The organism is Halobacillus sp. AWH4_228 (genome assembly GCF_056158365.1).
This window is the reverse complement of the sequence record NZ_JBSWTE010000001.1, coordinates 3315470-3430812: the sequence shown is the minus strand read 5'-3', so window position 1 is coordinate 3430812 and position 115343 is coordinate 3315470. Positions and strand designations below refer to the sequence as shown.

The 115343-nt window shown below is 47.5% G+C and carries 103 protein-coding genes, 1 pseudogene and 2 riboswitches (2 of these 106 running past the window's edge); of the genes and pseudogenes, 68 read left to right on the top strand and 36 right to left on the bottom strand.

Annotated elements, in window-relative coordinates:
- The 4 genes in view from purM to purD are tightly spaced (at most 21 nt apart) and all read left to right on the top strand, a layout consistent with a single transcriptional unit that may run on beyond the window.
- Nucleotides 1-775 carry the 3' portion of a phosphoribosylformylglycinamidine cyclo-ligase gene (gene purM, locus ACXADP_RS17785; protein ID WP_474972054.1) on the top strand. Its footprint begins 230 nt before the window's first position, so the window shows 775 of its 1005 coding nt (coding positions 231-1005); its start codon lies off the left edge, out of view; it ends in the stop codon at nucleotides 773-775.
- Nucleotides 772-1350: a phosphoribosylglycinamide formyltransferase gene (gene purN / locus ACXADP_RS17780; protein WP_474972053.1), complete on the top strand. Its 579-nt coding sequence runs from the start codon at nucleotides 772-774 to the stop codon at nucleotides 1348-1350. Before purM ends, purN begins: the two co-directional genes overlap by 4 nt.
- Nucleotides 1347-2879, top strand: a complete 1533-nt coding sequence (gene purH / locus ACXADP_RS17775; RefSeq protein ID WP_474972052.1) for a bifunctional phosphoribosylaminoimidazolecarboxamide formyltransferase/IMP cyclohydrolase — start codon at nucleotides 1347-1349, stop codon at nucleotides 2877-2879. Before purN ends, purH begins: the two co-directional genes overlap by 4 nt.
- Before the next feature lie 21 nt (nucleotides 2880-2900).
- Nucleotides 2901-4184 carry a phosphoribosylamine--glycine ligase gene (gene purD / locus ACXADP_RS17770; RefSeq protein ID WP_474972051.1) on the top strand — a complete coding sequence of 428 codons (1284 nt, stop codon included), beginning with the start codon at nucleotides 2901-2903 and terminating at the stop codon, nucleotides 4182-4184.
- Here purD and ACXADP_RS17765 read toward each other — a convergent pair.
- A complete protein-coding gene (locus tag ACXADP_RS17765) occupies nucleotides 4143-4253 on the bottom strand; it encodes an EYxxD motif small membrane protein (protein ID WP_169516209.1) in 111 nt (36 codons plus the stop codon). The genes purD and ACXADP_RS17765 overlap by 42 nt on opposite strands.
- A gap of 148 nt (nucleotides 4254-4401) precedes the next feature.
- The gene (locus ACXADP_RS17760) at nucleotides 4402-4656 is read right to left on the bottom strand and encodes a YgaP family membrane protein (protein WP_474972050.1); all 255 of its coding nucleotides are present in this window, start codon (nucleotides 4654-4656) and stop codon (nucleotides 4402-4404) included.
- A 74-nt stretch (nucleotides 4657-4730) separates the two neighbouring features.
- Between ACXADP_RS17760 and ACXADP_RS17755 the strand changes: the two genes are divergently transcribed.
- The 3 genes from ACXADP_RS17755 to ACXADP_RS17745 are packed head-to-tail and all read left to right on the top strand — an operon-like array spanning nucleotide 4731 to nucleotide 7806.
- Nucleotides 4731-6476: an adenine deaminase C-terminal domain-containing protein gene (locus ACXADP_RS17755; RefSeq protein ID WP_474972049.1), complete on the top strand. Its 1746-nt coding sequence runs from the start codon at nucleotides 4731-4733 to the stop codon at nucleotides 6474-6476.
- Between the two features lie 34 nt (nucleotides 6477-6510).
- Complete coding sequence (locus ACXADP_RS17750) at nucleotides 6511-7491, top strand: DUF3048 domain-containing protein (RefSeq protein ID WP_474972048.1); 981 nt, start codon at nucleotides 6511-6513, stop codon at nucleotides 7489-7491.
- Between the two features lie 12 nt (nucleotides 7492-7503).
- Nucleotides 7504-7806 carry a YerC/YecD family TrpR-related protein gene (locus tag ACXADP_RS17745; RefSeq protein ID WP_027955730.1) on the top strand — a complete coding sequence of 101 codons (303 nt, stop codon included), beginning with the start codon at nucleotides 7504-7506 and terminating at the stop codon, nucleotides 7804-7806.
- A gap of 34 nt (nucleotides 7807-7840) precedes the next feature.
- Here the strand turns inward: ACXADP_RS17745 and ACXADP_RS17740 are convergent, their stop codons facing one another.
- Nucleotides 7841-7972, bottom strand: coding sequence for a hypothetical protein (locus ACXADP_RS17740; protein ID WP_474972047.1), 132 nt, complete (start codon nucleotides 7970-7972; stop codon nucleotides 7841-7843).
- Between the two features lie 427 nt (nucleotides 7973-8399).
- Between ACXADP_RS17740 and ACXADP_RS17735 the strand changes: the two genes are divergently transcribed.
- The 6 genes from ACXADP_RS17735 to ACXADP_RS17710 all read left to right on the top strand — a co-directional run bounded on the left by ACXADP_RS17735 (nucleotide 8400) and on the right by ACXADP_RS17710 (nucleotide 17301).
- Nucleotides 8400-8990 carry a YitT family protein gene (locus tag ACXADP_RS17735; RefSeq protein WP_474972330.1) on the top strand — a complete coding sequence of 197 codons (591 nt, stop codon included), beginning with the start codon at nucleotides 8400-8402 and terminating at the stop codon, nucleotides 8988-8990.
- A 166-nt stretch (nucleotides 8991-9156) separates the two neighbouring features.
- The gene (pcrB, locus tag ACXADP_RS17730) at nucleotides 9157-9867 is read left to right on the top strand and encodes a heptaprenylglyceryl phosphate synthase (RefSeq protein ID WP_474967404.1); all 711 of its coding nucleotides are present in this window, start codon (nucleotides 9157-9159) and stop codon (nucleotides 9865-9867) included.
- On the top strand, nucleotides 9864-12098 hold the full coding sequence (pcrA, locus tag ACXADP_RS17725) for a DNA helicase PcrA (protein ID WP_474967405.1): 2235 nt from the start codon (nucleotides 9864-9866) through the stop codon (nucleotides 12096-12098). Before pcrB ends, pcrA begins: the two co-directional genes overlap by 4 nt.
- A gap of 14 nt (nucleotides 12099-12112) precedes the next feature.
- Complete coding sequence (gene ligA, locus ACXADP_RS17720) at nucleotides 12113-14116, top strand: NAD-dependent DNA ligase LigA (protein WP_474967406.1); 2004 nt, start codon at nucleotides 12113-12115, stop codon at nucleotides 14114-14116.
- Nucleotides 14117-14128: 12 nt separating this feature from the next.
- A complete protein-coding gene (locus tag ACXADP_RS17715) occupies nucleotides 14129-15277 on the top strand; it encodes a CamS family sex pheromone protein (RefSeq protein ID WP_474967407.1) in 1149 nt (382 codons plus the stop codon).
- A 449-nt stretch (nucleotides 15278-15726) separates the two neighbouring features.
- The gene (locus tag ACXADP_RS17710) at nucleotides 15727-17301 is read left to right on the top strand and encodes a glycoside hydrolase family 32 protein (RefSeq protein WP_474972046.1); all 1575 of its coding nucleotides are present in this window, start codon (nucleotides 15727-15729) and stop codon (nucleotides 17299-17301) included.
- Between the two features lie 266 nt (nucleotides 17302-17567).
- On the opposite strand, the pseudogene ACXADP_RS17705 reads toward ACXADP_RS17710, so the two are convergent.
- A pseudogene (locus ACXADP_RS17705) lies at nucleotides 17568-17732 on the bottom strand (IS5/IS1182 family transposase); the annotation flags it as partial.
- 488 nt (nucleotides 17733-18220) lie between these two features.
- Here ACXADP_RS17705 and pruA point away from each other — a divergent pair.
- From pruA to ACXADP_RS17625, 16 genes are all read left to right on the top strand, one after another.
- Nucleotides 18221-19771, top strand: coding sequence for an L-glutamate gamma-semialdehyde dehydrogenase (gene pruA / locus ACXADP_RS17700; RefSeq protein WP_474967409.1), 1551 nt, complete (start codon nucleotides 18221-18223; stop codon nucleotides 19769-19771).
- 496 nt (nucleotides 19772-20267) lie between these two features.
- Entirely contained in the window at nucleotides 20268-21779 is a 1512-nt protein-coding gene (gene putP / locus ACXADP_RS17695; RefSeq protein WP_474967410.1) for a sodium/proline symporter PutP, read from the top strand.
- Between the two features lie 249 nt (nucleotides 21780-22028).
- Nucleotides 22029-22319, top strand: coding sequence for an Asp-tRNA(Asn)/Glu-tRNA(Gln) amidotransferase subunit GatC (gene gatC / locus ACXADP_RS17690; protein WP_160839217.1), 291 nt, complete (start codon nucleotides 22029-22031; stop codon nucleotides 22317-22319).
- Nucleotides 22320-22331: 12 nt separating this feature from the next.
- On the top strand, nucleotides 22332-23804 hold the full coding sequence (gatA, locus tag ACXADP_RS17685; RefSeq protein WP_474967411.1) for an Asp-tRNA(Asn)/Glu-tRNA(Gln) amidotransferase subunit GatA: 1473 nt from the start codon (nucleotides 22332-22334) through the stop codon (nucleotides 23802-23804).
- On the top strand, nucleotides 23801-25231 hold the full coding sequence (gene gatB, locus ACXADP_RS17680) for an Asp-tRNA(Asn)/Glu-tRNA(Gln) amidotransferase subunit GatB (protein ID WP_027955740.1): 1431 nt from the start codon (nucleotides 23801-23803) through the stop codon (nucleotides 25229-25231). The genes gatA and gatB overlap by 4 nt, the downstream gene beginning before the upstream one ends.
- A gap of 162 nt (nucleotides 25232-25393) precedes the next feature.
- Nucleotides 25394-26299 carry a diacylglycerol kinase gene (locus ACXADP_RS17675; protein WP_474967412.1) on the top strand — a complete coding sequence of 302 codons (906 nt, stop codon included), beginning with the start codon at nucleotides 25394-25396 and terminating at the stop codon, nucleotides 26297-26299.
- Nucleotides 26300-26546: 247 nt separating this feature from the next.
- Entirely contained in the window at nucleotides 26547-27923 is a 1377-nt protein-coding gene (rlmD, locus tag ACXADP_RS17670) for a 23S rRNA (uracil(1939)-C(5))-methyltransferase RlmD (protein WP_474972045.1), read from the top strand.
- Between the two features lie 289 nt (nucleotides 27924-28212).
- The gene (locus tag ACXADP_RS17665) at nucleotides 28213-29706 is read left to right on the top strand and encodes a BglG family transcription antiterminator (RefSeq protein ID WP_474972044.1); all 1494 of its coding nucleotides are present in this window, start codon (nucleotides 28213-28215) and stop codon (nucleotides 29704-29706) included.
- On the top strand, nucleotides 29696-30145 hold the full coding sequence (locus tag ACXADP_RS17660; protein ID WP_474972043.1) for a PTS sugar transporter subunit IIA: 450 nt from the start codon (nucleotides 29696-29698) through the stop codon (nucleotides 30143-30145). The genes ACXADP_RS17665 and ACXADP_RS17660 overlap by 11 nt, the downstream gene beginning before the upstream one ends.
- Nucleotides 30145-30468, top strand: a complete 324-nt coding sequence (locus tag ACXADP_RS17655; protein ID WP_474972042.1) for a PTS fructose transporter subunit IIB — start codon at nucleotides 30145-30147, stop codon at nucleotides 30466-30468. The genes ACXADP_RS17660 and ACXADP_RS17655 overlap by 1 nt, the downstream gene beginning before the upstream one ends.
- 29 nt (nucleotides 30469-30497) lie before the next feature.
- Nucleotides 30498-30950 (top strand): fructose PTS transporter subunit IIA, encoded by a 453-nt coding sequence (locus ACXADP_RS17650; protein ID WP_474972041.1) that lies wholly within the window; start codon nucleotides 30498-30500, stop codon nucleotides 30948-30950.
- A gap of 119 nt (nucleotides 30951-31069) precedes the next feature.
- The gene (locus ACXADP_RS17645; RefSeq protein WP_474972040.1) at nucleotides 31070-32179 is read left to right on the top strand and encodes a PTS fructose transporter subunit IIC; all 1110 of its coding nucleotides are present in this window, start codon (nucleotides 31070-31072) and stop codon (nucleotides 32177-32179) included.
- A gap of 58 nt (nucleotides 32180-32237) precedes the next feature.
- A complete protein-coding gene (alsE, locus tag ACXADP_RS17640; protein ID WP_474972039.1) occupies nucleotides 32238-32933 on the top strand; it encodes a D-allulose 6-phosphate 3-epimerase in 696 nt (231 codons plus the stop codon).
- Nucleotides 32934-33403: 470 nt separating this feature from the next.
- Nucleotides 33404-33691, top strand: a complete 288-nt coding sequence (locus ACXADP_RS17635) for a YkvS family protein (RefSeq protein ID WP_474967424.1) — start codon at nucleotides 33404-33406, stop codon at nucleotides 33689-33691.
- A 219-nt stretch (nucleotides 33692-33910) separates the two neighbouring features.
- Nucleotides 33911-34354 carry a carbohydrate-binding protein gene (locus ACXADP_RS17630; protein ID WP_474972038.1) on the top strand — a complete coding sequence of 148 codons (444 nt, stop codon included), beginning with the start codon at nucleotides 33911-33913 and terminating at the stop codon, nucleotides 34352-34354.
- A 66-nt stretch (nucleotides 34355-34420) separates the two neighbouring features.
- Nucleotides 34421-34639, top strand: coding sequence for a hypothetical protein (locus ACXADP_RS17625; protein WP_160841340.1), 219 nt, complete (start codon nucleotides 34421-34423; stop codon nucleotides 34637-34639).
- Between the two features lie 159 nt (nucleotides 34640-34798).
- On the opposite strand, the gene ACXADP_RS17620 is transcribed toward ACXADP_RS17625, so the two are convergent.
- Nucleotides 34799-36430 (bottom strand): high affinity choline transporter 1, encoded by a 1632-nt coding sequence (locus tag ACXADP_RS17620; protein ID WP_474967426.1) that lies wholly within the window; start codon nucleotides 36428-36430, stop codon nucleotides 34799-34801.
- Nucleotides 36431-36835: 405 nt separating this feature from the next.
- Here ACXADP_RS17620 and betB point away from each other — a divergent pair, with 405 nt between their 5' ends.
- The 3 genes from betB to cudC all read left to right on the top strand — a co-directional run bounded on the left by betB (nucleotide 36836) and on the right by cudC (nucleotide 40718).
- The gene (betB, locus tag ACXADP_RS17615; protein WP_474970344.1) at nucleotides 36836-38296 is read left to right on the top strand and encodes a betaine-aldehyde dehydrogenase; all 1461 of its coding nucleotides are present in this window, start codon (nucleotides 36836-36838) and stop codon (nucleotides 38294-38296) included.
- A 38-nt stretch (nucleotides 38297-38334) separates the two neighbouring features.
- Complete coding sequence (gene betA / locus ACXADP_RS17610; protein WP_474967427.1) at nucleotides 38335-40020, top strand: choline dehydrogenase; 1686 nt, start codon at nucleotides 38335-38337, stop codon at nucleotides 40018-40020.
- Nucleotides 40021-40160: 140 nt separating this feature from the next.
- Entirely contained in the window at nucleotides 40161-40718 is a 558-nt protein-coding gene (gene cudC / locus ACXADP_RS17605) for a choline uptake/conversion transcriptional regulator CudC (RefSeq protein WP_160839581.1), read from the top strand.
- 136 nt (nucleotides 40719-40854) lie between these two features.
- Here cudC and ACXADP_RS17600 read toward each other — a convergent pair whose 3' ends face one another.
- Together ACXADP_RS17600 and ACXADP_RS17595 are read right to left on the bottom strand one after the other, a co-directional pair.
- Nucleotides 40855-41532, bottom strand: a complete 678-nt coding sequence (locus tag ACXADP_RS17600) for a hypothetical protein (protein ID WP_474967428.1) — start codon at nucleotides 41530-41532, stop codon at nucleotides 40855-40857.
- Nucleotides 41533-41713: 181 nt separating this feature from the next.
- Nucleotides 41714-43297, bottom strand: a complete 1584-nt coding sequence (locus ACXADP_RS17595) for a BCCT family transporter (protein WP_474972037.1) — start codon at nucleotides 43295-43297, stop codon at nucleotides 41714-41716.
- 472 nt (nucleotides 43298-43769) lie between these two features.
- On the opposite strand from ACXADP_RS17595, the gene ACXADP_RS17590 reads away from it, so the two are divergent.
- Nucleotides 43770-44996, top strand: coding sequence for a DUF819 family protein (locus ACXADP_RS17590; protein ID WP_474972036.1), 1227 nt, complete (start codon nucleotides 43770-43772; stop codon nucleotides 44994-44996).
- Nucleotides 44997-45096: 100 nt separating this feature from the next.
- On the opposite strand, the gene ACXADP_RS17585 is transcribed toward ACXADP_RS17590, so the two are convergent.
- From ACXADP_RS17585 to ACXADP_RS17565, 5 genes are all read right to left on the bottom strand, one after another.
- Nucleotides 45097-46131 (bottom strand): HAAS signaling domain-containing protein, encoded by a 1035-nt coding sequence (locus ACXADP_RS17585; RefSeq protein ID WP_474972035.1) that lies wholly within the window; start codon nucleotides 46129-46131, stop codon nucleotides 45097-45099.
- On the bottom strand, nucleotides 46118-46462 hold the full coding sequence (locus ACXADP_RS17580) for a PadR family transcriptional regulator (protein WP_027955754.1): 345 nt from the start codon (nucleotides 46460-46462) through the stop codon (nucleotides 46118-46120). Before ACXADP_RS17580 ends, ACXADP_RS17585 begins: the two co-directional genes overlap by 14 nt.
- A 217-nt stretch (nucleotides 46463-46679) precedes the next feature.
- On the bottom strand, nucleotides 46680-47801 hold the full coding sequence (locus tag ACXADP_RS17575) for a toxic anion resistance protein (protein ID WP_474972034.1): 1122 nt from the start codon (nucleotides 47799-47801) through the stop codon (nucleotides 46680-46682).
- A 66-nt stretch (nucleotides 47802-47867) separates the two neighbouring features.
- A complete protein-coding gene (locus tag ACXADP_RS17570) occupies nucleotides 47868-48722 on the bottom strand; it encodes a hypothetical protein (protein ID WP_474972033.1) in 855 nt (284 codons plus the stop codon).
- Between the two features lie 223 nt (nucleotides 48723-48945).
- Complete coding sequence (locus ACXADP_RS17565; protein WP_474972032.1) at nucleotides 48946-49245, bottom strand: hypothetical protein; 300 nt, start codon at nucleotides 49243-49245, stop codon at nucleotides 48946-48948.
- Between the two features lie 202 nt (nucleotides 49246-49447).
- Between ACXADP_RS17565 and ACXADP_RS17560 the strand changes: the two genes are divergently transcribed.
- On the top strand, nucleotides 49448-50152 hold the full coding sequence (locus ACXADP_RS17560) for a uracil-DNA glycosylase (RefSeq protein ID WP_474972031.1): 705 nt from the start codon (nucleotides 49448-49450) through the stop codon (nucleotides 50150-50152).
- A gap of 139 nt (nucleotides 50153-50291) precedes the next feature.
- A complete protein-coding gene (locus ACXADP_RS17555; protein ID WP_474972030.1) occupies nucleotides 50292-50849 on the top strand; it encodes a class I SAM-dependent methyltransferase in 558 nt (185 codons plus the stop codon).
- 56 nt (nucleotides 50850-50905) lie between these two features.
- On the opposite strand, the gene ACXADP_RS17550 is transcribed toward ACXADP_RS17555, so the two are convergent.
- Nucleotides 50906-51637, bottom strand: coding sequence for a polyphosphate kinase 2 family protein (locus ACXADP_RS17550; RefSeq protein WP_474972029.1), 732 nt, complete (start codon nucleotides 51635-51637; stop codon nucleotides 50906-50908).
- A gap of 151 nt (nucleotides 51638-51788) precedes the next feature.
- Here ACXADP_RS17550 and ACXADP_RS17545 point away from each other — a divergent pair, with 151 nt between their 5' ends.
- A complete protein-coding gene (locus ACXADP_RS17545; RefSeq protein WP_474972028.1) occupies nucleotides 51789-51935 on the top strand; it encodes a hypothetical protein in 147 nt (48 codons plus the stop codon).
- A gap of 433 nt (nucleotides 51936-52368) precedes the next feature.
- On the opposite strand, the gene katG is transcribed toward ACXADP_RS17545, so the two are convergent.
- Nucleotides 52369-54615, bottom strand: coding sequence for a catalase/peroxidase HPI (gene katG / locus ACXADP_RS17540; protein WP_474967437.1), 2247 nt, complete (start codon nucleotides 54613-54615; stop codon nucleotides 52369-52371).
- A gap of 410 nt (nucleotides 54616-55025) precedes the next feature.
- Here katG and ACXADP_RS17535 point away from each other — a divergent pair, with 410 nt between their 5' ends.
- On the top strand, nucleotides 55026-55787 hold the full coding sequence (locus ACXADP_RS17535; RefSeq protein WP_474967438.1) for a PAS domain S-box protein: 762 nt from the start codon (nucleotides 55026-55028) through the stop codon (nucleotides 55785-55787).
- 107 nt (nucleotides 55788-55894) lie between these two features.
- Here ACXADP_RS17535 and pelG read toward each other — a convergent pair whose 3' ends face one another.
- Genes pelG through ACXADP_RS17510 form a run of 5 tightly spaced genes read right to left on the bottom strand, consistent with a single transcriptional unit; the run spans nucleotide 55895 to nucleotide 62752 of the window.
- Nucleotides 55895-57367 carry an exopolysaccharide Pel transporter PelG gene (gene pelG, locus ACXADP_RS17530; protein ID WP_474972027.1) on the bottom strand — a complete coding sequence of 491 codons (1473 nt, stop codon included), beginning with the start codon at nucleotides 57365-57367 and terminating at the stop codon, nucleotides 55895-55897.
- Nucleotides 57348-58766: a GT4 family glycosyltransferase PelF gene (gene pelF / locus ACXADP_RS17525; protein ID WP_474972026.1), complete on the bottom strand. Its 1419-nt coding sequence runs from the start codon at nucleotides 58764-58766 to the stop codon at nucleotides 57348-57350. Before pelF ends, pelG begins: the two co-directional genes overlap by 20 nt.
- Complete coding sequence (locus ACXADP_RS17520) at nucleotides 58763-60601, bottom strand: DUF2194 domain-containing protein (protein WP_474972025.1); 1839 nt, start codon at nucleotides 60599-60601, stop codon at nucleotides 58763-58765. The genes pelF and ACXADP_RS17520 overlap by 4 nt, the downstream gene beginning before the upstream one ends.
- Nucleotides 60598-61524 (bottom strand): tetratricopeptide repeat protein, encoded by a 927-nt coding sequence (locus ACXADP_RS17515; protein WP_474972024.1) that lies wholly within the window; start codon nucleotides 61522-61524, stop codon nucleotides 60598-60600. The genes ACXADP_RS17520 and ACXADP_RS17515 overlap by 4 nt, the downstream gene beginning before the upstream one ends.
- Nucleotides 61517-62752, bottom strand: coding sequence for a GAF domain-containing protein (locus tag ACXADP_RS17510; RefSeq protein ID WP_474972023.1), 1236 nt, complete (start codon nucleotides 62750-62752; stop codon nucleotides 61517-61519). The genes ACXADP_RS17515 and ACXADP_RS17510 overlap by 8 nt, the downstream gene beginning before the upstream one ends.
- A 69-nt stretch (nucleotides 62753-62821) precedes the next feature.
- Nucleotides 62822-62908, top strand: a riboswitch (cyclic di-GMP riboswitch).
- 35 nt (nucleotides 62909-62943) lie between these two features.
- Here ACXADP_RS17510 and ACXADP_RS17505 point away from each other — a divergent pair.
- The gene (locus tag ACXADP_RS17505; RefSeq protein WP_474967444.1) at nucleotides 62944-63786 is read left to right on the top strand and encodes a glycoside hydrolase family 191 protein; all 843 of its coding nucleotides are present in this window, start codon (nucleotides 62944-62946) and stop codon (nucleotides 63784-63786) included.
- Nucleotides 63787-63963: 177 nt separating this feature from the next.
- Nucleotides 63964-65013 (top strand): UDP-glucose 4-epimerase GalE, encoded by a 1050-nt coding sequence (gene galE / locus ACXADP_RS17500; protein WP_474972022.1) that lies wholly within the window; start codon nucleotides 63964-63966, stop codon nucleotides 65011-65013.
- A gap of 532 nt (nucleotides 65014-65545) precedes the next feature.
- Here galE and ACXADP_RS17495 read toward each other — a convergent pair.
- Genes ACXADP_RS17495 through ACXADP_RS17485 form a run of 3 tightly spaced genes read right to left on the bottom strand, consistent with a single transcriptional unit; the run spans nucleotide 65546 to nucleotide 68336 of the window.
- The gene (locus tag ACXADP_RS17495) at nucleotides 65546-66721 is read right to left on the bottom strand and encodes a DUF4317 domain-containing protein (protein ID WP_474972021.1); all 1176 of its coding nucleotides are present in this window, start codon (nucleotides 66719-66721) and stop codon (nucleotides 65546-65548) included.
- Nucleotides 66722-66780: 59 nt separating this feature from the next.
- Nucleotides 66781-68103 carry a glycoside hydrolase family 18 protein gene (locus ACXADP_RS17490; RefSeq protein ID WP_474972020.1) on the bottom strand — a complete coding sequence of 441 codons (1323 nt, stop codon included), beginning with the start codon at nucleotides 68101-68103 and terminating at the stop codon, nucleotides 66781-66783.
- A 59-nt stretch (nucleotides 68104-68162) separates the two neighbouring features.
- A complete protein-coding gene (locus tag ACXADP_RS17485) occupies nucleotides 68163-68336 on the bottom strand; it encodes a hypothetical protein (RefSeq protein WP_202409778.1) in 174 nt (57 codons plus the stop codon).
- A gap of 198 nt (nucleotides 68337-68534) precedes the next feature.
- Here ACXADP_RS17485 and ACXADP_RS17480 point away from each other — a divergent pair, with 198 nt between their 5' ends.
- Nucleotides 68535-70724 (top strand): ATP-dependent helicase, encoded by a 2190-nt coding sequence (locus tag ACXADP_RS17480; protein ID WP_474972019.1) that lies wholly within the window; start codon nucleotides 68535-68537, stop codon nucleotides 70722-70724.
- A 134-nt stretch (nucleotides 70725-70858) separates the two neighbouring features.
- Here the strand turns inward: ACXADP_RS17480 and ACXADP_RS17475 are convergent, their stop codons facing one another.
- Nucleotides 70859-71173, bottom strand: a complete 315-nt coding sequence (locus ACXADP_RS17475) for a hypothetical protein (protein ID WP_474967449.1) — start codon at nucleotides 71171-71173, stop codon at nucleotides 70859-70861.
- Nucleotides 71174-71593: 420 nt separating this feature from the next.
- Between ACXADP_RS17475 and ACXADP_RS17470 the strand changes: the two genes are divergently transcribed.
- The 3 genes from ACXADP_RS17470 to ACXADP_RS17460 all read left to right on the top strand — a co-directional run bounded on the left by ACXADP_RS17470 (nucleotide 71594) and on the right by ACXADP_RS17460 (nucleotide 73848).
- Nucleotides 71594-71977 (top strand): hypothetical protein, encoded by a 384-nt coding sequence (locus ACXADP_RS17470; protein ID WP_474967450.1) that lies wholly within the window; start codon nucleotides 71594-71596, stop codon nucleotides 71975-71977.
- Nucleotides 71978-71980: 3 nt separating this feature from the next.
- The gene (locus ACXADP_RS17465; protein WP_474967451.1) at nucleotides 71981-72442 is read left to right on the top strand and encodes a flavodoxin; all 462 of its coding nucleotides are present in this window, start codon (nucleotides 71981-71983) and stop codon (nucleotides 72440-72442) included.
- Between the two features lie 206 nt (nucleotides 72443-72648).
- Nucleotides 72649-73848 carry a DUF819 family protein gene (locus ACXADP_RS17460; protein ID WP_474967452.1) on the top strand — a complete coding sequence of 400 codons (1200 nt, stop codon included), beginning with the start codon at nucleotides 72649-72651 and terminating at the stop codon, nucleotides 73846-73848.
- Between the two features lie 150 nt (nucleotides 73849-73998).
- Here the strand turns inward: ACXADP_RS17460 and ACXADP_RS17455 are convergent, their stop codons facing one another.
- Together ACXADP_RS17455 and ACXADP_RS17450 are read right to left on the bottom strand one after the other, a co-directional pair.
- Nucleotides 73999-75519: a BCCT family transporter gene (locus tag ACXADP_RS17455; protein ID WP_474967453.1), complete on the bottom strand. Its 1521-nt coding sequence runs from the start codon at nucleotides 75517-75519 to the stop codon at nucleotides 73999-74001.
- A 175-nt stretch (nucleotides 75520-75694) separates the two neighbouring features.
- Complete coding sequence (locus ACXADP_RS17450; protein ID WP_474967454.1) at nucleotides 75695-77032, bottom strand: sugar porter family MFS transporter; 1338 nt, start codon at nucleotides 77030-77032, stop codon at nucleotides 75695-75697.
- A 285-nt stretch (nucleotides 77033-77317) separates the two neighbouring features.
- Between ACXADP_RS17450 and ACXADP_RS17445 the strand changes: the two genes are divergently transcribed.
- From ACXADP_RS17445 to ACXADP_RS17375, 15 genes are all read left to right on the top strand, one after another.
- Nucleotides 77318-78304 (top strand): DUF3231 family protein, encoded by a 987-nt coding sequence (locus ACXADP_RS17445; protein ID WP_474967455.1) that lies wholly within the window; start codon nucleotides 77318-77320, stop codon nucleotides 78302-78304.
- A gap of 73 nt (nucleotides 78305-78377) precedes the next feature.
- Nucleotides 78378-78842, top strand: coding sequence for a divergent PAP2 family protein (locus ACXADP_RS17440; RefSeq protein ID WP_027955785.1), 465 nt, complete (start codon nucleotides 78378-78380; stop codon nucleotides 78840-78842).
- Nucleotides 78843-78872: 30 nt separating this feature from the next.
- A complete protein-coding gene (locus ACXADP_RS17435) occupies nucleotides 78873-78995 on the top strand; it encodes a hypothetical protein (protein WP_474967456.1) in 123 nt (40 codons plus the stop codon).
- An 85-nt stretch (nucleotides 78996-79080) separates the two neighbouring features.
- Complete coding sequence (locus ACXADP_RS17430) at nucleotides 79081-80268, top strand: cation:proton antiporter (RefSeq protein ID WP_474972018.1); 1188 nt, start codon at nucleotides 79081-79083, stop codon at nucleotides 80266-80268.
- Nucleotides 80269-80460: 192 nt separating this feature from the next.
- The gene (locus ACXADP_RS17425) at nucleotides 80461-81297 is read left to right on the top strand and encodes an amino acid ABC transporter substrate-binding protein (protein ID WP_474967458.1); all 837 of its coding nucleotides are present in this window, start codon (nucleotides 80461-80463) and stop codon (nucleotides 81295-81297) included.
- Complete coding sequence (locus ACXADP_RS17420; protein ID WP_027955788.1) at nucleotides 81284-81985, top strand: amino acid ABC transporter permease; 702 nt, start codon at nucleotides 81284-81286, stop codon at nucleotides 81983-81985. Before ACXADP_RS17425 ends, ACXADP_RS17420 begins: the two co-directional genes overlap by 14 nt.
- 12 nt (nucleotides 81986-81997) lie before the next feature.
- Entirely contained in the window at nucleotides 81998-82735 is a 738-nt protein-coding gene (locus tag ACXADP_RS17415) for an amino acid ABC transporter ATP-binding protein (protein ID WP_474972017.1), read from the top strand.
- Nucleotides 82736-82983: 248 nt separating this feature from the next.
- Nucleotides 82984-84432 (top strand): protein adenylyltransferase SelO, encoded by a 1449-nt coding sequence (locus ACXADP_RS17410; RefSeq protein WP_474972016.1) that lies wholly within the window; start codon nucleotides 82984-82986, stop codon nucleotides 84430-84432.
- Nucleotides 84433-84533: 101 nt separating this feature from the next.
- Nucleotides 84534-85376: a cupin domain-containing protein gene (locus tag ACXADP_RS17405; RefSeq protein WP_474972015.1), complete on the top strand. Its 843-nt coding sequence runs from the start codon at nucleotides 84534-84536 to the stop codon at nucleotides 85374-85376.
- A gap of 70 nt (nucleotides 85377-85446) precedes the next feature.
- Nucleotides 85447-85626: a hypothetical protein gene (locus tag ACXADP_RS17400; RefSeq protein WP_474967461.1), complete on the top strand. Its 180-nt coding sequence runs from the start codon at nucleotides 85447-85449 to the stop codon at nucleotides 85624-85626.
- Nucleotides 85627-85812: 186 nt separating this feature from the next.
- On the top strand, nucleotides 85813-87333 hold the full coding sequence (locus ACXADP_RS17395; protein WP_474972329.1) for an alkaline phosphatase: 1521 nt from the start codon (nucleotides 85813-85815) through the stop codon (nucleotides 87331-87333).
- A 27-nt stretch (nucleotides 87334-87360) separates the two neighbouring features.
- Nucleotides 87361-87966 carry a sortase gene (locus ACXADP_RS17390; protein ID WP_474967462.1) on the top strand — a complete coding sequence of 202 codons (606 nt, stop codon included), beginning with the start codon at nucleotides 87361-87363 and terminating at the stop codon, nucleotides 87964-87966.
- Nucleotides 87967-88185: 219 nt separating this feature from the next.
- Entirely contained in the window at nucleotides 88186-91281 is a 3096-nt protein-coding gene (locus tag ACXADP_RS17385) for an N-acetyltransferase family protein (protein WP_474972014.1), read from the top strand.
- Nucleotides 91278-92147 carry an amidohydrolase family protein gene (locus ACXADP_RS17380; RefSeq protein ID WP_474972013.1) on the top strand — a complete coding sequence of 290 codons (870 nt, stop codon included), beginning with the start codon at nucleotides 91278-91280 and terminating at the stop codon, nucleotides 92145-92147. The genes ACXADP_RS17385 and ACXADP_RS17380 overlap by 4 nt, the downstream gene beginning before the upstream one ends.
- A gap of 137 nt (nucleotides 92148-92284) precedes the next feature.
- The gene (locus ACXADP_RS17375; protein ID WP_474972012.1) at nucleotides 92285-92692 is read left to right on the top strand and encodes a nuclear transport factor 2 family protein; all 408 of its coding nucleotides are present in this window, start codon (nucleotides 92285-92287) and stop codon (nucleotides 92690-92692) included.
- 104 nt (nucleotides 92693-92796) lie between these two features.
- Here ACXADP_RS17375 and ACXADP_RS17370 read toward each other — a convergent pair whose 3' ends face one another.
- Genes ACXADP_RS17370 through ACXADP_RS17360 form a run of 3 tightly spaced genes read right to left on the bottom strand, consistent with a single transcriptional unit; the run spans nucleotide 92797 to nucleotide 95342 of the window.
- Entirely contained in the window at nucleotides 92797-94332 is a 1536-nt protein-coding gene (locus tag ACXADP_RS17370) for a polyamine aminopropyltransferase (protein WP_474967465.1), read from the bottom strand.
- An 18-nt stretch (nucleotides 94333-94350) separates the two neighbouring features.
- The gene (locus tag ACXADP_RS17365) at nucleotides 94351-94773 is read right to left on the bottom strand and encodes a DUF350 domain-containing protein (protein ID WP_474967466.1); all 423 of its coding nucleotides are present in this window, start codon (nucleotides 94771-94773) and stop codon (nucleotides 94351-94353) included.
- A 23-nt stretch (nucleotides 94774-94796) separates the two neighbouring features.
- Complete coding sequence (locus tag ACXADP_RS17360; protein ID WP_474967467.1) at nucleotides 94797-95342, bottom strand: DUF4247 domain-containing protein; 546 nt, start codon at nucleotides 95340-95342, stop codon at nucleotides 94797-94799.
- A 240-nt stretch (nucleotides 95343-95582) separates the two neighbouring features.
- On the opposite strand from ACXADP_RS17360, the gene ACXADP_RS17355 reads away from it, so the two are divergent.
- Nucleotides 95583-96011, top strand: a complete 429-nt coding sequence (locus ACXADP_RS17355) for a MarR family winged helix-turn-helix transcriptional regulator (RefSeq protein ID WP_474967468.1) — start codon at nucleotides 95583-95585, stop codon at nucleotides 96009-96011.
- 61 nt (nucleotides 96012-96072) lie between these two features.
- Nucleotides 96073-96924 carry a pirin family protein gene (locus tag ACXADP_RS17350; RefSeq protein ID WP_474972011.1) on the top strand — a complete coding sequence of 284 codons (852 nt, stop codon included), beginning with the start codon at nucleotides 96073-96075 and terminating at the stop codon, nucleotides 96922-96924.
- Nucleotides 96925-96957: 33 nt separating this feature from the next.
- On the opposite strand, the gene ACXADP_RS17345 is transcribed toward ACXADP_RS17350, so the two are convergent.
- Together ACXADP_RS17345 and ACXADP_RS17340 are read right to left on the bottom strand one after the other, a co-directional pair.
- Nucleotides 96958-98112 (bottom strand): M14 family metallopeptidase, encoded by a 1155-nt coding sequence (locus ACXADP_RS17345; RefSeq protein ID WP_474972010.1) that lies wholly within the window; start codon nucleotides 98110-98112, stop codon nucleotides 96958-96960.
- 26 nt (nucleotides 98113-98138) lie between these two features.
- Nucleotides 98139-99008 carry a dimethylarginine dimethylaminohydrolase family protein gene (locus ACXADP_RS17340; RefSeq protein ID WP_474972009.1) on the bottom strand — a complete coding sequence of 290 codons (870 nt, stop codon included), beginning with the start codon at nucleotides 99006-99008 and terminating at the stop codon, nucleotides 98139-98141.
- 119 nt (nucleotides 99009-99127) lie between these two features.
- Between ACXADP_RS17340 and ACXADP_RS17335 the strand changes: the two genes are divergently transcribed.
- Nucleotides 99128-100336 carry a GNAT family N-acetyltransferase gene (locus ACXADP_RS17335; RefSeq protein WP_474972008.1) on the top strand — a complete coding sequence of 403 codons (1209 nt, stop codon included), beginning with the start codon at nucleotides 99128-99130 and terminating at the stop codon, nucleotides 100334-100336.
- 85 nt (nucleotides 100337-100421) lie between these two features.
- Entirely contained in the window at nucleotides 100422-100733 is a 312-nt protein-coding gene (locus ACXADP_RS17330) for a hypothetical protein (RefSeq protein WP_474967473.1), read from the top strand.
- Between the two features lie 44 nt (nucleotides 100734-100777).
- Here the strand turns inward: ACXADP_RS17330 and ACXADP_RS17325 are convergent, their stop codons facing one another.
- On the bottom strand, nucleotides 100778-102739 hold the full coding sequence (locus tag ACXADP_RS17325) for a hypothetical protein (protein WP_474967474.1): 1962 nt from the start codon (nucleotides 102737-102739) through the stop codon (nucleotides 100778-100780).
- Between the two features lie 30 nt (nucleotides 102740-102769).
- Complete coding sequence (locus ACXADP_RS17320) at nucleotides 102770-104029, bottom strand: ATP-grasp domain-containing protein (protein WP_474967475.1); 1260 nt, start codon at nucleotides 104027-104029, stop codon at nucleotides 102770-102772.
- A gap of 225 nt (nucleotides 104030-104254) precedes the next feature.
- Here ACXADP_RS17320 and ACXADP_RS17315 point away from each other — a divergent pair, with 225 nt between their 5' ends.
- Nucleotides 104255-104689, top strand: a complete 435-nt coding sequence (locus ACXADP_RS17315) for a YkvA family protein (protein ID WP_474967476.1) — start codon at nucleotides 104255-104257, stop codon at nucleotides 104687-104689.
- Between the two features lie 71 nt (nucleotides 104690-104760).
- Nucleotides 104761-106962 (top strand): Z1 domain-containing protein, encoded by a 2202-nt coding sequence (locus ACXADP_RS17310; RefSeq protein ID WP_474972007.1) that lies wholly within the window; start codon nucleotides 104761-104763, stop codon nucleotides 106960-106962.
- Nucleotides 106963-107001: 39 nt separating this feature from the next.
- Here ACXADP_RS17310 and ACXADP_RS17305 read toward each other — a convergent pair whose 3' ends face one another.
- Entirely contained in the window at nucleotides 107002-107259 is a 258-nt protein-coding gene (locus ACXADP_RS17305) for a hypothetical protein (protein WP_027955811.1), read from the bottom strand.
- 397 nt (nucleotides 107260-107656) lie between these two features.
- Between ACXADP_RS17305 and ACXADP_RS17300 the strand changes: the two genes are divergently transcribed.
- Complete coding sequence (locus ACXADP_RS17300) at nucleotides 107657-108424, top strand: SurA N-terminal domain-containing protein (RefSeq protein ID WP_474972328.1); 768 nt, start codon at nucleotides 107657-107659, stop codon at nucleotides 108422-108424.
- Between the two features lie 38 nt (nucleotides 108425-108462).
- Here the strand turns inward: ACXADP_RS17300 and ACXADP_RS17295 are convergent, their stop codons facing one another.
- Nucleotides 108463-109257, bottom strand: a complete 795-nt coding sequence (locus tag ACXADP_RS17295; RefSeq protein WP_474972006.1) for a helix-turn-helix domain-containing protein — start codon at nucleotides 109255-109257, stop codon at nucleotides 108463-108465.
- Nucleotides 109258-109481: 224 nt separating this feature from the next.
- Nucleotides 109482-109582: riboswitch (purine riboswitch) on the top strand.
- Nucleotides 109583-109641: 59 nt separating this feature from the next.
- Here ACXADP_RS17295 and ACXADP_RS17290 point away from each other — a divergent pair.
- Nucleotides 109642-110934 carry an NCS2 family permease gene (locus tag ACXADP_RS17290; RefSeq protein WP_474967479.1) on the top strand — a complete coding sequence of 431 codons (1293 nt, stop codon included), beginning with the start codon at nucleotides 109642-109644 and terminating at the stop codon, nucleotides 110932-110934.
- 440 nt (nucleotides 110935-111374) lie between these two features.
- Here ACXADP_RS17290 and ACXADP_RS17285 read toward each other — a convergent pair whose 3' ends face one another.
- On the bottom strand, nucleotides 111375-111929 hold the full coding sequence (locus tag ACXADP_RS17285) for a flavodoxin family protein (RefSeq protein WP_474967480.1): 555 nt from the start codon (nucleotides 111927-111929) through the stop codon (nucleotides 111375-111377).
- Nucleotides 111930-112041: 112 nt separating this feature from the next.
- Here ACXADP_RS17285 and ACXADP_RS17280 point away from each other — a divergent pair, with 112 nt between their 5' ends.
- Nucleotides 112042-112953, top strand: coding sequence for a LysR family transcriptional regulator (locus tag ACXADP_RS17280; RefSeq protein ID WP_474972005.1), 912 nt, complete (start codon nucleotides 112042-112044; stop codon nucleotides 112951-112953).
- Here ACXADP_RS17280 and ACXADP_RS17275 read toward each other — a convergent pair.
- On the bottom strand, nucleotides 112950-114587 hold the full coding sequence (locus ACXADP_RS17275) for a DUF2207 domain-containing protein (RefSeq protein ID WP_474972004.1): 1638 nt from the start codon (nucleotides 114585-114587) through the stop codon (nucleotides 112950-112952). The genes ACXADP_RS17280 and ACXADP_RS17275 overlap by 4 nt on opposite strands.
- Nucleotides 114588-114710: 123 nt before the next feature.
- Between ACXADP_RS17275 and ACXADP_RS17270 the strand changes: the two genes are divergently transcribed.
- On the top strand, nucleotides 114711-115343 hold the 5' portion of the coding sequence (locus ACXADP_RS17270; RefSeq protein ID WP_474972003.1) for a DUF3784 domain-containing protein. 105 nt of this gene lie beyond the right edge of the window; the window shows 633 of its 738 coding nt (coding positions 1-633); the start codon lies at nucleotides 114711-114713; its stop codon lies beyond the right edge, outside the window.

The following is a 115343-nucleotide window of genomic DNA, read 5'->3' as shown; positions in this document are numbered from 1 at the left end:
TGATACGATAGGGGTGGATGTCGTAGCGATGTGCGTCAATGATATTGCGGCGCAGGGAGCGGATCCGCTGCTCTTTCTCGATTATATTGCCTGTGGCAAAAATGACCCCGCCCGTATCGAACAAATCGTCAAAGGCATTGCGGACGGCTGTGAGCAATCAGGTGCTGCGCTTGTAGGTGGAGAAACGGCGGAAATGCCTGGCATGTACGACGCGGATGAATACGACTTGGCCGGCTTTGTCGTCGGTATGGCTGATAAGGACAAGCTGATTACAGGGGCGTCCGTTCAGGAAGGAGACGTCATCATCGGCCTGCCTTCTTCAGGCATCCACTCCAACGGCTTCTCGCTTGTGAGAAAACTCGTGGAGGAGCTTGATTTGGAGCAGGTGTATCCGGGGATGGCCCTGCCGCTCGGGGAAATGCTGTTGACTCCGACTGTCATTTACGTCGATCCGGTCAAAAAACTTCGCGCAGCAGTCGATGTGAAAGGACTGGCCCACGTCACCGGCGGCGGTTTTTATGAAAATCTACCCCGCATGCTTCCGGAAGGTTTCGGAGCTGTTGTTGAGCAGGGCAGCTGGGACGTCCCGCCTGTGTTTCGTTTTTTACAGGAGCAGGGTTCCATCGCGGAAGAAGAGATGTATGGTGTCTTCAATATGGGCATCGGTATGGCAGCGGTCATCAGGGAAGAAGAGGTGGAACAAGCATTATCGGTCTGTCCTGAAGCCAAGGTCATTGGCCGCGTGACTAAGGGCCGGGGGGTGGAGCTGATATGAAGCAGCTGGCGATTTTTGCTTCTGGTACCGGCTCCAACTTTGATGCCATCGTGAAAGCCATTGAAGAAGGGAAGCTTGATGCCCGCGTCGCTCTGCTTGTGTGTGACCGGGTCGGGGCAGCGGTGATTGAAAAAGCCCAGCGTCATGAAATCGATACCGTCGTGTATACACCGAAGATGTTTCCGGATAAAGCTGCCTACGAGGCGTCGATTCTCGAGGACCTGCGCTCCAGGAATGTGGAATGGATTGTCCTTGCCGGTTATATGCGCCTGATCGGACCGACGCTGCTGGCCCCTTACGAAGGAAGGATAATGAACATACATCCGTCCCTTCTTCCGGCCTTTCCAGGAAAAGATGCGATCGGACAGGCGCTCGACAAACAGGTGAAAGTGACAGGCGTGACGGTTCATTTTGTCGACGACGGCATGGACACCGGCCCGATCATTGCCCAGGAGCCTGTCCCTATCTATGATGATGACAGCAGGGAAGACGTTCAGCGCCGCATCCAGACCGTAGAGCACCGCCTTTATCCAGAAGTCATCCAGTCTTTACTACCCAAGGAGGAATACAAATGAAAAAACGCGCCCTTTTAAGCGTATCCAATAAACAGGGGTTAACAGACTTCGCCCGCCGTCTGAATGAGCTTGGTTATGAGCTCGTTTCCACAGGTGGGACAAAACGCACGATAGAAGAAGCGGGCATTCCGGTGCTTTCGATTTCTGAAGTGACCGATTTTCCGGAAATTATGGATGGCCGTGTCAAAACGCTGCATCCGTCTGTCCATGGTGGCCTTCTGGCTAAGCGTTCCAACAAAGAGCATATGGAGCAGCTGGACGAACTGAATATCCAGACCATTGACCTTGTGGCTGTAAACCTGTATCCATTCAAAGAAACAATCGCCAAAGAAGGTGTGACCGAAGCCGAAGCGGTTGAAAACGTCGATATCGGCGGTCCGACAATGCTGCGGGCAGCGGCGAAAAGCTTTGAAGATGTCGCGGTGGTCGTCGATCCATCTGATTATGAAACGGTCGTCGAAGGCCTTAATCAGGGAGAACTTTCTTATGAAGAACGCCGCCGTCTGGCAGCCAAGGTGTTCCGTCATACCGCGAATTATGACAGCATGATTGCTGGGTATTTCTCTGATTTGACGGAAGAGGCTTATCCGGAAACGTATACCGTTACATATGAAAAAGTCCAGTCCCTCCGTTACGGAGAAAATCCGCACCAGAGTGCTGCTTTTTATAAGAAGGCAGCGGTGGAGGGAACATCCCTCGCAGAAGCGGAGCAGCTGAACGGCAAGGAGCTTTCCTATAATAATATCCAGGATGCCAATGCGGCCCTTGAAGTCGTCCTTGAATTCAATGAGCCTGCAGCTGTCGCTGTGAAGCACATGAACCCGTGCGGCGTCGGTGTCGGTGAAAATCTGTATGAGGCCTATGGGAAAGCGTATGAAGGAGATCCCGTTTCCATCTTCGGAGGAATCGTCGCGCTGAACAGGGAAGTCGATGGAGAGACAGCCGCCAAGCTGAAGGAGATTTTCCTTGAAATCATCATCGCTCCATCCTTCAGCCAGGAAGCGCTCGACATTCTCACAAAGAAAAAGAACCTGCGTTTACTCCGGGTGGATATGAAGAAATCCGACCGCCCATCCCATAAGCTGACAAGCGTGAACGGCGGTCTGCTTGTCCAGGATACGGACGAAGGATCGCTGGATCAGGTGGAGTTGGAAGTGGCAACAGATCGTGCGCCGTCCCAGCAGGAAATGGAAGACTTGAAGCTTGGCTGGAAAGTCGTGAAGCACGTCAAATCCAACGCCATCATCGTAGCCAAAGGCGACCGCACGCTTGGCGTCGGGGCCGGTCAGATGAACCGGGTAGGTGCTGCGAAGATTGCTCTTGAGCAGGCGGGTGAAAAAGCAGAGGGCAGCATTCTTGCCTCCGACGCCTTTTTCCCGATGCCGGATACAGTGGAAACGGCGGCAGCGGCCGGTGTCACAGCCATCATCCAGCCGGGTGGATCGAAACGCGACCAGGATTCCATTGATGCCTGCAACAAGCACGGCATCGCCATGGTCTTTACGAAAATGCGTCACTTTAAGCATTAAATACAGAAAGGATGAAGGACAATGAACGTTTTAGTAATTGGACGCGGCGGCCGGGAGCACAGTCTGATCCAGAAACTTGCGGAAAGTGACCGGGTGGAGCGGTTATATGCGGCTCCCGGAAACGCGGGCATGACCGAACAGGCCGAGTGCATCACCATTGATGAAGGAAATCAGGAAGCGCTCGTGGCGTTTGCGAAGGAAAAGGATATTCGCCTGACAATTATCGGCCCGGAAGATCCGCTTGCCGCCGGTCTGGCTGATGCGTTCACAAAGGCCGGTCTTCCTGTGTTTGCCCCGAGCGGCCGTGCGGCCCTCATTGAAGGAAGCAAGCATTTTGCCAAGCAGCTTATGAAAAAATACAACATTCCGACAGCGGATTATGAAGCGTTCACCGATGCGGATAAGGCGAAAGCCTATATCGCTGAAAAAGGCGCGCCAATCGTCGTCAAAGCGGACGGCCTGGCCGCCGGCAAAGGGGTCGTTGTAGCAGAATCCGTCCAAGAAGCAGAGCAGGCCGTTGAAGAAATGCTCGGAGACGGCCGCTTCGGGGAAGCAGGCCGGGAAGTGGTTATTGAGGAGTTCCTGGCTGGAGATGAATTTTCCTTAATGGCCTTCGTTCGTGGAGGAAACGTTTATCCTATGGTTCCGGCAAGAGATCATAAGCGTGCCTTTGAAGGGGACCAAGGCCCAAATACCGGCGGGATGGGCGCATATGCTCCCGTTCCGGCGCTGTCCAGGGCATCCTATGAGACAGCGCTTGAAACGATTGTCCGCCCAGCCGCCGAAGCGATGGTCGAGGAAGATCGATCCTTTACAGGGATTCTCTATGCCGGATTGATTGAAACGAACGAAGGTCCAAAGGTGATTGAATTCAATGCCCGTTTCGGTGATCCGGAAACACAGGTGGTTCTGCCGCTATTGGAAAACGACCTCGTCCAGGTCCTTCTTGACGTTCTTGACGGAAAAGACCCGGGACTTACCTGGAAAAAGCAGTTCTGTGCCGGTGTGGTGGTTGCTTCCAAAGGCTATCCGGGATCCTATGATAAGGGACGTCTCCTTCCAGAGCTGAAAACAGACAAGTCCGCGTTTTTTGTCCATGCCGGAACCGCCCTCGATGAAAAAGGGTATGTATCAAACGGCGGCCGTGTTCTCCTTGCCGGCAGTCTCGGCAGGAATACCGAAGAAGCGCTGGACAAGGCCTACCGCTCTCTTCAAGTATTCGACACGTTTGATGACTTTTTCTACCGCCGGGATATCGGAAGGTCAACTCTTTTTTCTTCGGGAACGGAGAAACACCGCACCTAAAGCGGCAATCGTCCCGATGATCGTGAGAATGACGAAGCCGACATCGGTCACATATTCTAAAAAGTACACGTTCATTCATCCTTTATAAGTAAGAGCGGGGCATGTCCCCGCTCTTTTTATTATCCTGCAGGTTCCTCTTTCTGTTCGTCCTTCTTCTTTTTATAACGGCTGAAAAGATAGAGGAGTGGCAGAAACATCATCGATCATTCCCACCTTTTCAAGCGTCATCCGGCAGGTTCTGTGCCCAGGGTTCTTCTTTTCCGTCTGTCTCTACGGCTGCTGATTCGTATAAAGCAGTGAGAGGACAGAAACGTACGATGCCTTCCGCGATCTTCAAGGAAGCCATTATGATCAGCAGCGGATGGGAGGAAGATCTTTCCTTGCGCGCTCCGCGGATCGTCAAGTACGTCAGCATGCTGAAGCCTGCTGTGATCCGGATCATGCTGTTGATCAGGCCGATATTCGGTTTCATAACAGGTTCCTCCTTAGCAGATTGGAATATCCTGTGTTACGATAGAACATAATGAAATCAGGGAGGTACGCTCCATGAACGAAACACGCTTTCGCTGGCGCAACCGTCAGCTGCGGGAACATGCAGCTGTCATGGACGGGAAAGTGGCGCCGACGAAACTGATTACCCATACAACATACTTGAACGTGTATTTGAAACAGTGGATGACCGGTCACATCTGGATTTACGAAGACCGTATCATATATACGGGACAGGAGCTTCCTGCCCATACAGAAGGAACGGAAGTGATTGATGGCAGGGACAACTGGATCGTCCCGGGTTACATTGAACCGCATGCCCATCCATTCCAGTTATATAATCCCCAGAGCCTTGGAGAATATGCAGCCGCCACGGGAACGACAACGCTCATTAATGACAACTTGATGTGGCTTTTTTTAACGGACAAAGAGAAAGCGTTTTCTCTGCTCGAAGAATTTATGAATCTGCCTGCTTCGATGTACTGGTGGGCGCGCTTTGATCCTCAGTCCGTATTAAAGGATGAGGACAGAGAAGCGTTTGATGAGCAGATCGAATCGTGGATTGAGCACGACGCCGTCATTCAGGGCGGAGAGCTGACGGCCTGGCCGGATGTTTTGTATAACGGGGACGAGCAGATCCTCCACTGGATGCAGGAAACGAAGCGGGCCCGCAAGCCGCTTGAAGCCCACCTGCCCGGCGCATCAGAGAAAACACTGGTGAAGATGCGGCTGCTCGGCATGGATTCCGAGCACGAGTCGATGACGGCTGATGATGTGCTGAACCGCCTCGCCATCGGTTACCAGACAGGACTGCGCTATTCTTCCATCCGTCCGGATCTGCCGGATATTCTGCAGGGACTTATGGAAAAAGGACATCAGCAGTTCGACCACATGATGTATACGACCGACGGATCTACCCCCGGTTTTTATCGTGAAGGACTGATCAATCAGTGTATTCAGATTGCTCTCGATGCCGGTGTTCCGGAAATTGATGCCTATATGATGGCGACATACAATTCCGCCCGTCACTTTACGATCGAAAACCGTGTCGGCAGCCTGAACGCCGGACGCGTCGCTCATTTGAACTTCTTATCAAGCCCGGATAATCCGACGCCCCATTCTGTTCTTGCTAAAGGCGAATGGGTGAAAAAGGATGGACAGGCTGTAGAAACCCTATCTCCTGTAGAATGGAAGAAAAACGGAATCGATAAGCTGAACCTGGACTGGGATCTCACCGAACAGGATCTGCAGTTTTCCATGCCGGTCGGTCTTGAAATGATCAATGACGTCATCATGAAACCTTATGCAGTGGATACGGATACAGGTGTGGAACGTCTGCCGGAGGATCACTCCGAAGGATTTCTCATGTTGATGGACCGTGAAGGTGAATGGAAGGTCAACACGTTGATCAAAGGGTTCACAACCTCACTCGGTGCCCTTGTCAGTTCATACAGCAGTACAGGCGATCTTGTTCTGACCGGAAAATCGAAAGCGGATATGAGGACGGCATTTGCCCGGATGAAAAAAATCGGGGGAGGCATCGTACTCGTCAACAAAGGGGAAGTCATCTTTGAGCTGGCTCTTCCGCTCGGAGGAGTCATGTCCGACAAGCCGATGAATACACTGATGGAAGAAGAAGAAACGTTGAAGAACCATTTGAAAGCCTATGGATTCGCCTTCTCCGATCCTGTTTATACGCTTTTATTCCTGTCTTCGACGCATCTTCCATTTATCCGGATCACACCACTTGGAATCATCGATGTGAAAAAGAAAGAGGTACTCTTTCCTTCAATAATGCGTTAAAATATAAGTGGGATGATCTAAAGGACGTGCATGTATGAAAAAGCTGCTGCTCATCGGTCTGCTTACCGCCGGTCTTATTGGCTGCCAATCAACAGGAGAGACTCCTGGAGAAAAAGCAGCAGAAACCCCTGATCCTGTCCCTGCCGGTGATGTTTTTCCATTAACGGGAGAACCCGGTGCAGGGGATAAATCCGGGCGTGTCCTCGGTGTGATGGTCAACAACCATCCGAAAGCACGGCCGCAGTCCGGGCTCAGTCAGGCAGACCTCGTCTATGAAGTCCTTGCTGAAGGGCAGATCACCCGTTTTCTCGCTTTGTTCCACAGTGATATTCCTGATACAATCGGGCCGGTACGCAGCGCCCGTCCCTATTATTTTGAGCTGGCCTATGGATATGACGCTCTTTACACTTATCACGGAGCTTCCCATTCCATATATCAGCAGCTTGCCGGCACCAGCATGGACGCTGTCGATGGTGCTGTTTATGACAACAATGGCTGGCTTTTCCGCCGTTCCGGTGACCGTCCTGCACCGCACAATTCCTACCTTTGGACAGAAGGACTGGATCGTGTGGTCGGTGAAAAAGGCTTAACCGAGGACGCCCCGCCGGAGGCTTTGTATTTTACAGATGAAAGTCCAAACGGTCGTCCGGTTGATGAGGTGGAAATCACCTATGGCAGCAGGACACAAGTCCGGTGGCAGTATTCCGATCATGGGTTTCTTCGATTCGACGACGGAGAACCGTCTGTGGATCGTTCGACGATGGAACAGATTTCTGCCGATAATGTATGGATGATAGAGGCCCGCCACGAAATCATCGATGAGGCCGGCCGCAGGGAGGTTGATTTGACCTCAGGCGGACGCGGTTTTCTTTTGCAGAAAGGGACGATGAAAGAAGTGGAGTGGCGGAATACAGATGGACGGCTGCTTCCTTATGAAGGGGAAGAGCAGGTGCCGTTCGTCCCGGGAAATACATGGATCAACATTATACCAGAATCCGCAGCGGTTCAATTTTGAGGAGGAATCCGAATGCAAATCGATAAATTGCGCGGAAAAACGCTGGATCAGCTTTTTGAAGCGATTCTTTCACTACAGGATATTGAAGAGTGCTATGAATTTTTTGATGATCTGGCAACGATGAACGAGGTGCAGTCGCTGGCTCAGCGTCTGGAGGTCGCCCGCATGCTGAGAGACGGGTACACCTATCATAAAATTGAAACGGAAACCGGAGCTTCGACAGCGACGATTTCCCGTGTGAAGCGCTGTTTGAACTACGGCAACGACGCCTATACCAAAGCGCTCGACCGTGTCCACGAAAAGCGTACAGAATAGAGAAAAGACTGCCATAACGGCAGTCTTTATTTTTTTATGTGTGTGTTTGGTCACGTTCCGCTTGTCGGTGGATGCTTGCCGCGGGCCCGGCCTCAGCTAACTTGGTCAGGAAAACCGCCTGTCCAAGTGGATCTTCGGCTCGTGCTGTTCCCGCAGGCGTCACCACCGAACGCTCCTCGTGACAGTCAAATAATGAGCGTGAAAGAGGGATGAACCTTAGGGCCATAGGATGAAAATCCCGATACCATCCCCACTGAATTCAAAAAGAAGGAGTAGGCAGACATCAATATTATAAGTGTGTTAATAGGAAGAAATAGACAGATGGATTTTCATACCGTGGTTTTCCTGAGAAGTTCATCTGCTGAAAGAATGGCTGGTGTCTGGTCACGTTCCGCTTGTCGGTGGATGCTTGCTTAGGGCCCGGCCTCAGCTGACTTGGTCAGGAAAACCGTCTGTCCAAGTAGATCTTCGGCTCGTGCTGTTCCCTTAGTCTTCACCACCGAACGCTTTTCCGTGACGGCGGTCTTTTTTTCGTCTTCTAAAAACACTCGACCCGCATAGAATGGGGTGAGGGGGACGGGCCTGTGAAAGAGATGGTGAAGAAAGGGATCATGATCGTAGCCGGAAGCTTGATTCTTTCGCTCGGCATCAACTTTTTTCTTATTCCCGACCATGTCCTCGACGGTGGGATCATCGGTATCGGTATGATCGCCAATTACATATGGGGGATGAAAGTGGGGCTGACGATCATCTGCTTCAGCATCCCGATTTTCACCCTTGCCTGGTTTCATTTCCGCATGTACTTTTACAACAGCCTGCACGGCCTGTTGGTTTCCTCGTTTTCCATTGATGTGCTTCAGGGACTGCGTGCTTATCATCTGCCGCTCGACCCTGCCATCAGCTCGATCATCGGCGGGGCCCTTGTCGGCGGGGGGATCGGTTTGATGCTCCGGCACCATACGAGCACCGGCGGGACGGATCTTCTTGCTCAGATGATCGCTGACTGGATGAAGGTAAATGTCGGATTCGTTATTCTGGCCATCGATGCGGTCATCATCGGGGCGGGAGGGCTGCTGTTTTCGATGGAAACGCTGCTTCTTTCCGCCATTACGATTTTGAGTGTCGGTCTTGTTACGATGACGTTCACCTCTTCCCGTCTCCTTCCTGAACATCCTGCCTCTTAATTTAGTAAGGCGGCCGAGAACATTCTCGGCCGCTTTTTTTGTTTGGCAGCCGGATTTTCCCGGTCGTTCTTTCACAGAATATTTACACTCTGAGGGAAACCCTCAACCCGGTGCCGAAATTTTGTTATAATCGACTAATGGATAACTGTTGTTTTGGAGGCCGGAAATGTACAATATAAGCAAGTGGGATCATGTGTTCAAACTGGATCCAAATAAAACGATTTCGGAAAAAGACTTGAAGGACATCTGCACATCCGGTACGGACGCGGTGATGATCGGCGGTACCGATGGGGTAACGTTTGAAAATGTTACCGATCTGCAGGAGCGGGTGGAGGCGTACAACGTCACCTGTGTGTTGGAAGTGTCCGATGTGGAAGCCGTTGCTCCGGATTTTGACGCTTATTTCATTCCGATGGTGCTGAACAGTGAAGATAAAAAGTGGATGCTTGATGTGCAGCATCAAGCAGTCAAAGAATACAGCGATATGATCAACTGGACGGCTATGCTGACGGAAGGCTACTGTGTCCTGAATCCCGAAGCGAAAGTTTTTCAAAAAACGTCCTGTTCTCTGCCGGATCAAGCGGACGTGCTGGCATATGCCCGGATGGCCGAGCATCTTTTCCGCCTCCCGGTTTTTTATATGGAATACAGCGGGACCTATGGTGATCCGGCTCTCGTAAAAGAAGTGGCGGATGTGCTGGAGGGGACTACGCTCGTATACGGCGGCGGTATCCGGACGATGCAGCAGGCAGCAGAAATGGCAGCCCAGGCAGACGTCGTCGTCATTGGGAATGTCATCTATGAAGATATACAAGTGGCGCTTCAAACGGTGGAAGCAGTCAAATCAACAAAGAAGAAGGATGGTGGACGTTCATGACTCAGGCGTTGAATGCTTTGATTCAAGGTTTGAATACAGAACAGCGCAATGCGGTAATCCATACAGAAGGCCCGCTGCTCATTATGGCAGGTGCCGGAAGTGGTAAGACAAGGGTGCTGACCCATCGGATTGCCTACTTACTCAGTGAAAAAGATGTAGCGCCGCGCAACATTCTGGCGATTACGTTTACAAACAAGGCCGCGCGCGAGATGAAAGAGCGTGTAGAATCCCTTGTCGGGAAAGACGGCGAAAAAATATGGATGTCGACGTTCCACTCGATGTGTGTCCGGATCTTACGACGGGACATCGACCGGATCGGCTATGACCGCAACTTCTCGATTCTGGATTCCAGTGACCAGCTTTCTGTCATCAAGCAGGTGCTGAAGGAACTGAACCTGGATCCGAAGAAGTGGGATCCACGGGCGATGCTCGGGGCGATCAGTAATTCGAAAAACGAACTGATGACGGCTGAAGATTATGCCAACCAGGCCGGCAGTACCCATGAGGAACAGGTGGCTGAAGTGTACAAAGGCTATCAGAAAAAGCTGCGTAAAAACCAGTCGCTCGATTTCGACGACCTGATCATGCAGACGCTCCGTTTGTTTGATGAAGTGCCGGAAGTGCTGGAAACGTATCAGCGCCGCTTCCAGTATATCCATGTCGATGAGTACCAGGATACGAACCACGCGCAGTACCAGCTCGTCAAGCATCTGGCGAGCCGGTATCAGAACCTGTGTGTTGTCGGGGATTCCGACCAGTCGATTTATGCGTGGCGCGGAGCGGATATTCAAAACATCCTCAACTTTGAAAGTGACTACCCGAAAGCACGGACCATCCTGCTGGAGCAGAATTACCGTTCCACAGAATTGATTCTCGATGCGGCCAACAACGTGATTGATAAAAACTCCGGCCGCAAGCCGAAGCGCCTCTGGACCGATAATAAAGGCGGCGAAAAGATTCACTATCATCAGGCTGGCACAGAGCGTGAGGAAGCCCTTTTCGTCACCGATAAAATCGGCGACCTCGTAAGACAGGGGAAGTTCCGCTATCAGGATACGGCGATCCTGTACCGGACGAACGCCCAGTCGCGTACGATTGAGGAGACATTCGTCAAAGCGGGCATCCCGTACCAGATGATCGGCGGTACGAAGTTCTACGATCGTAAGGAAATCAAGGATCTTCTTGCCTACCTGCGTCTCATTGCCAACCCGAACGATGATCTGAGCTTCCAGCGTGTGATCAACGAACCGAAGCGCGGGGTTGGAAAAACGAGTATGGATAAAATGATGGCCTATGCGGCCGATCACGATATTTCGCTGTATGAAGCAGCGGCGGAAGTCGATTTCGTCGGGGTCAGCGCCAAAGCAGCCAAGGCGATTATGAGCTTCCGCAAAATGGTCCAGAACTGGAGCGAGCAGCAGGAGTTCCTGTCAGCGACCGATATGGTGCAGCAGGTGATCGATAAAACCGGCTATGAAGAGATGCTCATGAACGAAAAAAGCATCGAAGCCCAGAGCCGTCTGGAAAACATTGAAGAATTCAAATCCGTAACGAAGAACTTTGAAGAAAATGCCGAAGATAAAACCTTGGTGGCGTTCTTGACGGATCTTGCGCTGATTGCGGATATCGATTCCATGAATGAGGACCCTAGTAGTGATGACACGGTCACACTTATGACGCTTCACTCCGCGAAGGGTCTTGAGTTTCCTGTCGTCTTTCTCATCGGGATGGAGGAGAATGTCTTCCCGCACAGCCGTGCATTGATGGATGAGGAAGAGATGGAAGAGGAACGCCGCCTCGCTTATGTAGGGATTACCCGTGCTGAGAAGCAGCTGTTTTTGACCCATGCGAAAATGCGTACGTTGTATGGACGGACGAACATGAACCCGATCAGCCGGTTCATCCATGAAATTCCGGAAGAGCTCGTCGACGGACGCGAGCAGAAGGAAGAGCTGCCGTTTTTCAATAAGAAGCGTGAAACGAGCCCGTTTGGGAGACAGACCCAGGAGCCGCCGAAGCGTTCTGCCAAGAAACCGAAGAAGACGGAATCGACCGGCGGAGAGAAGATCGGCTGGCAGCCTGGTGATAAAGCGACACACAAAAAATGGGGAACCGGCACCGTCGTCAAAGTGCAGGGTGAGGGAGATGCGCTTGAGCTCGACATCGCGTTCCCGGCACCGACAGGCATTAAGCGGCTGCTTGCCCGTTTTGCTCCGATTACGAAAGCGTAAGGAAGTGAATGAGTATGAACGCAAGTGAAGCGCAGCAGAGGATCGAGGCGCTGCGACAGGAACTCGAGCAGTACAGCTATCAATATCATACGCTCGATGATCCGTCGGTCTCTGACTATGAATATGATAAAAAAATGCAGGAGCTGATCAACCTGGAGGAGGAATTTCCGGAGCTGCAGACACCGGATTCCCCTTCCCAGCGTGTCGGTGGAAAGCCTCTCGATGCTTTTGTGAAGGTGCAGCATGATATTCCGATGCTCAGCCTCGGCAACGCTTTTAACGAGGAAGAGCTCCGTGATTTCGACCGCCGTGTCAAGAACGGCACAGACGAAGAAGTCAGCTACGTGTGCGAACTGAAAATCGACGGTCTCGCCGTCTCATTGAAATATGAGGATGGGGTGTTTGTCCGGGGAGCGACACGGGGAGACGGAACGACAGGCGAAGACATTACGAAAAACCTCCGGACCATCCGCAACATCCCGCTCCGTTTGAAAGAGCCTGCCACCCTTGAGGTGCGCGGGGAAGCGTATATGCCGAAGCGCTCGTTTGTCGGTTTGAACGAAGCGAAGGAAGCGAATGGCGAAGAGCCGTTTGCCAATCCTCGGAACGCCGCAGCTGGATCGCTGCGTCAGCTGGACCCGAAAATCGCCGCCAAACGGAACCTTGATATTTTCCTTTACGGCATCGGTGTCTGGGAGGACGATCCGACAGACGCCCACAGTGAACGGCTGGAGCGGATGAAGAAACTGGGACTGAAAACGAACCCGGAATGGAAAAGGTGTAACAACATCGATGAAGTGATCGACTATGTGAACAGCTGGGTCGAACGGCGCCCGGATCTCGACTATGAAATAGACGGGATCGTCATTAAAGTAGATCGTCTGGATCAACAGGAAACGCTCGGCTTTACGGCTAAAAGTCCACGTTGGGCGACCGCTTACAAATTCCCGGCTGAAGAAGCGGTCACTACGCTTACGGATATCGAGTTAAGCGTCGGCCGGACAGGGGCCGTAACCCCGACCGCCATTCTGGAACCGGTCAAAGTCGCGGGAACGACCGTGCAGCGGGCTTCTCTTCACAATGAAGATTTGATCCGTGAAAAGGACATCCGCATCGGAGATACGGTCGTCATTAAAAAAGCCGGTGACATCATTCCTGAGGTGGTACGTGTACTTACGGATCATCGGACAGGGGACGAAGAGCCGTACTACATGCCGGAAACGTGTCCGGAATGCGGAAGTGAGCTTGTCCGGATTGAAGAAGAAGTCGCACTGCGGTGCATCAACCCGAACTGTCCGGCCCAGCTGCGGGAAGGATTGATCCACTTCGTATCCAGAAATGCCATGGATATCGAAGGGCTCGGTGAAAAAGTCATCGCCCAGCTATTCCAGGAAAACCTGATCCATAACATTGCCGACTTGTACAAGCTGGACCGTGAAGAGCTGCTGCAGCTGGACCGCATGGGGGAAAAGTCGGTCGAAAACCTGCTGCATGCGATAGAAGCCTCCAAGGAAAACTCTCTGGAACGCCTGCTTTTTGGTCTTGGCGTCCGTTACGTCGGCTCCAAGGCCGCCAGTACGCTCGCCCAGCACTTTGAGTATATGGAGGCTCTGAAGGCAGCAGACACGGAAACGCTGGAGGCGGTTCCCGAAATCGGCAGCAAGATGGCGGATTCGATCGCCAGCTATTTTGACAAGCCGCAGGTCATCGAGCTGTTGGACGAACTCCAGTCGCTCGGCTTGAATATGGAATACCTCGGCGCGAAGAAAAGCGACCAGCCGGAAGATTCTCCGTTCAAGGATAAAACGATTGTCCTGACCGGAAAGATGGAACATTTCAGTCGTTCTGAAGCGAAGAAAATCGTTGAAGGACTCGGAGGCAAAGTGACGGGGAGTGTCAGTGCCAAAACCGACCTTCTCATCGCCGGGGAGGATGCCGGTTCGAAATATACGAAAGCAGCAGATCTCGGCGTTGAAATCTGGGATGAAGAGCAGTTTAGAGAAGCTTTAAACGATTAGGGAGTGGAAAGCATGAGGAAGATGCACGCACTGTTACTTAGTTCGGTGCTTTTCGTGAGCGCGTGTACGCCCGTTTTTGATAATAGAGAAGAAGTCATACAGGAAACGACCGATGAGAACAATAACCAGTCGGCGATTGTTCCCAACTATACGATGTCTGAAGAAGATTACCGGATGATCCTGACCGAAAGCAGTCCGACAGTGTCTTCCGCCCGCGGCGTCACGACGAACCAGATGGGCAACCGGCTGGATATCGATGAATTTGAAAGCGGCCTGCGCCGGCACTCCAAGGAATACTATGACCCCGAGGATTACTTTTTCCAGTCGGGTCAGTATTTGACGGACGATACGCTGATCAGCTGGCTTTCCCGTGAAAGCGAGACAAATGAAGTAGGGCTGAACCCTGAACTCGACGAAGATGAAGCATCGGAAGAAGAGTTCCGTGACAGTCCGAAATACATTTCCAATATCGTTGAACAGGATTACTTAGTGAAGAAGGAAGAAAACGTCGTGGAACTGAAAGGGATCACGATCGGAATCTCCCTGCGTACGGTGTACAATTTCCAGACACCGGACGGAAAGAATTACTCTGAAAACCATTCGACCGAGGAGCTTTTGACTAAAGGGAAGCAGTACGCCGGGGAAATCCTGGAACGTATCCGCGAAGATGAGGAACTGAAGGACGTGCCTGTCGTATTTGCTTTGTATGAAGAAGAAGAGGCGAGCTCCAAAGTACCGGGCAGCTTCCTGAGCAAGGCGTATGTGAAAGGTTCATCCGCGTCCATCGGTGGCTGGGACACCATTGATGAGAAGCATGTCCTTTTCCCATCCAGTGAAGCGGAAACCGATCACTTCGATGATTCCCAGGTATTTTCGGACTTCAGAAAAGAAGTGTCCGACTATTTCCCGAACTTTGTCGGTATGATCGGCAACGGTTTTTACGTGAACAACGACCTGCGGGAGGTTACGATTGAAATTCCGATCGAATTCCAGTCGCAGTCCGAGGTTGTCGGGTTTACCCAGTATGTGTACAGTCTTGTTGTTGAAATGTTCCCGGACCATTATGGTGTTCAGGTGAACATTCACAGCATGGACGACCCGGAAAGCCTGATCGTTAAAAACGCAGGGGAAGAAGAACCCTTTGTACATGTCTATAAATAAAAGAAAGCCGTACTCTGATTTTCAGGGTACGGCTTTTTTTACCTGTGAAGTGATGACGGCCACGTTCCGCTTATCGAATGCTTGGCGCGGGCGTCACCACCGATAAGCTCCTTGTGTCCCAGCCGCATGGAGATGTGAGATCCTGAAAACGTTTGTGCACGGAAAGAGAATGGTCTGCGATTCTGGAAAAATACCAGGGTTTTCAACAAACTGAAACCGTACCCTGTAAATGGAGGTATGTTTTTTTTAATGACCTTGGTCGTTTTTTTCTGGTTCTTTAGTCATTTTTCCTTGAGGGATGAACCCGCTTACACACCTAAGGAAAAGGATTTCATCTTTGTTGTGAAGCGTGCGGAGGGTCTAAAGCACTCCCTCCGGTTAATAGTTGAAAGAAAGCTTCTCTCCCTATAAGATAATCTCGGATATTTAAAGAGAGAGGTTTGAAGTTTATGTCTACACGCCAACGAATTACAGCTTTGACAGGAGTGGTCGTACTCATCCTGTTCCTGATCATTTACATGCTGACGGTGTCGCCTGCCGAGCAGATCAATGAAAAGGAGGAAGCGGCTGAACGGGAGGAGATTTCCTATGACCAGTCGCTCCGTCCTCAATATCATTTTACTCCAGCGGAAAACTGGATGAACGATCCTAACGGAATGGTGTATTACGAAGGCGAATACCATTTGTTCTATCAATACAATCCGGATGGGGATCAGTTCGGAAATATGAGCTGGGGGCATGCAGTCAGTGAGGATCTCGTACACTGGGAGGAACAGGATGTTGCGCTGACACCTGATGAGCATGGCATGATTTTCTCAGGGAGTATCATTGCCGATGAAGAAAATAAAAGTGGACTCTTCCCAGATGAAGAAGGTGGTCTTGTTGCCTTTTATACGAGTGCCGGTGATGTTCAGGATCAACGGATCGCTTATAGCACCGACAAAGGAAGGACGTGGGAGAAATACGATGGGAACCCTGTCGTACCGAACCCCGGGATTGAGGACTTCCGCGATCCTAAGGTCATCTGGCATGACGAGTCTGAAACATACATCATGCTGCTGGCTGCAGGAAAAAAGGTGATGTTCTATGGATCAGAGAATCTGGTGGATTGGGAATACTTAAGTGAGTTCGGTCATACAGGAGCCCAGGGAGGTATCTGGGAAACGCCGGAATTGTTTGAACTCCCAGTAGATGGAGAGGAGGGAGATACACTCTGGGTGCTGCAGGTGGATATGAACCCGGGCAGTATCGCCGACGGTTCAGGCGGCCAGTATTTTCTCGGAGATTTTGACGGTGCTGAATTTACAAGACAGGAGAAGTCCAATGACATCAACTGGGTGGATTATGGGACGGACTTTTATGCAGCCCAGGCCTTTAACAACATGAAGGACCGTGTCATATGGATGGCCTGGATGAGTAACTGGACGTATGCCTCCAGCCTTCCAACCGATCCGTGGCGCGGAGCGATGTCGCTTCCAAGGGAAGTCACGCTTCAAAAAGACAAAAACGGGGAAGTACAGCTGATTCAGCAGCCGGCCGATGAACTGAAAGACCATCGCGGAGATCTCATATATGAAGCCGCTGGTATCGAGCTGGAGGGTTCAGAGACGATTGATGGTTTTGAAGAAGAAACCTATGAGATTACAGCGGAAATGGAACCTGGCTCCTCTGGGGAATTCGGATTCCGTGTTCGATATTCCTCCGATATGCAGGAAGAAACCATTGTTGGATATGATACGAAAAACGACGTCGTATTCACCGATCGTCTGAACTCAGGAAAAACCGATTTCCACGAATCGTTTGCTGGTGTCTACCGGGCACCTTCCCGATTAGAGGATGGCACCGTTAAGCTGCACATCTTCGTAGACCGGTCCTCTGTGGAGGTGTTTGCGAATGGTGGACAGCAGGTCTTAACGACGCGGATTTTCCCATTCCCTGAAAGCAGTGGACTTGAAATCTACAGCAAAGAAGGGGATGTGAATATCAAATCGCTCCAAATTTACGATCGACCTTCAGCGTGGTAACCGGTGGCGTGCGGCTTATCAATGCTTCCCTGCCCAACCGGTCCTGGTGAACGGTACAGGGAAAGCATGACCTGACAACAAAGAAAAAAGCTTGTAGAGAAACTCCTGTTTCTTTACAAGCTTTTTTCTTTTTTTCCGCCAGGAGCGAAAGCCCCTTCCCTTTCCGCGGACGAGCGCCCGAGCTTCCTCGCAACACCCACGCTCGGTGATCTCGGCCCACTCGTTCTTCCGCAGGAGTGGAAGGGGCACCGCTCCTTGTTAGTTCTTTAAAATCGAAAAAGACTCCCCTTCACCCAGCTCACCCTTGTTTGATGGCGGGCAGTCTTTTTCATATTCCGGCAGGCAGCTGTCATCAGCGCCTGTTCTTTCCCTTTTTCTTTTCCATGCAGGCGGCAACAGCGCCGCTCATGCCGTTCTTTTGAATCTGCGAACCTGCATAGGGCACATGTTCTCTTCTATATATGCTAACGTCGGCACGAGGAGCGTTCGGTGGTGATGCCTGCGGGAACAGCACGGGCCGAAGATCCACTTGGGCAGGCGATCTTCCTGACCAAGTTAGCTGAGGCCGTGCCCGCGGCATTCATCCACCGATAAGCGGAAAGTGACCCTGCAAATGGACCACTCTAACTGGTTAACACAGGCTTTTTCTACAGCCCAACAGTCTTGATAAAGGCTGTTTTTTTATGCTGTATAACGGAAGGAATTTAGAAAGATTTAAGAGGGAACGGAAGCAGGAAGTACGATGCTCTGGGAATTTGAAAATGTTTCACCGGCCCGGGCTTTAGAGGGGAATAGAACGGGATATTCCGTTTGAATAAGGAACACGGGTGCGGTAGAATAATTGTGGAAACATTAATTATTGTAATTTTCTTAAAATTACAAGGCGTATACCCAACTACTTTCAAGGAGGCGTTTTTTTATGGTGGTCCCTTACAAACATGAACCATTCACAGATTTCGCGCTGGAAGAAAATCGAAAAGCCATGCAGGCTGCATTGAAGCAGGTGGAGGCAGACCTTGGAAAAGAGTATCCGTTAATCATCGGCGGGGAGCGGATCATGACTGACGAGAAGATCGAAGTCGTCAATCCGGCCAATAAAAAAGAAGTGATCGGCCGAGTGTCGAAAGCGAATCAGGACCTGGCTGAAAAAGCCCATCAGGTGGCTGATGAGACATTTGACTGGTGGCGGAAGACGAAGGCGTCGTACCGCGCGGATATTCTTTTCCGGGCTGCGGCCATCATTCGCCGCCGAAAGCACGAATTCACCGCCCATCTCGTCAAGGAAGCCGGTAAGCCGTGGAAGGAAGCCGATGCAGATACAGCCGAGGCGATTGATTTCCTGGAGTATTATGGGCGTCAAATGCTTGAAATAGATAAAGGAGTCGACGTGAACTCACGTCCGATTGAAAACAACCGGTTCCACTACATACCACTCGGCGTCGGTGTCGTCATTTCACCTTGGAACTTCCTGTTTGCCATCATGTGCGGGACAACAGTCGCCGCCATGGTGTCCGGTAACACCGTCCTATTGAAACCGGCCAGTGCCACCCCGATCATCGCCTATAAAATGATGGAGGTGCTTGAGGAAGCCGGTCTTCCTGCAGGCGTCATCAATTACATTCCAGGAAGCGGGAAGGAAGTCGGGGATTACCTTGTCGATCATCCACGCACACGCTTTATCAGCTTCACAGGCTCTCGTGAAGTCGGTACCCGCTTGTTCGAGCGGGCAGCGAAAGTCCATGAGGGACAGAAATGGCTGAAGCGGACGATCATTGAGATGGGCGGAAAAGATACCATTATCGTAGATGAAGATGCCGATCTTGAACTGGCTGCGGATGCGATCACGTATTCTGCTTTCGGTTTCTCCGGTCAGAAATGCTCGGCCTGTTCCCGTGTCGTTGCGCATGAGGCCATTTACGACGACCTTCTCGACCGTGTCGTCCAGAAGACGAAGAAGGGCGTGAGTTATGGAGATCCATCTGATAACAGCCATTATATGGGGCCGGTCATCGACCAGGGAGCGTACGACAAGATTTTAAGCTATATCGACATTGGGAAAGAAGAAGGGAGTTTAATGTGCGGCGGAAAAGGGAATGACGGTACAGGTTGGTTTGTCGCGCCGACGGTTTTTGCCGATCTTGCTCCGGATGCACGAGTCATGCAGGAGGAAATCTTCGGTCCTGTCGTCGGTTTTACGAAGGCCAAGGACTTTGAGGAAGCTGTTCAATTCGCGAACAATACAGACTACGGCCTGACGGGGGCGGTCATTACGAACAACCGTGACCACATTGAAAAAGCACGGGAAGACTTCCATGTTGGGAACCTGTATTTCAACCGCGGGTGCACAGCAGCTATTGTAGGGTATCATCCGTTTGGCGGATTCAATATGTCCGGAACCGACTCCAAAGCAGGAGGACCGGACTACCTGCTGCAGCACATGCAGGGCAAAACATCGTCTGAGATGCTGTAAAGCAAAGGGCGCACCCTTCTTTTATCCAACATAAGAGGAGGGGTTTTTTTATAAGGCAGAAGTACATACTAAAGAGGCAGAGAAAAGGGGATAATTCCCTATTTTAACCAAAGTGGTGAAATTTTTTTGAAGAAATTTTGTGAATGAATATCATTAAAACATCGTATATACGCATTATTATGCATTATTAACGGATATTTATTCAAATAGGTAAAAATATGTAAATTTTTGCAATGTTCAGTCAAAAGTTATATGATATAGTTGTATCCGTGTTTGGTTTCCCTGAGTCTTTGTGACTCAAGAACCATAAGTCGGTACAAATGCATAACATTGTATATCATAAGTCTTGAAGGAGGTGAACCACTTGTTTGAGCTCGCGACTGCAGCATCAGCATCCATCGCCGGGGCGACCTGGTTCTGGTTGTTCGTCCCAATGCCAATACTAATTATTCTATCACTTATTTCCCTATTTACTGAGAGGAGCGAATAACAAACCATGAGTACTGCAACGTTAATAACGTTTATCATTTATTTAATCGGTATGCTGGGTATCGGATTTGCCGCATATCGTCTAACATCTGATTTATCCGATTATGTTTTAGGCGGTCGTCGTTTAGGACCAGGAGTAGCCGCACTATCCGCCGGTGCCTCTGATATGAGTGGCTGGCTGCTGTTAGGCCTGCCGGGTGCGATTTATGCTTCCGGATTGTCTGAAGCGTGGATCGGTGTCGGTCTTGCGATCGGTGCCTACTTAAACTGGCAGTTTGTCGCGCGTCGTCTTCGTGTATTTACAGAGGTTGCGAATGACTCGATTACAGTTCCTGACTATCTTGAGAACCGCTTCCGTGACAACTCCCACGTTCTGCGTGTTATATCTGCATTTGTCATTCTATTATTTTTCACCTTCTATACTTCCTCCGGTATGGTCGCCGGTGCGAAGCTGTTTGAAGCTTCATTTGCCTTAAGCTATACACAGGCTTTATGGCTCGGCGCGATCGTAACTATTTCTTATACGTTCCTTGGAGGCTTCCTTGCTGTAAGCTGGACAGACTTCGTCCAGGGAATTCTGATGTTCCTTGCTCTTATCGCTGTGCCGATTGTGGCTGTATCTGAGCTTGGTGGATGGAGCGCAGCGACAGACGCTGTTGCCCAGATTGATCCATCCCACTTGAACATGGTACAGGGTGTCGGTGCTCTGGCTATCATTTCCTCCCTTGCCTGGGGACTTGGTTACTTCGGTCAGCCGCACATTCTTGTTCGTTTTATGGCGCTTCGTTCACCTAAGGATGTACCGAAAGCCCGTCTGATTGGTATCGGCTGGATGGTTCTCGGCCTGTACGGTGCCATTTTCACCGGTTTATTCGGACTTGCCTACATCAACACAGCTGATGTAGCGGACTTGTCCACGTTTAATGCTGAAGTCATTACAGAAGGCGGCATCCAGATGCTTGCCGACTCTGAGAAGATCTTCATCACGTTCTCTCAGATCCTGTTCCACCCGATCATTGCGGGTATCCTGTTGGCAGCCATCTTGTCTGCGATCATGAGTACGATTGACTCCCAGCTTCTTGTATCTTCTTCTGCACTGGCAGAGGACTTCTACAAGGCGTTGTTCCGTAAAAACGCTACAGAAAAAGAATTGGTATGGGTCGGACGTGTTGCCGTAGCCGGTATTGCTCTCATTGCCGTGCTTCTTGCCGGTAACCCGGACAGCACCGTTCTTGGACTTGTATCCTATGCATGGGCTGGTTTCGGTGCCGCTTTCGGTCCGATCATCATCCTGTCCTTGTTCTGGAAAGGCATCACCCGTAACGGGGCGCTCGCCGGTATTATCGTCGGTGCCGTCACTGTTGTCATCTGGGGTGACTTCCTGAGCGGCGGTATCTTCGATCTTTATGAAATCGTACCAGGATTCCTGTTGAGCACCCTTGCTACGGTGATTGTCAGTCTGATGGGTACACCGCCGAAAGAAATCATTGAAGAATTCAATGAAGCAGCTAGACGCTGAGTTTCTAGTATCATCCCCGGTCGCTGGACCGGGGATTTTTTATGTTTGAGCAGGTTTAAAAAAGAGGGTCTGCCTTCCATCCTGGTGTTCAATTTTCTGTTAGAAACGGTGGTCAATTTCCATCCGTACGGAAAAAGACAGGGGGCGGTGGATATGTTAAGATAGAATAGGTGTGTTACGTACGTTGAAAATGGATTCTTAAATTTGGTATGATCATATATTATGTGAGATCGAAATGGAGGTCGCATTATGTCCAGAATCAGTAAAGATGAAGTGAAGCACGTCGCGAATCTTGCGCGTCTTGCGATCACGGATGAAGAAGCAGCAACATTCACAAAACAGCTGGATGACATTATTACCTATGCTGAACAGCTGAATGAGCTCGATACAACAGGCGTTGAGCCGACAACCCACGTCCTTGACCTTAAAAACGTCATGCGTAAGGACGAGCCGAAGAAGTGGATCACCCAGGATGATGCACTGAAAAATGCACCAGACAAACAGGACGGACAATTCAAAGTCCCATCCATTTTGGAATAAGGAGGTTCAACGATGTCTTTATTTGAGTACACGTTAAAAGAGCTTCAGGAGAAGCTACATAATAAAGAAATCTCAGTGACGGACCTTGTAGAGGAATCCTACAAGCGCATTGACGAAGTGGATGAAGAGATCCAGGCTTTCATCACACTGAATAAAGAAGCCGCCATGACGAAAGCAGCAGAACTGGATGCTGAGCGCGGAACGGCAGCGGAGAAGCTGTTCGGTCTGCCCATCGGCGTGAAGGACAACATCGTAACGAAAGGGCTTCGTACGACAGCTGGAAGCCAGATTTTGTCCAACCTGAACGATCCATTGTATGACGCAACCGTTGTGAACAAGCTGAACGACGCGAAGTCCGTCACGATTGGTAAATTGAATATGGACGAATTCGCAATGGGTTCTTCCAACGAGAACTCCAGCTACGCTGCTGTGCGTAACCCGTGGAACACGGATTATGTCCCAGGTGGCTCCAGTGGTGGTTCTGCGGCGGCTGTTGCTGCAGGCGAAGTCCCTTATTCTCTTGGTTCCGATACCGGTGGTTCCATCCGTCAGCCGGCCGCTTACTGTGGTGTGGTCGGATTGAAGCCGACATACGGCCGTGTCTCCCGTTTCGGATTGATTGCTTTCGCATCCTCTCTTGATCAGATCGGACCAATCACACGCAATGTCGAAGATAACGCGTTCCTTCTGGAAACGATTGCCGGCCATGACAAAATGGATTCGACATCTGCCAATGTAGAAGTGCCAAACTATACAGAGGCTCTGACAGGTGATGTGAAAGGCTTGAAAATCGCTGTACCGAAGGAATACCTTGCTGAAGGTGTCGCTCCTGAGGTGAAAGAAGCGGTTCAGGCTGCCCTGAAAGAATACGAAAAAATGGGCGCGACATGGGAAGAAGTTTCCCTGCCGCACTCCAAATATGCGCTTTCCACGTACTACCTGCTTTCTTCTTCAGAAGCGTCTGCCAACCTGGCCCGTTTTGACGGTGTCCGCTACGGCAAGCGTGCGGAAGATGCGGAGTCTATGCTGGATATGTTCAAGCGTTCCCGCGCAGAAGGCTTCGGTGACGAAGTGAAACGACGGATCATGCTTGGAACATTCGCGCTGAGCTCCGGTTACTACGATGCGTATTACAAGAAAGCCCAGCAGGTACGTACCCTTATTAAGAACGATTTCGAAAAAGTTTTCGAAGACTACGATGTCATCGTTGGACCGACAACACCGACACCAGCCTTTAAAGTCGGCGACAAAGTGGACGATCCAATGACGATGTATGCCAACGACATCTTGACGATTCCCGTCAACCTTGCCGGTGTTCCGGGGATCTCCATTCCTTGCGGCTTCTCCAGTGAAGGACTGCCGATCGGACTGCAGATCATCGGAAAACACTTTGACGAAGGTACTGTCTACCGTGCCGCTCACGCCTTCGAGCAGGCTACCGATTACCATACCCAACGCCCGTCCCTTGGAGGTGCGCGCTCATGAACTTTGAAACGATCATTGGACTTGAAGTCCACGTAGAACTGAAAACCGAATCCAAAATCTTCAGCCCGTCACCGAACATGTTCGGAGATGATCCGAATACGAACGTCAACCCGATCGACCTTGGGTATCCGGGCGTTCTTCCTGTGCTGAACGAAGAAGCGGTGAACTTCGCTATGAAAGCGGCCATGGCCCTGAACTGTGACATTGCGGAAGACACGAAGTTCGACCGTAAGAACTATTTCTATCCGGACAACCCGAAAGCTTATCAGATCTCCCAGTTTGATAAGCCGATCGGAGAGAACGGCTACATCGACATCGAAGTCGATGGAAAGAAAAAGCGCATCGGTATTACCCGTCTTCACATGGAAGAAGACGCGGGTAAACTGACGCACAGCGACGACGGCTACTCCCTTGTCGACTACAACCGTCAGGGTACACCGCTTGTTGAGATCGTATCCGAGCCGGATATCCGTTCTCCGAAAGAAGCATACGCCTACCTGGAAGCATTGAAAAACATCATCCAGTACACAGGCGTTTCCGACTGTAAGATGGAAGAAGGTTCTCTGCGTTGTGACGCCAACCTTTCCATCCGTCCGATCGGTCAGGAAGAATTCGGTACGAAAACCGAGCTCAAAAACTTGAACTCCTTCTCCTTCGTTCAAAAAGGGTTGGAATTCGAAGAGAAGCGTCAGGAACAGGAGTTGCTGAAAGGCGGCGAAATCCTTCAGGAAACCCGTCGTTATGACGAGCAGACGAAGGAAACGATCCTGATGCGTGTGAAGGAAGGTTCGGATGACTACCGTTACTTCCCAGAGCCGGACCTTGTCCCGCTTTACATCGATGAGGCGTGGAAAGAGCGCATCCGTGCGGAAATCCCTGAGCTTCCGGATGCCCGTAAGAAGCGTTACATCGAGGAGCTTGAGCTGCCCGCTTATGACGCAATGGTTCTCACCAACAGCAAAGAGCTTTCCGATTTCTTCGAAGAAGCGATTGGTCAGGGTGCTGATGTGAAACAGGCGTCCAACTGGATGATGGGTGAAGTATCCGCCTACATGAACAAGCACTATAAAGAATTGTCCGACCTTGCTTTGACACCTGAATCCCTGGCTAAGATGATTCAGCTGATCGAAGACGGTACGATTTCTTCTAAAATCGCCAAGAAAGTCTTCACAGAGCTTGTGGAAAACGGCGGCGATCCAGAGAAAATCGTTAAGGATAAAGGACTTGTTCAAATTTCCGATGAAGGCCAGCTGACGGAAATCATCGTGAAAATCATGGACAACAACCCGCAGTCCATCGAAGACTACAAAAATGGTAAAGACCGCGCCCTCGGATTCCTCGTCGGCCAGGTAATGAAGGAAACCAAAGGCCAGGCCAACCCGCCGATGGTAAACAAAATCATTCTGGCAGAAATGGATAAGCGCTGAAACGAAGCCTGGACTGAATCATAGAGGGACGAAGCACGCACTCCCGGGTGCGTGCTTTCGTATGGTTTAGGACGAACGGTCATATACTATATAAAGTTTGCAAAAACAGGAAAAAAAGATATGATGTATGATGGAACAAGCTTGGATAAAGGGGGTCATATGATGAAACGTGCCCGAATTATATATAACCCGACCTCTGGACGAGAACTCATTCGCAAGGTTCTCCCGGACATATTACAGAGATTCGAACAGTCCGGCTATGAAACCTCCGCGCATGCCACAACGTGTGCCGGCGATGCCGCTGAGGCCGCCCGTTATGCCGTCGAGCAGGAGTTCGACGTCGTTGTAGCCGCAGGAGGCGACGGAACCATTAACGAAGTGATCAACGGACTTGCCGAACAGGATCATAAACCGAAGCTCGGCGTCATTCCAGTCGGGACTACCAACGATTTTGCCCGTGCCTTGCACATCCCAAGAAACATCCATAAAGCCGTCGATATCATCCTTGAGGATTATACCCACCCTCTTGATATCGGACGCGTGAATGATCAGTACTTCATGAACATATCCGGTGGGGGAAAGATCACCGAAGTTTCCTATGAAGTACCAAGTAAACTGAAGACGATGATCGGTCAGCTTGCCTATTACTTGAAAGGCATCGAAATGCTGCCATCCATCCGTCCGACCCGTGTAGAAATCGAGTATGACGGCAAATGGTATGAAGGAGAAATCATGCTGTTTCTCGTCAGTAACACGAACTCCGTCGGCGGACTCGAAAAGCTGGCTCCGTCCGCACGTATGGATGACGGCCTGTTCGATCTGATGATCATCGAAAAAATGAACGTCGCCGAGTTTGCCCGTCTGGCCACGCTCGCGATTCAGGGAAATCACCTGAACCATCCGAAGTTCATCCACACCACGGCCAGCCGTGTGAAAGTGAAGACGGATGAAAAGATGCAGCTGAATATTGACGGGGAATTCGGTGGATTATTGCCCGGGGAATTTGTCAATTTATACAGGCATCTGGAGTTTTTTGTACCGGAAGATAAGTTCAAGGAAGAAGAATAAGGGGGAGCGCTGCTGTTGGAACAGTGGCGTTCTTTTCTTTGTTTGTAAGTGCTCGGGAGGGGATTGTTTGAGGTAGAAGTCGGCAGTCCTCCACAAGCTGCTCGAGGTCATAAGTCCACCGATTGTGAAAAGGAAGATCACTTTTCATAATCGGCGTTCTTATGCTTGTCGCAGCTATCAGGGCGACTTCGCACTTAGGGATATGATAAACTACGGTTAGAGTATATAGATAAAGGACGGATGAATGATGGCGAAGGTGAAGCCGCCTGTACAGAAGAATGAGACGATACAAGTGACGTTTGAGGATTTGACGCATGAAGGCAATGGGGTAGGGAAAGTTGATGGCTATCCGCTTTTCGTACCGTATGGCCTTCCCGGCGAGACGGCTGATGTGAAGGTCGTGAAAGTGAAAAAGAACTTCGGCTTCGGTAAACTCTTGAAGGTGAGCGAGGAAAGTGAACACCGTGTCGATCCGCCCTGTGATGTATTCTATCAATGCGGAGGCTGCCAGCTTCAGCATATGAGCTACCAGATGCAGCTCGATATGAAGCAGAAGCAGGTCAAAGACAACATGAAGAAAATCGGCCACCTGGAACACGTGCCTGTCCACCCGACGATGGGGATGGAAGATCCGTGGCGCTACCGCAATAAAGTACAGATCCCGGTCGGACAGAAGGAAGACGGTGAATTGATGACCGGATTCTATCAAAAGCGCAGCCACAACATCATTGATATGGATACGTGTCTGATCCAGGACGAAGTGAACGACCGCATGGTGGAAACCGTCCGCCGTATCGCCTCCAAGCACGGCCTGGATGCCTATGACGAACAGACCCACCGAGGTGTGCTCCGTCACATCATGGTCCGCACAGGGCAGAATACGAATGACATTATGATCGTCATCGTAACGAAAACGAAAAAACTGCCTCATAAAGATGAAATGATCAGTGAGATCCGCGATGCATTTCCAACTGTGAAGTCCATCGTTCATAACGTGAACAGCGCGAGAACGAATGTCATTTTAGGAAAAGAAACGAACGTCCTTTGGGGCGATGAGTACATTTACGATACGATCGGTGACATCAAATTCATGATCTCACCAAAATCGTTCTATCAGGTCAATCCGACTCAGACGAAAACGTTGTATGATAAAGCGTTGGAATATGCGGATCTACGAGGCGGCGAAACCGTCATTGACGCTTACTGCGGCATCGGAACCATCTCTCTTTTCTTAGCTCAGAAAGCGAAAAAAGTGTATGGCGTTGAAATCGTACCGGAAGCCGTCACTGATGCGAAAAAGAATGCGCGTCTTAACAAGATGGACAATGCCGACTTCTTCGTCGGTGAAGCAGAAAAACTGATGCCATGGTGGCGTAACCAAGGGCTACGTCCAGATGTGATCGTTGTCGATCCACCGCGTAAAGGCTGTGACGAAGAGCTGTTGAAGGCGATGCTAGATATGGAACCGGAGCGCATTGTATATGTGTCCTGTAATCCATCCACGCTTGCACGAGATCTTAAAGTGCTGGAAGATGGCGGCTATGAGACGAAAGAGGTCCAGCCGGTGGATATGTTCCCGCAGACGAGTCACGTGGAGTGTGTAACATGGTTAGAGAAGAAGTAATTGGTAGATTGAATTTGAGATATATTTGAGAGAAGTGCACGAAGAGCAGGGGATAGTTCTCCTGCTTTTTTTGTGACCTGAAAAATGTGTAACTCATTGTGGATTTTCAACATCAGGACATAGATGTGTAAAACTTTAGAAAGAATTATTTGAGGAACTCAGGACTTTTGAGATGGTGCATATTTAACAAATAGTATAGACTGTTTAAAAATTGTCCGTTGCAATGGACATTCAACAAGGAAGCGCTTTCTGAAACTTGAGATAATATAAAGTTGCAAGGAGGGATATTGTGAGTTCTAAAAATAATCGTGAACAAAAGTTGCTACTGTTTCTTTCAAAAAATGAAGATTACGTTACTTCAGAGAATTTAGCAGAAGTACTCCATACGTCAAAAAAAACAATATACCGTTTAATAAAAAAAATTAACGATGAGAACGTGGATGATTCACTGATTGTTTCTGAGATCGGACGTGGTTACAAACTAGATTATGAGAAATACATCAATCACCAAAAAAACAATGAAAAATATAATGAAGACTATTTTACACCTGCTGAAAGACGTAAAAGAATAATGGAAGAATTATTACTTTCTTCACCTAAACCTATAAAAATATATTATCTATACGATTCCTATTATGTAGGTGATTCAGTAATCTTTAATGATGAACAAATTATGAGCGAAGAACTTAAGAAGTATAATTTGTTGCTGGAAAGAAAAAATAGGACACTCTCTGTAATGGGGGAAGAGTCTAATATAAGAAAGGCTATTAAAGAGATAATTGAAATTTTTAACATCATTGATATTGATGATTTAAAAACGAATTCTAAACTTTATTTTAATAAGTTTGATGTCCTGATTATTTTAGATCAATTAAGAAAAATTGAAAAAGATTTGAACATAACTGTTCCTTATCCATACAACGTAAATATCTTTTCTCATTTGTATATATTGTTAAGCCGTTCTAGAAAAAACCCAGCTTTTATATTCTTAGGTGAAGCATCACATGAGAAAAGAGAAAATATGAAAAATGATTTTGATTTATACCAAGTTGCTAAAGCTATTATCAATAATATAGAAGATTACTTGAATAGCCCTCTACCTGAAATGGAAATCTACTTTTTATACCAATATTTAGTTTCATCAAGAATGCAAGGAACATTTGAATCATTAACAAACTTGTCTTCAAGCGTGATCAAGGTAACTCAGACATATATTAATGAAATGAGCGCAAAAATAGGTATAAATATAGATAATCAAACCATCTTTGTAGATTTGGCCAATCATATCAAGCCGATGCTTAATAGATTAGAGCATAATATTCGGGTTAAAAACAGTTTGTTAAGTCAGATTAAAGTGACTTATGAAGAAATATTCTACAATGTGAAAAATGTATCTGAGGTAATCAGTAAAACTTATAATTTTCCGGTAATAAATGATGATGAGAACGGATTCATTACTCTCTATTTTGCAAAGATAATTGAAACAAATCAACATCAGCGTCCTATTAAAACGTTGATTATGTGTACAACTGGAATTGGAACATCTGAACTATTGAAAGCAAAAGCATCTAAAAGATTTCCTGAGTTAGAAATAGTGGATGTAGTAGCATCAAGAAACATTCAGCAATTAAAGGAGAAATATCCAGAAATTGAATTGATATTGACCACTGTTCATATTCAAGAAAATATACCAATGCAACATTTATTAGTGAGTGCCATGTTTACGATAGATGACCAGAAAAGACTTCAAAGGAAAATAGAGGAGATTTACAATGAACGATAATTCTTTTTATCGGATTTGTTTGGACTGTAATTTAGAAACTAAAGAGGAAGTGTACGACTATCTTTCATATATCACATGCAAAAATGGCCATCCTGAAAAGAAATACGATATTCTCCATCAATTCATAGAAAGAGAAAAAGCTGGAAGTCCATTAATAGATGAGCATGTTCTCCTTCCTCACATTGAAAGCGAACATGTATTAGAGACTCAAATAATTATTATTAGACCAACAACACCCATAATATGGGGCGAGTCTACAAGTGATCTTCGCTTAATCATTGCAATCCTAATGAAGTCGGATGAACAGAAAAAGGTAAAGAAAAAGATTACTACATTTACTAGGTCTTTAGCTGATGAAGAATTTATAAGTAAATTAATAAATATCGAAAAAGAAACAGGATTTTATAAAGAACTTCATAACCTTAAGGAGGAATTATGATGAAGATTGTTGGCGTTGCAGCTTGTACAGTAGGAATTGCACATACGTACATTGCGCAGGAGAAAATGGAAAATGCAGGAAAGAAAGCAGGGCATGAAATTTCCATAGAAACTCAAGGGACGATAGGGACGGAAAATGAGCTTTCTTTAGATCAAATACAAGAAGCAGATCTTGTTATTTTAGCAGCTGATGTGAAAATAACAGGTAGAGAACGGTTTGAAGGGAAACGCATTATTCAAGTCCCAACTGAAGTAGCAGTGAAGTCACCTAATAAACTCATAAAAAAAGCAGAAGAAGTAATAAAACAAAAACAGAATCAATAAAGGAAAATTTGGGAGGCGGGGTGGTAATTTTGGAAATTAGTAAAATTTTGAATGAACGCACAATCAAAATAAATATGAATGCCCAAAATAAAGATGAAGCTCTAAATGAATTGGCACAGTTACTACTGGAAAATGGATATATAACTGATATAAAACGTTTTATGAAAGATATTTATGCCAGGGAAGAAGAAGGTCAAACCGGCATTGGAAACTATATTGCAATTCCTCATGGTAAGAGTAATTTTGTGAAAGAAATAGGAGTTGCAATAGGGGTCAATAAAAACGAAATACCATGGGAAACACTAGATGGGAACGGTGTGAAAGGGATAATTCTTTTTGCTGTTGGTAATGACAATGAAGGGGCTAAAAATCACCTGAAGTTACTTTCGTTATTTGCGAGAAAGTTAGGTAATGATGAAGTGATAAAAAAAATATTGCTGTCTGAGAAAGTAGAAGACGTTAAAGAAGCTTTTTCTAGTTAATGGTTCGTTTTGGGTCGGTAGAACTTTTCTGTGATTTAATTACTGAAGTCTTACTTTTTGAAAAGCCAACGGATAAATAGCTGTTCATTATGTTATTTAATGGAATAGGGGGATGGAAGATGGGGAGTTTAAAGGAATTAAATCTGAAGGGACATTTGTTAACAGCAATTTCATACTTAATTCCAATTGTTTGTGGGGCTGGATTCTTGATAGCAATTGGTATGGGATTTGGTGGTACAAGTCAGGGTGCACTCATTCAAGGTGAATTTTCTTTCTGGGATACATTAGCGACAATGGGGGCTGCTGGACTAGGCTTGCTTCCTGTAGTCATAGCAACAGGAATCTCCTATTCCATTGCTGGTAAACCTGGAATTGCTCCAGGATTTATTATTGGCTTAACTGCTAATGTAATTAGTGCGGGCTTTATTGGTGGAATATTAGGAGGATTTATATCAGGTTATTTAGCAATTTCATTAATAAAGTTCCTAAAAGTACCTAAATGGGCTAAAGGACTAATGCCGACTTTGATCATTCCTTTCTTTACTTCCATTATAGGCGGGCTAATTATGGTATATATAATTGGATCTCCCATTTCTGCCTTTACCTCATTATTAACAAATGCTTTAAATAGCCTAGGATCATCTTCTTTGGTGATGTTTGGTGGAGTTGTTGGTTTATTGAGTGGGATAGACTATGGTGGCCCCATTAATAAAACAGTTTTTGCGTTTGTATTAACCTTACAGGCTGAAGGTATTAATGGACCAATTACAGCTTTACAGTTGGTGAATACAGCTACACCAATTGGTTTTGGATTAGCTTATTTTATTGGGAAGTTATTTAGAAAAGACATTTATACCCCTATAGAAACGGAAGCACTGAAATCAGCGGTGCCAATGGGGTTTATTAACATTGTTGAAGGTGTAATTCCAATTGTTATGAACGATATTGTACGCTGTTTAATTGCTACAGCAGTTGGCGGTGTTGCCGGTGGAGCAGTGTCGATGGTGTTAGGAGCTGATGCAACTGTACCGTTTGGTGGAGTACTAATGTTACCAACTATGACTAACCCTTGGTCGGGAGTGGCGGCGCTTATGGTAAATATACTTGTTACAGGTTCGACCTTAGCGCTAATAAAGAAACATAAATCTCAGGAACAACTTAGTTTGGAGTCAGAAGATAATGGTGAAGACGAAGAGGAAATTGATCTAGCTGATATCAAAGTATTGTAAAGAGCTGCTTCATCTACTTAAAACATAGATCATTATAAATATAAGGAGGATACTGGTCATGAAAAAAGTGGAATTTTCTCCATCTTTAATGACAATGGACTTAGATAAATTTAAAGAGCAGATAACGTTCTTAAATCATCATGTAGATTCTTATCATGTGGATATTATGGACGGGCATTATGTTCCCAATATTACACTATCACCATGGTTTATCGAGGAAGTTAGAAAAATAAGTGACTTGCCTATTTCTGCGCATCTTATGGTTACAGACCCAAGTCTATGGGTTCAAAGGCTGATTGATATAGAGTGCGATTGGATATGCATGCATGCTGAAGTCTTGGATGGACTCGCCTTTCGTTTAATTGATCAAATCCATGATGCAGGATTAAAAGCGGGAGTTGTTTTAAACCCTGAAACTCCAATTGACATAGTCTACCCATATATAGAATTAGTCGATAAAATTACAATTATGACAATCGATCCCGGATTTGCAGGTCAACGTTTTATCGAAAGTACGTTAAATAAGATTGTTAATTTAAGGGAACTTAGAAAAAGAAAAGATTATGGTTTCCTCATTGAAATGGATGGATCATCCAATAGGAAATCATTTAAAAAAATTGATGCAGCTGGGCCGGATATATATATTGTAGGTCGTAGCGGTTTGTTTGGTTTAGATGATGACATTCAAAGATCGTGGGAAATTATGAACAAAGATTATGAGGAGATGACCGGAAAATTAATCACATACTCTTAGAAAATAAGATGACCAAAGCCATGAGATACTTTCTCATGGCTTTGGTTTGTTATACAGCACAGCATGGATCTAGGCTGCAAATTCAGAATAGAAGTAAGGTATACATTTCTCGCCTTTTTATAAACGTTTTCTAATCTTAGTGTAACATCTTGAAAACCTCCGCAATCTTGTAGGAAGTTGCTTCATCGGCGTTCTACCATCTCCATCACTAAATAGGGGGCTAAATTTTATGATAGCTGTCCAAGCTATTGTATATACTCTGGAGAAGGCCTGATTCTTTATTATTGACTATAATAGCAGAAAGGTCTACCATCAAAACGTATAGCTTTACGTTTTGCCCGAAGTAAGGAAGAAAATCTTGTTTATGAAGAATGAGAGCCCTTGCTTAAGGGTATAGATATAGGAAACCTCTGCCTGAATCATGGCATAATCGAAATCGAAACTACACTCAATTAGGAAGGGGAATTCCAATGGCTGATGAAAACCTAAGTAAAGGCCTTGTTGATGCTGCCTTTAATAAGAAAGAAGCAGAAGAGGCAGAGAAAATAAAAGAAGAAAATAAAGCAAACGACGGGGATATTATTACTTTCAAAAGAGACGGCCAGCAGCTGGAAGCTGTCGTTACTTCTACGAATCCGGCAAACTCCGTTGTCTGCGATCTTACCATCATGGAAGATTTCCACGAGCGCAATTTTGACTTCGAAAAGACCGTTGTTGCTCATAAGAACTACACCATTAAAAAACGCAGCAAAAAGTAAGTCCGGCCTCTGCTGTATAGGGATAAGAAGCACCGCACTCGACAAGTGTGGTGCTTTTTTATACGCGGAGAAGTCCTGGAAACGCTTGAATCCCATGGTCATTAGACAGCTTCAACACATACGAATGAAAATGAATGCTTGATATGTGTTTTGAACTATCCATACCTCAGCAAAATGGTGTACTCTTTATAGGTAGAGTAAACTTCAGAGGTGAGAGAAATGAAAAAGATAACAGCTTTGTGGCTGATAATTTTAACAGGGGCGCTGCTTACAGCCTGCTCCGGAACTTCAGAACCGCCGGACGGTTTTATGACGATGAATAAAGAAGTGACGGAGATGGCGAAAGGCACGTATGAATGGACCAAAGAGGGGGTGTTTTCGGACAGCCAAGTGACAGCGGATGCCGGAACACCTTACGACATTGCTGACAATGTTGAAGCGGCACCGTCAGGCGGTGACAAGACTGCAGTGATCACATTCAGCAGTGGAAAAACACCGGAACTCTCCGCTTTTATCTGGGATGATGAAGGAAGGCAGGAGGAGCTTCCGATTGAAAATGAACAGGTGACTCTTCCGGATTCAGAAGGCCGGTATACGATTGAAGTTTTCGCTGAATGGGAGAATGGAACCGGTTCGTACACGCTTCCTGTGATGATCCAATAGAGTATGAAACCTGATTCCCCTTCTAATCGTATAGATAAGGAACAAAGCGAAAGTGGGTGGAAGGATATGAGTGGAGGCGTGTTTCTGCTGATCATTCTGAGTTTGCTCGGTCTGCCTATTTTATGGGGAATGATCCGGGATAAATTCGGAGGGAATACCAACCGATTTTACGGCGATGAATTGAATAAGCATCAAAAAAGAGGAAGAGAAAAGGTCTATGAAGAGAATACGAGGCATACAGGACCAAGAGACAACCCGCCCATGGGAGGGGATGGAAACCCCTGATGAAATAATGTCCACTTCTCTACAGCCTGCATTGATGAATGAGAAACATAGAACGTATAAACAAGAAATCACTTGTTTGAAATCTCTTGGCTGAGAATTCATCCTTTTGTAAAAATAAAACCCGTCCGCGCTTGAAGGCGTAGACGGGTTTTATTTGATTTATTCGCTTTTTACCTCTGTTTTCAGCTTAGTTAAAGGCTGTGGAGGGCATGATTTCTGTGTGAGCCGTGAAACGATGATGATCGTCAGCAGGCCGCCTACCATTGCAAGCGTACGGAATGGGAAAAGGACCACGCCGTCTTCAATCATCGGATAGGGAAGAAATGCCGGCAATCCGAGTGCGGGTTCTCCTCCGCCGAAACGCAGAATGAAAGAAACCGTCAGTCCTGCAACGGCTCCATATGTATTTGCTTTTTTATCGAACAACGCAGTTGTCAACTGAGGGAAAAGCATACAGTAGACGAGATCGGCACATAAATACCAAAGTGTGTACACACTGTCGATATTTAAAGCGACGATGGTTGCGGCTAGTCCGATGATGATGATGGATAAACGGATGGTGCCTTTAATATCCTTACCTGTCGCTTTCGGCTTGATGAGTGGACGGTAGATGTTCCAGGCTGCCATGGATGATGCGGATAGGATGGAAGAGTCCATCGATGACATGACGGCTGCGGCTACAGCACCCAGGGCGATGATCGCAATCCCGTAGGGCGACATATAGTTGATGACGTAAGCGAGAATTTCGGAAGCGGAACCGGGTCCTTCGATTCCATAGCTCGCCCAATCGGCAGAGAAGCCTGCGACACCGATCATAACAGCGGGTACGGCTAGTACGATACACAGGATACCTGCTGCGATGGACAGCCACATCGCTGTCTTTTCATTTTTTGATGAAAGCACACGCTGGAAATATACCTGCCACGGAATACCTCCGAAGATAAGCAGTAAGGCATAATCCCACCAGTTCCAGTAATAATTTCCCCAGTCCGGATGGTTCCAGCCATCAAGAGGAGGAAGAAGGTTCGCAAACCCGGCCATTCCATCTTTGTAAGCTCCCCATGCTTGTCCGACACCGCCTGCTTCAGAAAGGGCGAACGGAACGACGAGGAACAACCCGATGAGGATCATGATGATCTGGGCTACGTCTGTAAGAGCGACGGACCACATACCTCCGACAAAGGTGTAAGCGACGGCGATAATCGCGGAAATGATGATCGATGTATTGAAGTCGAGTCCGAGAATCAGACCGAATGTTGTTCCGAGTGCAACGAGGATGGCGGCACTCCAGAATAGTTCCCCGAGCAGGGCTGGTAAGTATAGAACACCTGCCACCTTCTTACCGAAGCGAACTTCCAGCGGATCGAGCATTGTCGTGAATTCGTGCCTTCTCATCTTACGGGCATAGAAAATCCCGCCTATGATTAAACTGAGGCCGTATCCCCAAGGGGCCTGCGCCCATACGATTCCTGAGGCAAACGTCGTTTCGGCTGTTCCGGCGATATATCCGCCGCCGACCCATGTCGCAGTCATCGTGAACATAGCGACCCATAACGGCATGGAACGACCGGCGACCATCATATCCTTGGCGCTGTCGGATTTTTTTCCAGCGGTGATGACACCTATATAGAAGATGATGGCATATGAGAGAAACATGAAGGCCAACGCTCCCCAGTTCACATCTTTACCTGCAATTCCTACATAAATGGCGACGATGGCAAGTAAGCCTAAGAAGCCTAATAATCCTGAATTACCATATTTCTGTTCCTGTTTTGTGACTGTCTGCTGCACCGAATCACTCCTTTTACATATTGGTTGTATCGAACTGTTCGAAAGGTGAACAGTTCTTTTTTCGATGTAAAACTTTCTATGGAACCGGTTCCTGTTAATTGTTTTAAAACGTTTAATAATTATTAAACATACCTGCACCTATTTACACTAACGTAGAATGAAAGTTTGTCAACAGTTCGATTCGGTATATTTTGGAGATCATTTCGTCGATGGAAGGGATAATAATAAGTAATAAAGAAAGGTGAAAATCTTTTTCTTCATCTGTGTTTTTTATATGATTTTAAAAATCGCATCTATAGGTTTACAAGGTTCCTATTTTACGTTACGATCAAATTGTTCATTTCGTTTAAAAAAAATTAAATAAAATAAATAAATTAAAAACAAGGAGGTTTCACGTTGAAATACATGTACATTAATGGAGCGTGGGTCAACGCAGCGTCTGAAAAGGTGAGAGATATCATCAATCCCTTCAATCAGGAAGTCATTGCCCAAGTGGCGGAAGGGGATGCTGAGGACGCGAAGCTTGCGATCGCGGCTGCGAGAGAAGCATTCGACAATGGGGAGTGGAGTGATACTCCGGGAGCCGAGCGCGGCCAAAAGGTCTTTCGTATCGCAGAACTGATTGAACGGGATAAAGAAGAACTTGCTGAACTCGAAACGCTGGATACTGGTAAAACATTAGAAGAAAGCCGTGCGGATATGGAAGACATTGCCGGTGTGTTCCGGTACTTCGCAGGCCTGGCAGATAAGGATGGCGGAGAAGTCATCGAATCCCCGATTCCCGACAGTCAAAGCAAAGTCGTCCGCGAACCGGTGGGTGTCTGCGGGCAGATTACTCCATGGAATTATCCGCTTCTACAAGCGGCGTGGAAAATCGCACCGGCATTGGCGGCAGGCAATACCATCGTATTGAAGCCTAGTGAAATTACTCCGCTCACAACTTTGAAAGTAACAGAACTGATGGAAGAAACCGGCTTCCCGAAAGGTGTCGTCAACCTCGTGATGGGACCGGGGGCAACGGTAGGGAACGAGCTTGCAGAAAGCCACGACGTTGATTTGATTTCTTTCACTGGAGGCATTGAAACCGGAAAGAGAATTATGCAGACCGCGAGTGGCAATGTGAAGAACATCGCGCTTGAACTTGGTGGCAAGAACCCGAATATTGTCTTTGCAGACGCTGATTTCGAAACAGCCGTCGATCAGGCACTGAACGCGGTCTTTTTCCACGCCGGACAGGTGTGTTCTGCCGGAGCGAGATTAATCCTGGAAGATTCCATTCATGATCGGTTTGTAGAGGAGCTGAAGAAGCGGGCGGAGCGTATTAAGCTGGGGAACGGTTTTGATGAAGATACTCAATCCGGACCTCTCATCTCAGCGGAACACCGCGAAAAGGTCGAAAATTATGTGGAAATCGGGAAGGAAGAAGGCGCAAAACTGCTTGTCGGAGGCGCACGGCCGGAGAATCCTGAACTTCAGGACGGTTTTTTCTACCTGCCGACGATTTTCACAGAGTGCACCACAGATATGAGGATCGTGCAGGAGGAAGTATTTGGCCCTGTATTGACGATCGAACGTTTCCAAACGGAAGAGGAATCCGTGAAGCTTGCGAATGATTCCATTTATGGGCTGGCTGGTGCTGTGTTTACACAGGATATCGACAAAGCCGAACGTATAGCAGGTAAGCTGCGCATGGGAACGGTATGGATCAATGACTTCCACCCGTATTTCGCACAAGCGCCCTGGGGTGGATATAAACAATCCGGAATCGGCCGTGAACTTGGTAAACCGGGACTTGAAGAATATACAGAAACAAAACATATTTTCCGTAACGTGAATCCTGAACCGATCCATTGGTTTAAGGCTTGATTTAAATACATGACAACAATGTTAAGGAGGCTGTTATCATGAAAGAATCTTATGATATTGTCATCATCGGTGCCGGAAGTGCAGGTTCGGTCCTCGCAGACCGGCTGACTGAAGATGGAAAGAAAGATGTCCTTGTACTTGAAGCGGGACGAAGTGATTATGCTTGGGATCTACTTGTTCAGATGCCGGCAGCCCTGCCATTTCCGGCAGGTAAATCCCTGTATGATTGGAAATATGAATCTGACCCTGAGCCTTATATGAAAGGACGGCGTATCAAGCATGCCCGTGGTAAAATGCTCGGAGGATCAAGCTCGATCAATGGCATGATTTATCAACGCGGGAATCCGAAGGACTATGAGCGCTGGGGAGCGGACGATGGGATGGAAGAGTGGGATTTCTCCCACTGCCTGCCTTACTTCAAACGTTTGGAGAACGCCCTCGGCTCGGATAAAAACGATCCATACCGCGGTCATAATGGTCCGGTGAAATTGGAGCGCGGTCCTGCAACGAATCCGCTTTTCCAAGCCTTTTTCAATGCAGCTGCCGAAGCCGGTCATGCCCGGACGCCGGATGTTAACGGTTTTCGTCAGGAAGGTTTCGGACCTTTTGACAAGCACGTCTATAAAGGGCGGCGCATGTCTGCATCCCGTGCGTATCTGCACCCGGCAATGAAGCGGAAAAATCTTACCGTGAAAACCAGAGCTTTCGTTCAGCACATAGATATCCATAATGGGAAAGCGCGAGGCCTGACGTTCAAACGAAATGGTAAAGAGCACTACGTAAGGGCTGGGGAGGTCATCCTTTCTGGCGGTGCGATCAATACGCCGCAGATGCTTCAGCTTTCCGGCGTCGGTGATCAAGAACACCTACGCTCTGTAGGAGTGACTCCGAAAGTGCATCTTCCAGGAGTTGGAGAGAATCTTCAGGACCACCTTGAAGTGTATATCCAGCATGAGAGTCTGCAGCCAGTTTCTGAGCAGCCGAACTTGAACAAGCTGAAGATGCCATGGATCGGTTTGCAGTGGATCATGGGGCGTAAAGGTCCTGCTGCGACGAACCACTTTGAAGGCGGCGGTTTCGCCCGTTCCAATGATGACGTCGATTATCCGAACCTGATGTATCATTTCCTTCCGGTAGCTGTGCGCTATGATGGGGAAAAAGCACCGGTCAAACACGGCTTCCAGGTTCACATCGGACCTATGTATTCGGATGCTCGTGGATCATTGAAGATCCGCTCCAATGATCCGAAAGCTCATCCGAGCATGGTTTACAACTACCTTTCAACGGAACAGGACAAACGTGAATGGATCGAGGCTGTCCGTGTGACTCGTGAAATCATGTCCCAGCCGGCAATGAAGCCATTCAACGGAGGAGAAATTTCTCCGGGGCCGGCGGCTCAGACTGAAGAAGAAATTCTTGACTGGGTGGCAGAAGATGCGGAAACGGCTCTGCATCCAAGCTGCACAGCGAAAATGGGACCAAAATCCGATCCGATGGCCGTCGTTGATCCGAAGAGTATGAAAGTTCATGGCCTTGATAACCTGCGTGTCGTCGATGCATCCGCTATGCCTTATGTCACCAACGGGAACATCCACGCACCTGTCCTGATGCTTGCCGAAAAGGCGGCAGATATTATCCGAGGCAGAAAACCGCTTGAAGCTGAGCATATGGACTATTACCAGCATGGTGTCCATCCAGCAGATGCGGGATCGATTAAAGGCTGAGTTGCGGCTTGAATAAACTGCCATATGAAGGCAGGGGCTTGTATAGCCCCTGCTTTCGATTTATATTATAGAAAGAGCGTATTAATGAAATTGAATGATTTAAACGTTTAAAAGGTAATGAAGAAAGTGGAGGCGGTTCTTTGAAAAGAAACCTGGAGGCACGAATTGAGGAAGCAGAGAGCGCTGTTGTCAATTCGATCGCTGAAACAATGGACCTGTATGGCATCACTCCGTCAACGGGAAGGTTATTTGCGAGAATGTATTTTAAACATGAGCCGATGACGCTTGATGATATGAAGGACGACCTTGGGATGAGTAAGCCGAGTATGAGTATTGCCGTCCGGAACCTTCAGGAGGTCAGCATCATCCATAAAGTTTGGCGGAAAGGGTCCCGCAAGGATTCCTTTATGGCGGAGAAGAATTTTTTTAAATATTTCTCCCGCTTTTTCGGAAGCAAGTGGGAACGTGAGGCCAAGCTTAACTTGTCGGCCATTGACTATGCAGGGGAGATTCTTCAGCAGGTCATGGAAGATGAGGAGGCGGACGAAGCGACGGTAGAACGAGCAAGGATCAATTATGAGCAGCTTGAGGATTACCGCAAGTACTGCAAGTGGTTGGAGCGTCTGTCTGATTCTATCGATTCCGGTGAGATATTCGACTTCCTGCCTGTTGAGGAACCGGATGCAGATAGTAAGTGATTGACTGTGGCTGACTCTTTCTTCTTTACCACTGTGAAAGCGGGGAGTCGGACGCATGCAAAGGATATCGAAATAACCAAAGCAGGATAGGAAAAGCTCCCTTCATCGATCAAGGGAGCTTTTCTTATTGGAGCCATTATTTATTAAGTTCTACGTCTACTTCAATTTCTTCTCCGATATTTTCAAAATTCTCGTTCTGAGCTGCACTGTAATACAGCGTAATCGACTCCACATCTTCAGCTTTTGAATTCTTCAGGATGTAGAAGGAAGTGCCTTCTTTGTTCACTTGACCTAAATATTCGCCATCGATATGATCACTCATAAGCATGTCAGGCTCCAGCTGTTCTCCCGTATTCGTAGTCATCACAGCCTGGGAAGCATAAAAGGAAATATGATCCTCAGAAGAATTGCTTGTTTTCATATCGACTTGGATGTATTCGATTTCTTCCTTATCCATAAGAGCTGCGGCTTCACCTTTTAAGGTGCCGGAGACTCCATTGACCTTTTCAATAGTAAGGCTAATAGGGCCGCTTTCAAATGTTCCGACATCATCAGTGCGGCTGACCATCGTTTGTTCACCTGCTTCAGAAGTGACTGTATCCCCAACCTTGGCATCCTTATTTTCGTTTTCTTCTGCCGTCATGGTTTCAGGAGCATCTGTCTCTTTGCTTTCAGTATCCGTACCTTGTTCTGTTCCTTCTGTACTTGAAGCATCATCAGCGGTGGTATCTGATCCTGAACTTTCTTCTGTACCACAGGCGCTCAAAGCCATCAAGAAGACACTGACAAACAGGATGAAGAGTGAACGTTTCATAAGTTTCCCCCTTAAAAGTAGTGGAGCCTGATACAGGCAACGCGGACATCTTACTAGTAATTTTATATTTTCTTCCATATAAGTCAATGATTTGTTGGTGGAATTGTATCAGTGAATCATCTGGACAGACAAAAAAGCCGCTATTCTATCGTATAGATGAGAATAGCGGCTTTACATTTAATTATGATGTTTTACGTTCTTTTTCCTCAACGGGTACAGCGGCACTTTGTTCAGCAATCAGCCCCTGCTCCCTCGCCATCTGTTTCGCTACTTTCGGTGCGAGCCAGACAGGTGGCAGTAACAGCAGTGAAACGGGTACAGCAGTGACAACGATGAAGTTCTGCAGCGTTTGGATACTGCTTTCCCCAATACCGAGGAGCGCTGCGGCGATGCCTCCGAACAACAGAGCCCAGAACACGCGCAGGACACGTGGCGGGTGGGTATCGCCTGTAAGTGTGACGGCGACGGAATAAGACATCGAGTCAGCGGTTGTCGCCACGAAAATGATCGTGACAATCAAGAAGCCTGCAGCCATGACCATTCCGAATGGTACTTGCTCCATAATCGCCATAACAGCGGCAGGCATGCCTGTTTCATTGAGAGCGGTTGAAACGGCTCCTGGTGATTCCAGTTCGTAAAACAGACCGGAACCTCCGACAACGGCAAACCAGAAGTTACTTACGATCGGAGCGAGGATCGCTACGGCAAGGATCAGCTGGCGAATGGTACGGCCTCTGGAAATACGGCTGATGAACATCGCCATTGCAGGTCCGAAACCGAGGAACCAGCCCCAGAAGAAGACCGTCCAATAACCGAGCCAGCCGCTATCTCCGCGGTAAAGACTCATTCGCAGGAAGTTCTGGATTTGGAAAGCTTCGGCGGCGACGAATGAATCGATGATGAACATCGTCGGCCCGAGAATAAGCATGCCGATCATTAGAACGACAGCGAATCCTACGTTGAGACGGCTGAGCAGTTGAATCCCTTTATCTACACCGGAAGCCGCTGAAACGGCAGCGATCGTCACAAGAAAAATAATGACAATGGACTGCGTAAACAGGGTGTCCGGGATATTGAATAAATAGTTGAGCGCATAACCGACTTGTAAGCCTAAGAAGCCGATCGGTCCAATGGTTCCAGCGGCAACAGCAATGACAGAAACGATGTCAGCAGCTGCTCCGACAACACTTTTCTTGTTGAAAATTTTCTCGCCGACCATCGGATACAAGATCGCACGTGGTTTTAGCGGGTACCCTTTATGGTAGTGCGCATACATTAGGACGATGGTAGCGATGGTTCCTAAGCAAGCCCATGCGGTAAAGCCCCAGTGGAAAAAGCTCTGCGCTAAGCCTGGGACGACGGCTTGTGCTCTTGTCATTCCCTCATCAGCAAACAGTGGCGGGGTTGTTAAAAAGTGATAGATCGGTTCTCCGGCAGCCCAGAAGACTCCGCCACTGGCAAGCAGTGTACAAAGAATCATCGAGACCCAGCGGAACCATCCGTTTTCAGGCGTATCCTTTTTTCCTAATTTCACTTTTCCATATTTCGACAAGGCAAGCGCAACGCCCACTACGAAAGTAGCAAGCAGCAGCAGTTGCCAGAAGACACCAAAGAATGTAACAGAAAAGTCGAATGAGCTTGAGATCCATTCTCCCGTAAGGTCTTTGTTTAAAAGAGACATCAGTAAAAATAAGACGAGAAAGCCTCCGCTGATGCTGAATGTAATCCAGTCAATTCTTGTTTTCCTGTCCGTTTTTTCGTTCATTATTTTCCCCCTAGGTTTTTAACCTGTGATAGTTAATATATTGTGAAGACGTTGATGGATAATGGCTTTGTTCTTTAGACGTTCAGAAAACGAATGCTCCTCTGGTTATAAGACGTTTATTTCACATAGGGATTAATTATAGAGATGTTCGGACAACTCGTCAAAAAGGAAGGAAGGCAAGGATTGATAGGATGTTAAAGCTTTTAACAGCTGAGTGGATGTAGTTGACGGAGAGCATAAAATCTATGAAGAAACAGATGTCTCCTACAGCTTTTAGTAGAAAAGCACCTTCGTTTATGTAAATCCACGACTTCTCACAGGAGAGTTGATCAGTACATATCAGACGATAGGAGAATTGAATAATAGATTGCCTTAATACTGTTTTCCGCTTCATGTATAATGATAGTTAACCAAAATAAGGAAAAATGATTGGTGTAGTTTTATTTGAAAACAAAACAAAGAGGTGAATCAATTGGATCACACGTTCATATCGTCAGACAATACGTGGGCGCTTTGGTCGTTTCTGACAGGATGGGCGGCCATCAGTATTTATTTGGAGCAAAAGTACAAATGGGCATCCAAAATTTCCGGAGCCATCATAGCTTTGATTGGAGCCATGGTCTTAGCTAATTTAAATGTCATTCCACTAGAGTCGAGTGTGTATGATGCGGTATGGAATTATGTCGTGCCGTTGGCGATACCGTTGCTATTGTTTCAGGCGAATATTAAGAAGGTTTGGCAGGAAAGTGGACGGATGCTGACGATATTCCTGTTAAGTTCCATCGGTACGGTCGCCGGTACCATTCTCTCGTTTATGCTTTTAAGAGATGTGATTCCCCATTTGGATAAAATTGGTGCCATGATGGCAGGTTCTTATACAGGTGGTGGCGTAAACTTTGCCGCCATGGCAGCAAAATTCGATACGCCCAGTGAACTTGTTTCGGCTACCGTGGTTGCAGATAATATGATGATGGCCACCTTCTTCTTTGTTTTGATGGCTATTCCGACATTTTCATTCTTCCGGGACACATTCAGAACCCCTCATATGGATGAGGTGGAATCGGGCGTTACCGGTGATGAAGGTGAAACGCAGGCCGCTTCTTTTTGGAAAGGAAAGGAAATATCCTTAAAAGATATTGCGATCAGCGTGGCGAGTGCATTCGCCCTTGTTACAGTATCCTTTAATCTCGCTGACTTTTTTGCGGGAGTCCTTCCTGGTGGGGAGGATGTAAGCATCATTTATCAGGTGCTGGGCGGTATCATTGGTGATCGTTATCTGATGCTTACGACACTGACAGTGCTGGTCGTTTCGTTGTTCCCCAGACAATTCGAAAGCATCAAAGGAACACAGGAACTTGGGACGTTCTTGATTTATTTATTCTTTGTCGTCATCGGGATACCGGCTTCCATCGCTATCGTAGTCACAACATCACCATTGTTATTGGTATTTGTTTTAATCATCGTCCTGATGAATGTGATAGTCTCTCTGGTTTTGGGTAAACTATTTAAATTTAGTTTAGAAGAAACTCTTCTTGCAAGTAATGCAAATATGGGAGGTCCCACAACAGCTGCAGCCATGGCGATTGCTAAAGGCTGGCATAAACTGATCGTGCCGATTCTTCTTGTAGGTACGCTCGGGTACATCATTGGAAACTACATAGGCACGGGACTTGGGTTCTGGTTTCAAAATTTGATGTAATTTTAGTAAGGTGGGGGATAAAAAAATCTCCTCCTGTAACAACAGCAGGTTCAGACAGGAAAAGGTGACCCTTGGCAGCATGGGTCACCTTTCTCCTGTGTTATGGACTGAATTCATTTTTCAGCTTAGTCTTCTTCACGCCTTTTTTGTACTTGATGAAGCCATCAAGGATGTTCCATACAGCAAAAATGATAAAAATGGCGGCGATTCTCCAAGCCAGACCATCCGCGACTTGAGCGGAATTCCATTGGAAGAGGTCCGAGATATAGTTGATGAAGGCTGATTGAAAAAGTTTGTCATCCGTAATGATCCAAACGAAAATACCTGTAGACAGAAGTTCCTGTATCGTGTTGAACCAAACGACATCTTTGCTCCATTCTTTCTTCAACAGCTTATAAAGAGCTAAGGCTATTTCTAAACCGATGACAAGGACAATCCCTGGCCAATAGCTGAGCAGGACATCCTGGTTTAAAGCGGGTGTGATGTAGGTCAGTCCTTCTCCCTGGTTTTCATAGATCCCTAACAATTGGTCGGCATGGAAATAGACAGTGGCCCAGATGGCTGTCCATATAATGGCCCCATACACTTCCCATTGAGGTATCGCACGTTTTTTCGGGGTGTGCGAGACTTTTTTCAGCTTTTCCGGTGTCCATGCTTTACGCGAGGGCATCGATTCTTCATATTCGGCGCTGAAATCGACACGTTCGATCAGGGCGAATATGACCGTGATCCAGAAAAAGACCTGCATGCCGACCGAAAGAATCAGCCATAGACCATTACCAACAATGGAGAGGATCATCGCAATCAAGCTCGTTTCCTCAACATTCCCTATGATATTTTCAGCGAGTAGAGTGATCAATGAAACGGTAATCGCAATCGGCAGAATCAATTTGATGAGGGAGATATAAAGATCATAATAACGGGGACCGATCAGATGCATCGGCTTTTCACTATAGCCATGGGCAAGCTTTACAGGGTCGCCCAGTTCCTGAAGGACGTTTTTGACGTCATTTTCGGAAGGGTTCTCTGAAAGCATATCCTGGATGGTCGATTGGATCTCAAGCAGGATGTCCTCCCGGTTCTTTTCTGGAAGCCGGCGCTCAACTTCTTGTAAGTAGACCTCAATCCATTTCATTGTTCTCCTCCTCCAGTAGTTGGAACAATTCGTTTGTCGCTTTTTTCCATTCTTCCTTCAAGGTTTGAAAAATATCTTCCCCGTAATCACTCAGTACATAATACTTCCGGGGGCGGGACTCTGACGTATCCCAGCTGCTCGTGACGAGATCTTTTTTTTCCAGCCGGCGCAGCAGAGGATAAAGCGTGCTCTGTTCGATGGTGATGCCCGAGCCTTCTAATCGTTTTACGAGAGAGTATCCATATTGCGGGGTGCGCAGCTGGCTCAAAACCGCTAACGTCAGATTTCCTCTTCGTTGTTCGGTCAGCAGCGAGTTCAATAGTTGACTCAAAATCTTCACTCCTCTGTATACTGTACGACAAACACTATCTACTCATAGTATATGTCATACAGTATTGGATGTGCAACTGTATTTTCATAACGAAGAATCCCATGAAAAAAACACCTTTCAGAAAAAGGTGCTTACGAATTCAAGATATTTCGAGCCGGACCTTGCTGATCCCGGTTTTGTTTGAAGGCGATGAACTCGTACTTAGACAAAGAGCGCTTCAGTCACGAAGCGCTCTTTGAGTAGTCGTCTGTGATAATTTTTTTCGGACATTCTCATTCAATGCGTCCATCTCTTCAATGAACTGTTCACTCGAAGCAATGATGCGTTCCGACGACTGCTCGGTCGTCTTCAGTGCTTCAAACACGTTATCGAAGGATTCTTGAAGAGCTTCCATACTGATGGCCGGATTCTCCATCATCTGTGTCGTCTCTTCTGCATTCTGCTTCAAATTCCTGGAGTTTGACAGCAGCATGTCTTCGGTCGCCTTATTCACACCGTTCACGGTATCGATCACTTTCCGCTGATTGCTCAAGGCGAGCTGGATGGAGGCGGAGACGGTAATGATATTTTTTGTCAGCGTCACGGCATTGCGGATGGATTCCTTCAGCTTTTCATTGTTTTTCTTAATGATATCAACAGAGGAAACACTTTGATGCAGCACACTCTTCATCTGCGTCATGTTTCTCGTACGCGTAATGATTTTCTCTTTGCCTTCGGTGATCAGGGCAAGGTCGTACTCACCCGTCGCTTCTTTTTCCTTCAACAGCTCAAACAGTTTTTTCCCGAGATAAATCTGCTTGTCCAGGTCATAAATCCGCTTCTGGGCGTTTTCTTTGATGAGCTGCAGTTCGACGCTGTCTTCTTCAAGACGGTCTTTTCCTGCAAGCAGGCTGCGGACGACAGTATCGATTTTTGAGTCGACGGTTTCATACTTCTTCATGTAGCGGTCGATCGGTTTCTTTTTGCTTAGTTTATAAAAGAACCGCTGGACGCCGTTTCCTTCTGTACGCTTCGGATCAAGGTCCGATACGATTGTTTCAAGCTCCTGCAAAGACTGGGGGATGTCATTATTGCCCTTGGTCATAAGGTCGTTGACCGGACGCTTCAACGTTTCCATCGTTTCCCCGGCGACACGCTGTTCTTTTTCTCCGAGATCTCCGAGTTCCCTCATCACATCGGAGAGGGAGTCGTCCCTGGATGCATCGAATCTCCCGGCGTAGGTTTCTGCTTCCTCATTCAATCGGTCGAGATCTTCTTTTTTTATCAGCGTCATGGCTTCCTGCAGGTCCTGATGGTTCAGTTCCGCTTCTTTGTCCCTATAGGTGGAATGGTTACTCATAGTTCTACCTCCTGTATGCGATTCTGTCTTCTCAAGAAAAACAAAACAGCCGGCTGCTTAAAACGATCACTTCCTGGAGAGGAAGTTTTCATCTTCTTTGTTGTACTTGGAAGCGATAATCCCCTTGCTTCTGGCGAAGTTCTGCGCGTAACTTTCTTCTTCTTTCCGTTCCAGTGTTTCGATGAACCGGCTCAAATCATACATCGTCTCTACCAGTTCATGCTTCCGGTTTTCCTTATTCTCATCAGACAATCGATGGAACGATGCGATGAAGTCAGGAACGTCTTTATTTATCATCGTCTCGAGCGCGTATTGGTCTTCGACTTCGAGTTCGTCCAGGCGTTTGAATTGGTTTGCTGTCCGTTCCTTTAAAGAAACCCACTCCTTCTGGAGGTCGTGATGCTTTTCGAGAAATGGAAATTCCCATTCTTCGAATATGGGGTTCTCAAAATCTTCAAAGGTTGTAGTTTCTATGGATACGTCCATATCGTTGACGTACGTATTCAAATAGGTAAACAAAATCCCTGAAAAATCCCGTAATGTGTCTCCGAGCACTTTTTTCCTGCTGAACTCTTCCTTCAGGAACGTGGGGAAAAAGTGTCTGCGTTCATCGTCCATTTCAAACCGGCCGATCAGCATTTTCGGCGGCTTGCCGTAATACTCGATCGTCCCTTTGAATGTATTGGAGGTTGGAAGCACGGCGGTAAAGAATATGCCGTTCCAAAATCCATCCAGAATATATCTTTTGTTCATTTCCGCCAGCTCTTTGATCTCCAGATCGAAATAGACCGGCCGTTTCTCTTTGATGACCTGTTTCATATCCCTCATCGTTTGAAAGTCGATATAGCGCTGATATTCGGATGTATGCGGCATGAAGGCTCTTTCCAAATACTCCAGCGTAGAAGAGTAGAGGTTGTCCATGCGTTGTCAGCCCCTTTTTTCATCTTTCCTAATTTCCGTGGTTTCAAGTTTATATATTACTTCAAGAATACCATATATCCGGGGGAATCTATGAATCTCTTACTATGAATATACGTAAGAACATGGGCGAATGTTTCATGTATTTATATCAACTTCCTATGTGGCCGCCTTGAAATGTAAAAACGGTACCTGAATCCGCTGGGGAAGGTACCGTTTTTAAAGGTTATTTTATATTTTTACGATGGATGTAATCAGAGACGACAAAAGCAAGGTCGTCATTTCCGTAAAGGGAGAGTACCTCAAGGATTGTTTCTGAATCAATGAGATCGGATTCCTTCTTTGGAACAGTCAGATCCAGTGCTTCGATCAACTCTTTATTCTTCTCCTGGTAGGGATAGGCTTCTGTATACATGTCGATGGGATCGAGGTCATGGTTGATGCACCACTGGGCAAAAACAAGGATCATCATTTTTTCGCCTTTTTGATAGTTACGGATCACTTCTTCTTCGCGGTTATATTCCACGGAGCATTCCTCCTTTGTGGGTAGGGAAGGGGGCTGTGTTTGGTATGCGTCTATTTTCTACACCATACCATGAACAGAGGTGATGTGCCTATTTTCACAGACCGATTTTCAATAAAAGAAAAGGAAATCCTTCCATTATGTTGAAATCGTTAACAAGCTCGTGAGGGTATCTGGTCATAAGAGCAGAAGGAAGGATGAGGGTATGCTGAATTTCATTGACGAGATGAAGTCACACCGTACGGATGCTGGAGTGTTTAACCCATGGAAGGATTACTCGGAACACCTTGATATCCACCCTGAAGCGCCATTGATAAGGGCCGAACATCTCACCAGGTATTTAGAACAGAGAAAAACAACAGCAGAGTATATCTTTGTAGCAGAAGCATTAGGGTATCAGGGTGGCCGTTTTTCAGGGATTCCAATGACATCGGAAAGAATCATTACTGGTACTCATCCTGACATAGGGCATCAGGGTGTTTTCAGAGGGAAAGCGGGGCAGCGAACGAGCCATCCAGAATCAGATTATCCAGGCTTCAGAAATTCTTGGAGAAAGAAGGGTTTTAGTGAGCCGACGGCTTCTATTGTATGGAAAACACTCCTTGAAAATAACATCGATGCTTACAAGGTGATTCTTTGGAATGTCTTTCCCTTCCATCCTTATCAAGAGGAAAAAGGGCTGCTTTCCAACCGGCCTCCAAGTGCGGATGAATTACGAGCAGGCGTAGAGTATTTGAAATGCTTGTTAGACTACTGTCCACCCAATAGTAAGGTAGTTTGTATTGGGAAATATGCGAAAGAAAAGCTGAATCAGTATGGAATGAAACACGTTCCTATTCGTCATCCTTCCTATGGAGGTGCGCCGGAGTTTAAAGAAGGGTGTAGGAAGTTATTTGCCACTAGACCTTAAAGCCGCATGTTGATTAGAATGTGGGCAGAAGAAACGAACCTGTATGCCCCGGTAATTAAAGATATTCGGAATGTCTGCAGTAAGGAATCACGAAAGGATATTAATTTAGGAACGACATGACTGATCTAGGAGGACAAGAATGACTAAACCCATCTACGACCATTATTATGAAGAACCGCAATACTTCGGTGACCCCTACCCAGGACTCATCAAGTTCTTTGAGTCCTATGAACCGAAAGGACACGTGCTGGATTTAGGATGCGGGCAGGGGAGGGACGCTCTTTGTTTAGGAAGGTTAGGCTATACAGTGACAGGGGTGGACATATCAACAGTCGGCCTTGAGCAGATGAACCATTCCGCCAGTGATGAGCAGCTGGACGTCAAAGGGGTGGCAGGAGATCTTTATGCGTACCCGGTATCCCGCGACCACGATATTGTCCTGCTTGATTCCATCCTGCATTTTTATAAAAGGGACCTGGAAAAAGAAACAAAGCTGCTCCATCGTGTCGCATCCGAGTTACAGTACGGCGGCATCCTTGCCACTTTCATGATTCAGGGAGAGGAGAGGGAGGATCATCTGAAACGCGTGCTGAATGAGATGGATTTCGACTGGGAAATCCTTTGTGATGATTATACAGACTATCCTGCCTTTCACGCCGCGTATCATATGTACATCGTGAAGAAAAAAGGGGAATGACCTTGAAAGAACAATCCCTGACATCTCTATCAGGGATTGTTTTTTATTATCCTCACTTATGGATTTGGATGAGAAGGGACGTGCTGTAACCTTTTTTCAATGGCCTGGATAATAATCCGATTGGTCTTCACCCGGGCAAAATGCTTATTTTCCCCTTCGACAATGTGCCACTGACATTCAGGAGGAGAAGTATAGTGGAACATATCTTCCACCGCTTCTTCATATATGTCCCATTTGGACCGGTTTCGCCAGTCTTCGTCTGTGATTTTCCATTTTTTCAATGGGTCGGATTGTCGTTCTTGAAATCGTTTGAGCTGTTCTTCTTTTGATATGTGCATCCATATTTTAATCACTACATAGCGGTCTTGGGAAAAGAGTTGTTCAAATTGATTGATTTCATCGTACGCCTGTTTCCATTCCTGCCCTGAAGCAAAACCTTCGACCCGCTCCACCAGCACCCGTCCATACCACGAGCGGTCAAAGATGGCTATTTTCCCATAGGGAGGGAGCTTATTCCAGAACCTTTTGAGGTAATGGTGGCGTTTTTCATTTGTGGAAGGCGCACCGATGGCATGGACCTCGAAGCCGCGAGGGTCCAGTCCGCTCGTAATCCGCTTGATGGCGCCTCCTTTACCGGAAGCGTCCCAGCCTTCAAAAACGATGATCACCCCTAACTGCTGATCGTAAATGGGGCGCTGCAGCTGAAGTAACTTCAGCTGTGTTTCCTTCAGTTCCTTTTTGTACTGCTGTTTGTCTATGCTCAAGGATAAGTCTACAGATTCCAGCATGGTTTTCTCTCCTTTGGAGTAATCGATGGATCATTCTTCCTTACCTATTCATCAAAAACCGTCTGAACTCCTTTTTGTAAACGTTTGCAAAGTAGACACAACTTCCACCGTTCCCACCCGCACAGGGTGTTATAATAAAGGTGTAAAGAAGATGAGTAACAAACATAAACAACTTAGGTGGCTCAACCATTGCGGGTTCGTTTCCGAGCGAGCGACAATCACAGCCATTGAGAGAATGTTCCTCCGCTTAAAAAGGGAGGACAACGGGTCTGTGATCCAGCCGGCCGCAGAAGGATGACAGGGAAGGTTTCTTTACAAAGCTGGATGGTCCAGCGGAATAAGGAAACATTGGCCGCTTCCATAGCTGCTGCTTTCTCCTTTCTGGGCTGGAATAAAAACGGGACGTAACGGGATAAGGAAACGAATGCCTGGTAGAATTGTCCTTCGGGAAAGTCTTAAAAAATCAATCGAAATGTATAGAATCAAGGATGATTCTTACATGGTTGGGTCACCTAAGTTGTTTATATTTTTCCCCGGCGCTTTTTCGCGCCGGGGTTTCTTTTGGTAGATGGTAGAACGACTATTCCGATAGATGAGGTGAACCCCTGCCGTCCGGTAAGTGTAACTAATTGTGCGGACGGCTGTCCTGACTCAGGATGCATATAAAAAACCCTGGAAGCAGCAGTGCCGCTTCCAGGGTTTTTGGGGTCGGGGGCGTTGATGATTAATGGTTACGCCTGGTTATAAGCCAGGTTTTTATTCTTTTTCAGGTCAAAACGATCGGCGTTCATGATTTTCACCCATGCGGATACAAAATCATGGACGAATTTCTCTTTGTTGTCTTCTGTCGCGTATACCTCTGCAATGGAACGAAGCACAGAGTTTGAACCGAAGACAAGATCTACACGGGAAGCAGTGCGGACAAGCTCGCCACTCTGGCGGTCACGGCCTTCATAGCGGTTGTAATCCACAGGCTTCCACTCGATGCCCATATCAAGCAGGTTGACGAAGAAGTCGTTGGTCAACGAGCCGACACGGTTCGTGAATACACCAAGATCCGTATCCTCATAGTTCGCTCCAAGTACACGCATGCCGCCGATAAGAACGGTCATTTCAGGGGCCGTCAGTCCAAGGAGCTGGGCTTTGTCGACGAGCAGCTCTTCAGGGCTGAGCGTGTATTTTTTCTTCTCGTAGTTACGGAAACCGTCAGCCATCGGTTCTAATACATCAAAGCTTTCAGCGTCGGTTTGTTCTTCTGTGGCATCTCCGCGTCCAGGTGCGAATGGGACTGTGATATGAACACCGGCATCCTTCGCCGCCTGTTCGATGGCAGCTGAGCCACCAAGGACGATCAAGTCAGCCAGGCTGATTTCATAATCGATTTCCGACTGGATGCGCTCGTACACGTCAAGAGCTTTGGCCAGCTGCTGAGGCTCGTTGACTTCCCAGCTTTTCTGCGGTTCCAGACGGATGCGCGCTCCGTTGGCTCCACCACGATTGTCAGAGCCGCGGAATGTGCTTGCAGAAGCCCAGGCTGTTTTGACAAGCTCACTGATCGTCAGTTCAGAATCAAGAATGTGGGACTTGATGTCTTCAATATCTGCATCAGACAGATCGTAGTTCCCTTCAGGTACAGGGTCCTGCCAGATCAAATCTTCTTCAGGGACTTCAGGTCCAAGGTACCTTGCTTTTGGTCCCATATCACGGTGAAGAAGCTTGAACCAGGCACGGGCGAATGCATCGGCGAATTCGTCCGGATTTTCATGATAACGGCGGGAAATCTTCTCATAATCCGGATCCATGCGGAGGGCCATATCCGCGGTCGTCATGAAGGTTGGTACTTTCATGGATGCATCCTCAGCATCAGGCGCCATATGTTCTTCCTTCTGGTTGACAGGAGCCCATTGGTTGGCACCGGCAGGACTCTTGGATAGCTCCCACTCGTAGCCGAATAGAAGGTCGAAGAAGCCGTTATCCCATGTCGTCGGGTTTGCTGTCCATGCCCCTTCCACACCACTTGTGATTGTGTCGCGGCCTTTTCCGCTGCCGTGTGTGCTCTGCCAGCCAAGTCCCTGATTTTCAATCGGTGCTGCTTCTGGATCCGGACCAACGTGGGCTTCGGCATCTCCGGCACCGTGGGCTTTACCGAAGGTGTGTCCACCGGCAATCAGCGCTACAGTTTCTTCATCATTCATTCCCATACGTCCGAATGTATCGCGGATATCACGGGCACTTCCAAGTGGATCCGGGTTGCCGTTCGGTCCTTCAGGGTTGACGTAAATCAAGCCCATTTGAACAGCAGCCAGTGGATTTTCAAGGTCGCGGTCACCGGAATAACGGTTGTCGGCCAGCCATTCTCTCTCTGTACCCCAGTAGACGTCTTCTTCCGGGTGATAGATGTCTTCACGGCCGGCTCCGAAGCCGAACGTTTTCAGACCCATGGATTCAAGAGCAACGTTACCTGTCATAACGAGCAGGTCGGCCCAGGAGAGTTTATTGCCGTACTTCTGTTTGATCGGCCAGAGGAGACGGCGGGCTTTATCTATGTTGGCATTATCCGGCCAGCTGTTCAATGGAGCGAAACGCTGGTTTCCTGTCGCGCCACCACCGCGTCCGTCACCTGTACGGTATGTTCCCGCAGCGTGCCAGGACATACGGATGAAAAGGGGACCGTAATGCCCGTAGTCCGCCGGCCACCAGTCCTGACTGTCTGTCATCAGGTCATGAAGGTCCTGCTTCAATTGATCATAGTCAATCTTGCTGAACTCTTCCTCATAATCAAAATCATCGCCCATCGGCGTTGTTTTCTTATCGTGCTGGTGAAGAATACTCAAGTTGAGCATATTCGGCCACCAGTCTTTATTGGTCGTTCCTACTTTTTGTGTGGTAATGGCTGTTTCTTCCTCTGTGCCACCATTCGTTTGACCAGTGAACGGGCATTGACCGCCCTGGCTTCCGTGAAGATCATCTTTATGCATATAACAATTCTCCCTTCAGAATTTATGTTATTTTATAACCCATCTCAGATTATAATTATAATAAAAAAGAACATAGATTGAAAGAGTGAACCCGTAAATATTTTGAAAGATTTATGAACAAACGTTCGTGTTCATAGAACAGAGGGAAGTGGCAGCGATCGACAAAAAGCGGTGTAATGCGGTTTTTTAGGTTTTTCAAGAAGTTTACTAGCTTTATTGTAACAAACTATCAGAAAATATAATATATTTTAAGTGGTTAAAATTCATACAGGAAATTTTCAAGTACAGCGCTTTCATTCTCAATGATATTTCTTTGTCCTTCGCCATAATGTGACAAATATCTCTGTTTCCGTGTGCTACTATAGTAAAAAGCTGCCTGGAAAAAGACCATTCAACGGGGAGGGAGCGGGATGAAAAAATCGACACGCGCCTTATTTAATGAAGAAAAAGAAAGCCTGCACAGGGAAATTACCGAATATTCGATGGAACCGACCGTCATCCACTGCGATCATGAAATTCTTCACATCAATGAAGCGGCTTCCGAGTTCTTTGGACTGGCAAAAGACCAGATTGTCGGAGGAAATGTCTTAGATGTGTTTACAGAAGACTTCCGGTCTTTTATCCGAGGACGGATTAAGGATGGGGAAGAGAAGGGCAGAATCGGGGAATTGGTGGAAACAACCGTCTACCGGGGAGACGGCACGGTTGTGGAGGTAGAACTTTTCTGTCATCCAATTCAATATGAAGAAACTAAGGCGATTCAATCGATCTTTCGTGATATGACCACACAGAAAGAAGCGGAGCGTGAACTGATCAAAGTCATGACTCCTATCGTCCCGCTGAAGGAAGGAATCGCTGTTCTTCCTCTGATCGGCACGATGAATCAAACAAGGACGGAGCATATGATGCAGCAGCTCTGCACAGAAATCCCCCGTCACCGCCTCAACTACCTGATCATCGATGTGTCCGGATTGTATGATGTTGATGAACATGCCGGAAAACTACTCTATGAGCTGACAGGCGTTCTTAAGCTTCTCGGCATATCCCCCATTTGTACAGGAATCCGACCGGATATGGTGAGAAATACATTGAAGTTTCTCAATCAGGACGGGAGGGGGATGATTCCGACAATGGCATCGGTCAGTACGGCCCTCAAAAAAATAGCCTTCTAAATGATATAGAATGGGACGTAGGTTTGAACATCTGTTAAAACACGAAGCGGGCGCCGTTATAGAGAATAAAAAAGGTCCGTCCCATGAGTGGGGACGGACCTTTTCTGCTAGAAGAGGGTGCGTTTGTTCATCCATGCCCCCAGCTTTGTAAACGGTCTGCGCTTTTGCGTGTAGGTGAGTGCCTGCGGCTGGCAGAAAGCTTGATAGTCGACTTTCTCAATGAAAAGAATCAAACGGGCTAGTGCGAATACAAAGGCCAGCGTGGACCCAATCGAGAAACTCAGCCCATAGCCGTCATAGCCGAATGGGAGGAACAACAGCGACAACCCGAGATTCAATAGGAAAAAGATGATGGATGTCCACATGGCTCCCTGCCGGTCTTCGAAATAGAGGAGGATCAGTGTAATCACAAGAACCATCGCATTGGCAAACGCACCGATGGTCGTAAAGCGGAAAATGGAGGCAATATCAGGTTCTAGGGAAAGGAAGGATGCAATACTTCCAATCGTCAGAAGGATCAGCAGGGAAAAGAGCCCCTGGCTGCGGATCAGACGCTCCATTTCCTGCTTCAGAACGCGCTGCATCGCTGTTTTCGCAGTCTTGATCTGGGAAAGCGTCCCCCCTTCATTGATATAACCGTAAAAGACACGGTACCGCTCATAAAAACGCGTTTCAACGGAAACGACGAAAATGATCAGCGTTGGGATGATCGTTAAGTACGACCAGAATATCGCCGTATCATAGATGCGGTGGTACAAGAAAGATTCTAAAAGGAAGCCGTTTCCTTCACCGAACCAGATCACCCAGTTACAGACCCAGATGCCGACATTGTACAAGAATCCCGTCCAGAATAAGGAAGGGAAACGGTCAAAATAGTCCAGATAGCTGAATTGGTTCTCCTTCGACCTGGTTGGAAACGTCATGAGCATCGACATGAATAACCCGAACAACGTCACGAGCATGCCTGACGTAAATCCGGCAAGCAGAAAGAAGCTGTTGGAGTGCTCGAACACCGGAAACCAGGAAGCGTTTTTTCCAAACAGGAAGACGAGAAGCAGAGCGGCTCCGCCTCCGGCCAGGAAGCTGTAGGCCACGGCCTGATAAAATTTCGCTGCGCTGAGGAACAGGAACAGCACCCAGATGAGATTAACGGTCACATAAAGAATCAACATCAGCCATTTGAAGTAGTAGGGAAGAGGCGAAATCAAAAAGAAAATCAACCAGCTGATGAAAGCAAGTCCGAGCGTCACCTTTGTCATCCCGATAAACGTTGGGAAAATGGCCTCTGTTCGTCGTTCATAAAACAGGTCGGCGGTGTACCGGGTGACAACTAACTGCTGCACACCGAAGAGGACCTGGGAAAAGATGAAGCAGTAGGCTACAGAAAGGTTGAACAGCTCCCTCTCCTGCAGATCAAGCAGGGAGAAGAAAGAGGTCATCCACTGGATCACAGCAATGGTCGCAATAACGACCAGCCACGGACCGGAGGTGACCAGTCCTGCAAATGCGTAGGCTTTAATCCGCGAGGAGAAGTAGTCCTCCTGAAACAATTTCTGCAGCTTAAACCCGATGCCGGCCATAAGCCATCCCCCTTTCTGTGTACAACTCTGTATACTGATCAATGAATTGGTGCACTTGATAATACGTTTCTGCCCGCTTCTGTCCATTTATTCCGAATTTCTCAGCTTCCTGAGGGTGCTCATAATACCATTGGCAGTGTTCAGCAATGGCTTTCGGATTCACGGGCGGGACGACAAAGCCTGCCGGTCCGAAGGGATCATCTTCACGTCCATACATCAGCTCAGAACATGACCCCACATCTGTGACGACATAAGGAATCCCTGCTGCCATACCTTCAAGGACGGCCAGCGGCTGCCCTTCTGAAATACTTGTCAAGAGGCAGACATCAAAGTGAGGAAGGTAGTCTATGATATTGACCTTACCCGCAAGCATGACGCAGTGATTTAGACTCAGCTGTTCAATCATCAGCCGGCATTCCTCGGCATACTCTTCCTCTTCATCCAGTGGTCCCATAATCGTCAGCTCAAAAGGGACCCCTTTGTCATCGAGGATTTTGGCGGCATTGATCATCGTTTTAATATCCTTGATTGGAACAACGCGGACAATCGCCCCGATTTTCAGAACATCTGTTTTGGGAACTTTGACAATTCCTGAAAGCCGGTCATAATGGATGCCATTTGGAATGACAGCCAGCTTGTCTTCATCAGCACCAAGTTCATGTTGGAGCCGGCTGTTGCGGTCGAAAAGCGTAATCACATCATCCGCTTCCGTGTAGGCCTGCTTGGATAAATGATGGAAAAACTGGACCCAGCGTTTTTTATAGTACTCAGGAATCCATCCAGCCTGCAGGATTTCCTCCTCACGCTCTCGTGAATAGATGCCGTGTTCCGTTAAGAGATAAGGAATTCCCTGACGCTGCTTGATGGCAGCAGCAATCAGTCCGGCATAACCCGTGGACGCAGAATGGATCAGATCAAGCTCAGGGAACTCCGCCTGCAGCAGCTCGAGGACAGGCGTGAACATGCCGCGCCACATCCAGAAGTAATCGATGAAGGAACCCGACTGTTCTTCAATCCGGTAGCTTTCCTGTACCATGTTCCAGAACAGTTCGCTTGAAAAGAGCGCTTCGGTCGAACCGATTTTTTTCTTGAAGATGTCCAGTACATCCGGCGGAAGACTGCGGAACATCATCCAATCGGTCAACATATGCTGTTCTTCTTCAGTCAGTTTGACGCGCCGCTTTTTTGCGGCTGGTTTTAGATTCAATGGAAGGTTAATGACTTCCGTGATATTGGAAGGAAGCTCGTAGCGGTAATCGTCAGCGGTCATTTCCTCCGGTGTAATGGCAATAATGACGAATTCATGCTGAGGCATCTGTGCAGCAAGCATCTGTACCCAGCTGGCCACGCCGCCGCTTACGTAGGGATAGCTTCCTTCAACGACCATTCCTATTTTCACAAGGCTTCATCCTTTATCGTAATTTCAGCATACGGCTGTTTAAGGGTCACTTGATAAAGTGTGCCGGATTCACCGAGAGATTCGACATCTCCATAATCAAAGGAACCGGTCTCGATCCTTCCTTTATTCAATCTGACAAGAACTGTGGAAGGGGAGAGGAGATTTTCGCCCTTGATAACGATCTGCTCGTCCTGATAGGTTACGTCAATGACAGAAGCCTGGTACTGTTTCATTTTCTTTGTGGCGTCCGTTTGCCGCATCCCCTTCAGGTGTGTGTAGTGATCGTGAATATAATGGAGCATATCTTCATAAGACTGCCTCATTTCCGGCCATCCACTGTCTCCGGCCCGGTATGGATCGAGCACATCATCCGGGTGGATGAAGTGGGCGAATACCCCGAAGTTCGCAATCGCATCAATCTGGACGAAACGCTCTTCATCGGTCTCCCCATACCCACTTGAAATCCTTGGGAAATGGTAGATGGATGGAAACTCACTGTTTGGTTCATATTCCTGTAAGAAGGCTCCCGTCTCCTTGTCACCTGTATACAAGCCGGATACAGCTTCAAGTTCCGGAAATACTTCATGCAGAGCGCGCACCCCGGTTTCGTTTAACACATTGGAAGGGGGGACATAGGAATGAACGTCCTTTTCCTTGAAGTAGTAGTTGAACAGTTCGTTCACTCGGTTTAGAGACTCTTCCATCTCGCCTTGATTCTGCCAAGGACGGTAGCCGTATTCAGGATTGATCGGTTCATCTGCTGTTACAAGAGACTGGTGATTATATCCATGGAGTCCAATTTCCCCGTCCTCCTTCAAAACCTTGCGGCCGAAATAAAGCATTGGGAAACGTCTGGTTTCAATCAGGTCTTCTGCTGTCATATCCATCGTATCCTGATAGGTTCCAATTAAGTATCCGGTATAAATCACATCTTCTTCTTCGCCGATCCGTTTCATATCCTCCCACCAGACTTCAGAATAAAAATCTTCCACAGTCAAATCGTAATCCCGCTGGATCACATCTGTCGTACCGCTTGGAACAGGAGAAGGGAAGTCATCAATGTGCATCACCTTAATACCCGCCTGTGAGGAAACGAATGTGGGAGGCAGGAAGGAAAGGGCCTGCAGCATTAGTCCACGTGAGGTTTTTTCTGTAACAGAAGAGGTGTTCCAGAACATGACCTTCCCTTCTCCGTAATTGTTCGCCCATAAAATCGGGTGATCTTCTGCTGAAATGTAAACATCGGCGGTTTCAGCGAGTTCAACATCAGCAATGCTGTGGGAAAACAGCTGGGAATCCTCACCTAAATCCATATATCCAGGGAAAACTTCCTTCTCAAACGTCAGCCCGTATATATCGTCGAGGAAATCTTCCACATCTTCCAAGCCGATCAGTTCATTCCAGTTGGGATTGATGAAGCGTGAGGCAATATACAGGTTTCCTCCCTTTTCCACGAAGGAGCGGATTTCTTCATACGGCCATTCTTCGGAGTGCTCACCTCCGAGAACGAGGACGGTATAAGGGGAAGGCGTCAGCTCTTCCATTTCCTTTTTCGTTATCTCCTTATAGGAAACCTTAGCGTAGTCCATGGCGTATTCCAGGTTTTCCAATGCGTCCTTGGACAATGGGGTGTCATTTTTATGCACATAAACCTGAAGTTCTTCTCCTTCTGTGGGACTCTCCTCCGTGCTCATCGTTTCCACCGATGTTTCTTGTGCCGTTTCGGCAGGAAACCACTGATGAAACATATCGAGCCGCATAAATTGCAGAATGATAATGGCAGCTGTGAATAGAAGGAAAAGAACCGAAGCATAAATAGTGATTTGTTTTTTCACAGTGTTTTCCCTCCCATCTGTTGGATAATGAAGCGTTGGCTTTCAGGGATGTCCTCTGCCTGCACATGTTGGAAAAGGTCGTTGAGCACAGGCTTGATGTTTGTCCAGTCGCGTCCTGCATAGTATATTTCAATCAATTTCAAGTAGCCTCCTGGATGGGCCGGGAAGCGGCTGACCATCTCACGGAAAGCTTCCACCGCTTTTTCCTCTTTTCCACGACGTATGTAAATATCGCCGAGACTGCGGTACATCCATGGTTCTTTTTCAAGTTTCGGAACCATTTCTTCCAGCAGTTGTTCATATTGTTTCTCGAGCCGCGCCTGTCCGTTCTCATCAAGAATACCACTTCCCAGATAACGTTCGTACACGCTGCATAAACGCTCGAAAGACATGGGTGCTTCCGGGGCCAATTCTTTTCTGGCATGTTCCAGTTCTTTTTCAAACCGGCTGGACAGCACGTTCATGGTTGTAGCTGCATAGTGGACGGTTTCTGAATTGTTGTGGATCAGGCCGAGGTTCAAGTGCCGTCCTTTATTGGCGATATCGGAATTGATCAGACTGACAATCAATTCCTTCTGGTTGACGCCATCGTTCCTCAAAAGGGCATCGCTGATGGGCGATAAATCCATGCTTGATGATGCTTCATAACGCAGGTATTCAAGATTCAACGGCGTGAATGTGACATAATCATCGTAATCATCAATCATGTGATTGCTGCCGGACGCTTTCGCAGCCAGCCAGGCGGCCAGTCCGAGAAGCTCTCCGATGATCGGGAGGAATACGCTCGTAATGGCGAGCCATGTGACGGTTCCTTTTTTGTCATCATGCATCCTTTTTCGAAGCAGCAGGGAAACGATCAGAACAGCGAGGCCGTGAATAACATAGAAAAAGATCAGCCAGTAGGGTTCCTGGAAATTAACCAATGTAAATCCCGCCTTTTGTATCGAGTGCTTTGTAAATCCGCTCTTCGACGATGGATGCATTCTCGGAGCTCGTACCTGGAAGCAGGAAGTGGAAATGCTGCTCCGTCTGGTCGTAACCCATAATGTCCAATTCTCTCAAGTAGGCACGCAGGATGATTTCTGCTTCCACGACCGACATTTCCCTGTAAGGGCTGACATCGATGGAAACGACACTATAAGGCACCCCGTATTTCTCCGCTCGTTTTTCCTGAAGCTGAACAAGTTCGTCAAAAGCTTCCTTATCATAAATACTTGTGCCTGGATACATCTTCTGCTCTTCTTCTTTACGAAGATACTCTCCAGCTCTTTCGATCCGGTTGGCCATCCAGTCGAGCACGAGAGAGAGGATTTGAACTTCATATTTTGTCAGTTTGGCAAAATCAAGTTGATCAATCACGAGGATTTCCCGTACGTCCTGATTGTAGACGATCGGTCCGATCAGCACCGGAGCATCGGCTTCATCATCAACCGTCTTTAAAGTAATGGTTTTGTTCTTCAGTCCCCGTGAGAAAATCGAGGCCGCATCATCAATGAAAATCGTCTGCGGAAGTCGTTCGGTATTTCCTTTTCGAACGCGGAGGCGCAGCGATTTCTTAGAAGAGTCGACATGATAGACAGCTAAGTTTTCCGCTTCAAACAGGTCTCCGATAATCGTAACGGCCTCGTTTCGGACAAGTTCTGGAGAAGGCTGATCAAGCGTCTTTCCGACTTCGTAAATCCTGGAAAGGGTGTACTCGGAATCAAGGACCTTTGCCTGCATGACCCGTTGAGACCGTTCCAGAGCAGTTAAGGATGTTTTTAGTTCCTCATTTTCATCCTTCGTTTCCTTCAGCACATACTGCTGACTCTCATATCTTTCCCGGAAGGACGTGCTGTACAGCCCTGTAATGACGCCGGTCAGGAGTAGGAAGAGGAGAGATAAATAATTGGCGGGATCATAGAATAAGAGAAACAAGTCCCCGTCCCGCTGATACATGTCATACACATGATAGAATAATGCAGCAAAAAAGCTCAAAAGAGCAAAATTCACACCGTATCTGAGGGAAAACAATAGGACAGCAAAGAAGACAGGGTTAAGCGTCCATTCCAGCATGTTCCATTCCAACGTCTGATCAAGGAATCCCAATACAAAAAATACGAGGATCAGTTCAATAAACTTCCGGATAAAACTGGATTGTTGGTAGAACATCCAATCACCTCCATGTGGATTTAAAATACTTTAACATGTTAAACCTGTGGTATAATGTGGATAAAATTGAATAGAGAAAGGCAAACTTATCGAAAGATAAGGGCGCAAAGACATGGGTCGTAGTTCCTCACAGGAGCCGACTGCCAGTCTGCAATGCCACAGCCGCTCTCTGAATAATCAGGAGGCGTATTATGGGTATACTCACAAAAATGAAACGGAGTTTTCTTGTTGTTTTAGCCGCTGGTCTTGTACTTTCCCCTCTATCTACTTCTGCACAATCTTCTCATCCACTTTCCAATGTGCAGTCCTATAAAATTTATTATGATTCTCCGACCGAAGCAGTCTTGAATAAGATGCAGGCGTATGATGCTGTCATGATTGAACCGGTGTTCTATACTAAAAGCCAGATTGAAACGATTCAGCAGTCCGGGACATTGGTGTATGGGTATATCAACACCATGGAAGCTGATAACTGGAATACGGCGTTGATCAGTCAGCTTGAAGAGTCCGACTTTTTCCACCGGGACGGTGAGCGTGTCTATTATCCGGAATGGGATTCTTATCTGACCGATATCACCTCTGATCATTATCAGCAGGTGCTGCTGGCTGAGATTGAGAAGCAGGTGGCTGATAAGGGTTTGGACGGTGTCTTTTTAGATACTGTCGGCAATATCGATAACGAACACTGCGGATCCGATGTACTGGATGACCAGCGTGCGGGCATGGCCGTCTTCCTGCAGGAAATCCGGCGTCAGTACCCTTCCTTGTCCCTTATTCAAAACTGGGGGTTCGGCACGTTGTCGACCACAACGTATCCTTATGTAGACGGCATTATGTGGGAGAATTACAATTACTCCTCGGTTGCGAAAGATCAATGGTCCCTGGACCGCATGCGGGATTTGAAGCAGCTTCGTCAGGAAACAGGTTTGGAAATACTGACTGTCTCCTTCTCTCAGAAGTCGAAAAGTCAGAGGCTGGCAGAAAGTCACGGGTTCATCCATTATCATGAATCCAGCCATTATAATGCTTGGTAATTATTATACAAAAATTTTCTTGAAAAATGGGCTGAATGGCGTAAAAATGTCGAAAAATGAACAGATCGAGGACTTTTATAAGGGAGCCTAAAGGAGGGCTCCTTTCCTTTTATAGTAGACATATCCTTAATTTTCCTGTACATTCCAAGGTAAGAGATTGATAGAGGAGGAGAGGCAATGATCTTAGTTACAGGCGGGGCCGGATACATAGGCAGCCACATCTGTCTTGAATTATTGGAGAGGGACCATGAGGTTATCGTTCTGGACAACTTATCGAACAGCCACCCCGAATCCCTGCTGCGTGTGCAGGAACTGACAGGGAAGACGTTGACGTTTGTAGAAGGGGATCTGCGGGATCAGGACCTTTTACGAGAGGTTTTCAAGGACTTCGATATTACAGCTGTCATTCATCTGGCAGGACTGAAGGCGGTCGGTGAATCGGTTTCTATGCCGCTGACGTACTATCATAACAACATTACGGGGACGTTGATGCTGTGTGAAGTGATGAAGGAATTTGATGTGAAACAGCTGATCTTTTCGTCATCCGCCACCGTGTATGGCACCCCTGACTCTCTTCCTCTTACGGAGAGTGCATCGGTTGGGGCCACAAATCCTTATGGCCGTACGAAGCTGATGCTTGAGGAAATTCTTCAGGATTTATATGTCTCTGATGAATCGTGGAGTATATCTGTTCTCCGCTACTTTAATCCGATCGGGTCGCACCCGAGTGGCCGCATAGGTGAGGATCCTTCAGGGATTCCGAACAACCTGATGCCTTATATTACAAAGGTGGCTGTCGGTCATTTCCCTGAATTGAAGGTGTTTGGTGACGATTACCCGACGGTTGACGGGACAGGAGTAAGAGATTACATTCACGTCGTGGACCTTGCGAGAGGACACGTGCATGCGTTGGAAAAGACAGCAGGCGAAACTGGAATCGAAACGTATAATCTTGGAACAGGTGAAGGATACAGTGTTCTTCAGCTCGTGAAGGCTTTCGAAAAAGCTTCCGGCCGTAAAGTTCCCTATGCCATAGAGGGGCGCCGCTCCGGAGATATTTCGGAGTGCTTCGCAGACCCGGCCAAAGCTCATTTGAAGCTGGGCTGGCAGGCAGAGAAGACGATTGATGATATGTGTGTGGACTCCTGGAACTGGCGGAAGCAGAATCCAGAAGGCTATACGGGAGAGAAGAATGCCTCCAAGCGGGAGCTTGTCGGACAAGAATAAAAAAGGGAGTGGACGTCACCGTCCACTCCCTTTGGCTGTAGAAAAAGCCTGTGTTAACCAGTTCGAGTTATCCATTTGTCGTGTAAAAGGTCACATTCCGCTTATCGGTGGATGAATGCCGCGGGCACGCCCTCCACTGACTTGGTCAGGAAGACCGCCTGCCCAAGTGGATCTTCGGCCCGTGCTGTTCCCGCAGGCATCACCACCGAACGCTCCTCGTGCCGACGTTGGAATATAGAGGAGAGAGATTGTGCACGAAGCAGGTTCGCAGATTTAAAAGCACGGCATGGGCTGCGCTGTTGCCGCCTGCGTGGAAAACAAAAAGGGAAAGCACAGGCGCTGATGACGACTGCCTGCCGGAATATGAAAAAGATTGTCCTGCATCCAGCTGTGCTGGGTGAAGAGTCTTTTTCGATGTTAAAGAATCCCCAAGGAGTGGCGCCCCTTCCACTCCTGCGGAAAGGGAAGGGGCTTTCGCTCCTGGCGGTAAAAAAGAAAAAAAGGAGTGGACACGCGTGTCCACTCCTTTTTTTCAGGAGGGTTCGTTTCCGAAGGCCTCCGGCAGCATTTTAAATCCGTCAATTTCTGCATCTTCTTCAATTTCAATCATAATGCATCGTTTCCCTTTGTAGTTGACCTGTCTGACAAACTCCAGATCCTGGGGACTGATGGAGATGTTGGCCACTTTCGTGTTGATTTTGATGGATTTCGTCTTGTATTTAGGAACGATACTGCTGGCTTTCAGCTCGTATCCTTCGTTGTCTGTGATCATTTGAAAGGCGTGTTTCACTTTTTCGCCTTCGACCTGCTCGCCGCTTTGGTTTAATACCCGTTCCACGTCCCGGTAATCAAGCTTTGGCGGGGTATCATCCTCATTTTCCTCGACCACTTTATTGATTTCCCCATATACATTGGCGAGGGTGGATGGACTCAGTTGATCCCCGACGACACCGCGGATGACTTCCTCAAATACGGCTTTGTCTTCTTTTGCTGTCATAATCTCTTCGCCGTTTAAGACATCCTCGATAAACCAGTAGTCCGGTTCGTTGGCTTTGCCGGCGGCGTACAGCACGTGGTTGACATCAGAGGTTCCTTCGGTAATGCTCGGGAACATGAATCCCGTCAGCGGGTGCTTCAAGTCAATAACCGGATCGACCTGGATATTGTACTTGAATTCTTTTTCAACATAGTCGAACTGGATTTCCTTTTTCGGCTCTTCCGTCTGGTTGACGCTGCAGAGAATAAACGGGTTGGAGTACACGGCATCGCGGTCACTTTCTTCTGATTCTTCACTGCGTCGTCTCGTCGGTTTTAAGTATTCGGCCCGTATGAAAGTGATGACGACATCTTTTTCATACGGATGGTCCTTGATCATTTTTTCCGTCATGGCGAGCATTTCCTGTTTCCAGTCTTCTACGTTCCGGCTCAAGAGTCCGCGGTGCAGAATGAACTGGCTGGAATTCTCTGCCTCCTGGTTGAACTTCAGTTCGAACAGCTTTTCGTCGAGCTGGCCTGTGAGCACTTTTTTGAAGTTGGTCATAAAAAGCTCCTGCTGGTCGCGGTCCAGCATTTCAAACGGCTGGCTTTGATGATGATAGATGTCTGTTGATTCCTTCATAATATAGACGTTGAATATATTCGATATCTTCATCAGATCATTGTCGACCTTCAATTGTTTCCGGATCCCGGCTATGTCTTTTTTATCCATCAATCCCACTCCTACCTCTATGATTCTTTCATTTTATCATAGCTTGGAAGTGCGGCGTTTCACCGTTTTTTTATGGTGAATTCTTCTTTAAGCAGGAAGCCGGCTTGAGGGAAATCGAGACCGGTTTTCCAGCCGCCGACACCCTGGATATCATATTTTTTCACGAGTCTGTATTTGGCCAGTATGGACCGGGCGTCCTCGAACCACACTTCATGAATGTCGCCCTGAGGATCGGTGTAGGAAAACCACGGACTTTGTTTTTCAAAATCATAATGGATCGGACGTTGGTGCTCCATCGCTGTATCGACAGCTCGCTGCTGGGAATAGGCTTGGACATCTTCAGGATCTTCTGTATTCCAGTCATAGGCGTACATGGCGATTCCTAAGAAAATTTTCTCTTTCGGCATGGCTGTTACTGCATAGTTCATAACAGCATCCACCTTCTTGATCGGTGCAATGGCGCCGGGCGACCCACTCATCCAGTGCCAGTTGTACGTCATAAGAAAAACGAAGTCGACGGCCCCGCCGATGGTGTTGTAATCATAGGCTTTGTGGTGGGCAGGGGTGTAGGCGCCGGTCATCGGCGGCAGGGCGGCTCCGACTTCTCCTCCTATTCTATGAATCCGGGTGGAAAGCTGCTGGATGAATGTATTGAAAGAAGCCCTGTCCTTTTCGTGCAGACTTTCAAAGTCGATCACCACCCCTTTGTACTGCTTTTCGTCCACGAGGCCGGCGATATTTTCAATCAACGCTTTTCGTTTCTTCTCATTAGACAGCAGACGGTGGGCCAAATCCGGATCGAAGCCTTCTTTAGTTAAATTAGTGATGGTGGCATGAGGGATCAGGCCTTTTTTCCATGTGCGCGATATGGAGTCTTCACCGTTCAGTCGGCTGAGTTCTCCACTCTCGTCCGGCCGGTATTCGAACAGGCCGAGGGCAGATAAATACTCCCCATAATAGTCAATGGACTGTTGATTTTTTACTGGGGTGCCGGGAATGAAAAATGCTCCAGCGGTAATCGGCTGTTTCCGACTTTGCGGGATATGGAGTTTCTGCCCGGGCGTGATGACGCTTCCGCTGATGCTGTTTCGTTTTTTTAAAGCATGGATGGACGTCTGATGAATCCGGGCAATCTTCCAAAGTGTATCCCCTGTCGTTACGTTGTACGCATTCCCAGGTATGATCACGGACTGCCCGGGCATGATCTGCGAACCGTCCGTTATGCCGTTTATCGTTTTCAAACGGTCTGGCGTTGTTTCATACTGTGCAGCGATTTTCCATAAGCTGTCCCCGGGCTTCACTGTGTAGAGGACGCTTGCAGAGACAGGTGCTGTGGAAAGGGAGAAAAAAATAATGATGGTAAGTAGACCTGTACGTTTCATAATAACCTCCAACTATAGAAAGAGGATTCCCCTGAAAAAGGGAAATCCTCTACATTCATTTAGTTATCTTGTTTTGCTTTTTTGGATTTGCGGGCTTTTTTCGCTTCTTTCTGATGAGCTTCATTCGCAGCAGCACTGCCGAACTCCTCAGAAAACTCTACATCGGCCTGTTTTGGAGCAAACCCTTTTTGGTTCTTCTGCTCTGCTTGGTTTTTCTTTGTTTTCTTCGCCATCGTTCTCCACCTCCTTGTCCCTGATAGTATGTTTCTTCTTCGGTCATCTCATGTAAAAAGAGGGAAGAAAATCATCTGGAATCGATTGGGTGAAGGAGGTATAATGGAACAACAATGATGATGGAAAATGTAGATGGAAAAGGGGCGCGGGCCTTTTTCCATCTATTTTTTCTTTCCTGAACAGAAAGGGACGAACATATGGATTTCTTCACAAACATGGAACAACACACGGGAGTAAAACTGAACGATGTCCAGAAGCAGGCGGTTCTTCACACAGACGGCCCACTGCTCCTGCTGGCATCACCGGGATCCGGGAAGACGACGACACTGAATATGAAAATCGGCTACCTGCTTCTTGAGAAAAAGGTGAAGCCGGAGCGGATCATGGCGATTACTTTCAGTAAAGCATCGGCCCGGGACATGTCCGATCGTTTTGACCGGTTTTTTTCTTCCCTCACGAATGAAAAGGTGCACTTCTCAACGATTCACAGCTTCGCCTTTCAAGTGGTCCGGGAGACGCTGCAGAAAAGAGGAGAATCCTTCCAGCTGATCGAGGGGAATGTCAGTGATGAAGAACTGAAAAAGGGTTTCCATGGACCGGATGTACCGCTCCACAAAAAGTTTATTTTGAAAAGGATTTATGAGGATATCCATCAGAAACAGATGTCCGAGGATGAGATGGATGAACTGATGACTTACATCAGCTTCGTGAAAAACCGGATGCTGGCAGGGAAAGAGCTGGAGAAGGTTTCGTGTCAGGTGAAGCGGGCGGCTGATATGTATAAAGAGTACGAGCGGTTTAAAAAACAGCAGGTTTCTGATCGGCTTCTGCTCGATTTTGACGATATGCTCACGTACGCCCATCAGTTTCTTTTAGAAGATGCAGAACTGCTGGGCCGTTATCAGAGCCGCTTTGAATATGTGCTGACCGATGAAAGTCAGGATAACAGTGTGGTCCAGCATGAAATCGTGGAGCTTCTGGCGCGTCCGCACAACAACTTATGTGTCGTGGCGGATGATGATCAGTCGATTTTCATGTGGCGGGGATCCGACGTAACGAAGCTGCTTCAATTCGAGAAGGTTTATGAGGATGCTGCCGTGATGACGATGTCGCAGAACTACCGGTCATCGAAGGAAATTGTGGAAGCGTCCAATCAGTTTATTAAACGGAACAAAAACCGCTATCCGAAGCAGATGTTTACGGAAAATCCGTCCAACGCCCCCATCCAGATGCAGACGTTCAGCAATTATGATCAGCAGCTGACCTATGTCGCGGAAGCTGTGAAAGCAGCCTCCCCGGGGGAGGAAACGGCTGTTTTATACCGGAACAATTCATCAGCGGTTCCACTGGCAGACAAGCTTGATAAGGCCGGTATCGATTTTTATATGAAGGATATTGATGCCAAGTTTTTCAAGCACTGGATCGTTGAAGATATATTGAACTTCATGCGCTTCAGCTATAATGATCAGCGGGTGGATATCCTGGAGCGGATTCATACGAAATTCAACGGCTATATCACGAAAAAGCAGATCGCTTTTTTGAAGAGAACACACCTCTCAACCTCTATTTTTGATGTGTTGAGAGAAGAGGATATCCCTTCGTATCAAGACAAAAATCTCGCTCAGGCGAAAAAGAGGTTCCATGAAATGAACACCATGGAGCCCGGCAAGGCCATTCGTATGATCCGGGATAAGCTCGGTTATGACAAGGCGGTCACGAAAATGTGTGAGAACTTCGGCTTCAATGCGGAGCATCTATTCGGCATTCTGGACACCCTTGAGGAAATTGCCCACGGTCTCGGTTCATTAAAGGGCTTTGCAGACAGATTGAAACACCTTGAACAGCTGATTCAGACGTCGAAGTACAACAAAAATAAAGCTCCCCTGACTCTGACGACCTTCCACAGTGCTAAAGGGCTGGAATACGACAATGTCTATATGATCGACCTTATTAACGGGGTGGTGCCCTCCAAGGATGACATGGAGCGGTATCGAAGTGAAGACCGCGCGCCGATGGAGGAAGCGGTCCGGTTGTTTTATGTCGGCATGACGCGGGCACGCTCTCATCTTGAACTCCTTTCCTATAACTATAAAGGCAGTGAGCGGGTTACAGAGTCCATTTTTCTTATGAATGTCCGCCGCATTATCCAGCCGGAAGGGGAGAAGAAGAAAAAGGCTCCGGTCCGTCCGGCTGTCGACTTATCAGATGAATCGCTGCTAAAGGAAGGGGAGATGGAGCTTGGGTTGAAGGTGTCCCACCGGAAATTCGGAGCGGGCATCATTTCCGAATATGGCGGGGATCAGATCGGAATCCAGTTTGAGGAGCATGGATATAAGGAGCTGCTGCTGGCGTTCTGTCTGGAAAACGGATTGTTGAAAAAAGCGTAGAGACCGGCGGTTCCGGAGATCCAGAAGGCCGATCTCCTCTTGCCTGCATAATAATTATTCAAAAACTGCCGGGGATGATCCCAGCGGTCTGAAGAGGATACCCGTCAAAGGGTATCCTCTTTTTTGAAATTTCTTCACAATCCATTCAATCCTAAGAAAAGTGGACCGATAGTCATGAGCAGGGATACAACCGTAAGGGTGATCAAGGCACCGCGTGGAAGCTTCCGTCTTTCTTTTCCTTTGTACCATCCACTGAATTGAAGGTAATTCCTATATATAATAAATAAAAAGACCCATACGCCGGCTGCTCCAACCACTCTGTATGGATCATGAACGTCGACAGCTTCGTAAAGCGGTCCAAGCACGGTAGACCAGAGTACTGCTCCAATGAATGGAAGCAGCAGGAGAATACGGAGAAGTTCAAGGAGCATCCATGCTGTTGGTTTCACAGAGATCCCTCCTTTTTTATGACAGTGTAGTCTATTTTGAAGATGTTGGAAAGAGTCAAGCGGCCCGTCCGGGTTAATGGGGGGATCGCGTTCCGGAAAGCTGAATGACAGAGGGGATGGGAGGAAAACAAGGTGGATTCTCGGCAATCAGCTGTGTCATAAACGGGCGATCGCTGCGGATGTAGACAAGGAGAATGATATTTAAATAGCAGAAGCTCATCCGCGGGCGGCTATAATAAGCAGACGGAAGAGAAAAAGCAGGCGCTCAGTAAAAAAGCGTCATTCTTTAAAAAACAGCTCCAGGACGGACACTTTCATACGGAATAAACGTACAGGGGGACTGTGCGTTTTATTTTTTATTGACAATGATAATCGTTATCAATTATGATATAGGTGTGAATCAGGAAGGGAGAGAAGACAATGCAGGAATGCTTATTTGTTGTCAAATCCTTTACGTACGAAAAAGGAAGTCGTCAATGCTCGTGTCATCAAACAATCCGGTTTGATAAGGGAGATCGTTTACATATTGTTCAAAATCCATACGCTGTGGCCAACCGTGGCTGGTATGTGCTCGTGCGGAAAAATGAGGAGGGCGCTTTTCCAATGTCCGCCCAGTTTGTCCAGGACCTTTATGACCGCCGTGCAGTTTCTACGAAAATGGATATCCAGCTTGCTCTCAACTATCACACGTATAAAATCAATCAGGCGTTGGAATGGAAAGATGAGGAGAGTTTCCGGACACATGCACGTCTCCACGCCCGGCTTTCCGGTTACCTTGAAGACAGCCTCGTAAAGGGTGTGTAACCTATGGCACGCATTTTCATTGGCTTTGCCAGCATGTCCGGGAATACGGAGGAAATGGCGGACTTGATCAAGGAGCGTCTCGAAGGAGATCATGACATCCACTTGGAAGAAATAGAAGAAATCGAGCCCGATTTTCTCGCCGGTTTCGATGCGGTCCTTTTAGGATCCTATACGTGGAATGATGGAGATCTGCCTTATGAAGTGGAAGATTTCTACGAAGACCTGGAAGACATCGATCTGACGGGTAAAGGTATTGCAGTATTCGGATCAGGGGATACCTCCTACCCGCAGTTCTGTGAAGCAGTGAACCTTTTTGAAGACAGGTTAACGGCTGTCGGTGGAGAGCGGATGTCGGAAGGATGGAAAGTAGATATGCATCCCGATAAGGAAGAAGACTTGACACGTCTGCAGGTTTTTACAGACGAAATCATCGAACATCTGGGACGATTAATACAATTGAAATAAATTTTTCAACAGTGGCTTTTTACAGGGGAGCGTTTACATGCGCGCCCCCGTAGGGAGCCTCTTTTTTATGGGTTGGATTGGAAAAATAATGGCAGTACTTTTTTATTTCTCAAGCGGTTTTCCTGTGCTATACTCCCTCAATGTGGCTTTTATAAACCATAAATTGTTTGATAATTCAAAGGATTACGTAGAAAAGGAGTATCATCATGATTTTCACACAAGCCCTTATCCAAGAGCCTATGGCGGTCTTCGCCTATTTAATAGCTATCGTCGGCATTGTTTTCATGTTAGCGACAGTTGACTATGCACCACTGAAAAAATTCTTCGGCTATCTGCCGCCGTTGATCTGGATGTATTTTCTTCCGATGTTGTCGACGACATTCGGCATCATCCCGCAGAGTTCTGACCTTTACAGCTTTTTAAGTACTTATATGCTTCCGGCAGGTCTGCTGCTTCTAATGATCAGTACGAACGTTCCGGCCACTTTGAAACTCGGCGGAAAAGCGGTCCTCGTTTTCCTGGCAGGAACTCTCGGAGTCGTCGTCGGCGGCCCGGTTGCTTTCGCCCTGTTCCAAGGTGTGCTTCCTGATGAAGCCTGGCGCGGAGTCGGAGCGCTTGCCGGAAGCTGGATCGGTGGTACCGGAAACATGGGTGCCATGATAGAAGCCTTCAAGACCCCGGATGATATTTTAAGTCCGATTATTCTGACCGATACACTCGTTGGAATCGGCTGGATGGGTGTCATGATCTCCCTGGCCAACTTCCAGGATCGATTCAATAAGTGGAACAAGGCAGATAACTCTACAATTAAAAAAATCAACGAAGATATTGCTACCGACGTGGCACGCAACGCTAAACCGCTGGAGCTGCCACAGTTGTTTGCGATTCTGGCGGTCGGTTTTGCCGGTTCATACTTGATCCGTTTGTTTGCTGATTTGTCATTCATCCCGAAATCTGATGTGATGAGCACATCGACTTGGACATTCCTGCTTGTTACCGCTGTTGGTATCCTGCTTTCCTTTACGAAGGTGCGGAAGCTTGAATACTATGGTGCCAGCAAAATTGGGTATATGGGAATTTATCTGTTCCTTACCGGAATAGGGGCTCAAGCGAATCTTGCAGATATTGTTCAAGCTCCTGAATTTCTCTTAATGGGAATGGTGTGGCTTTCTATTCACATACTCTTTATTTTCACTGCTGCCCGTCTGCTTCGTGCTCCATTGTTCTTCGTCGCTGTCGGATCACAGGGGAATATTGGCGGGACAAGTTCTGCGCCGATTGTAGCGTCCGTATTCCAACCGGCTCTTGCGCCAGTCGGCCTTCTCATGGGGATTCTCGGAAACGTCGTCGGCATGTACGCCGCTCTCCTATGCGGCCAGCTCGCCCGGATGATTGCCGGGGGCTAAATAAAAGACCCGCCTCATCTGCATTTGCAGGAGAGGCGGGTTTTTATTATAGAAGAGACAGTAGGTTTGGACTGGATATAGAAAAGAGAGGCATGAGATTGGTAAACGTCGATACAAATAAAGAAGCTGCCTAATGGCAGCTTCTTTTCGTTAAGCAGACTTTTGATCTTGTTCTTCTTCGGAGTCCGATCCAGCCGCTTCATTAAACTCTTCTCTGAACGACTTGAGCAGACTGACGATCATCAACAGCAGTATAATGGTTAACGGGAACCCGCTGATGATCGCTGCGGCCTGTAGACCATCAAGTCCTCCAGCCCCCATTAAGATCATGGCGATCGCTGTCAGGATAATACCCCAGCTCAATTTCATAAAGAATGGAGGGTTCAAGCTTCCGCGGGACGTCTGCATTGCAAGGACGAATGTGGCGGAGTCCCCGGATGTGATGAAGAACGTCATAATCAGGATAACGGCTACAAAGGAAAGCAGACCGCTGAATGGAAGCTGGTCAAAGACATAGAACAAGGAAGATTCCATGGACTGACCGGCTACGTTGACGCCTTCCACAAAGTCGAAGTAGATGCCGGCTCCACCGAACACGCCGAACCAAAGGGTACAGACAAGAGCAGGGGCAATAACAACCGCCACAATAAATTCACGTACAGTACGTCCTTTGGATACACGGGCAATGAAGGAACTCACAAATGGCGTCCAGGAAATCCACCAGGCCCAGTAGAAAATCGTCCAGTCTTTTACCCACTGGTTGTTTTCTGCATCAAACGGGCTGAAGCGCATCCCCATCTGAACGAAGTTCTGCATGTAGTTTCCAAGGGTTGTGGAATACGTTTCCAATACAAATCCTGTAGGTCCGAGCAGCAGGAAAGCTGCAAATAATACGACAGTCAGAATCAAGTTGATGTTACTGATGTATTTGATGCCTTTAGAAAGGCCGGAAGCTGCTGAGTAGATAAACAGCACGGCTGTTATTCCCATAATGATAAGCTGGACGCCGTAGTTGTTCGGCACGCCCCATAGATACGCAAGGCCGCTGTTGATCTGCTGGGCACCTACGCCAAGTGAGATGGCGACACCAAAGATGGTAGCGAAAACAGCGATGATATCGACGATATAACCGGCGACACCGTTCATGCGGTTACCGAAGAGTGGCGTAAGGGTAGCACTCATCAGACCCGGCTTATCTTTTTTAAATTTAAAGTAGGCAAGCACGAGGGATACAATCGCATAAATGACCCAGGCGTGCAGGCCGTAATGCAGATAGCTGATTTCAAGACCGAGTTTAGCTGATTCGATCGTCTGTGCATCTCCCACGGGCGGGTTGGCATAGTGGGTGACCGGTTCTGTCAATCCGTAGAACAGCAGGGTAATTCCCATACCTGCACTGAACAGCATCGCAAACCAGGTCGGAGTAGTATACTCGGGTTTATCATCTTTTTTACCAAGTTTGATTTTCCCGTATTTACTGAAGGCAATGATGAAGGCAATAATGAGCATGAAGGTGACGGCGAATTGATAGAACCAGCCAAAACGGTCAAGGATTCCATTCCGAATCGTCATCATCGTATTTAATAGGTGATCAGGGAAAATCGCTCCCCAGCTTACAAACACAATTCCTATTGCTAAAGCAATCCAATACATGGGTGAAAGTTTATTCACGTTATTCCTCCTGAAATGTTTATCTCGTTCGTATAGTTCGTTCAGAAAAAACTTTATAAAAAGTGCATAAACAGAATTATATACGACGCCCAACATAAAATCCAGAAGTTCTAAAAAAGAAGAAATATTCGTAATATTAAAACTCCCTGCCTCAAGGCAGGGAGTTTTAGAAGATTCAGCTGGTGCTTCCCCGTAGATCATTTTCGATTTCTTCAAGGCTTCGTCCTTTCGTTTCCGGTACATACGTATAAACGAATAGGAACGCGAGTATACCGATGACTGCGAATAGAACGAATACCCACGCGGTTCCGATAGCGCCGAGTAGAATCGGGAAGAAGAGGGAGACGACCAGGTTGGCGGCGGACAGCAGCAGTGTCGTAAAGCCTGTGGCAGCCCCTCTCGCTTTAGTCGGAAACAACTCCGGCAGCATGACCCAGACGACAGGTCCCCATGTAGCGGAGAAGAAGATGATGAACAAGCCAAGAAAAACGACTGTCAGCCAGGCAACAGCTGTGGTAAGTTCGGCTGTAAATAAGATGGCAGCCAGAACGGCAAGACTTGTGACCATCCCGGCGTTCCCGATCAGCAGCAGCTTTTTCCTTCCGAGTTTATCGATCGTTGCAATAGCCACGAGTGTCATCAGTACGTTCAGTACTCCAATCCCAACGGTTCCAAGAATGGAAGCAGAATCGGCCAGTCCTGCTTCTGTAAAGATGGTAGGAGCATAATAGATGACCGCATTTATCCCGATCAGCTGCTGGAATATAGCAATTCCACTTCCGACAAGAAGCATGGGACGGACCCATTTAGCTTTCAGGACATCCCAGGTGCCTTCTTTTTCCGCTTCGATTTTCTTCATCTGTTCCATTTCTTTCTCAATTTCTTTCTCGTCTCTTGTCAATCCCATCACTTTGCGCGCTTCTTTCTCCCGATTTTGTTTAAGGAGCCATTTCGGACTTTCCGGCATAAACATGACGCCTACAGCAAGAACGACGGCAGGAACCGCAGCAAGACCGAGCATCCAGCGCCAGCCTTCAACAGGTGCGAAGGCATAGTTCACAAGATAGGCAAGGACAATCCCGATGGTAATCATTAACTGGTTCAATGACCCCAGCGCACCACGAGAATCCGTCGGCGCCATTTCCGATAGATAAACCGGTACAATGGCCGTTGACCCGCCGACTGCCAGTCCCAGGATGACCCGTCCTGTGACGAGCATGGGAACGTTCGGTGCAAATGCAAGGACAAAAGACCCGGCTATGTAGATCAAAGCGATCGTAAACACCACTTTTCTTCGTCCGAACCGGTCGGAAACGTAGCCGCTCAAACCTGCACCAACAATAGCCCCGACGAGGAGAGAACTGACGACAAGCCCTTCCAGGAAGTCTGTCAGTGGGATATCATCACTGATGAATAAGAGGGCTCCGGAAATGACACCGGTATCATACCCATATAATAATCCGCCAAGGGCACCGAAAAAGAAAATCCACCCTTTGCTTATTGAACGATTCATAACATGACCACCTTTTTTTAATCTGCTAAATGGGTTCTACCACGAAATCCTTTGTTAAAAACAACAACGCCTTCCTGATTTTTCATGATACCGATTTCATATTCCTCTGGTATGGGGATTTTGGATCAGTGAAAAATATTGATGCTTTTCTTCTGACAACAGTGGATAGAGGTGGGTTTCGTCTTTTCAGCAGGTTGCAGGATGAAAAACGGGATTTAGCTCAGACTAAAACAAAAGCACGTGGATACAGAAGTTTTTAGTGCAATCCAAATTGGAGGAGTCAGTATGGCGGACAATTCTCAACTTTCTTCTGCCGAAATCGGGACGTTATGGATGACCTACCAGCAAAAGACCATGATTCTCAGGATGCTGGACTATTTTATAGAAAAAGCGGATGACCGGGAAGCGGAAAAGATTATGGTCCATCTGCAGAAGGACATTGAACCCTATGCGGAGAAGATAGAAAAAATATTTGAAAAGCATGGCCTTGAAGTGCCGGTTGGATTTACGAAGGACGATGTGACAAAAGAGGTTCCAAAACTCTACGATAATGGTTTTGATATCATGTTCGTCCGGCTTGTGAAAGAAATCAGTATGGGGATGCATACGCTGAACCTGACGATGTCTTATCAGAAGGATATTATTGAAATGTATCGTGAACTAACCTACCTTACACAAAGATATTATGAAAAGTGCACCCAGTATCTGCTTAAAAAAGGACTTCTTCCACATGCTCCTTATGTCTCCATCCAAAAGCCGGTGGAGCATGTACACGATAAGGACTACCTGAAATTGTTCAAGCCGATCCAAGGGAGACGAGCGTTGAATACAGTGGAAATGACCCATATCCATCACGCAATTGAGTCCAATATCATCGGTATGCAGATGATTTACGGTTTTTCACAGGTGGCCAAAGAACCTGAAACGAGAAAATATTTCCATGAAGGCGGAAATCTGGCTAAAGGGATTGTAAAGCAGCTGACCACAATCATGTTTGAAAATGACACGCCTGCTCCGATGACCTCGGGCGGCAATGTCACCCAGTCTCATCTCTCTCCATTTTCAGATAAAATGATGCTGTATTGTGTCAGTCTGTTCTGCAGCTTCTCATTAGGAGGGAATTCGCTGGGAACAGCTTTCAGTCTCCGGAATGACCTGCCGGCGAAACTTTCCTTATTTATGAAGGATATTTTTGAATATGCCCATAAAGGGGCAAAATTGATGATTAAACACGGATGGATGGAAGAGCCTCCCCAGACAGAAAAACATTAATCATCTTCCTGATTGAATAAAGAGACTTTTTAACGGGAAGGTACATGGTAGTCTGAATGGGAGGGTGTAAACCATGAACAAAATGAACCGAGGAATAGTTACAGCACTGTCAGCAATCGGAATCGCACAGGCATTGAAAATTGTCACCCATAAACGAGTGCATGGGGTGTGGGACGTGAAACAGGTGGCGACCACCGGCGGAATGCCAAGCTCCCATTCTGCAGGTGTAGCCGCGCTTGCCTCCTATATTGCAGCGAATAAAGGGTCTCGTCATACAGAAACCGCCCTGGCTGTTATTTTTGGTGTCATCGTGATGTATGATGCACAGGGCATCCGCAGACATACGGGAGAAATCGCCCAGCTGGTCAACGACCTTGAAGATAACGTCGCTCAAATATCCGGTGATTTTCCCAGCCTTGAATTTGTAGAGCGTGAAAAAGAATTGAAAGAACTGCTTGGACATCAGCCTGTTGAAGTCCTGGGAGGAGCCCTTTTAGGTATTGCGCTCGGTTATGCTTCCGCACGCGTGGAAGGATAAGCGTCACCCTCATGTAAGGAGGTGGAGCTTATGGGAAAAACAGCAGGTCGGCGTTCAAGGACGAACGTGGATGAAGTGAAGCGCTTGAATGCGTTGTCCGGCTTTTCGTACAACCAGGTCAAAGCACAGCTGGCAAAAAAACAGAAGTCATAAATAATGGGAAGACCCGGCATATAGCCGGGTTTTTCATGTTTAGGAACATCGGAAAATGGAGAGATGAAAAAAAGGGGGGGATCCTATGTCCATCAATCAAACGATTCTGCTGTTATTGATCGGTTATCTTATCTTCACCCTGGACAAAAAGCAGGAAAACCTTCCTGTTCCCATGATCCTGGTGTTTATTGGGGTCGGTTTGTCGTTTCTTCCCTACTTTTCAACCATTGAGGTAACAGAGCATCTGATTTATCATGTATTTCTTCCCGCTCTGTTATTTGTATCTGCGTACCGCTTCCCTCCGGAGGGATTCAAAAGAAACAGCCCGTTGATTATCTTTCTGGCTTCCATCGGCATCATAGGAACTGTGGGTATTCTGGGGGCTGCGATTTATGCGGTGACCGGTCCATTCCTTTCCCTGTCCCTGACAGGGGCGATGTTGATGGCGGCTGTTCTGACTCCGACAGACCCGGTTTCTGTCGTGTCGATCTTGAAGAACTCGACGAGTGATGACAAGATGGCGGATGTTGTGGAAGGAGAGTCCCTTTTAAATGACGGAACCAGCATTGTCATTTTTTCTGTTCTGATGGGGATGTATACAGGGAAGTCCGATGTCTCCCTGCTGTCCTTTTTTGGTGAGTTCCTACTCGTATCCTTCGGGGGGATCGCTCTCGGAGTGGCCTTTGGCTGGTTGATCAGTAAAGGGGTCCATTACACGCACAACCGTGAATACCAGGTTATGCTGAGCATCGTCCTGGCCTACGGGATTTTTAACCTGGCTGAATATCTCGAAGTTTCCGGTGTGCTTGCTGTCGTATCCGCTGGTCTGATGTTGTCCTTTGAATACGGAAGAACGATTAAGGAAGAGCACTTTAAAGAAACCCTTGATGGTTTCTGGGGAGTTGTAGAAACGTCGGCCCTTTCTTTATTGTTCCTGTTGATTGGGATTGAAGCCGCAGGGTATCTCGTTTCGACGCTTTGGGGACTGGCCGCTGTCGTTTTTCTTCTGTCCATAGTCGTTCGGTTCATCGTCATTGCCGGTTCTACGCAGCTGTTCCCCAACTGGCGGAGGAAAATCAGCTGGCGCGAGTCTGCGCTTTTGACATGGGCTGGTTTAAAGGGAACGATGTCCATTTTTCTCATTTTATCATTTGAAGCCGAAGTGGGCGGAGGAGGTGCCTTTACAGCGCTTGCCTTCGCTGTTGTGATCATCTCGCTTATCCTTCAGAGCGCAGGTGTTGCACCGATTTCAAAAAAACTATTGAAAGCATAAACAGAGCGGGGTCCCATGAGGATCCCGCTCTGTTTATGATTTAGGAACAAGACTGTATGCTGGTTAATTTACGGCATTTGGAAAAGGATAAAAGAAAGAGTTCAATCGATTGACATCGACATATCATCTGAATTATGATACCTAAGTCATTAAAACTTATAAATTTACTTGGTATTACGGAGGGAAAATAAAATGAAAAAATTAACATGGTTATTATCGATCGGTTTTCTTGCCCTTGTTCTGGCTGCCTGCGGAACAAGTGGGGAGGAAAGCCAAAATACATCGGAAGGGGGAGAATCCTCTGAAACAGAAGGGAACGGAGAGGAAAACCTTCTGAAAGAAATCCAGGATAATGGGGAACTCGTCATTGGAACAGAAGGAACCTATCGTCCGTATACGTTCCATGATGATAATGATGAATTGACCGGTTTTGATGTAGAAATCGCCAGGGAAGTCGCAGACCGTCTCGGAGTAGAAGCGGTATTCAATGAGACGAAATGGGATTCCATGTTTGCTGGCCTGAATGCGGGACGTTTTGATATGGTAGCCAACCAAGTCGGAATCAGGGAAGATCGTCAGGAGAAGTATGATTTCTCCAATCCTTACATCCAGACATCAGCGGTCGTGGTGACCAACGAAGCCAATGACTCCATTCAATCCTTTGAAGATTTGGAAGGCGTCAATACAGCTCAGTCTCTGACGAGTAACTACCGTGATATCGCAGAAGCCAACAACGCAGAAATTACAGGGGTGGAAGGCTTTAACGAATCCATGCAGATGATTGCGAGCAACCGCATTGAAGCAACAGTCAATGACCGTCTGTCTGTTCTGGACTATATGCAGCAGCGCCCGGAGGCTCCGGTGAAAATTGCCGCTCGTGCGGATGAAGCTTCTGAAAGCGGTCTGTTGTTCAGAAAAGGAAATGAGGAACTTGTGGAAGCTGTCAATGAAGCCTTAAAAGAAATGAAGGAAGACGGCACATACCTCGAAATTTCCGAGAAGTGGTTTGGTGAAGATGTATCTAAGTAATCTATTCACCAACCCTGACATGCAGGAAAAATACCTGGACATTTTTACAAGCTCTTTTCTCCCTTTGGTGAAAGGGGCTTTATATTATACAATTCCTTTGACGCTGATCACATTCGCTATTGGGATCGTGCTCGCTGTCATCACAGCATTGATGCGTTTGTCGAACGTGAAGTTTTTCCGGGGCGTGGCCCGCGCTTATGTTTCCATCATTCGCGGCACCCCGCTTCTCGTGCAGTTATTCATAATCTTTTTCGGTCTACCATCTCTTGGCGTGACCATCAGTCCTTTTTATTCAGCGATTATCGGTTTCTCCCTGAACATGGGGGCGTATAACTCTGAAATTATTAGAGCAGCTATTCTATCCATCCCGAAAGGACAGTGGGAAGCCTCCGAGTCTATCGGGATGACAACCGCACAGGCGTTGAAGCGTGTCATTCTGCCTCAGGCGACAAGGGTGTCCATCCCACCGCTTTCCAACTCGTTTATCAGTCTGATCAAGGATACGTCGCTCGCTTCAACCATTACGTACACGGAAATGTTCCGGAAATCTCAGGAAATTGCTGCTCAAAATTACGAATTTCTACTCGTTTATTCCGAAGCAGCCCTCATCTACTGGATGATCTGTGTGGCTCTTTCGTTTGTTCAGGACCGGGTTGAAAATCGAATGGAAAGATATGTCGCAAAGTAGGAGGCTGATACAATGATAAAAGTAAATCAACTGAATAAATATTTCGGTGACCTTCATGTGCTGAAAGACATTGATATGAACGTGAACCGCGGGGAAGTGATCGTTGTTATCGGACCTTCAGGGTCAGGGAAGACGACGCTGCTTCGTTCATTGAACATATTGGAGACCCCGGAATCCGGTGAAATCACCATTGGGGAACGCTCCCTTGATTTCAGCCGTCCCCAGAAGAAAAAGCAGCTGGTGGAATTCAGGAAGCAGACCGGAATGGTGTTCCAAAACCATAATCTTTTCCCTCATTTAACCGCTGTCCAGAATGTGATGGAAGGCCCTGTAACGGTTCAGAAGACGCCTAAAACAGAAGCGAAGAAAAAAGCGGCTGATATTTTGAACAAGGTGGGATTGGGGGACAAACTGGATGTGTATCCCCACCAGCTTTCCGGAGGGCAGCAGCAGCGTGTCGGCATCGCCCGCGCTCTGGCGACAGGTGTAGAGGTCATCTTGTTTGATGAGCCGACATCTGCTCTTGACCCTGAACTTGTGGCGGACGTTCTTGACGTCATGAAGGAACTGGCGGAAGAAGGGATGACGATGGTCGTCGTCACCCACGAAATGAAGTTCGCCGAAGAAGTAGCGGACCGCGTTATTTTCATGGATCAAGGAACCATTGTGGAAGAGGGGACCCCGGATGAGGTGTTCCATTCTACCAAGGAACCCAGGACCCAGCAGTTTCTTCAGCGGATCGGGCAATAAACAGGAACCCGGCTTCTTCAGAAGAGACGCGGACTGTCGAGAAGATTCTCGGCAGTCTTTTTTTTTGATGCTGTAAAATGGATGTGCAGCATGCTCTGATCAATCCTCATTTGGCCAAGTCAAAGGATAGGTCCGTTCCCCTGCCACAGCACCAGAGGAGTGTGACCGTCCACATGCAGGATCTTAAGCATCGAGGGGAAAATTATGTTAGGGTTAACGATAACACTACTATGAATGAAGGAGATTCCATGACACAGACAGGATGGAACTTAAAGCACAGCTATCAACTGCTTCCGGAACATTTTTATGCCAAAGTGGAACCGACACCAGTCAAAAATCCGGCCTGCGTCGTTTTTAACGATGATCTGGTCGCAGAACTCGGCCTCCCGGATGATTCCAAACAACACCCGGAACTATGGAGTGGAAATGAGCTTCCAGACGGAGCTGACCCGATTGCCCAGGCCTATGCCGGTCACCAATTCGGTCAATTTACGATGCTTGGGGACGGCCGGGCCGTCCTTCTTGGTGAACAGGTCACGAATAAGGGAAGACGATTGGATATCCAATTGAAGGGAGCCGGACGCACCCCGTTTTCAAGACGTGGCGATGGTCGTGCAGGACTCGCCCCGATGCTGCGGGAATACATGATCAGTGAATCCATGTATGGACTCGGTATTCCGACGAATCGGACTCTGGCTGTTACGACAACCGGAGAACATATCCAAAGGGAAATTGAAATTCCAGGAGCGGTTTTAACCCGCGTCTCCAGCAGCCACCTACGCGTGGGCACGTTCCAATATGCCGCCGGCCTTGGTGATGTGGACGCCCTTCGACTGTTGGCCGATTACGCCATCCAGCGCCACTATCCTGAAGTGGCAGGAGAAGAAAACAGGTATGCCGCTTTTTATGAGAAGGTCGTGGAAAAACAGGCGGCGCTGATTGCCCAATGGCAGCTGACAGGCTTCATCCACGGGGTGATGAATACCGATAACATGGCGATCAGCGGGGAGACATTTGATTACGGACCTTGTGCCTTTATGGACGTGTATCACCCGGAAACAGTATTCAGTTCCATCGATACTCAGGGACGGTATGCCTATCAAAACCAGCCGCCTATCGCTCAGTGGAACCTTGCCCGTCTGGCTGAAGCCTTGATACCGATTCTTGATGACGAAGAAGAAGCCGCTGTCGAAACGGCTCAGGAAATCCTCAGCCGCTATGGCTCCTATTTCCAAACACACTGGGTCAACGGGATGAGGGATAAGCTCGGATTCTTAAGTGAGGAAAGCCAGGATCGAGCCTTGATGGATGATCTTCTGGATATCATGAAAAAGCAGGAATCGGACTATACGAACACCTTCAGAGCGTTGACGCTTGATCGACCGGAAGAGCTGCCGATGTATCATTCCGTCGCTTTTTCAAGCTGGTATGATCAATGGAAAAAACGTCTCGAACGACAGGAGCAGCCGCTGCACCTCGCTTTTGAAACAATGAAGAAGGCCAATCCTGCCATCATTCCCAGGAACCATAGAGTAGAAGAGGCGTTGGAAGCAGTCATTCAAGAGGATGACTATTCGGTGATGCATCAGCTGATGGAACAACTGAAAAACCCTTACGCCTATTCCGATGCGCAGGAGGAGTACGCCCAGCCTCCAGAGCCGTCGGATCAGCCGTACCGCACGTATTGCGGCACATAAAGAAAACCGGTCTCTTCTTTGAGACCGGTTTTTTAATGGATGTACGTTCCTGCCCCTCTCTGCATAAGATAAGGCGAGATTGTAAGGAAGGGAAGATCCATGTGTATCCATACCCACCTATGAACAGGCAGGAGACGGCTGGAGATATTCTGCAGAACAGCATCGCTTCCAAAGCGGCCGCCGCCCATTTTTATCAGCGCCTTTTTTCGTATGCTCCTGCTGCTGACCAATCCGTCATCAGGCAGGCTTTTGAAAAAGAATCAGCTGTCTTGAATGAGCAGACCGTCCTTTATAGACAGATGACAGGAAGGCAGCCTTCTCTCAAGGCCGTACCGCCAGCTTTCAATACGTATCAGGATGGACTGCAGAAAGCATATGAAATGAAGCTCAATCACTATAATTATGATCAGCAGGCGTTCAGGGCACTGCAGGGCACCCCATGTGAACCGTGTCTTCAGCGTGCCTGTCAAAGTAATGCCGACGAAGCAGGCCGGTGGTACAGATTGTTGACCCGTCAGGAAGAAACAGGAACGACTGTGGACTTCGGCGGCCAGCCTTATGTGCTGGATATCGAAAAAGCGACCGTTCAAAACGATACGTTCCGCACAGCCATCTGGACGGGAGACGATCTTCAGGTCACTTTAATGAGCATCGGTGTCGGAGATGATATCGGCCTTGAGATTCATCCGGATGTTGATCAGTTTCTCCGTCTGGAGCAGGGACGTGGGAAAGTACAAATCGGACCTGAAAAAGACCAGCTTACATTTGAACGGGAAGTTTCGGATGACTATGCAATTATGATTCCAGCAGGAATGTGGCATAACGTAACAAATACCGGGGACGTTCCTATGAAGCTGTATTCCATCTACGCTCCTCCAGAGCATCCATTCGGCACGGTCCATAAGACAAAAGCGGATGCGTTGGCTGCGGAGGCTGAAGAATAAAGGTTTGTCGCGAGAAAGCTTGAGGTTCGATTCCCCTTTTGTAATAATTGAAATAAACAGGGGGGATAACATGAAGCTCTCGTATTTTTTACTGCTGATTATTTTCATGATGCAGGGGATGGCCCTTGTGAATGTCACCCTTTTTGAAAACAACTGGAACGGTGTGATGCTCTGGATCAATACATGTCTTTTTATCATTGCAACCGCTTTAACGGTGAAACCAGCAGATTCCAGTCATGAAGACCATTAAAAGGTACGTTTCCCCTTATGGGAACGTACTTTTTTTATGCGGAAGTAGGGGGATGGATTCCGGGTACACTATATAAGGATTTACATAATTATTACGTGGAATTAACTCATTCTTACCATTACTTATTCTGTCATTAACATAAGGCTACTAGTATGAACCATGTAATCACATGAACGGAGGGAAATTATTTTGAACAAACAGCTTGCAAAGAAAGTGTTGTCTGTGACCGCCTTGTCCTGCCTGTTTTTTGGAACGGCTGATTCCCCATCATACATAAGTGCTGAAGATCACAACGAAGAAGTGAAGAACGTCATATTCATGGTTGGTGACGGGATGGGGCCTGCCTATACGACCGGGTACCGTTACTTTAAAGATGATCCGGACACCAAGGACATGGAGCCGACGGCTTTTGATCCCTATCTTGTTGGGATGCAGTCGGTCTATTCCCATGATCCTTATCACGATGGCGGCGAAGAGGATGAAAAGGAGAATATTCCGGATTCCGCAGCGACGGCTACCTCCATGTCTTCCGGGGTGAAAACGTACAACGGAGCCATTGCCAAAGATCTGGAGAAGGATGATACGAAGACAGTGCTGGAGGCGGCCAAGGAAAAGGGGATGTCCACAGGTCTTGTTGCTACCTCCCAAATCAATCATGCCACACCTGCTGCTTACGGAACACACGATGAGTCCCGCCATAATTATAATGACATTGCTGATGATTACTTCGACGATCAGATTGACGGAGCTCATAAGGTTGATGTCCTTCTCGGTGGTGGAACGGATTATTTTATTCGTGACGACCGTGACCTGACTAAGGAATTTCAGGAAGACGGCTATGATTATGTGACGACGGCCGAGGAGATGGCGGATTCTGAAGCAGAGCAAGTGCTTGGCCTTTTTGCTCCTGTCGGATTGGATAAGGCTATCGACCGTCCGGAAGAGCAGCCTTCTCTCGCTGATATGACAGAAACCGCTCTTGATAAGTTGAAAAACAATGAAGAAGGCTTCTTCCTTATGGTGGAAGGAAGCCAGATTGACTGGGCCGGACATGACAATGATGTCGTAGCTGCCATGAGTGAAATGGAAGATTTCGAAGGAGCTTTCGAGAAAGTGATGGCTTTTGCTGAAGAGGATGAAGAAACACTGGTTGTTACAACTGCGGACCATTCTACAGGAGGGTTTTCCCTTGGAGAAGGTGGTCCTTATAAGTGGGATCCCGATGTCATCCATGCCGCTTCCCATACGCCTGATTATATGGCCGGACAGATTGTGGAAGAGGGGGCTGACGTAGAGGAAACCTTGACGGAGTCTATCGATTTCGAATTAACAGAAGAAGAGATCATGTCCGTTCAGGATGCTGTAAATAACGGAGACGATGAGGAAAAAATGGTAGATGTGGATAATGCGATTGAGGACATCTTCAACAAGCGGTCCGGTACAGGATGGACAACAGACGGACATACAGGTGTGGATGTTCCGGTATATGCCTATGGTCCGGCCTCGGATCGCTTCTCTGGATTTATTGACAATACGGACAATGCTAAAATCATTTTTGAACTGCTGAATGGTGCGGAAGAGGAAGAAGAAGGTGCACCTCTGGCTGATACAGCCACCTCCTATCCGTTGGGGCTGCTGGCCGGCGCAGCTGTCGCCGGGGCCGCAGGTGTCATTCTTTTCTTTAGAAGGAAACAGCTGAAAGTGTAACAAACTGCGGGATAAAGGAGAGGTCCGATGATTCAAAAGCTGAGCGTTGCCTTATTGCTGCTGGGATTGGTGCTGGTATTTTGGAATGGCTTCCAATGGTGGTCGGAAAGTCGTGTCGCTGTTTATGATGCAGAGATGCAGGATGTTTCATATTCTCCGGAGAGCGGACCATCTCCATCCGAAGATTTCGTCGCTGCAGAAACCGTCGGAAGCTATCAAGAAGGCGGGGAAATCGGAGAGCTTACGATTCCTAAACTCGGAAGGCGTTATCCTGTGTTTTTCGGGACAGGGGACAGCACATTGAAAGAAGGCGTCGGCCTGTATGATACGTCGTATACGACTCTTCCGTCTGAAAAGGGACATACTGCGCTTGCTGGCCACAGAGAAACGGTCTTCCGCGGCCTCGACGGTCTTGTTCCTGGGGACTTCCTTTACCTTACAGAAGGAGGCTATGAATACGAGTACCAGATTAACCGGATCTGGGTGACGGATGAACAAGATACGTCTGTCATCGTGAAAAAAGACTCTCCCACATTAACTTTGACGACGTGCTATCCTTTTGACTTCATCGGCTCAGCTCCTGAACGTTTTATCGTGCAGGCTGAGTTTGTAAAAAGACACGAACTGCCTTAAGCTTAGCGCTGCCTCTTTCCATTGGGAAGAGGCTTTTCTTTTTGTTAACCTTTCTGAATATTCTTTACTCCGTGCGTGGAAAACCATACACTAAAAGAGATCGTGATTTCTTACATAACAGAAAGGCTGATGCGTATGAGGAACATTCTCACTCCCTTTGACAAGGAAGGTAAATCGTCTCTATTGTCTTGAATCAATCATGAACTGGAGGAGTCGGTATTGAAGACTTTAGGTGATCTAACCATTGTTGAATATCATGATGGGTTGGCGGAAAGTACAGCTGAGATGTGGAACGAAAGCCGTGGAGAATGGGGAGGAGACCTGGTCGTCACAACGGCGGAGGATGTAAAGGAAAAGGAAAACGCCTCTACGAACCTGAATCTGTTCCTCGCGCTCGACGGCGGTAAAGTCGTCGGTTACTGTGGCCTGTCGGAGTACAGGGAAGATCAGGAAGCTTTATATATCCCGCTGTTGAACGTTCATCCGGATTATCATGGAAGAAAGATCGGGCGCAAGCTATTGAGGAAAGCGATCGATCAAACGGTTGCCTATGGATGGCCGCGTCTGGACTTGTTTACATGGCCGGGCAACACTAAGGCGGTCCCTCTCTATAAAAAATGCGGATTTTTCTGGGAGGAGCGGGATGATACGACTCACTTGATGAACTTCATTCCACAGGTGCTGCAAATGGAGGTCCTCCGTCCATTCTTTCAGGATCATGACTGGTACAGCACCAGCCAGCGCCCGATTGAAGTAAAGCCGGATGGACAACAGGCTGGAAAGCATACCGTTTATGAATATAAATGGCAGGCACCGGACGGCCGTTTTGTCAGGGTCCAGTTTGAACGGACAGGCCGAGGCATTCATTTGATTGAAACAGATGATTTCTCCATACAGATGGATCTTCCTGACTTTAAACTACGGGAAAATGAAACCTACGCTACCTGCATTCATGTCGTCAACAAACAGGCAGCCCCAGCCACGTTCCATTTGGAAGGGGTGTCATCAGAACTCGTGGACCATCGCCTCCCGATGATCACTACGGTGGAGAAGGAAGTAACGGTGAACGGGGATGTCGAGGTGACGGTTCCGGAACAGAAGCCGAGTCCTTGGAAAACCCACCCTGTAGTTGAAACAACCGTCCACATAAACGGCTGGTCCGTTCCATTGAAAATGGGCGTGTATCCAATCAAGGCAGGAGACGTCACGGTACGAACTGTCCAGCCCAGCTGGAGACCGGGACAGGAGGGTTCGTTGTATCTGGATATGGAAAGTCACCTGGAGAAGCCTTCAGTATGGACGGTTCGTCTTCCGGATCAAGACGTGCTGGAGTGGCACACACCCAGCATACAGGTGGATATAGACGGCGGTGCCCGTGTTTCCGTCCCTGTTCCCATCACACTTCGGAAAAACGGATTTTTGAAGGAAGAGATTTCAGTTGCCGTCGAAGAAGAGGGCAGGTCTTCCTTTGAATTCACCGCCAGCCTTTCCTACGCTTTTCCGGGCCATGGAGCTAAATTCGGAGGAGAAACAGAAACGAAGTGGTTTGGTTTTAACGGTCCGTACTATGCAGAAATGGAGAAACGGAACCAGTTTATCGAAGTCGGATCGATTCGGTCCGACGAAGATCCTGTGAAGCTGATGACTCCTCACCTGGGAAGACCCTTCAGTCAGGAATTTTCAAAAAAAGAAGCGTCCACGGTGGAATTCATCGAACTCCCGGAAGCTTTTGTTTTGAAAACGACACTTGAATCCGAAGCGTTTACAGGCCTTCTGCTCAACACGTATATCAAAATTTTTGGCGATGGTGTGGTGGAGGTCCATCACGAAATCATCAACCAGGGACCGGCGAAGGAAAGCGTTCACCTGCAGATTCCGGTTTACCCGATGTACAAGCAGCTGGTCATTCCGTATAGAGACGGAGTCATTGTGAATAGGGAAGCATCGATTCCTTTTACCGAATACCTGCGAGATGAAGAGATCTCGGAACCATGGCTGTTTTCAAAAAATTCCTGTGGAGACACGAAAGCCCTCGCTTGGCCGGAGGAAGCCAGAGGAAGAGGAGACGACTGGCGTTTTGCCATCGTGTATGAATCAGGTGAACTGGAGGAACAGGAAAAACGCATCCTGGGCCCGATAAAAGTCGGCTTCAATGCTACAGCCGGCTGGAAAGACTGGCGTTCCCTTGTCAGAGGTGAAGACGGGAAACACTTGAAGGAATACCCGCTGTTCGCGCTGGAAGCAGCCGGGCAGCGTTTTATATCCCGCGCAGGAGAACGGGTCCCCTACACCTTCCGCTCCCTGCTGACTCCGTATCTTCACGGCTCATTAACGATTCGTCAGGATGGGGAAACGTATCGGGAGGAAACCACAGTTGAACAAAAGCGTACGAAAATGGAAATCATGATGGAGCATTCGTCCCCAGGGATTCATTCGATCCATGGCCGCTTCCGCTCCAAAGGACAAGCAGCTGCTCTCCACACCTGCCAGCTTGTAACAGGGGAAAAGTCAGTAGAAGTCACCAGCCGCAGCGGTGTGTGGACCGTGGAAAATGATGGATTATCCTTCCATGCTTCCGCCTCCTATTTTCCCGGCATATACTCGTTGGTGTATGAGGGTCAGGAAATGCTTCACCATCAATACCCGGAGGCGGGACCGAAAAGCTGGTGGAATCCATGGGGCGGTGGGCTGCGTTTTGCGCTCCCGGAAGTGAGTGCTTATTCCATGATGAAAGAAGATACCCTCATATCACGGACAGACCGGACGGATTCACTCGGCCATACGTGGAGCGGCCTGTTATTATCTACAACCCTGCAGGAACATGAAAGGATGAGAGGACTGACCCTCCGTCAGTATGTCCTTACCCTTCCAGGTGTGCCTGTCCTGGTGGTCTTCGCTGAGATTGTCCCGCCTGTGCATCGCACGTTTTATGAAGAGAGGGTGAATCTTGAGACTTTCCTCAAGCCCGGAAAGGAACTGGACGGCTGTTATTTGAAATTCCCGGGAAGCGGGGTTTTCCATACGTATTACGCCGGTGTAGAAGAATATGAATTGGAAAATACATCAGCTGTGTGGATAGGTTCTGATGAACACGAGAAGAAGATGACGTTTCTTCATCCACAAGCGAGTAAAGAAGCGGGCAGCTACGTGAATCAGGATGTGATGTACCTGGAGTCTGTACAGAACTGGAGTGCCGCAGATGGAAGGGGTTTCCAGACTTCTCCTGCTTTTCTGTACGGCGGGGGTGAAGAAAATACTCAGGCCCATCACTTGTTTTATGGACTGGCGTTTCCAGAAAAGGATTCTCCCTCGTGAAAATCATTGATGCGCATATTCATTTTTCCAATATTGGAAGCTTTAAAGAAACAGCTGAAAAGCTCTCACACGTTCATTATTGTGCAGGTGGATTGGAAAAGGAGATGAAAGACAACCGCATTGAAGCCTGTATCGGAATGGGAGTGACAGAAACGGAGCACGAGGAATTCCCTGCCCGTCATGCATCGACACCGATGCTCCTGGATTTAGAAGAACCCCCGTGTCAAGTGGCGGTCTGCCCCGGAGTTAATCCTTGGAAACTCGATGGATCAGGGCTTGATGCCCTTGAAAAAGAACTGCAGAAACCTGAATCGGTGGGGGTGAAAATCTATTTAGGCTACTACCCCTTTTATGCCTGTGATGCGGTTTATCAACCGGTGTATGATCTGGCTGCAGCTTACCGAGTTCCTGTTGTCCTGCATACCGGCGATACGTATTCCGAGCGTGGATTGTTGAAATATTCCCATCCGCTTACCCTTGATGAAGCGGCAGTCATGAGAAGAGATGTCCAGTTTATGATGGCTCATCTTGGGGATCCATGGGTGTTGACGGGAGCAGAAGTGGTCTATAAAAATCCGAATATGTACGCAGATCTTTCCGGGTGGATCGTCGGAGCCGGAGGGGAAGTGGAAGAAAAAAGACGGGGCAGGCATTTTGATCACATCCGTCATGCGCTCACTTATTGTGAACACTATGAAAAGCTTTTGTTTGGGTCTGATTGGCCGCTTGTGCCGATCGGGGATTATGCGGCATGCATTGGGGATTTGATCCCCTCCCGTCATATGGAAGATGTCTTTTACCGTAATGCGCTGCGGTTATTTCCGAAGCTTCGGGCTTTCATTGAAAATGGAACAAGCGGACGGTGAATCCACCGTCCGTTTTTTTCGGATGGAATTAGGATTTCTATGCTACTATTATAGTAGAAAATTATCGGTGATTGGCACAGGAGAAGAAAAATACGGGCTGTCGTCGTGGGTGTGACGATTATAAAAGGAGGATGACTATGACACATACGGTCGATGTCACGGGTATGGAAGACTGTGGAAATGCGCCGAAAAAGCAATGGCTGAAAGCTTTTAACGAGGCTTTCGCAACAGGAGATGCCGCCTATATTCTGGATCAAGTGACTGATGATGTGATATGGAGGATCATTGGGGAAACTTATGTCATCCAAGGGAAAGCGGCGTTTGCTGAGGAACTGAAATCAATGACGGAATACAAAGTCAGCGGGCTTCATTTTGATCAGATTATCACGCATGGAAGAACCGGATCTGCGAACGGAACGATCCTCATGCAGAGCGGCCGGCAGTATGGATTCTGCGATGTTTATCTGTTTACAAGTGCAGGAAAAAAGGCTCAGCTGAAGGAGATTACCTCCTATCTCATCCCACTCCCGTCGATCTCCAGCTGATTCTGAAATACGGATTCGTCATCATTTGGTGGAACGACTGCTCCGCGTTTATGACTGTATGTATTAAAAAAGAAGCACACCGCTGTGTGCTTCTTTTTTGGAATTTAATAATCCTGCCAGGCTTTTTGATACAACTGAATGAGGACGGGGCGGTTCAACGTATTAACGGGGATATCAAAGGTCTCTCCGTTCTCTTCCTCAATCAAAGCATCTGTATCATTGCCGAACGCGAACAAAGCACGTGCGGTCTCCTCATTTAAGAAGGACAGGTTGTCTGAGACCTCCAGGTTGTCGAGATTGATTTCTTCCCGTGAGGCCAGTGTGAACCCCCAGTTTCCGAAACTTGGTACATCCAGATGGTAACTATCCGTATACAATCCAGTTTCCTTCATCGTTTCGTGGATCGTCCAGAATACTTTAGGTGCAAAAACAGGGCTCGTGGACTGCATGCTGATTTTACCGCCGGGGGCAAGATGGTTACGGACGAGCGAATAAAATTGAGTGGTATACAATTTATTCAATCCCTCATTGTTCGGGTCGGGAAGGTCTCCGATGATGACATCATAGAACTCTTCATTTTCCTGCAGATACTGAAAAGCATCAGCGTGAACGACCTTAACACGGTCATCTTTGAGGGCACCTTCGTTTAGGCGGAGCAGCTCATGATGGGTGTTGGCCAGATCCGTCATTTCCGGATCGAGGTCTACGAGTGTGATGTCTTCCACCTGTTCATGTTTCAACACTTCCCGAACAGCGAGACCATCGCCGCCTCCAAGAATAAGGACGTTCCTTTTCTGTTCGGCAAGGGCCATAGGAATATGGACAAGGGCTTCATGGTAGCGGTACTCATCACTTTCTGAGAACTGCAGCTGTCCATTCAAATAAAGACGTACATCGTTCGGCTCCTTGGTCAGGATGATCCGCTGATATTGGGTATCCTCAGCATAAATCACCGGATCGGCATACACCCTCTGCTCAAAGGCTGCGGCATATTTTTCACCAAAAAGAAAGCCCCAACCGAGCAGAAGCAGAATAAGTACACCACTCAGCTTATGAAGAGCCGGACGGTGTATTTCTTTACGAAAATAGAACGTAAGGAACAAGGCAATAACCGCGTTGATCGCGGCGACTAAGAAGGCCGTTTTGATCAGTCCCAGTGCGGGCCTCAGGAGAAGAGCGAACCCGATGGATCCGATCAAGCTTCCTGCATAGTCAAAAAATAAAACACGGGCCGTGCTTTTGCTGATATCCGCCCGTATGTCCTGCACCCGCCTGATTAAAATCGGCAGTTCTAATCCGGTCAGGAAACCCGTCAGGGAAATCACGATATACAAATAAACCTGGGCGGTTCCCTGATCGAAGAAGGAAGAGAAAAAGAACAGACCAAAAACAGAAAAACCGCCGATGATGGCAATCAAAAACTCGGCCTGCACGAACCGGGTCACAAGCCGGTTTTTCAAACGTTCACTAACAGCCGCCCCAATCCCCATCGCCATTAAAAAAAGGCCGATGGTAATGCAGTAGTAAAGGACACTGTCCCCGAACAAGTAGCTTCCAGCCGCCCCGTAGAGAACTTGAAAGACGATTCCGCAGATGGAGACAATTCCTGATGATAAATATAAGTATCTCTGGGCGTTCATAAAGTACCTCCCGCAGGTTTACGTAATGCTGCCTGCCACGGCAAAGCCGATGAAAATGCTCACGGCAGCCGCAACGATTGCAACCGCTACGTTGTTTTTACGGATTTCGTCTTCTGCTTTGAAAGGGGTGACCAGTTCAAAGAGGTAATAACCGGCAATCATTAATACAAATCCGATCAAAATCCAGATAGCTGCGCCCCAGATGCTCAAGTTGTGGGCAATGGACGCTTGTGTGATGATGCCGAGGCCGATCAATTTACCGGCAAACTGTGTACCGACAGCTACATTTCCGTTCAGCAGCTCCTGACGGTCATCGTAGGGGGTGAATTTTTCAAAAACGGCCATGCAGATCCCGGCAATAAGGAGCATGAGCACCCAGTACACAAGGGTGAGCATCAGTTCTGTGGCATCAAGGATCTCTGAAAATTCAAAGGCAAACATAAATCAAACACTCCTGTCTTTCATTATTTTCCTGTTCCTGGTCCTCCACCGCGAATACCACCCGGTGAATCCGAGGAATATTTCAAGGTCGGAAGCTTTCCACTGTTCTTCACATAACCGCCGCCGAGGATGTACCCGGTATATAGGAATCCTCCACCCCTGGATTCAAAATCCATATCAAATTCCTCTTCAGCCTCACGGGCAATGCCGTAATCAGAAAAGAAGGCAGTGGAGTAGTTGTTTCGTACAAATTCTTCTCCAGACATTTCGACGAGAGAATCATTGGCGTCTTTCGGGTCTTCAAAAACCTGCACAAGCAGATCATCATAAATCATAAGGTGACGGTCGTTTTTCGAGGCTTCGTACATCGGTTCGTTTGTATCCATGATCTGATTGGCGACCGTAGTTACCGTTTGATTGGAAGCCCGGTATATTTCAGATTTGTTTTCCCTGTCGTCATAGACGATGTCCTCCATGGGATACGTGTTGTCAACCGCTCCCTGCACGGAGGAACAACCTCCCATGATGATCAAAACAAGGAAAAAACTGTAGCTGATCCATCTCTTCATTGGTTCACCTCCTGACAGCTGTAGTAAAATTCGGTTGAAAAAGCCGTGGGTGTTTCAAAGCCGTTTAAGCAGGCGGACCCAGGGACATTTTCCCATATCATCCTCTTTCATTATACTTGTGTACGAACGAGGACTCAATAACGTTTCATTTATGATAATTCAGGTCTTTTGACTTCGAGAGGTATCAGACCTTATACTGAACGGAGGAACTGCAGCTTAGACAGAGAAAGAAGAGATGCCATGAACTTACGTGTCGAGGATTACATCAGCATCAAGCTCCACCAGACAGACTTGAAGCTGACAAGTGAAATCAAATCACGCCTTCAGCCCTACAACCTTGCACCTGAACAAAATCTAGTCATGATGCTCTTGTGGGAAAAAGACGGACTGACTCAAAACCAGCTGTCTGAAAAACTTGGAAAAGATAAGACGAATATTGCCAGAATGGTAGGGAATCTTGAAGGGAAAGGCTTTATTGAACGGAAATTCTGCCCGAGCGACCGTCGTTCCCTGGAGGTATATCTGACCGAGGATGGGCGGAAATTGAAAGAAGAAGTCGTCCCTGTTTCTGAAGCGTTCAACGCGGATGTGACAGAGGGACTGAGTGAGCAGGATTTGGTACATCTGGACCAAGTGCTGACAAAAATCCTGAACAATATAAAAGGGTAAGGGTCCCTTTTTTTTGCCAATATAGTATGCGTAGCAACTAAATGGAAGAAAGGATGGTTGGATGATATTCCAAAGAGAACTCAAGGAGAAGTGGAGAGTCGAATACACGGAGATGGGGTTTCCGGCTGTACAGAAAGGCTGGGTGCTTCCTGTCGAACGATGGCGTGATTTTGATCCATTCATCCTGATGGCGGAAGACTGGTTCAAAAAGGGCACCTTTCCCGATCATCCCCATAGAGGCTTTCAAACGGTGACTTATGTTGTGGATGGCAGGCTCGAGCATATAGATAACGCAGGAGGCCGTGAAATTCTTGAACCTGGTGACGTTCAGTATATGAATGCCGGGTGGTCGGCCCGTCACGCAGAAGATGGGGTGGAAGATGATATTGCCCATACGCTCCAGCTGTGGTTGAATCTTCCGAAGGATCAGAAGCAATCCGATACGTTGTATCAGAACGTCTATCAGGAGGATGCCCCTGTCGTTCCTTTTGACGGAGGCAGTGTAAAAGTGTTCTCTGGAAATACCGCAGGAGTGACCGGCCCTCTCGATTCCATCGTTCCTATTACGTTGACGGAATGGACGATGGGAGAAGGGGCTTCTTATACGATGTCCCTGCCTGAAAACCATAATGCTTTTGTTTACGTGCTGGCAGGAGAAGCCGAAACCGGGCCCGGAAAACAGGTGATGAGAAAACACGAAGCCGGCCTGCTTACTTTCCGTGAAAATGGAGAAGAGGATAGTACTCTGACGATCCGTTCCAAAAAACGGCGCACTAAAGTGCTTGTTTATTCTGGAAAACCGATCCGCGAGGAAATTGTCCCGTATGGTCCTTTCGTGATGAATTCCATGGAGGAGATCGAGCAGGCTTTTGAAGATTTCCGAAAGGGTAAGTTCGGACCTCCAGCTGTATAAAGGACGCAGAAAAGCCTGAGAGGCAGCTGGCTCTCAGGCTTTAGTTATCGAAGTTACTGCTGACAGATCGTTTACCATACTTTCGCGTTTCATGACGGATATAATCACTTTTTCTGCTTCTGTGAGTACCGCCTCACGCCATTCCTGCTCTACAGGGTAGAACATGTTCCGAAGTTCCTGCAGGATCCATCGCCGGTCTTCTTCGTGTTCGGCACCTTCCCAGTACAGTTCATTTTCCAGAATAATCGTTGTGAACTCTCTAAGCTCCGCCTCGCGGCTTGTCCCGAATGTACCGAACTCGAACAGCGCCGATAAAAGACTGCGTTCAGGAAACTCATTTTGCTGCAGTTCATAAAAGTGATTGGTTGAATCACCTTTGACTTTTGAGGGACTGAATTTTTCGATGTTCTCCATATGATAATCTTCTTTCAGTGTATCTACATCTCTTTCTTCAAGTTCTGAAATCACCATCGTCACTTCATTGGTCGGCCCGAGCGCTGTGTGCCAGTCCATATGGATCACCCGGCTGTAGTCATTCAGCATTTTCCTCTGCCACGTTTTCATAATGGAAGCAGACAATTCTTCTTCTTTTCCTCCATAATAAACGCCCTTTTCAAATTCATACTGTCCCATGCCCTTGGCGGACTTCACGGCTTTGTATCCCTGTTCTGCCATTCCTTTGGTCAAATATTCATAGAGAGCTGTCTTTTCTCTTGGAATTTCCTTTAAGCTGCCATTCGGCTGGAACAGACGGCTTGCATCACGATAGTTTGTGTTCAAATCCTCAGGCACATGTTCAGTCTTATAAATATAATTCCGGTTTAAGTCCACATTATTTTCTGTGACCCTGCGGAAATGCTTCATCCCCCAAGGGTTAATGCTGTGGACGAGGCATAATCCTGTATGATCCGCATCCATGCCGGATAGGTGCTTTTCGACAAACATTTTTATAACGGCCGCTCCCGCGTATCCTTCGATTCCGTGTTCACCTGTCGTCATGAACATGACCTGATCATTGTTTACAGTGGCATCGGCATAAATGAAGTCGATGGTTAAATCTTCTTCATTTCCGATGTATTCGGTATGAAGGGAAGCCTGTGGCCACTGTTTTTTTACCTGAGGAAGCAGCTTCCGAAAACGATCGCGCGATTCTTGATATGTTTTACTGAAATATTGTTGCGTATCCATGAAACCAACCACCTTTCTTTATATAATCATTGAACAGATGCATCTCTTGGATCTTCCCGATACAAAGGGAGGGTGCAGCAGCGGAAAGCCCCGCCGGATTTAATAATTTCTGAAAAATCAATGGGGAGCACTTCGAACCCTTTCTCTTCCAAGATCTCATTCAACCGGGTGTGAAGGGAGAGGCTGATCACTTTGTTTCTGCCAATCGAAAGCACATTGGGACCCATATGGAACGTTTCGTCCTTTGTGACAGGGATGACCTCGAACCGATCCCGGATCATCTGCCAACCCTCATCTGTAAACGCTTCTGGATAAGCGATGGCTGTGTGAGCATCCAGGATATTCAATACACAGTCCAGATGAAGGATTCCATCCGCAAGTGAAAGAACGTTCACATCTCTATCCGGTTCCTGCTGTTTGAGTTCTTGAACAGCTTCCATCGAAGTACGCCCGCTGTGACCCATCCAGATTGTGTTTCCATCGACGAGGACGTCGCCGCCTTCTATCGGATGGTGAAAAGTACGGATGTCATTCGTGTCACGGCTGTTCATCCAGGCCGTTAATTCACTCGTTTCACCTTTACGGACATCTTCTTTCATAGAACTGGTGTAGAAATGAGAACCGATGACGAAGCCGATATCTCTTGTGAAAACTTGTTCATGCAGGCTGGATTTAGAGGGGAGCTGGTGGACGGTAATCCCCTCCGCTTTTAGAAGGTGGACAAAATCCCTGTGCTGCTGTAACGCTGCATTCGTCTGTATTTCCTCATAATGTTTCTGTGTTTCATTGATTTTAGTTTCAATTCTCATATGACGGGGCTCCGAGACGAGTACGTCCAGCAGTTGACCGTATTCAGTGGAACAGTTGAATGCTGTTCTAGCAGCCGTATCTTTCACGGGACAAACCTCCATTCTTTCGTTGATTTATGTTTCCCCATCTCTGAACAGCCGAAACAATAGATTTCCAAATCGTAATGAGAGAAAATGGTAGAGTGGAATAATAAAGGAGGCATTTCATGGAGTTTAAACAATTAAAGGACTTTGAAGCATTTACAGACCTCTCCCGCCGGTGTTATCCCGGAATGAACCTTTTGACAGCGGAGGACCAGGAGCGCTATACCACTCACCGCAGGAAGATTTCCGGGTACGAAGATGTCCATCCAGTAGGATTGTACGACGGCTCCTCCCTTATTGGAGGTTATTTTGCTTACGATCATAGGATTCAAGTGTATGACCGTAAAGTAGAAGGCGCAGGGATAGGCACGGTAGCCGTAGATCTTCCTTACAAAAAACAGGGACACGCCAAGCGGATCATTACGAAGTTTTTACTGGATGCCAGAAAAGATGGACGTATAGTGACGCACCTTTATCCTTTTCAGCCGTCCTTCTATCAAAAAATGGGCTTTGGGATCGGCCCGGCGTTGTCTGTCTATCAGTTTCATCCTGCTCAACTCCCGGGTTTTCAACCGAGCCTGGACGTTCAGATGCTCACCGCTGATCACGTAGAGGAGGTTCATACCTGCTACCAGACCTGGGCCGGCCGGACCCATGGCGCCACGGATATCCCTCCTTATGGTTTTGCTTTTTTAGAGAAGCCGGAGCAACATACGATCGGGGTTCGGAATAATGGAAGACTGGAAGGGTATATGACGTTCGAATTCAAGGCAGGAGGGCACTTCCTTGAAAACGACCTGCACATCAAAAACTTTTTCTATACGACGAAGGAAGCTTATCAATCTCTTTTAACCCAGCTGCATAATCAGAAAGACCAGGTCCAATCGGTCAGATTTCCGACGTTTGATGAAGATTTCAGTTTCACATTACATAATCCTGTCCACGAAGAGAATCATTTAATTCATTCTATATACCATAAAACCGCTGAGCAGGGACGCGGACTGATGTACCGCATTATAAATATCCCGGCTTTCCTGGATGCTGTTACCCATCAGTCCTTCGGCAGAGATACAATCCGGGTGGGATGGACAGTGAAAGACAGTCTGCTTGGGGAAACCTATGAAGCTGTCTGGCAGTTTGCGGCAGGGAGACCATCCCCGGCCAAAGAGGAGGCGGAGGTTCATATAGAACTTGATATCGGCTCGTTTTCCTCCTTAATGATGGGGTGTGTGTCATTAAACGCACTTGAAAAATCAGGCAGAGCCACTGTATCCAAGCCGGTCGATCTTTTCAACCAACCCGAAAAACCGCAATGCTGGACATTCTTCTAATTCTGACGGCAAGGGGAATGTTGAACGGTGAGCCTTCTGCATACATATAGTACATTAAGGAAAATGATGGAACGGAGTGGAGGGAGTGAATAAAAAGAGCAGACGGGCAGAAGCTGTTCATTACTTCAAAACACGCCCCTTGATTCATGTGCTGGAAGCAGCCCGGGTGAAGTATGAAGCCTATGGTAAGGCTTGTGGAACGATGATGACGGAAAAGCTTGCCTACAAAGAATTATTAGCTCTGGCTGATTTCATGGGGATGTCGGAACATGCGCTTGATTTGAAGCGGAAATTTTCCATTGCCCGATTTGAGCGGAGGATCATGGATCGCTGGGGGATAACCTTAGGAGAATTACTTGAAGAATATTTCTCAGGGACGGAGGGGTATAAGGAGTGAAACTTTAAAAACCCGGACTCATATCAAATGAGTCCGGGTTTTTGTTATACCCACGTGTAATCTCTGCCCCAGCTTTCCTGAGCAAGCGTACGTATATTCTGTACGATCGTGTTTTCAACAGCGTAGGCATCTCCCTGTTCATAAGGGTTGTAATGGAAAGCGTACAGCCTTGATGTGAATGCATCAAAGGGAAGCGAGCTTTCCCCTTCCTGTTCTCCACTCCCGTTTACGCTTGGCTCAATATTCTGTCCCCAGTTCTGGGAGCCGTCGTTATTCGGGTTGTAGAAGTAGATACGGTAAATGCCCTGCGGGTCTTTTGCAATCCTTGTAATGGAAACGGCATGCAGACCGAGCAGCTTTCCATGGACATTTGTAATGAATATGCCGACAGGATTCGGATAAATCAATTCATAGTCGTCATTGTAGTCTGGATGATGGGTCGCATAGAAGAGCTTGATAAATCCGTTGTAATCCAGAACATACCCTGTGATGGGATCGAAGACCGAACTGAACCCTTTCTGCACCCAGTTGCCGTAAAAAGCCGGGTTTACCCAGCGGTGGCCGTCTTCTCCGCGGAGGGCAACACGTGTCATCATCTCGCTGTAAATTTTATCTAAGTGCGGGACGAGTACGAGGGATACAGGGTCAAGCTCTTTATGAAGATCGGGGGCGAGCCCGCCTTTTAAGTCTTTGGAATGGATCTGAGCACCTTCAAATGTGAAATCCAAGTCCCCATCTCTGGCTGCTCTCGGAATGATCTCGAGCAGGAATCCAGGGGCATGCTGGGCCCATAAGCTGATTCCTCTCGCAGCCTGACAGGTCGGATTAAATCCTTGCCCGACCCCCATCGGCTGACCGAGGACCTGGATGGTGCCGGCGACGAGAATACTGTTGGCTGTCACACCTTCCCCGGTATTGGTTGTGGAATAGAGTGCATTCCTGACATCCGGCCGGATATCAAGCTCTATGAGCCTGCGCAGTCCCGGGGCTACGGGTGAGTGGGAGAGGACCCCGCGTTCAAGCATCATCGCAAGTCCGTAAATGGCTTGTCTCGTGCCTGGGAAAATGGACGAGCGGATCAACTGGATCACTAACTCCCGGTTTTCTTCAAGGTTGGCACTGCCCTTACTGTTAAGGCTCAGGGCATACGTTAACAGACCAGGATTCTGCTTGCTTAGAAATCTCAGCAGTGTCGCATGATGGGGAGCGACTAAACCGGTGTCCCGCATCGATGTGGCAAGCGCGACACTTTCTGAAATCAAGTCAGCCCTGGGGATCGTCTTCAGCTGGCTGCGGTACGCATGGACATCCTTGAACTGCCCGCTCAGTGGTGAGGGGCCTTCAATGGCAGCTATGAACTGTTTCAATTCTGTTGTATCATTCTTCTCTGTATCCTGGCTGACCATTTCTTTGGCCATCCTGATCATTGATACGATCCGCTTGATCATGATAGGGCGTTGGGCAGTCAGCCGTTTAATCTCATGAATAAGGGTCTGAATGAGGGCGGTCGACGATAAATGAGTGGAAAGAAACGTAAACAGTTTTTCAGCTTTCTCGTCATTTTCATGCTTTTCAATCCGCGCACTTTCGCTGGCATCTGGAAAAAGAAGGTTCAGGTTCAATACCATGACTTCATTGAGGAACTCTTCAGCCATTGTACGGGTCACACTCGAATTAGAAGCCTTTCCTTCGGCTATAGCCAGCATCCGCAGCTCGCTCAGCACTTCGATAATCATAGGCAGCCCTTTGGCTTTCAAGGATCCGCCTACGAGGGGAGGCTGAAGTTTCTCAGCGGATTCCCACGGACCGTCCTGAAAAACGCCGGCCTCTTCAAAACGTGCGGCATGCTGATAAAGGTTTTCAAATCCATCGTCTGCGTCAATCAAACGGTTGGCTTCCTGATAGACATCGGTCTGATATTTTGATTTTACAAAGGAAGGAGCCTGGGCCAGCTGGTCCAGGGCGTAAATGAATCGTTCAGCAAGAGCACCTGTGGTTTGAGGCATGTGACTACTCCTTTCTCTTTTTGAGAGAACTTAAATGTAGAAATTATACGTTTCGTACGTTTCCAGAAGGTCACGCATTTCTTCACTGTCACGTCCGAAGAAAAAGATGGTTCCATAATGGTTCCCAAACCCGACACGTTCCGCAACTTTCCCTTGTGGCGGTGTGAACATATCATGCTTTTCAAAATAGGGATGATCCTCAAGCTCTTCCGGAATCTTTAAATCCTCGACATATTCGATGCCCGGATGAACCATCAGGCACCCCGCATAGTTTTGATAATCATACGGATCAGGGAAGAATTCTTTAAGTTCTTCCTCCGTCGTGCTTGGGTCACTGCATAAGATCTGTGCTTCATACGCACTGAAACCGTACGCCCGCTCAATCAGTTCGAAAATATGGCCGCCCGGTACACGCGCCGCCACTTCACCGAAGTGGAGCGTGCCATCCTGGGTAATGAAATATTCGGGGTGGATCACGCCGTACTCGATTTCAAAGGCATCCACAAGCTGCTGCACAGCCTTTTCGATCAATGGACGTTTTTCTTCCAAAGAAGGAGAGGCAGGAACGAAATTGGAATACCCGAGGCGCACATATTCCGTAATATTCAGGAACTGGACTTTTCCTTTATGAATGAACGCTTCACAGGAGAATTCCTGTCCATCCAGATGACTTTCCATCAAAAGAGGAAAATCTGTATCCTGAATCTGGTTGATGTCTTCTTTTGTATACACCGCCAAGTGACCGACAGATCCCGCTTTGTCCAGAGGTTTCACGTGAATCGGGTCATAGTGGTCGCCTTCAAGCTTCAATAACGCTTCATTCACTCTTTTCAAGAAACGTTCCACATCTTCTTTATCTCTTGCCTCCTCAAACACGCCGACTTTAATACCGGAAATCTGTGCTTTCCGCTTCATCATCCCTTTATCACGGAGCAGAAGGGAACGGTTGAAGACTTTCGGATCCTCTCTGAATCTGGCGTTCAGCGCCCCGGCCCATTCGACACACTCTTCATATAATGGAACAGCCACCTCGGCTCCCATATCCCGGAGCTGCTTATACAATTGATCCGATCCTTCATTCAGTTTATTGAAGTCCCAGCCTACAAAAGGAATATCGTGCTTCTCGGCATACGGTTGAAATTCCGCGGGACCTACGACGATGAACGGGCGGTTCATCCGTGCGGCCGCTTCAATGGCTTGGACACTCCATCCAACCAGTGCAGTATAATAAGGCTTCGTCTTTTCATCCTCTTCGATTGATGTGTTCATTTCCAGTTGATCCAATTCCATTCGATCCCTCTCCTTTGTCATTGAAAATCTAAATTTAGGAAACTTTGACATTCGTAAGTTAAACGTATCAAAGTAGAGGGAAAACTGTAAGCGTTAGATAGAGGTTCGACAAAACTAGTGAAGGTTTTACAAATCTCGTATTTCCTGTCGGAGATTGATCTATTTCCTGGGAAATGATTGAGAGAGGATAAATTGGTGAATGTTAAATAAAAAGGAGGAGAACGCATGTCGGAGTCACGTTCTTGGAGGAATTTACGTCCGAAGCAGATGATTGCACGAAGCCGCGGGTATTTTTCAGAAAGCGAAACGATGAAGAAATTAAAAGGTTACAGCAGCCGTCTGGGGACTCAGCTCGTCTATTACAGCCTGTTGTTATACTATGCCTTTCAAAGTCCGAATACACCGAAGAAGGCAAAGTTGACCATTGCCGGTGCGCTTGGTTACTTGATTCTTCCGGTGGATGCCATCCCTGATGTTCTTCCAGCGGTTGGTTTTACAGATGACAGTGCCGTCATTTTGTATGCGGTCTACCAGGTCCTCTCCCATATCGATGAGGATGTGAAAGAGCAGGCAGGAGAAAAAGTCAGTACAATTTTCGGACGTGATGTGTCGAAGGATGAACTGAAGGATCCCGAAGAAAATGGGGAAGCCGGTGTTTAAGGCATCCCCGCTTTTTTTATGTGGAAGTCTCCTGTATAATAATGTTGTTTTTGCGAAAAGGAGATTTCATAATGACTGAAAGCCTGCAGGACCTCAAAACAGATGGGGCCTTTTTTAAATATTTGAATAAAAAAAATGAATATAAGCAGCAGGTACGCGAGACGATGGTCCGTACCGCCGCCAAGCTTACGTCATCAGCGACTTCCGAACAGCGTCCGGGGATGCTTCTTGGAAAAGTGCAGTCCGGAAAAACCCGGACCTTTATAGGGATTATGGGATTGATGTATGATAACGGGTTTGATGTTGTCATCCTTTTAACGAAAGGAACGAACGCTCTCGTTCGCCAGACGTATGCCCGCCTTCACGAAGAATTTTCAGATGCTGTAGACCAGGATGCGATGAGAGTCTATGACATTATGTCCATGCCTGACAATCTCAGAAAATATGAGTGGAATCAAAAGCTCGCTCTGATTGTGAAGAAAGAGACACATAACTTGGAACGCCTGCGGGGTGCTCTTGAAGAAAAGTATCCACAATTAAAGGAGAAGCGAGTTCTCTTCATTGATGATGAAGCGGATTTTGCCAGTGTCGCTTATGAATATAAGCGGGATCAAAACCTGAAGCAGATGCGCGTGATTGCGACAAAGATCAATGAGCTCCGTAAGAAAATCAAAGACACGGCGTTTCTACAGGTAACCGCCACTCCATATTCGCTGTATCTCCAACCGGAGGACATGACGATCCATAAGGGCAAGGTGTTTGAACCGATCCGTCCGTCCTTTACGGAACTGGTACCCGTTCATAACCGGTATATCGGCGGGGATGTCTACTTTGAAATGAGTGAAAAGGAAGATCATCTGGCTTCCTATCTTTTTCATGAAGTGAACGAAAAAGAACTGGAAGTAATGAAGAAGATGGACGGCCGCCGGGTGAAAATGGATCAGCTTCTGGAGCAGAAGAATATATCCAACATTCGAATGGCCGTTGTGAACTTTATCGTTGGTGCGTCCATCCGGCGCTGTCAGCAGCGGTTGAAGGGAAAACGCGAAGAGAAGTATTCCTTTATCATTCATACAGAGCGTGGGAAGAGTGCCCACGCCTGGCAGGCTGAGCTGATCGAAGGCTTTGAAAAACTGCTTACGGAAGGAGCGGACAAGGAAACTGTCACATTTCAAACGTTGATCCGTGCAGCTTATGACGATTTGGTCCGGTCCGTGAGTAAATTGAAGAAATCGCCGACACCGGATTTCAGTCAGGTTTATGAGGAAGTCCGTCGTTCTTTGAATGAAGAATACGTGGTAAGCAGTGTCGTCAATTCTGAAAAAGATGTACAGGATCTGCTGGATTATAAAGGAGAGTTGAAGCTGCGTGCTCCTATGAATATATTTATCGGAGGACAGATTCTGGACCGTGGGGTGACCATCCATAATCTGATCGGATTTTTCTATGGAAGAAACCCGAAGTCGTTCCAGCAGGACACGGTACTGCAGCATTCCCGGATGTACGGGGCCCGTCCTGCAGCTGATCTAGCAGTTACCCGTTTTTATACGACGGCACGGATATATACCGTGATGAAGAGGATTCATGAGTTTGACTCAGCGCTCAGACAGGCGTTTGAAAGAGGAGGGCATGATCAGGGAGTGGTCTTTATCCAAAGGGATGGTACCGAAGAAATCATCCCCTGCAGTCCGAACAAAATCCTCCTTTCCAATGTGCTCACCATGAAGCCGCACAAACGGATGCTGCCTGTCGGGTTCCAGACTGGTTATAAGACCCATATACAAAAGCAGATTCGGGAGCTGGATGATCGGGTGGCTCAATTGAAAAGGGCCGCCTTAAAAGAACGGGACGGAGCGTATCTCGTTCCTGTCGGAGAAGCGAAACGTCTGCTCAGTCTTGTTCATGAGACGTTGGAAATGGAAGAGGGGCATGACTTTTCCATGGATGAATATGAAGGGGTTCTGGACTATTTGACCGCAGAATCAGGGAAAGAGGCGCTTGTCTGGGTCCTTGCGAGGAAAAACAGGAACATCCAGCGCCTGAAGAAGGATGGCAGTTATGAGAATTCCCCGGATACTCCCGGGCGTGGGGAGGGAGAACTTGCGGAAGCACGCCGTCTCGCCCGTAACTTCCCAGCGCTGATTATGCTGAGACAGGAAGGAAAAAAAGAACAGGGGTGGCGTGGGGCTCCGTTTTGGTGGCCGGTCCTCCTAGTACCGTCAGAAACGGCCCCGACGGTTTATGCGGGCCGCACCGTGAAAGGGAAGCATTAAAAAAGGACCTTTCTTTGAAGGTCCTTTTTTTACTGTCTGCTATTTTTCAATCGGTTCGTCGAATAGATCCGTGAATTTGGCGACGTTCTCGTAACTGAACTCAAACGCCATTCTCACTTCTCCGAATCCAGGCTGATAAAAGTAGCCTTGAACCTCATAACTGCTTGGATTTTCCCTCACCTTCGTAAGGTGGAAGTACCGCTGGATGTATTGAGCCATTTCCTCCAGTTTTTTATTTCGTACTTTGATCCACTGCTCTTTCAGTTCTTGAGTCGGGAAGTCAGATTCCTTTAACATGTGCTCACTCCTCTACGGAAATCAAAAAACTAGAAAACCATTTATAGACATTATACTATAAGAGGACGTCGATAATTTCAACTATTCGAAAAAATCAAACGTGAAAAAGGACCTATTTATGAGAGAGTACTTTTAAGAGATGTGAATCCCTGTTAAACTATGGAAGAACGAATGGCTTCCCCTTGCTGAATGAGGGGTTCTGTGACATATTGTCATCGTTTTTTTACAAACTTTCCACATTTGTTTATCCATCCACACGCTTCTGCCTGTAAAAGCTGCAACCCCGGTTTTCAGATGTGCAAACAAACTGAAATCTGGATAGTCGAGCAGCTGCGTTCTATTTACAGAAGCCGGTTGCGTGTTACAATGGCTTACACAACCAGATGAAAAAGGAGAAATGACATTGAATAAAAAATGGTTATTGGGATTAATGCTGGCTGCCTTTGTTGCTTTACTTGCTGCGTGCGGGGAAGATGAAGGAGCCTCTGATGATAATAAAGAAGAGACTGAGACGACACAGGAAGAGCAGACGGAAGGCGAGCAGCCCGAAGCTCCTGAGCCGGATCTTGAAAACATTCCGGATGTAGTCGCAGAAGTCAATGGAGAAAAGATTACGAAAGAGGATTTCGAAACGACGTATCAAGGCCAATTCCAACAGATGGCTATGCAGTCTCAAATGACAGGTACAGAGCTTGATCAGGATCAGTTGAAGAAAGATGTCGCCAACAACCTTGTCGGCCAGGAACTGCTTGTTCAGGAAGCAGAGAGCCGTGATTACGAGGTATCCGATGAAGAAGTCGATCAAATGCTGACAGACCTTGCCGAGCAGAACCAGATGGAATCCAAGGATAAATTCCTTGAAGAGCTTGCCAACCAGGGAATGAAAGAAGACGAAGTCCTTTCCGAGGTCCGTTCCCAGCTGAAAGTCGATCAGCTTCTTGAAGAAGAAGTCAGTGTAGAAGCTCCGACGGATGATGAAGTAAAAGCAGAGTACGACAAAGCTGTCGAGCAGCAGGAAAGTGCGGAAACAGAACAGGAAATTCCTGCTTATGAAGATGTGAAAGATACAATCAAACAGAACCTTCAAACCCAGAAGCAGTCCGAAGAAACACAAAAGCTTGTAGACAAGCTTCGTGAAGAAGGCGAAGTTACCGTAAACTTATAAGAAAAAAAGCTGTCCGTCAGGGGCAGCTTTTTTGTGTGTTAGATCCATTCTTTCCATTTCCTACGCAGTTTCTTTTCAGATTTTTCCTTTCTTTTCTGACTATGTTTTTCATGATTGATCAACAGGTCGTATGCTGTGAACGCAGCAATGACACGGGCAAGGATATACACTCCGGCTGCTGATATTATGGTAATCACAGGGTAGTACGCAGACAGAGCCCCGTTGGTCACTCCATTTTCTTCAAGAAGCAGGGTGATAAATCCAGTTCCGGCAAGGACTACCCCGAGCATGAGAAAAGAGACGAGTCGAGTTCGGACGGATTCAAAACGGTCCGTGATTTCGGTTTTGAACCCGGGGTCAAAGATCAATTCCCTGCTGCTTATGATTTCATAGTTTTCTGCACCTTTGGTCGTCATGGCTTTAATAAAGAAGATCACCCCTGCAGCAGCGAGGCCTGCAATCATGACTGCAAGAAATTCGGGTGATCCTTTAAAAAGGAAGTAGGGTACTAAACCAAGCAGGAACAGACTGAGGCTTACGGCCAGAGAACGTCCCATGGAGTTTACGTAGGTGAAATGAGCTTCGGCCATTTCACGACTGACGTAATACCCCTGTTCCTCCTCAGGTTCTCGTTCTGACTCTTTTTTTAATAGGTAGTCCATCGACACATTGAAAATGCTGCCAATGGTCAGCAGCTTCTCTGTTTCTGGATATCCCTGACCATTCTCCCATTTACTAACGGCCTGACGGGAGGTCTGCAGCTGCTCAGCGAGTGCTTCCTGCGACAATCCCTTTTCCTTTCTTAATTGAAACAGCTTTTCTCCAAAGTTCATGGAAAGCCCCCTTCATCTTTGTTACATCCAGTATAGAAAACAATGGAAGAATTTTCTATACTGTTAGAGTGGAAGATTGTCAACGAACGGTTGCAAATGGGAAACGAGAGGTTTACATCTGCTCATAACCTTAGAAACTCTGGATTTATAAGAAAAATGAGAATAATAGAACATCATACAAAAGGATTGACCCGTTACTTTTCCGTTGTTATGATTCTCTCTATAATTTAATTGACGAAACACCTTGTATAAGTTCAGGAATACGGCCTGAGCGTCTCTACCAGCTACCGGAAATAGCTCGTCTACAAGGGAAAATAGATGGACCTTTCCCTTAGTATACGCATCGGCAGCTGCCGGTGTTTTTTTGTTTTAGGAGGGAACATCATGAAAAACTTCTTTCAGTTTGAGGAAAGAGGGACAACGATAAAAAAAGAAACGATGGCCGGTGTGACCACGTTTTTGTCTATGGCTTATATTCTGGTTGTGAATCCAATCATCCTCAGTCAGGCGGGGATGGATCAGGGAGCATTGTTCACAGCAACGGCTTTATCTGCTATCTTTGGTTCCCTGCTGATTGGTCTCATGGCGAACTTCCCAGTAGGTATCGCGCCAAGTATGGGATTGAATTCATTTTTCACCTTTTCTGTCGTCATTGGTATGGGAATTGAATGGCAGGTGGCCTTGACCGGGGTATTTATAGCCGGCATTATCTTTATGATTTTAAGTTTGTTTAAGATCCGGGAGAAGATTATCAATGTCATTCCTAAAGATTTGAAGCATGCTATTGCGGGGGGAATCGGTTTTTTCATTGCCTTTGTAGGGTTGAAAAATGCCGGACTGGTCGTCTCCAATGAGGAAACGTTCGTTACCATTGGTAACCTGACATCACCGACGACGGCTCTTGCAGGTTTCGGTTTTATCCTTACGCTAATGATGCTTGTCCGTGGGATCCGCGGTGGGATTTTCTACGGTATCGTGGTAACAAGTATCATCGGTATGATTTTCGGTCTTGTGGATGTGCCGGGTTCTATTGTCGGAGAGGTGCCGAGCATGGCTCCGACATTCGGTGTCGTCTTCCAGCACCTTGGGGATATTTTTCAGCCGGAAGTCATCGCTGTAATTTTCACATTCCTATTCGTAGCCTTCTTTGATACAGCCGGGGCGTTGATTGCGGTAGCCAGCCAGGCCGGAATGATGAAGGATAATAAAATTCCGAATGCCGGTCGTGCTTTACTCGCCGATTCATCTTCCGGTGTTCTTGGAGCCATCTTTGGAACATCGACGACAGCATCTTTCGTAGAGTCATCCGCGGGTGTAGCTGTCGGGGGAAGAACAGGTTTTACCAGTGTCATCATTTCCGCCTGCTTCTTCATCGCTTTGTTCTTTTCACCGCTTCTCGGTGTCGTTACTCCTGAAGTTACAGCGCCGGCGTTGATTATTGTCGGGGCGTTGATGGCCGTAGAAGTCAAAGAAATCGACTGGAGCCGGCTGGAAGTGACAATACCCGCGTTTGTTACGATTATTATGATGCCGCTCACGTATAGTGTTGCCACAGGAATCGCTCTTGGGTTCATTCTTTATCCATTTGCGATGATTGCCCGCAGAGAATGGAAGCAGGTTCACCCGATTATGTATACACTGGGCGGATTGTTTATCATGTATTTCGTCTTCCTATAAAAATGAAAAGTCCTGGAGCATTGGTGCTCCAGGATTCAGGCTTTAGAAAAACTCCGTGTTACCCAGTCGGGGTTGTCCGTAGGTCGTGTTGAGGGGCACGATCCGCTTATCGGTGGATGCTTGCCGCGGGCACGCCCTCAGCTGACTTGGGCAGGAAGATCACCTGTCCAAGTGGATCTTCGGCCCGTGCTGTTCCCGCTGGCGTCACCACCGAACACTCCTCGTGCCAGCGTTCATATAGATAGAGCGGAAATAGTTCTTCCATCTATCAAAGAGAACGTTGAGCACAGTTTTCCAGACTCCATAGAACAGTTATCGTGTCGTTTTCTTGGGAAGGTCATGGTCGTGAACAACCGCTTCTGACAGCTTCTGGGATAGTGGACAGAAACAGGGGCTTCTTTACAATCTAAAACCTGGAGCATTGGTGCTCCAGGTTTTTATTATGCCTTTATCAAGGTATGGAGTTTTTTGTTCATCTCATCTGCTGCGAATAAGGCTTGCTGATCCTTCCATATTTCCCCGGGTTTGTTCGCCTGTCCAAGCACGTAACCTGAAAAAGGCAGGTGTACAAACTGGAAAATATGCTGGAACTGCTGTAGAAGCGGGAGAGCTTTCATATAAGGAGAATCTCCACCCACTGCAAGGACGACAGCCTGCTTTTTGGACATCCGTTCACGGAAATCTCCGTATTCAGGCTCCCGCATTGTCTGGGACCACCGGTCGATAAACAGTTTCATTGCCGCAGACATGGAATACCAGTAAACAGGTGTAGCAAAAATAAGAAGATCATGACTCATCACTTGTTCCATCAGGGATTCGTAGTCATCGTCCACCGGCTGAAACCCGCCTTCGTCATGCCGGCCGTCCATAATGGGTTTAATGGTATAGGCTTCGAGATGAAAAGTGGTTACTTCCAGCCCTTTTACCAACCTTTCCGTAAGTATGTTTGTGTTTCCGCCTTGCCGGCTTCCGCCATTCAGTACAGCAATTTTCATTCTTTTACCTCCTTTTGTTTCTCTTCTTCGTTTAGCTTATACTAAAACCATTAATCATAAAAACGGATGATTTGAATGGTTATCATCGAAAAAAACGATGGGAGAATTAATAATGGATGAAAAGCAGCTTGTCACATTTTTAACGGCAGCAGAAACCTTGAATTTCACGAAAACCGCTTCTATGCTCAATTTTGCCCAATCCAGTGTCACCGCTCAGATTAAATCGCTGGAAGCTCAACTTGGACGCCCATTATTTGAACGTCTCGGAAAGAAGCTGGTGCTGACAGAGGCCGGCCACCAGTTTAAAGGGTATGCTGAGAAGATGGTGAAACTCAGCTCGGATGCTCGTTTGGCACTTAACGGAGAAGACGGGATGAGGGAGAGGCTTACGATCGGTGCCCAGGAAAGTCAGTGTACGTACCGGCTCCCGCCTGTATTGAAGGCTTTCAAAAGCCGTCATCCTCACGTGGAGTTAATCTTTAAGCCTGCCCATTCCGATGCTCACGCCCGCAGGGATCTGATGGATGGACGACTGGATGCGGCCTTTATCATGGATACGTCCAGGCCGGAAGAGTCTTTGACGATAGAGCCTTTGCTGCAGGAGGATATTAAGCTTGTCGCAGGTGCGGATGCCTGGTTGAAGGACAATGAAGCCTTTCAACTGAGTGATATTGAACGGCAGCCTCTGCTTCTTACAGAAGAAGGCTGCTCGTATCGAAGCCTTTTGGAACAAGTATGTGCCGCTTCGGAAATTTCCCCTCTTAATAAGCTGGAATTCGGGAGTATCGAAGCGATTAAGCAGTGTGTCATCGCCGGCCTTGGAATTGCTGCGCTTCCTCAAATGGTCGTTGAACGTGAACTTTCTGAAGGGAGGATCGTTGATTTGGGGTGGAAAAGCCCCCAGCCTCCTTTATTTACGCAGCTGGCGTGGCATAAAGATAAATGGCTTTCTCCGCCATTAAAGGATTTCATCGATATATCCAGAGAATTTCTTCAGGAAGACAGGGAGGAGGGGGGGATTTAAAAACCCCCGGATCCTCCACCGCCGCCTCCGACACCAGCTCCCCCTCCGCTTGTTCCTGATGAGGAGGCAGCGGACACAGCGGTGTGGGTGTCTGCTCTGTCAAAACCGGCGTCCAAAATTGCTGCCAGTATAAGAAATAGAGCAGCCTGATTGGTTGAAGAGGAAGAAGGATGCTCTGCCTGCCACTTCTGTTTTCCAAAGCCGATCTGGTAGAGCAGAGCAGGGATCCCGGCTTCGTCTTCTCCATTTTTCTGCAGGTGCCCAGTCTTGTAGGGTTCTGCTTGTTCGCGGACACGATGCCCTCTTGCGGTTAAAGGTCTGTACACGACCGTGAAAATGATGAAAAAGAGTGAAAAACCAATCATTGCTGACATAGATGGCATCAGTGTGTAGTAGCCAAAGATAAAGATGAGAGCCAAACTGACACACGACATCCCTAACGCTGTCCACCGCTGCCAAGTGTTTTCTTTCCGAAGTTTGAGACTTTGGTATTCCCAGCGTACGATTTCCTTCCATTTCTGAAAGGCCAGCCGGTAACGTTCCTGGTTCTTCTCCTCTTCTGCATAAGCTTCCAGATCGTCGATGTGAAGCAGATTTCCTTCTGCTATATCATCAAACAGCCAGGTGATCAGCTGCTTCTCGTGGTCTTTGTCTGTTTTCCGGCTGACGAGTTCAAATTCTTTTTCGGAATGCTGTCTGATGCTGCCTTTGTCAATCATATGCAGCAGGGATGCTGTAACGGCTGAATGGGTGATCTGCCCATGATTGGTGAAATAAATCAACGCGGGCAGGCTCATTTCCTCTGTCGGAAAAAAGCCGTTTCCGACTCTCTGCCGCTGAGCTTCCTGGCTTACGGCAGAACGATTGACAAATCCTGTTCCTAATAGAAGAATGGCAGCCGCAGCCGTTAGAGTCAGGAGGAAAGGGGCAGCCGTTTTCCAATTGCTGACGGCTTCCTGACGAGCCGCCATCGTTTCATCCAACTCTTGTTTTTGGTTCTGGATGCTGCTCAGTATAGCAGTGTCAGAAGCCTCGGCTTCCGGAAACACGTCTGCCGGGTATGCGACACGGATATTTCCATTCGTTCCACTGTTTACATAGCCCATATCAAATAGGACACGCCCGTCTTCTTGAATGGTCTCGGTTTGATAAGCGGAATCTTCTCCATAGGCTGTGCTTACTTCTGCTTTTTCCGGGGGTGTAACGGTAATGGACATCTGCTCATAATCACTTTCATTGCTCTTATCAAAAAATGCATAGTAGAACTGAGCTGCATCCGTAAAGACCTCGACACCATTCTGAATGGTGTAGGATAAATCAATCGTGATGGTTTCATCTTCACCGTCTCTGAACACTTTGTAGGTATGGTCCTCCTGCTCGATACGAAGTTCCTGTCCTTTTTCCTCTGCCTGGACATTCGTAATCGATGTGCCCTCCTTAGGCAGCAGTGTCCGGGTAATGCCGTTGAAATCCCCTTCAAAGGTGTAGGTATGGACTTCGGTTACATGAACATCCCCGTTTTTCTTAAGGTCTGCGTTAATCTTCGTATCCTCGATGGTTAACTCTACTGCGGATGCTTGAAGCGGAATGAAAAAAACAACCAGAGCAAGTATCCATCCCATCAGCTTTTTCATCATTCGTCACCTGCTTTCTCTTATGGTTACGGACAAGAAAAGGGAAGGGTTTCAAAAAATGGATGGGAACGTTCGGAGCAGCGGCTTCGTATAAAAGAAAAGAGATAAGAAGGAGGTTTACCGATGGATACAGGGACAATAGTTTTCAGCATAGCCGTGGGGGCTGCGCTCATCATTACGGGAGGCCTGACTTTCCTTGTAGTGAAGCGGAAAGAGTACGGTCTTATATCTGGGTTTTCCAGTCGTCCGGAGGAGGAAAAGCGTATCCTGATGGAAAATGGGTATGTGAAAGCGGTCGAACGGCTGCTACTCCTTATATTCCTTCTGTTTGCAGGTGTCTTTATAATGGGATTGCTTCCGGTTCCATATGGTTTGGAGATCAGTCTGGCTGTCTTCCTCCTCGTTGTGCTGGGAGGCGCGGTCCGCGTGCAGATGTATGAAGTCCCTGAAAAAAGAAAAAAGAGTCTTTGGATCACATCGATCCTGGGCATTCTGGTCATTTCAGGCATCGGTGTTTTAACGTATTTCAGCGTGATGGAAAACGAAGTCACAGTGACGGATACACACCTGGAGATTTCCGGGATGTACGGGTTGGAATGGGAGCTTGAGGATATTGATGAGGTTGCGATTGAAGAAGAACTTCCAGAAGTTATCTTAAAGTCCAATGGTTTTGCGGCAGCCGGACAATTGAAGGGGCAGTTCCGCCTGGAGGAACCTTATGGACCTGCACGTCTTTTCATCCATGACCAAAGCGAA

Bases quoted from the DNA above. Each gene is read 5' to 3' on its own strand.
- purN (WP_474972053.1), top strand. From the start codon at position 772: ATGAAGCAGCTGGCGATTTTTGCTTCTGGTACCGGCTCCAACTTTGAT.
- purH (WP_474972052.1), top strand. From the start codon at position 1,347: ATGAAAAAACGCGCCCTTTTAAGCGTATCCAATAAACAGGGGTTAACA.
- purD (WP_474972051.1), top strand. From the start codon at position 2,901: ATGAACGTTTTAGTAATTGGACGCGGCGGCCGGGAGCACAGTCTGATC.
- ACXADP_RS17760 (WP_474972050.1), bottom strand. From the start codon at position 4,656: ATGAAACCGAATATCGGCCTGATCAACAGCATGATCCGGATCACAGCA.
- ACXADP_RS17755 (WP_474972049.1), top strand. From the start codon at position 4,731: ATGAACGAAACACGCTTTCGCTGGCGCAACCGTCAGCTGCGGGAACAT.
- ACXADP_RS17750 (WP_474972048.1), top strand. From the start codon at position 6,511: ATGAAAAAGCTGCTGCTCATCGGTCTGCTTACCGCCGGTCTTATTGGC.
- ACXADP_RS17745 (WP_027955730.1), top strand. From the start codon at position 7,504: ATGCAAATCGATAAATTGCGCGGAAAAACGCTGGATCAGCTTTTTGAA.
- ACXADP_RS17735 (WP_474972330.1), top strand. From the start codon at position 8,400: ATGGTGAAGAAAGGGATCATGATCGTAGCCGGAAGCTTGATTCTTTCG.
- pcrB (WP_474967404.1), top strand. From the start codon at position 9,157: ATGTACAATATAAGCAAGTGGGATCATGTGTTCAAACTGGATCCAAAT.
- pcrA (WP_474967405.1), top strand. From the start codon at position 9,864: ATGACTCAGGCGTTGAATGCTTTGATTCAAGGTTTGAATACAGAACAG.
- ligA (WP_474967406.1), top strand. From the start codon at position 12,113: ATGAACGCAAGTGAAGCGCAGCAGAGGATCGAGGCGCTGCGACAGGAA.
- ACXADP_RS17715 (WP_474967407.1), top strand. From the start codon at position 14,129: ATGAGGAAGATGCACGCACTGTTACTTAGTTCGGTGCTTTTCGTGAGC.
- ACXADP_RS17710 (WP_474972046.1), top strand. From the start codon at position 15,727: ATGTCTACACGCCAACGAATTACAGCTTTGACAGGAGTGGTCGTACTC.
- pruA (WP_474967409.1), top strand. From the start codon at position 18,221: ATGGTGGTCCCTTACAAACATGAACCATTCACAGATTTCGCGCTGGAA.
- putP (WP_474967410.1), top strand. From the start codon at position 20,268: ATGAGTACTGCAACGTTAATAACGTTTATCATTTATTTAATCGGTATG.
- gatC (WP_160839217.1), top strand. From the start codon at position 22,029: ATGTCCAGAATCAGTAAAGATGAAGTGAAGCACGTCGCGAATCTTGCG.
- gatA (WP_474967411.1), top strand. From the start codon at position 22,332: ATGTCTTTATTTGAGTACACGTTAAAAGAGCTTCAGGAGAAGCTACAT.
- gatB (WP_027955740.1), top strand. From the start codon at position 23,801: ATGAACTTTGAAACGATCATTGGACTTGAAGTCCACGTAGAACTGAAA.
- ACXADP_RS17675 (WP_474967412.1), top strand. From the start codon at position 25,394: ATGAAACGTGCCCGAATTATATATAACCCGACCTCTGGACGAGAACTC.
- rlmD (WP_474972045.1), top strand. From the start codon at position 26,547: ATGGCGAAGGTGAAGCCGCCTGTACAGAAGAATGAGACGATACAAGTG.
- ACXADP_RS17660 (WP_474972043.1), top strand. From the start codon at position 29,696: ATGAACGATAATTCTTTTTATCGGATTTGTTTGGACTGTAATTTAGAA.
- ACXADP_RS17655 (WP_474972042.1), top strand. From the start codon at position 30,145: ATGAAGATTGTTGGCGTTGCAGCTTGTACAGTAGGAATTGCACATACG.
- ACXADP_RS17645 (WP_474972040.1), top strand. From the start codon at position 31,070: ATGGGGAGTTTAAAGGAATTAAATCTGAAGGGACATTTGTTAACAGCA.
- alsE (WP_474972039.1), top strand. From the start codon at position 32,238: ATGAAAAAAGTGGAATTTTCTCCATCTTTAATGACAATGGACTTAGAT.
- ACXADP_RS17635 (WP_474967424.1), top strand. From the start codon at position 33,404: ATGGCTGATGAAAACCTAAGTAAAGGCCTTGTTGATGCTGCCTTTAAT.
- ACXADP_RS17630 (WP_474972038.1), top strand. From the start codon at position 33,911: ATGAAAAAGATAACAGCTTTGTGGCTGATAATTTTAACAGGGGCGCTG.
- ACXADP_RS17625 (WP_160841340.1), top strand. From the start codon at position 34,421: ATGAGTGGAGGCGTGTTTCTGCTGATCATTCTGAGTTTGCTCGGTCTG.
- betB (WP_474970344.1), top strand. From the start codon at position 36,836: ATGTACATTAATGGAGCGTGGGTCAACGCAGCGTCTGAAAAGGTGAGA.
- betA (WP_474967427.1), top strand. From the start codon at position 38,335: ATGAAAGAATCTTATGATATTGTCATCATCGGTGCCGGAAGTGCAGGT.
- ACXADP_RS17600 (WP_474967428.1), bottom strand. From the start codon at position 41,532: ATGAAACGTTCACTCTTCATCCTGTTTGTCAGTGTCTTCTTGATGGCT.
- ACXADP_RS17595 (WP_474972037.1), bottom strand. From the start codon at position 43,297: ATGAACGAAAAAACGGACAGGAAAACAAGAATTGACTGGATTACATTC.
- ACXADP_RS17585 (WP_474972035.1), bottom strand. From the start codon at position 46,131: ATGAAATGGATTGAGGTCTACTTACAAGAAGTTGAGCGCCGGCTTCCA.
- ACXADP_RS17575 (WP_474972034.1), bottom strand. From the start codon at position 47,801: ATGAGTAACCATTCCACCTATAGGGACAAAGAAGCGGAACTGAACCAT.
- ACXADP_RS17570 (WP_474972033.1), bottom strand. From the start codon at position 48,722: ATGGACAACCTCTACTCTTCTACGCTGGAGTATTTGGAAAGAGCCTTC.
- ACXADP_RS17560 (WP_474972031.1), top strand. From the start codon at position 49,448: ATGCTGAATTTCATTGACGAGATGAAGTCACACCGTACGGATGCTGGA.
- ACXADP_RS17555 (WP_474972030.1), top strand. From the start codon at position 50,292: ATGACTAAACCCATCTACGACCATTATTATGAAGAACCGCAATACTTC.
- ACXADP_RS17550 (WP_474972029.1), bottom strand. From the start codon at position 51,637: ATGCTGGAATCTGTAGACTTATCCTTGAGCATAGACAAACAGCAGTAC.
- ACXADP_RS17545 (WP_474972028.1), top strand. From the start codon at position 51,789: ATGAGTAACAAACATAAACAACTTAGGTGGCTCAACCATTGCGGGTTC.
- katG (WP_474967437.1), bottom strand. From the start codon at position 54,615: ATGCATAAAGATGATCTTCACGGAAGCCAGGGCGGTCAATGCCCGTTC.
- ACXADP_RS17535 (WP_474967438.1), top strand. From the start codon at position 55,026: ATGAAAAAATCGACACGCGCCTTATTTAATGAAGAAAAAGAAAGCCTG.
- pelG (WP_474972027.1), bottom strand. From the start codon at position 57,367: ATGGCCGGCATCGGGTTTAAGCTGCAGAAATTGTTTCAGGAGGACTAC.
- ACXADP_RS17510 (WP_474972023.1), bottom strand. From the start codon at position 62,752: ATGTTCTACCAACAATCCAGTTTTATCCGGAAGTTTATTGAACTGATC.
- ACXADP_RS17505 (WP_474967444.1), top strand. From the start codon at position 62,944: ATGGGTATACTCACAAAAATGAAACGGAGTTTTCTTGTTGTTTTAGCC.
- galE (WP_474972022.1), top strand. From the start codon at position 63,964: ATGATCTTAGTTACAGGCGGGGCCGGATACATAGGCAGCCACATCTGT.
- ACXADP_RS17495 (WP_474972021.1), bottom strand. From the start codon at position 66,721: ATGGATAAAAAAGACATAGCCGGGATCCGGAAACAATTGAAGGTCGAC.
- ACXADP_RS17490 (WP_474972020.1), bottom strand. From the start codon at position 68,103: ATGAAACGTACAGGTCTACTTACCATCATTATTTTTTTCTCCCTTTCC.
- ACXADP_RS17485 (WP_202409778.1), bottom strand. From the start codon at position 68,336: ATGGCGAAGAAAACAAAGAAAAACCAAGCAGAGCAGAAGAACCAAAAA.
- ACXADP_RS17480 (WP_474972019.1), top strand. From the start codon at position 68,535: ATGGATTTCTTCACAAACATGGAACAACACACGGGAGTAAAACTGAAC.
- ACXADP_RS17470 (WP_474967450.1), top strand. From the start codon at position 71,594: ATGCAGGAATGCTTATTTGTTGTCAAATCCTTTACGTACGAAAAAGGA.
- ACXADP_RS17465 (WP_474967451.1), top strand. From the start codon at position 71,981: ATGGCACGCATTTTCATTGGCTTTGCCAGCATGTCCGGGAATACGGAG.
- ACXADP_RS17460 (WP_474967452.1), top strand. From the start codon at position 72,649: ATGATTTTCACACAAGCCCTTATCCAAGAGCCTATGGCGGTCTTCGCC.
- ACXADP_RS17450 (WP_474967454.1), bottom strand. From the start codon at position 77,032: ATGAATCGTTCAATAAGCAAAGGGTGGATTTTCTTTTTCGGTGCCCTT.
- ACXADP_RS17445 (WP_474967455.1), top strand. From the start codon at position 77,318: ATGGCGGACAATTCTCAACTTTCTTCTGCCGAAATCGGGACGTTATGG.
- ACXADP_RS17440 (WP_027955785.1), top strand. From the start codon at position 78,378: ATGAACAAAATGAACCGAGGAATAGTTACAGCACTGTCAGCAATCGGA.
- ACXADP_RS17435 (WP_474967456.1), top strand. From the start codon at position 78,873: ATGGGAAAAACAGCAGGTCGGCGTTCAAGGACGAACGTGGATGAAGTG.
- ACXADP_RS17430 (WP_474972018.1), top strand. From the start codon at position 79,081: ATGTCCATCAATCAAACGATTCTGCTGTTATTGATCGGTTATCTTATC.
- ACXADP_RS17425 (WP_474967458.1), top strand. From the start codon at position 80,461: ATGAAAAAATTAACATGGTTATTATCGATCGGTTTTCTTGCCCTTGTT.
- ACXADP_RS17420 (WP_027955788.1), top strand. From the start codon at position 81,284: ATGTATCTAAGTAATCTATTCACCAACCCTGACATGCAGGAAAAATAC.
- ACXADP_RS17415 (WP_474972017.1), top strand. From the start codon at position 81,998: ATGATAAAAGTAAATCAACTGAATAAATATTTCGGTGACCTTCATGTG.
- ACXADP_RS17410 (WP_474972016.1), top strand. From the start codon at position 82,984: ATGACACAGACAGGATGGAACTTAAAGCACAGCTATCAACTGCTTCCG.
- ACXADP_RS17400 (WP_474967461.1), top strand. From the start codon at position 85,447: ATGAAGCTCTCGTATTTTTTACTGCTGATTATTTTCATGATGCAGGGG.
- ACXADP_RS17390 (WP_474967462.1), top strand. From the start codon at position 87,361: ATGATTCAAAAGCTGAGCGTTGCCTTATTGCTGCTGGGATTGGTGCTG.
- ACXADP_RS17375 (WP_474972012.1), top strand. From the start codon at position 92,285: ATGACACATACGGTCGATGTCACGGGTATGGAAGACTGTGGAAATGCG.
- ACXADP_RS17370 (WP_474967465.1), bottom strand. From the start codon at position 94,332: ATGAACGCCCAGAGATACTTATATTTATCATCAGGAATTGTCTCCATC.
- ACXADP_RS17365 (WP_474967466.1), bottom strand. From the start codon at position 94,773: ATGTTTGCCTTTGAATTTTCAGAGATCCTTGATGCCACAGAACTGATG.
- ACXADP_RS17360 (WP_474967467.1), bottom strand. From the start codon at position 95,342: ATGAAGAGATGGATCAGCTACAGTTTTTTCCTTGTTTTGATCATCATG.
- ACXADP_RS17355 (WP_474967468.1), top strand. From the start codon at position 95,583: ATGAACTTACGTGTCGAGGATTACATCAGCATCAAGCTCCACCAGACA.
- ACXADP_RS17350 (WP_474972011.1), top strand. From the start codon at position 96,073: ATGATATTCCAAAGAGAACTCAAGGAGAAGTGGAGAGTCGAATACACG.
- ACXADP_RS17345 (WP_474972010.1), bottom strand. From the start codon at position 98,112: ATGGATACGCAACAATATTTCAGTAAAACATATCAAGAATCGCGCGAT.
- ACXADP_RS17335 (WP_474972008.1), top strand. From the start codon at position 99,128: ATGGAGTTTAAACAATTAAAGGACTTTGAAGCATTTACAGACCTCTCC.
- ACXADP_RS17325 (WP_474967474.1), bottom strand. From the start codon at position 102,739: ATGCCTCAAACCACAGGTGCTCTTGCTGAACGATTCATTTACGCCCTG.
- ACXADP_RS17320 (WP_474967475.1), bottom strand. From the start codon at position 104,029: ATGGAATTGGATCAACTGGAAATGAACACATCAATCGAAGAGGATGAA.
- ACXADP_RS17315 (WP_474967476.1), top strand. From the start codon at position 104,255: ATGTCGGAGTCACGTTCTTGGAGGAATTTACGTCCGAAGCAGATGATT.
- ACXADP_RS17310 (WP_474972007.1), top strand. From the start codon at position 104,761: ATGACTGAAAGCCTGCAGGACCTCAAAACAGATGGGGCCTTTTTTAAA.
- ACXADP_RS17305 (WP_027955811.1), bottom strand. From the start codon at position 107,259: ATGTTAAAGGAATCTGACTTCCCGACTCAAGAACTGAAAGAGCAGTGG.
- ACXADP_RS17300 (WP_474972328.1), top strand. From the start codon at position 107,657: ATGACATTGAATAAAAAATGGTTATTGGGATTAATGCTGGCTGCCTTT.
- ACXADP_RS17295 (WP_474972006.1), bottom strand. From the start codon at position 109,257: ATGAACTTTGGAGAAAAGCTGTTTCAATTAAGAAAGGAAAAGGGATTG.
- ACXADP_RS17290 (WP_474967479.1), top strand. From the start codon at position 109,642: ATGAAAAACTTCTTTCAGTTTGAGGAAAGAGGGACAACGATAAAAAAA.
- ACXADP_RS17285 (WP_474967480.1), bottom strand. From the start codon at position 111,929: ATGAAAATTGCTGTACTGAATGGCGGAAGCCGGCAAGGCGGAAACACA.
- ACXADP_RS17280 (WP_474972005.1), top strand. From the start codon at position 112,042: ATGGATGAAAAGCAGCTTGTCACATTTTTAACGGCAGCAGAAACCTTG.
- ACXADP_RS17275 (WP_474972004.1), bottom strand. From the start codon at position 114,587: ATGAAAAAGCTGATGGGATGGATACTTGCTCTGGTTGTTTTTTTCATT.